The 111,477-nt window shown below is 72.2% G+C and carries 104 protein-coding genes, 4 pseudogenes and 1 riboswitch (1 of these 109 cut by a window edge); of the genes and pseudogenes, 47 read left to right on the top strand and 61 right to left on the bottom strand.

Features of this window, described 5'->3' with window-relative positions; translation table 11 throughout:
• A protein-coding gene (locus AB0O19_RS18740) for a GAP family protein (protein WP_363620737.1) crosses the window boundary here: on the top strand, window positions 1–251 show its end. It extends 427 nt beyond the left edge of the window; the window shows 251 of its 678 coding nt (coding positions 428–678); its start codon lies off the left edge, out of view; the stop codon is at window positions 249–251.
• Window positions 252–340: 89 nt separating this feature from the next.
• Here the strand turns inward: AB0O19_RS18740 and AB0O19_RS18735 are convergent, their stop codons facing one another.
• Window positions 341–808, bottom strand: coding sequence for a MarR family transcriptional regulator (locus AB0O19_RS18735; RefSeq protein ID WP_363620735.1), 468 nt, complete (start codon window positions 806–808; stop codon window positions 341–343).
• Between the two features lie 239 nt (window positions 809–1,047).
• Between AB0O19_RS18735 and AB0O19_RS18730 the strand changes: the two genes are divergently transcribed.
• Window positions 1,048–1,677 carry an isochorismatase family protein gene (locus tag AB0O19_RS18730; protein ID WP_363620733.1) on the top strand — a complete coding sequence of 210 codons (630 nt, stop codon included), beginning with the start codon at window positions 1,048–1,050 and terminating at the stop codon, window positions 1,675–1,677.
• A gap of 51 nt (window positions 1,678–1,728) precedes the next feature.
• Window positions 1,729–2,451, top strand: a complete 723-nt coding sequence (locus tag AB0O19_RS18725; RefSeq protein WP_363620732.1) for a DUF4240 domain-containing protein — start codon at window positions 1,729–1,731, stop codon at window positions 2,449–2,451.
• Window positions 2,452–2,657: 206 nt separating this feature from the next.
• Here AB0O19_RS18725 and AB0O19_RS18720 read toward each other — a convergent pair whose 3' ends face one another.
• Window positions 2,658–3,539: an SDR family oxidoreductase gene (locus tag AB0O19_RS18720; protein ID WP_363620730.1), complete on the bottom strand. Its 882-nt coding sequence runs from the start codon at window positions 3,537–3,539 to the stop codon at window positions 2,658–2,660.
• Window positions 3,540–3,623: 84 nt separating this feature from the next.
• Here AB0O19_RS18720 and AB0O19_RS18715 point away from each other — a divergent pair, with 84 nt between their 5' ends.
• Window positions 3,624–4,205 (top strand): helix-turn-helix domain-containing protein, encoded by a 582-nt coding sequence (locus tag AB0O19_RS18715; RefSeq protein WP_363586637.1) that lies wholly within the window; start codon window positions 3,624–3,626, stop codon window positions 4,203–4,205.
• A gap of 292 nt (window positions 4,206–4,497) precedes the next feature.
• Window positions 4,498–5,061 (top strand): DoxX family protein, encoded by a 564-nt coding sequence (locus AB0O19_RS18710; protein ID WP_363620728.1) that lies wholly within the window; start codon window positions 4,498–4,500, stop codon window positions 5,059–5,061.
• A gap of 145 nt (window positions 5,062–5,206) precedes the next feature.
• Here AB0O19_RS18710 and AB0O19_RS18705 read toward each other — a convergent pair whose 3' ends face one another.
• Window positions 5,207–6,442, bottom strand: a complete 1,236-nt coding sequence (locus AB0O19_RS18705; RefSeq protein ID WP_363620726.1) for an FAD-dependent monooxygenase — start codon at window positions 6,440–6,442, stop codon at window positions 5,207–5,209.
• A 127-nt stretch (window positions 6,443–6,569) separates the two neighbouring features.
• On the opposite strand from AB0O19_RS18705, the gene AB0O19_RS18700 reads away from it, so the two are divergent.
• Both AB0O19_RS18700 and AB0O19_RS18695 read left to right on the top strand, forming a co-directional pair.
• Window positions 6,570–7,091: a MarR family transcriptional regulator gene (locus tag AB0O19_RS18700; RefSeq protein ID WP_363620724.1), complete on the top strand. Its 522-nt coding sequence runs from the start codon at window positions 6,570–6,572 to the stop codon at window positions 7,089–7,091.
• Window positions 7,092–7,303: 212 nt separating this feature from the next.
• Entirely contained in the window at window positions 7,304–7,750 is a 447-nt protein-coding gene (locus AB0O19_RS18695) for a nitroreductase family deazaflavin-dependent oxidoreductase (protein ID WP_363620723.1), read from the top strand.
• A gap of 280 nt (window positions 7,751–8,030) precedes the next feature.
• Here the strand turns inward: AB0O19_RS18695 and AB0O19_RS18690 are convergent, their stop codons facing one another.
• The 3 genes from AB0O19_RS18690 to AB0O19_RS18680 all read right to left on the bottom strand — a co-directional run bounded on the left by AB0O19_RS18690 (window position 8,031) and on the right by AB0O19_RS18680 (window position 9,088).
• A complete protein-coding gene (locus AB0O19_RS18690) occupies window positions 8,031–8,459 on the bottom strand; it encodes a hypothetical protein (RefSeq protein ID WP_363620721.1) in 429 nt (142 codons plus the stop codon).
• Between the two features lie 2 nt (window positions 8,460–8,461).
• Window positions 8,462–8,683 carry a hypothetical protein gene (locus tag AB0O19_RS18685; RefSeq protein ID WP_363620719.1) on the bottom strand — a complete coding sequence of 74 codons (222 nt, stop codon included), beginning with the start codon at window positions 8,681–8,683 and terminating at the stop codon, window positions 8,462–8,464.
• 288 nt (window positions 8,684–8,971) lie between these two features.
• Entirely contained in the window at window positions 8,972–9,088 is a 117-nt protein-coding gene (locus AB0O19_RS18680) for an alpha/beta hydrolase (RefSeq protein ID WP_363620717.1), read from the bottom strand.
• On the opposite strand from AB0O19_RS18680, the pseudogene AB0O19_RS18675 reads away from it, so the two are divergent.
• From AB0O19_RS18675 to AB0O19_RS18665, 3 genes and pseudogenes are all read left to right on the top strand, one after another.
• Window positions 9,071–9,367: pseudogene (locus tag AB0O19_RS18675) on the top strand (DUF4135 domain-containing protein); the annotation flags it as partial. The gene AB0O19_RS18680 and the pseudogene AB0O19_RS18675 sit on opposite strands and share 18 nt — an antisense overlap.
• Before the next feature lie 73 nt (window positions 9,368–9,440).
• On the top strand, window positions 9,441–10,520 hold the full coding sequence (locus AB0O19_RS18670; protein WP_363620715.1) for a DUF4135 domain-containing protein: 1,080 nt from the start codon (window positions 9,441–9,443) through the stop codon (window positions 10,518–10,520).
• Window positions 10,521–10,530: 10 nt separating this feature from the next.
• Window positions 10,531–11,661: an alpha/beta fold hydrolase gene (locus tag AB0O19_RS18665; RefSeq protein WP_363620713.1), complete on the top strand. Its 1,131-nt coding sequence runs from the start codon at window positions 10,531–10,533 to the stop codon at window positions 11,659–11,661.
• A gap of 171 nt (window positions 11,662–11,832) precedes the next feature.
• On the opposite strand, the gene AB0O19_RS18660 is transcribed toward AB0O19_RS18665, so the two are convergent.
• The 3 genes from AB0O19_RS18660 to AB0O19_RS18650 form a co-directional block, all read right to left on the bottom strand.
• Window positions 11,833–12,744: an MBL fold metallo-hydrolase gene (locus AB0O19_RS18660; protein WP_363620711.1), complete on the bottom strand. Its 912-nt coding sequence runs from the start codon at window positions 12,742–12,744 to the stop codon at window positions 11,833–11,835.
• A 205-nt stretch (window positions 12,745–12,949) separates the two neighbouring features.
• The gene (locus tag AB0O19_RS18655) at window positions 12,950–13,876 is read right to left on the bottom strand and encodes a LysR substrate-binding domain-containing protein (protein ID WP_363620709.1); all 927 of its coding nucleotides are present in this window, start codon (window positions 13,874–13,876) and stop codon (window positions 12,950–12,952) included.
• Between the two features lie 92 nt (window positions 13,877–13,968).
• Window positions 13,969–14,700 (bottom strand): SDR family oxidoreductase, encoded by a 732-nt coding sequence (locus AB0O19_RS18650; RefSeq protein ID WP_363587902.1) that lies wholly within the window; start codon window positions 14,698–14,700, stop codon window positions 13,969–13,971.
• Between the two features lie 167 nt (window positions 14,701–14,867).
• Between AB0O19_RS18650 and AB0O19_RS18645 the strand changes: the two genes are divergently transcribed.
• Window positions 14,868–15,458, top strand: a complete 591-nt coding sequence (locus AB0O19_RS18645) for a helix-turn-helix domain-containing protein (RefSeq protein ID WP_363620707.1) — start codon at window positions 14,868–14,870, stop codon at window positions 15,456–15,458.
• 145 nt (window positions 15,459–15,603) lie between these two features.
• Here the strand turns inward: AB0O19_RS18645 and AB0O19_RS18640 are convergent, their stop codons facing one another.
• The 3 genes from AB0O19_RS18640 to AB0O19_RS18630 all read right to left on the bottom strand — a co-directional run bounded on the left by AB0O19_RS18640 (window position 15,604) and on the right by AB0O19_RS18630 (window position 18,926).
• Window positions 15,604–17,082, bottom strand: a complete 1,479-nt coding sequence (locus AB0O19_RS18640; protein ID WP_363620705.1) for a cytosine permease — start codon at window positions 17,080–17,082, stop codon at window positions 15,604–15,606.
• Between the two features lie 387 nt (window positions 17,083–17,469).
• A complete protein-coding gene (locus AB0O19_RS18635; protein WP_363620704.1) occupies window positions 17,470–18,297 on the bottom strand; it encodes a hypothetical protein in 828 nt (275 codons plus the stop codon).
• Window positions 18,294–18,926, bottom strand: a complete 633-nt coding sequence (locus AB0O19_RS18630) for an RNA polymerase sigma factor (RefSeq protein ID WP_363620702.1) — start codon at window positions 18,924–18,926, stop codon at window positions 18,294–18,296. Before AB0O19_RS18630 ends, AB0O19_RS18635 begins: the two co-directional genes overlap by 4 nt.
• 595 nt (window positions 18,927–19,521) lie before the next feature.
• Here AB0O19_RS18630 and AB0O19_RS18625 point away from each other — a divergent pair.
• On the top strand, window positions 19,522–19,938 hold the full coding sequence (locus tag AB0O19_RS18625; RefSeq protein ID WP_363620700.1) for an ML domain-containing protein: 417 nt from the start codon (window positions 19,522–19,524) through the stop codon (window positions 19,936–19,938).
• A gap of 247 nt (window positions 19,939–20,185) precedes the next feature.
• Here AB0O19_RS18625 and AB0O19_RS18620 read toward each other — a convergent pair whose 3' ends face one another.
• The 3 genes from AB0O19_RS18620 to AB0O19_RS18610 form a co-directional block, all read right to left on the bottom strand.
• Complete coding sequence (locus AB0O19_RS18620) at window positions 20,186–20,440, bottom strand: hypothetical protein (protein ID WP_363620698.1); 255 nt, start codon at window positions 20,438–20,440, stop codon at window positions 20,186–20,188.
• Between the two features lie 69 nt (window positions 20,441–20,509).
• On the bottom strand, window positions 20,510–20,731 hold the full coding sequence (locus tag AB0O19_RS18615) for a hypothetical protein (protein ID WP_363620696.1): 222 nt from the start codon (window positions 20,729–20,731) through the stop codon (window positions 20,510–20,512).
• 203 nt (window positions 20,732–20,934) lie between these two features.
• Complete coding sequence (locus AB0O19_RS18610) at window positions 20,935–21,603, bottom strand: TetR/AcrR family transcriptional regulator (RefSeq protein WP_363620694.1); 669 nt, start codon at window positions 21,601–21,603, stop codon at window positions 20,935–20,937.
• A gap of 89 nt (window positions 21,604–21,692) precedes the next feature.
• Here AB0O19_RS18610 and AB0O19_RS18605 point away from each other — a divergent pair, with 89 nt between their 5' ends.
• On the top strand, window positions 21,693–23,975 hold the full coding sequence (locus tag AB0O19_RS18605) for a DPP IV N-terminal domain-containing protein (protein WP_363620692.1): 2,283 nt from the start codon (window positions 21,693–21,695) through the stop codon (window positions 23,973–23,975).
• A gap of 406 nt (window positions 23,976–24,381) precedes the next feature.
• Here AB0O19_RS18605 and AB0O19_RS18600 read toward each other — a convergent pair whose 3' ends face one another.
• Entirely contained in the window at window positions 24,382–25,032 is a 651-nt protein-coding gene (locus AB0O19_RS18600) for a response regulator transcription factor (RefSeq protein ID WP_363620690.1), read from the bottom strand.
• Window positions 25,020–26,267, bottom strand: a complete 1,248-nt coding sequence (locus AB0O19_RS18595) for a histidine kinase (protein ID WP_363620689.1) — start codon at window positions 26,265–26,267, stop codon at window positions 25,020–25,022. Before AB0O19_RS18595 ends, AB0O19_RS18600 begins: the two co-directional genes overlap by 13 nt.
• Before the next feature lie 178 nt (window positions 26,268–26,445).
• On the opposite strand from AB0O19_RS18595, the gene AB0O19_RS18590 reads away from it, so the two are divergent.
• Window positions 26,446–26,598, top strand: coding sequence for a hypothetical protein (locus AB0O19_RS18590; RefSeq protein WP_363620687.1), 153 nt, complete (start codon window positions 26,446–26,448; stop codon window positions 26,596–26,598).
• A gap of 28 nt (window positions 26,599–26,626) precedes the next feature.
• Here AB0O19_RS18590 and AB0O19_RS18585 read toward each other — a convergent pair whose 3' ends face one another.
• The 4 genes and pseudogenes from AB0O19_RS18585 to AB0O19_RS18570 form a co-directional block, all read right to left on the bottom strand.
• On the bottom strand, window positions 26,627–27,832 hold the full coding sequence (locus AB0O19_RS18585; protein ID WP_363620685.1) for an alpha/beta hydrolase: 1,206 nt from the start codon (window positions 27,830–27,832) through the stop codon (window positions 26,627–26,629).
• A 268-nt stretch (window positions 27,833–28,100) separates the two neighbouring features.
• A complete protein-coding gene (locus AB0O19_RS18580; protein ID WP_363620683.1) occupies window positions 28,101–29,015 on the bottom strand; it encodes an ATP-binding protein in 915 nt (304 codons plus the stop codon).
• Between the two features lie 427 nt (window positions 29,016–29,442).
• Window positions 29,443–29,640: pseudogene (locus tag AB0O19_RS18575) on the bottom strand (ISL3 family transposase); the annotation flags it as partial.
• Window positions 29,641–29,722: 82 nt separating this feature from the next.
• Entirely contained in the window at window positions 29,723–30,904 is a 1,182-nt protein-coding gene (locus tag AB0O19_RS18570; RefSeq protein ID WP_363620682.1) for an FAD-dependent monooxygenase, read from the bottom strand.
• 138 nt (window positions 30,905–31,042) lie between these two features.
• On the opposite strand from AB0O19_RS18570, the gene AB0O19_RS18565 reads away from it, so the two are divergent.
• Both AB0O19_RS18565 and AB0O19_RS18560 read left to right on the top strand, forming a co-directional pair.
• Window positions 31,043–31,639 (top strand): TetR/AcrR family transcriptional regulator, encoded by a 597-nt coding sequence (locus AB0O19_RS18565; protein ID WP_363620680.1) that lies wholly within the window; start codon window positions 31,043–31,045, stop codon window positions 31,637–31,639.
• A gap of 274 nt (window positions 31,640–31,913) precedes the next feature.
• Window positions 31,914–32,966, top strand: coding sequence for a hypothetical protein (locus tag AB0O19_RS18560; protein ID WP_363620679.1), 1,053 nt, complete (start codon window positions 31,914–31,916; stop codon window positions 32,964–32,966).
• A gap of 163 nt (window positions 32,967–33,129) precedes the next feature.
• On the opposite strand, the gene AB0O19_RS18555 is transcribed toward AB0O19_RS18560, so the two are convergent.
• Window positions 33,130–33,489, bottom strand: coding sequence for a hypothetical protein (locus tag AB0O19_RS18555; protein ID WP_363620677.1), 360 nt, complete (start codon window positions 33,487–33,489; stop codon window positions 33,130–33,132).
• A gap of 137 nt (window positions 33,490–33,626) precedes the next feature.
• Window positions 33,627–33,851 (bottom strand): hypothetical protein, encoded by a 225-nt coding sequence (locus AB0O19_RS18550; RefSeq protein ID WP_363620675.1) that lies wholly within the window; start codon window positions 33,849–33,851, stop codon window positions 33,627–33,629.
• Here AB0O19_RS18550 and AB0O19_RS18545 point away from each other — a divergent pair.
• Window positions 33,841–34,344 carry a DUF1877 domain-containing protein gene (locus tag AB0O19_RS18545; protein ID WP_363620674.1) on the top strand — a complete coding sequence of 168 codons (504 nt, stop codon included), beginning with the start codon at window positions 33,841–33,843 and terminating at the stop codon, window positions 34,342–34,344. The two genes, AB0O19_RS18550 and AB0O19_RS18545, sit on opposite strands and share 11 nt — an antisense overlap.
• A 92-nt stretch (window positions 34,345–34,436) precedes the next feature.
• Here the strand turns inward: AB0O19_RS18545 and AB0O19_RS18540 are convergent, their stop codons facing one another.
• The 8 genes from AB0O19_RS18540 to AB0O19_RS18505 all read right to left on the bottom strand — a co-directional run bounded on the left by AB0O19_RS18540 (window position 34,437) and on the right by AB0O19_RS18505 (window position 43,659).
• Entirely contained in the window at window positions 34,437–35,003 is a 567-nt protein-coding gene (locus AB0O19_RS18540) for a carbonic anhydrase (protein WP_350879292.1), read from the bottom strand.
• A 391-nt stretch (window positions 35,004–35,394) separates the two neighbouring features.
• Window positions 35,395–36,351, bottom strand: a complete 957-nt coding sequence (locus AB0O19_RS18535; RefSeq protein ID WP_363620672.1) for a WYL domain-containing protein — start codon at window positions 36,349–36,351, stop codon at window positions 35,395–35,397.
• A 141-nt stretch (window positions 36,352–36,492) separates the two neighbouring features.
• Window positions 36,493–36,798, bottom strand: coding sequence for a hypothetical protein (locus AB0O19_RS18530; RefSeq protein ID WP_363620670.1), 306 nt, complete (start codon window positions 36,796–36,798; stop codon window positions 36,493–36,495).
• Complete coding sequence (locus AB0O19_RS18525) at window positions 36,795–37,328, bottom strand: pyridoxamine 5'-phosphate oxidase family protein (protein ID WP_363620668.1); 534 nt, start codon at window positions 37,326–37,328, stop codon at window positions 36,795–36,797. Before AB0O19_RS18525 ends, AB0O19_RS18530 begins: the two co-directional genes overlap by 4 nt.
• Before the next feature lie 145 nt (window positions 37,329–37,473).
• Window positions 37,474–38,781, bottom strand: a complete 1,308-nt coding sequence (locus AB0O19_RS18520) for a cytochrome P450 (protein WP_363620666.1) — start codon at window positions 38,779–38,781, stop codon at window positions 37,474–37,476.
• A 59-nt stretch (window positions 38,782–38,840) separates the two neighbouring features.
• A complete protein-coding gene (locus tag AB0O19_RS18515) occupies window positions 38,841–40,079 on the bottom strand; it encodes a cytochrome P450 (protein WP_363620664.1) in 1,239 nt (412 codons plus the stop codon).
• Window positions 40,076–43,171 carry an amino acid adenylation domain-containing protein gene (locus tag AB0O19_RS18510; protein WP_363620662.1) on the bottom strand — a complete coding sequence of 1,032 codons (3,096 nt, stop codon included), beginning with the start codon at window positions 43,169–43,171 and terminating at the stop codon, window positions 40,076–40,078. The genes AB0O19_RS18515 and AB0O19_RS18510 overlap by 4 nt, the downstream gene beginning before the upstream one ends.
• A gap of 44 nt (window positions 43,172–43,215) precedes the next feature.
• Window positions 43,216–43,659 (bottom strand): pyridoxamine 5'-phosphate oxidase family protein, encoded by a 444-nt coding sequence (locus AB0O19_RS18505; RefSeq protein ID WP_363587946.1) that lies wholly within the window; start codon window positions 43,657–43,659, stop codon window positions 43,216–43,218.
• Window positions 43,660–44,017: 358 nt separating this feature from the next.
• On the opposite strand from AB0O19_RS18505, the gene AB0O19_RS18500 reads away from it, so the two are divergent.
• Window positions 44,018–45,070 (top strand): ATP-binding cassette domain-containing protein, encoded by a 1,053-nt coding sequence (locus AB0O19_RS18500; RefSeq protein ID WP_363620660.1) that lies wholly within the window; start codon window positions 44,018–44,020, stop codon window positions 45,068–45,070.
• Window positions 45,071–45,368: 298 nt separating this feature from the next.
• Here the strand turns inward: AB0O19_RS18500 and AB0O19_RS18495 are convergent, their stop codons facing one another.
• The 5 genes from AB0O19_RS18495 to AB0O19_RS18475 form a co-directional block, all read right to left on the bottom strand.
• Window positions 45,369–46,070 (bottom strand): hypothetical protein, encoded by a 702-nt coding sequence (locus tag AB0O19_RS18495; RefSeq protein ID WP_363620658.1) that lies wholly within the window; start codon window positions 46,068–46,070, stop codon window positions 45,369–45,371.
• Between the two features lie 527 nt (window positions 46,071–46,597).
• Entirely contained in the window at window positions 46,598–49,414 is a 2,817-nt protein-coding gene (locus AB0O19_RS18490; RefSeq protein ID WP_363620656.1) for a hypothetical protein, read from the bottom strand.
• A gap of 324 nt (window positions 49,415–49,738) precedes the next feature.
• A complete protein-coding gene (locus tag AB0O19_RS18485; RefSeq protein WP_363620654.1) occupies window positions 49,739–50,287 on the bottom strand; it encodes a hypothetical protein in 549 nt (182 codons plus the stop codon).
• A 51-nt stretch (window positions 50,288–50,338) separates the two neighbouring features.
• Window positions 50,339–50,497, bottom strand: coding sequence for a hypothetical protein (locus tag AB0O19_RS18480; RefSeq protein ID WP_363620652.1), 159 nt, complete (start codon window positions 50,495–50,497; stop codon window positions 50,339–50,341).
• A complete protein-coding gene (locus tag AB0O19_RS18475) occupies window positions 50,497–50,811 on the bottom strand; it encodes a hypothetical protein (protein WP_363620824.1) in 315 nt (104 codons plus the stop codon). The genes AB0O19_RS18480 and AB0O19_RS18475 overlap by 1 nt, the downstream gene beginning before the upstream one ends.
• 20 nt (window positions 50,812–50,831) lie before the next feature.
• On the opposite strand from AB0O19_RS18475, the pseudogene AB0O19_RS18470 reads away from it, so the two are divergent.
• A pseudogene (locus tag AB0O19_RS18470) lies at window positions 50,832–51,017 on the top strand (alpha/beta hydrolase); the annotation flags it as partial.
• Window positions 51,018–51,316: 299 nt separating this feature from the next.
• Here AB0O19_RS18470 and AB0O19_RS18465 read toward each other — a convergent pair.
• From AB0O19_RS18465 to AB0O19_RS18450, 4 genes are read right to left on the bottom strand one after another with little or no spacing between them, the layout of a single operon-like run.
• Complete coding sequence (locus AB0O19_RS18465; RefSeq protein ID WP_363620650.1) at window positions 51,317–52,060, bottom strand: (2Fe-2S) ferredoxin domain-containing protein; 744 nt, start codon at window positions 52,058–52,060, stop codon at window positions 51,317–51,319.
• Window positions 52,057–52,830, bottom strand: a complete 774-nt coding sequence (locus AB0O19_RS18460) for an ABC transporter ATP-binding protein (RefSeq protein WP_363587966.1) — start codon at window positions 52,828–52,830, stop codon at window positions 52,057–52,059. Before AB0O19_RS18460 ends, AB0O19_RS18465 begins: the two co-directional genes overlap by 4 nt.
• A 41-nt stretch (window positions 52,831–52,871) precedes the next feature.
• Window positions 52,872–53,951 carry an iron chelate uptake ABC transporter family permease subunit gene (locus AB0O19_RS18455; protein ID WP_363620648.1) on the bottom strand — a complete coding sequence of 360 codons (1,080 nt, stop codon included), beginning with the start codon at window positions 53,949–53,951 and terminating at the stop codon, window positions 52,872–52,874.
• Complete coding sequence (locus tag AB0O19_RS18450; protein WP_363620646.1) at window positions 53,948–54,892, bottom strand: ABC transporter substrate-binding protein; 945 nt, start codon at window positions 54,890–54,892, stop codon at window positions 53,948–53,950. Before AB0O19_RS18450 ends, AB0O19_RS18455 begins: the two co-directional genes overlap by 4 nt.
• 121 nt (window positions 54,893–55,013) lie before the next feature.
• A riboswitch (cobalamin riboswitch) is annotated at window positions 55,014–55,219 on the bottom strand.
• Between the two features lie 548 nt (window positions 55,220–55,767).
• On the opposite strand from AB0O19_RS18450, the gene AB0O19_RS18445 reads away from it, so the two are divergent.
• From AB0O19_RS18445 to AB0O19_RS18420, 6 genes are all read left to right on the top strand, one after another.
• Window positions 55,768–56,271: a hypothetical protein gene (locus AB0O19_RS18445; RefSeq protein WP_363620644.1), complete on the top strand. Its 504-nt coding sequence runs from the start codon at window positions 55,768–55,770 to the stop codon at window positions 56,269–56,271.
• Window positions 56,272–56,674: 403 nt separating this feature from the next.
• Window positions 56,675–57,517: a siderophore-interacting protein gene (locus AB0O19_RS18440; RefSeq protein ID WP_363620642.1), complete on the top strand. Its 843-nt coding sequence runs from the start codon at window positions 56,675–56,677 to the stop codon at window positions 57,515–57,517.
• Window positions 57,518–57,741: 224 nt separating this feature from the next.
• Window positions 57,742–59,130, top strand: coding sequence for a hypothetical protein (locus AB0O19_RS18435; protein ID WP_363620640.1), 1,389 nt, complete (start codon window positions 57,742–57,744; stop codon window positions 59,128–59,130).
• Between the two features lie 214 nt (window positions 59,131–59,344).
• Window positions 59,345–59,731 (top strand): hypothetical protein, encoded by a 387-nt coding sequence (locus AB0O19_RS18430; protein ID WP_363620638.1) that lies wholly within the window; start codon window positions 59,345–59,347, stop codon window positions 59,729–59,731.
• A gap of 206 nt (window positions 59,732–59,937) precedes the next feature.
• The gene (locus AB0O19_RS18425) at window positions 59,938–62,076 is read left to right on the top strand and encodes a hypothetical protein (protein ID WP_363620636.1); all 2,139 of its coding nucleotides are present in this window, start codon (window positions 59,938–59,940) and stop codon (window positions 62,074–62,076) included.
• Window positions 62,077–62,433: 357 nt separating this feature from the next.
• Window positions 62,434–62,973 (top strand): GNAT family N-acetyltransferase, encoded by a 540-nt coding sequence (locus tag AB0O19_RS18420; protein WP_363620634.1) that lies wholly within the window; start codon window positions 62,434–62,436, stop codon window positions 62,971–62,973.
• A gap of 304 nt (window positions 62,974–63,277) precedes the next feature.
• Here AB0O19_RS18420 and AB0O19_RS18415 read toward each other — a convergent pair whose 3' ends face one another.
• Entirely contained in the window at window positions 63,278–64,183 is a 906-nt protein-coding gene (locus AB0O19_RS18415; protein ID WP_363620632.1) for a peptidase, read from the bottom strand.
• A gap of 761 nt (window positions 64,184–64,944) precedes the next feature.
• A complete protein-coding gene (locus AB0O19_RS18410) occupies window positions 64,945–65,685 on the bottom strand; it encodes a winged helix-turn-helix domain-containing protein (protein WP_363620630.1) in 741 nt (246 codons plus the stop codon).
• Window positions 65,686–65,809: 124 nt separating this feature from the next.
• Between AB0O19_RS18410 and AB0O19_RS18405 the strand changes: the two genes are divergently transcribed.
• Window positions 65,810–66,286 carry a GNAT family N-acetyltransferase gene (locus AB0O19_RS18405; RefSeq protein WP_363620628.1) on the top strand — a complete coding sequence of 159 codons (477 nt, stop codon included), beginning with the start codon at window positions 65,810–65,812 and terminating at the stop codon, window positions 66,284–66,286.
• A 440-nt stretch (window positions 66,287–66,726) separates the two neighbouring features.
• The gene (locus tag AB0O19_RS18400) at window positions 66,727–69,018 is read left to right on the top strand and encodes a hypothetical protein (RefSeq protein ID WP_363620626.1); all 2,292 of its coding nucleotides are present in this window, start codon (window positions 66,727–66,729) and stop codon (window positions 69,016–69,018) included.
• Between the two features lie 91 nt (window positions 69,019–69,109).
• Here the strand turns inward: AB0O19_RS18400 and AB0O19_RS18395 are convergent, their stop codons facing one another.
• From AB0O19_RS18395 to AB0O19_RS18370, 6 genes are all read right to left on the bottom strand, one after another.
• A complete protein-coding gene (locus AB0O19_RS18395) occupies window positions 69,110–69,517 on the bottom strand; it encodes a hypothetical protein (RefSeq protein ID WP_363620624.1) in 408 nt (135 codons plus the stop codon).
• Between the two features lie 345 nt (window positions 69,518–69,862).
• Window positions 69,863–70,255 (bottom strand): ribosomal protein L7/L12, encoded by a 393-nt coding sequence (locus tag AB0O19_RS18390; RefSeq protein ID WP_363620622.1) that lies wholly within the window; start codon window positions 70,253–70,255, stop codon window positions 69,863–69,865.
• Between the two features lie 792 nt (window positions 70,256–71,047).
• Window positions 71,048–71,452: a contact-dependent growth inhibition system immunity protein gene (locus AB0O19_RS18385; protein ID WP_363620620.1), complete on the bottom strand. Its 405-nt coding sequence runs from the start codon at window positions 71,450–71,452 to the stop codon at window positions 71,048–71,050.
• Between the two features lie 247 nt (window positions 71,453–71,699).
• Entirely contained in the window at window positions 71,700–72,086 is a 387-nt protein-coding gene (locus AB0O19_RS18380) for a nuclear transport factor 2 family protein (protein ID WP_350879265.1), read from the bottom strand.
• Window positions 72,087–72,165: 79 nt separating this feature from the next.
• Complete coding sequence (locus AB0O19_RS18375; protein WP_363620618.1) at window positions 72,166–72,861, bottom strand: type 1 glutamine amidotransferase domain-containing protein; 696 nt, start codon at window positions 72,859–72,861, stop codon at window positions 72,166–72,168.
• 193 nt (window positions 72,862–73,054) lie between these two features.
• Window positions 73,055–74,824 carry an MOSC and FAD-binding oxidoreductase domain-containing protein gene (locus AB0O19_RS18370; RefSeq protein ID WP_363620616.1) on the bottom strand — a complete coding sequence of 590 codons (1,770 nt, stop codon included), beginning with the start codon at window positions 74,822–74,824 and terminating at the stop codon, window positions 73,055–73,057.
• Window positions 74,825–75,124: 300 nt separating this feature from the next.
• Here AB0O19_RS18370 and AB0O19_RS18365 point away from each other — a divergent pair, with 300 nt between their 5' ends.
• The 5 genes from AB0O19_RS18365 (at window position 75,125) to AB0O19_RS18345 (ending at window position 80,940) form a co-directional block, all read left to right on the top strand.
• A complete protein-coding gene (locus AB0O19_RS18365; protein WP_363620614.1) occupies window positions 75,125–75,664 on the top strand; it encodes a hypothetical protein in 540 nt (179 codons plus the stop codon).
• A gap of 1,126 nt (window positions 75,665–76,790) precedes the next feature.
• Complete coding sequence (locus tag AB0O19_RS18360; protein ID WP_363620612.1) at window positions 76,791–77,282, top strand: signal peptide protein; 492 nt, start codon at window positions 76,791–76,793, stop codon at window positions 77,280–77,282.
• A 776-nt stretch (window positions 77,283–78,058) separates the two neighbouring features.
• On the top strand, window positions 78,059–78,433 hold the full coding sequence (locus tag AB0O19_RS18355; RefSeq protein WP_363587236.1) for a transglycosylase SLT domain-containing protein: 375 nt from the start codon (window positions 78,059–78,061) through the stop codon (window positions 78,431–78,433).
• Window positions 78,434–78,788: 355 nt separating this feature from the next.
• On the top strand, window positions 78,789–79,646 hold the full coding sequence (locus AB0O19_RS18350; RefSeq protein WP_363620610.1) for an SGNH/GDSL hydrolase family protein: 858 nt from the start codon (window positions 78,789–78,791) through the stop codon (window positions 79,644–79,646).
• A 13-nt stretch (window positions 79,647–79,659) separates the two neighbouring features.
• On the top strand, window positions 79,660–80,940 hold the full coding sequence (locus AB0O19_RS18345; protein ID WP_363620822.1) for an acyltransferase: 1,281 nt from the start codon (window positions 79,660–79,662) through the stop codon (window positions 80,938–80,940).
• A 210-nt stretch (window positions 80,941–81,150) separates the two neighbouring features.
• Here AB0O19_RS18345 and AB0O19_RS18340 read toward each other — a convergent pair whose 3' ends face one another.
• The 5 genes from AB0O19_RS18340 to AB0O19_RS18320 all read right to left on the bottom strand — a co-directional run bounded on the left by AB0O19_RS18340 (window position 81,151) and on the right by AB0O19_RS18320 (window position 86,120).
• Window positions 81,151–81,636, bottom strand: a complete 486-nt coding sequence (locus AB0O19_RS18340; RefSeq protein WP_363620608.1) for a GerMN domain-containing protein — start codon at window positions 81,634–81,636, stop codon at window positions 81,151–81,153.
• Entirely contained in the window at window positions 81,633–83,225 is a 1,593-nt protein-coding gene (locus AB0O19_RS18335) for a HAMP domain-containing sensor histidine kinase (RefSeq protein ID WP_363620606.1), read from the bottom strand. The genes AB0O19_RS18340 and AB0O19_RS18335 overlap by 4 nt, the downstream gene beginning before the upstream one ends.
• A complete protein-coding gene (locus tag AB0O19_RS18330) occupies window positions 83,222–83,917 on the bottom strand; it encodes a response regulator transcription factor (protein WP_363620604.1) in 696 nt (231 codons plus the stop codon). The genes AB0O19_RS18335 and AB0O19_RS18330 overlap by 4 nt, the downstream gene beginning before the upstream one ends.
• 275 nt (window positions 83,918–84,192) lie before the next feature.
• Window positions 84,193–85,365, bottom strand: a complete 1,173-nt coding sequence (locus AB0O19_RS18325) for an ATP-binding protein (RefSeq protein ID WP_363620820.1) — start codon at window positions 85,363–85,365, stop codon at window positions 84,193–84,195.
• A gap of 89 nt (window positions 85,366–85,454) precedes the next feature.
• Complete coding sequence (locus tag AB0O19_RS18320; protein ID WP_363620603.1) at window positions 85,455–86,120, bottom strand: response regulator transcription factor; 666 nt, start codon at window positions 86,118–86,120, stop codon at window positions 85,455–85,457.
• Window positions 86,121–86,293: 173 nt separating this feature from the next.
• On the opposite strand from AB0O19_RS18320, the gene AB0O19_RS18315 reads away from it, so the two are divergent.
• Genes AB0O19_RS18315 through AB0O19_RS18300 form a run of 4 tightly spaced genes read left to right on the top strand, consistent with a single transcriptional unit; the run spans window position 86,294 to window position 89,766 of the window.
• Entirely contained in the window at window positions 86,294–86,785 is a 492-nt protein-coding gene (locus AB0O19_RS18315; protein ID WP_363620601.1) for a hypothetical protein, read from the top strand.
• Window positions 86,775–87,866 (top strand): peptidoglycan-binding protein, encoded by a 1,092-nt coding sequence (locus AB0O19_RS18310; RefSeq protein WP_363620600.1) that lies wholly within the window; start codon window positions 86,775–86,777, stop codon window positions 87,864–87,866. Before AB0O19_RS18315 ends, AB0O19_RS18310 begins: the two co-directional genes overlap by 11 nt.
• Entirely contained in the window at window positions 87,863–88,573 is a 711-nt protein-coding gene (locus AB0O19_RS18305; RefSeq protein WP_363620598.1) for an ABC transporter ATP-binding protein, read from the top strand. Before AB0O19_RS18310 ends, AB0O19_RS18305 begins: the two co-directional genes overlap by 4 nt.
• The gene (locus AB0O19_RS18300) at window positions 88,570–89,766 is read left to right on the top strand and encodes an ABC transporter permease (RefSeq protein WP_363620596.1); all 1,197 of its coding nucleotides are present in this window, start codon (window positions 88,570–88,572) and stop codon (window positions 89,764–89,766) included. Before AB0O19_RS18305 ends, AB0O19_RS18300 begins: the two co-directional genes overlap by 4 nt.
• Before the next feature lie 102 nt (window positions 89,767–89,868).
• Here AB0O19_RS18300 and AB0O19_RS18295 read toward each other — a convergent pair whose 3' ends face one another.
• Window positions 89,869–91,074 (bottom strand): serine hydrolase domain-containing protein, encoded by a 1,206-nt coding sequence (locus AB0O19_RS18295; protein WP_363620593.1) that lies wholly within the window; start codon window positions 91,072–91,074, stop codon window positions 89,869–89,871.
• Between the two features lie 402 nt (window positions 91,075–91,476).
• Here AB0O19_RS18295 and AB0O19_RS18290 point away from each other — a divergent pair, with 402 nt between their 5' ends.
• The 8 genes from AB0O19_RS18290 (at window position 91,477) to AB0O19_RS18255 (ending at window position 100,410) form a co-directional block, all read left to right on the top strand.
• On the top strand, window positions 91,477–91,920 hold the full coding sequence (locus AB0O19_RS18290; RefSeq protein ID WP_363620591.1) for a MarR family transcriptional regulator: 444 nt from the start codon (window positions 91,477–91,479) through the stop codon (window positions 91,918–91,920).
• 115 nt (window positions 91,921–92,035) lie between these two features.
• A complete protein-coding gene (locus tag AB0O19_RS18285; RefSeq protein ID WP_363620589.1) occupies window positions 92,036–92,938 on the top strand; it encodes an oxaloacetate decarboxylase in 903 nt (300 codons plus the stop codon).
• A 49-nt stretch (window positions 92,939–92,987) separates the two neighbouring features.
• A complete protein-coding gene (locus AB0O19_RS18280; RefSeq protein ID WP_363620587.1) occupies window positions 92,988–94,427 on the top strand; it encodes a 3-isopropylmalate dehydratase large subunit in 1,440 nt (479 codons plus the stop codon).
• Window positions 94,424–95,104, top strand: a complete 681-nt coding sequence (gene leuD / locus AB0O19_RS18275) for a 3-isopropylmalate dehydratase small subunit (RefSeq protein ID WP_363620585.1) — start codon at window positions 94,424–94,426, stop codon at window positions 95,102–95,104. Before AB0O19_RS18280 ends, leuD begins: the two co-directional genes overlap by 4 nt.
• Before the next feature lie 455 nt (window positions 95,105–95,559).
• Complete coding sequence (locus tag AB0O19_RS18270) at window positions 95,560–95,814, top strand: hypothetical protein (protein WP_363620583.1); 255 nt, start codon at window positions 95,560–95,562, stop codon at window positions 95,812–95,814.
• Window positions 95,815–96,144: 330 nt separating this feature from the next.
• Window positions 96,145–97,308 (top strand): protein-L-isoaspartate O-methyltransferase, encoded by a 1,164-nt coding sequence (locus tag AB0O19_RS18265; protein WP_363620581.1) that lies wholly within the window; start codon window positions 96,145–96,147, stop codon window positions 97,306–97,308.
• A gap of 426 nt (window positions 97,309–97,734) precedes the next feature.
• Window positions 97,735–98,478, top strand: coding sequence for a hypothetical protein (locus AB0O19_RS18260; RefSeq protein ID WP_363620579.1), 744 nt, complete (start codon window positions 97,735–97,737; stop codon window positions 98,476–98,478).
• 222 nt (window positions 98,479–98,700) lie between these two features.
• Window positions 98,701–100,410: an FAD-dependent oxidoreductase gene (locus tag AB0O19_RS18255; RefSeq protein ID WP_363620578.1), complete on the top strand. Its 1,710-nt coding sequence runs from the start codon at window positions 98,701–98,703 to the stop codon at window positions 100,408–100,410.
• Here AB0O19_RS18255 and AB0O19_RS18250 read toward each other — a convergent pair.
• Window positions 100,394–101,443, bottom strand: a complete 1,050-nt coding sequence (locus AB0O19_RS18250) for a polyprenyl synthetase family protein (RefSeq protein WP_363620576.1) — start codon at window positions 101,441–101,443, stop codon at window positions 100,394–100,396. The genes AB0O19_RS18255 and AB0O19_RS18250 overlap by 17 nt on opposite strands.
• A 390-nt stretch (window positions 101,444–101,833) precedes the next feature.
• Here AB0O19_RS18250 and AB0O19_RS18245 point away from each other — a divergent pair, with 390 nt between their 5' ends.
• The gene (locus AB0O19_RS18245; protein WP_363620574.1) at window positions 101,834–103,042 is read left to right on the top strand and encodes a cytochrome P450; all 1,209 of its coding nucleotides are present in this window, start codon (window positions 101,834–101,836) and stop codon (window positions 103,040–103,042) included.
• Window positions 103,039–103,269, top strand: a complete 231-nt coding sequence (locus tag AB0O19_RS18240) for a ferredoxin (RefSeq protein ID WP_363620572.1) — start codon at window positions 103,039–103,041, stop codon at window positions 103,267–103,269. Before AB0O19_RS18245 ends, AB0O19_RS18240 begins: the two co-directional genes overlap by 4 nt.
• Window positions 103,270–103,326: 57 nt before the next feature.
• On the opposite strand, the gene AB0O19_RS18235 is transcribed toward AB0O19_RS18240, so the two are convergent.
• From AB0O19_RS18235 to AB0O19_RS18215, 5 genes are all read right to left on the bottom strand, one after another.
• A complete protein-coding gene (locus AB0O19_RS18235; RefSeq protein ID WP_363620570.1) occupies window positions 103,327–103,941 on the bottom strand; it encodes a TetR family transcriptional regulator in 615 nt (204 codons plus the stop codon).
• A gap of 129 nt (window positions 103,942–104,070) precedes the next feature.
• A complete protein-coding gene (locus AB0O19_RS18230; protein WP_363588929.1) occupies window positions 104,071–105,699 on the bottom strand; it encodes a thiamine pyrophosphate-binding protein in 1,629 nt (542 codons plus the stop codon).
• Window positions 105,696–106,796 carry an agmatinase gene (gene speB / locus AB0O19_RS18225; RefSeq protein WP_363620568.1) on the bottom strand — a complete coding sequence of 367 codons (1,101 nt, stop codon included), beginning with the start codon at window positions 106,794–106,796 and terminating at the stop codon, window positions 105,696–105,698. Before speB ends, AB0O19_RS18230 begins: the two co-directional genes overlap by 4 nt.
• Window positions 106,797–106,923: 127 nt before the next feature.
• Entirely contained in the window at window positions 106,924–107,775 is an 852-nt protein-coding gene (locus AB0O19_RS18220; protein WP_363620566.1) for a class II aldolase/adducin family protein, read from the bottom strand.
• Between the two features lie 11 nt (window positions 107,776–107,786).
• Entirely contained in the window at window positions 107,787–109,271 is a 1,485-nt protein-coding gene (locus AB0O19_RS18215; RefSeq protein WP_363620564.1) for a sodium:solute symporter, read from the bottom strand.
• 256 nt (window positions 109,272–109,527) lie between these two features.
• Between AB0O19_RS18215 and AB0O19_RS18210 the strand changes: the two genes are divergently transcribed.
• Window positions 109,528–111,090 carry a PucR family transcriptional regulator gene (locus AB0O19_RS18210; RefSeq protein WP_363620563.1) on the top strand — a complete coding sequence of 521 codons (1,563 nt, stop codon included), beginning with the start codon at window positions 109,528–109,530 and terminating at the stop codon, window positions 111,088–111,090.
• 50 nt (window positions 111,091–111,140) lie between these two features.
• Here the strand turns inward: AB0O19_RS18210 and AB0O19_RS18205 are convergent.
• Window positions 111,141–111,477 (bottom strand): annotated as a pseudogene (locus tag AB0O19_RS18205) (hypothetical protein); the annotation flags it as partial.

The following is a 111,477-nucleotide window of genomic DNA, read 5'->3' as shown; positions in this document are numbered from 1 at the left end:
GCGCCGCGATCGGCTCGGCCGGACTGCCGGTAGGGCAGCAGATCGCCTCACTGGCGGTCTTCGTCGTGATCGCCACCCTCGGCCTGTTGGCCCCGCTGGGAGTCTTCGTGCTCGGGGGAGAGCGAGCCCAGACCACGCTCGGTAACTGGAAGGACTGGGCAGCCCAGCACAACGTCGCCGTGATGGCGGTCCTGTTCTTCGTCCTCGGGTTGAAACTGTTCGGAGACGGGATCTCCGTCCTCACCTCCTGACAGGCCGCTCCGTGAATCCCTATTCCTGGCGCGGAAGTCCGTGACCATGGAGGCGTCAGGTCGCGCCGATCGACAGGGCGCGGCACTGCCTAGTTTTCGCGCCGGGTCTCGCGCTGGGTCTCGCGCTGGAGGTCGGCCACGTGGTGGAGGGCGGTCTTGAAGGCGGCGTACTCCCGCGCGCCCAGCGCCTTCGCGTGGCGCTCCTCGATCGAGCGCATGATGGCGGCGGCCGCCGCCATCTGGAGCAGGCCGCGTTCGGTGGGGTGGATCAGTTTGGCGCGACGGTCCGCGGGGTCGGGTCTGCGTTCGACGTAACCCAGGCGTTCGAGGTCGTCGACGAGGGTCCCGATGACCTGCTTGTGCTGTCCGGAGGCGCGGGCGAGTTCGCTGGCGCGGATGCCGTCGGTACGCAGGTAGGCGAGCACGGCGCCGGCGCGGGGCTGGATGTCGTCGAAGCCCTGCTCGGCGAGCACGGTGAACAGCTCGCGCTGGACGGAGAAGAGCACCCGGGCGGCGAGCACGCCGAGGTCCGGTTCCGCCGCCTGGTGTCCGCTCAACGCCTCTCCCGCTTCCGCCGTCTCTGGGCCCGCCCCGCGCTCCGCCCTGTGACCAGCAACTTTAGTCGCCCGCCCGGTGGGCTCGGGCGACACCCCAGGCGTTCCGGTGCCCCGCCCTGACCAGTGCTTGCGCCCCGGGGGACAGGGGTATAGCGTCAAAGTAGTCACTAATCTTGACTATCAATATCAGTGACTACTAGTGGCCAATGGAGCCGTGGCTCAACCCGAAGGAGCGCACGATGAGCGAGCACAGCAAGTTCCTGGAGCCGGTAACCCGGGAGAACGCCGCCGTGGTCCTGGTCGACCACCAGGTGGGCCTGCTGTCCGGCGTCCGGGACATCCCGCTCGGCGAGCTGAAGCACAACGTGGTCGCGCTGGCGCGCGCGGCGACCGTGCTCGGCATCCCGCTGGTCGTCACCACCACCGCGGCCGACAGCATGTGGGGGCCGACCACTCCGGAACTGGTCCAGGCCCTGCCGGCCGGACAGCGGATCATCGACCGCAGCACGGTCAACGCCTGGCACGACGGCCGGGTCCGCGAGGCCATCGAGGCCACCGGGCGGCAGAAACTGATCTTCGCCGGAGTGTCCCTGGAGGTGTGCGCGGCGCTGCCCGCGATCGCCGCGACGGCCGCCGGGCACCACGCGTACGTCGCCGTGGACGCCTCCGGCACCTTCAGCCAGGCCAAGCGCGAGGCGGGACTGCTGCGCATGCAGCAGGCGGGCGTCACCGTCTCCGACTACGCCACCCTCATGGTCGAGGCCCTGGCCGACAACGCCGCCCCCGAGGCCGGCGACCTCTACGCCGCCCTCGACATGCCCTTCGCCGTCCTGGTCGGCCAGATCTCGGCGGCCGCCCGCCCCGCGTAACGGCCGGCGCACTCACCTGACCCGGCCGTCACCGACCCACCCCACGGTGGGATGCGCCTCGCCCGTGGCCCGTGGCCCGTGGCCTGTCGGTGCCAGCTGGCATGCTGCCGGACGGAAGAGGACGGCAACGGGTGGCAAGGGCTGTGTGCGATGGGTTTTGAGGGCGGGGTCTGGCGTCTGGTGCGCCGGGAAGAGCCGTTCGAGGACGCGGACGGGCCGGGCGGAGGGGAGGCGGGCAGCGCCGGACCGTCCGCGGGAAGTGACGTCGACCTCGGCCTCGACCTGCCGGTGATGACCTGGGAGCGGTTCTGGCAGTTGGTCGAGGTCCTCGCGGGTGGGGCCGGTATCGAGACGTGCGAGCACCTCGAAACCGCCTGCGCCCGTCTGACCGAAGTTCTCGCACGCGAACCGCTGGGCCGGATCATCGGCTTCGGTGAGCGTCTCGCCGAGGCGCTCCACCGCCTGGACCAGGAGCAGTTCGGGACGCTGCCGATCACCGGGGCGGTGTTGCCCGACGGCTCGCCGTTCCCTCAGTCGAGCGATCACTTCCTGTACGCGCGAGCTGCGGTCGTGGCTGCGGGCCGCGACGTGTACGAGAGCGTGTTCCACGATCCCGAACGGTTCGCTCCGTTCACCGCGCGACAGTGCGAACCGCTGCTCTACGTGCACGAGGAGGCGTTCGAGCTTGTGACCGGGACGGAGTGGGACCGCCTCACTCGCTACGACTACGAGTCCTGCTCGAACGCGGACGGCTGGCCCGAGCTCCGCGGCTGAGCACCAACCGTCGCAGAGCACCGTTCACCGTAGAGTCGGTCTCCGGTCGCGGGCCGGTCCGCGTGGCGGCCGCACAGTGTTCAGCGGGATCGAGGAGCGGGCCCGGGCCCCGCTCGGCGGGCGAGCGGGGCCCGGTCCCCTGGCGGCCACCGGTCCGGCAGGCAGGCAGGCAGACAGGCAGACAGGCAGACAGACAGGCAGACAGCTCAGGCTTCGATGTTCTCCAGGTCCGCGAGCAGGCCCGGGTGCGTCGGCTTCCAGCGGAGGGCGGTGCGGGTGTGAGCGCTGGAGGCAGGCTGGTCGGCCGCGAAGATCGGGCCGAGGGGACCGAAACTGTCCTGCGGCACCGGCTCGACGGGAAGGTCGAGCCGCCGTCCGATGACCGCGGCGATGTCGCGTACCGCGTCGCCTTCGTCGGCGACGGCGTGCCACGCGCTTCCGGCCGGGGCCTTCTCCAGGGCGAGCCGGAACAGGACGGCGGCGTCGAGCGCGTGGACGGCGGGCCAGCGCTGCGCGCCGTCTCCGGGGTAGCCGGCGACGCCGGTGCCGCGGGCGATGTCGGTGAGCAGCCCGGCGAACCCGCCCTGGCCCCGGTTGTGGACCGTGCGCGGCAGTCGTACCGCCGAGCTGCGTACGCCTCGTGAGGCGAGTGCGAGTGTGCGGTTCACCGACAGGCTGCGTCCGCTGACAGGTCCGTCCAGCGGCAGCGGGTCTTCCTCGGTCGAGGCGCGTCCCACCACGAGGGGCGTGCCGGACGCGGTGACGAGCGGCCTGTTCGTGCCGACGAGGGTGTCGCCGAGGGCCGCGAGTGCGGCGCTCTCCTCGGCGATCCCTCGCGCGAGTGCGTCGGGCGAGCTGAAGTCGTTGCTGAAGGCGAGGTGGATGACGCCGTCCGCCTGTTCCGCGCCGGTCCGCAGCACGTCGAGGTCGGCGAGCCCGCCACGGAGCACGTCGGCGCCGGCGGCTTTCGCGGTGGCCGCGGAGGCGTCGGATCGGGCGAGGGCGGTGACCAGGTGGCCTGCGGTGAGCAGTTCGGCGACGACGGCGGAGCCGATCAGGCCTGTGCCGCCGGTGATGAAGACGCGCATGGTGAGCTCCGAGGAGTGATGCGACTGTTGTCCCATCACTGTACGACGCGATGCGACACTTGTCCCGTCATCTAGACTGGCACCATGCCGCGATGGAAACCCGATGCCCGACAACGCCTGGTCGTGGCTGCGCTCGGCCTGTTCGCCGAGCAGGGCTACGACGAGACGACCGTCGCTCAGATCACCGAGCGGGCAGGGCTCACGCGGAGCACCTTCTTCCGCCACTTCACCGACAAGCGCGAGATCCTCACCATGGGACAGACGGCGCTCAGCCGCCTGCTGGCCGAGGGCATCGACGGCGCCCCTGCGGACGCGACGCCGATGACGGCCGTCGCGGCCGGACTCGAACGCGCATCGGGCGAGATGACGTCGTTCAACCGCGAGCTCAGCCCGCTGCTGCACGCGGCGATCGAGGCGAACGCGGAGTTGCAGGCGCGCAACGTGCTGAAGTGCATCGGCATGGCCACGGCGATGGTCGACGCGCTGAAGCGACGGAACGTCGCGGAACCCACGGCGCAGGTGGCCGCCGAACTCGGCGTCCTCGCGTTCAGGCTCGGCTACGCCCGGTGGGCCGACCCCAGCCGCGACGAGGACCCCGGCGAGCTGGCGCCCCACACGCGAGCCGCGTTCGACCAACTCCGCGCGGCAGCCGCTGAGCTCCGCTGAGCTCCGCTGAGCTCCGCTGAGCTCCGCATCAGCCGCCATGAGGAGTCCTGCCGCTGGTTGCCGCCGCGTAGAGTGGACACAGAGAGTGCTGGATCACGGCTTCCCTTCTCGGAGGGTTATTGGTGAGACGCACGGATGCCTCCGGTGAGGCGGTGCCGGTCCGGCCGTTCCTGGACTTGGTCGACGGCGGCGCGAGTCGCGCCCGGCCGATCTGATCTGCGCGTCGGCGCCTCGTCTCGGGAGAGGCGATCCTGCTCGCGGCGGTTGCGGCGCGCGGGAGGAGACCTTCGCTATGAAACCGACCGCCGAGCGGCTGCGGACCTCCGTCCGCAGTGCCGCTCCGACCTCCACGCATCCGCCGCCGGTGTCCGCCGCCGACGTCGGCCTGCTGGTACTCCGGCTCGCCGGCCTGCTGCTGGCCGGCCACGGTGCCCAGAAGCTCTTCGGACTGTTCGGCGGCGCCGGCCTGAGTGCGACCGGCAAGGGCTTCGAGGCCCTGGGCTACCGGCCCGGTGTGCTCTTCGCCGCGCTGGGCGGCGCCTCGGAGCTGGGCGGCGGCCTGGGCCTCGCCCTCGGGCTGTTCACCCCGCTGGCCGCCGCCGCCGTGATCGGGGTGATGATCAACGCGATGTCCGTCAGCTCGGGCGGCGGCCTGTGGGCCGACAAGGGCGGCATGGAGTACCCGCTGTGCCTGGCACTGATCGCGATCGCGGTCTCCGCCATCGGACCCGGACGCCTGGCGCTGGACCGTTCGTTCCGGTGGGGCCAGGGCGGGTGGTGGAGTGCGGCCGTCGCCCTGGGGATGGGCGGCATCGGCGCGGCCATCGTGCTGTCCCTGCAAGGGGTGACCCTCTAGCGCCACCAGCAACCAGGCGCACCCCTCACCCGGGATGTGCTCGGAATCGACCTGGACGGCGACCTGGTCGGCACCGTCGAAGCAGGGTGTGGCCGCCGGGCGGCAGAACCGCGTCCAACTCGCTGAGCCCGGCACGCGGGCGCGCTCATCCGGCGTGGTCGTAGTCCGGCAGGATCACGCCGTTGTGGGCGGCGCGTCCCTCGGCGCCCGCCGGGTTGGTGGGGTTGCGCAGGGTCGCGTTGCGGGTGTCGAGCAGGTCCTGGGTGCCGGGGACGAGGGCGGTGCCGCCGGAGGCGGCCAGCGCCTGGTTCCGCTCCACGAAGGGGCGTGCCTTGCGCTCGTAGGCCGCGAAGGCGGCCGCGTGGTCGGTGTGGCCGGCCAGTTCTCCGGCCAGGAGGTAGGCGCCGACGAGCGAGACGCTGGAGCCCTGGCCGGACAGGAACGAGGTCGCGTGGGCCGCGTCACCGGCGAGGGCGACGCGGCCGCGGGACCAGGTGGGCATGTGGATCTGGCTGACGACGTCGAAGAACAGGTCGTCGGCCTCGCGCATCGCGTTCACCAGGGCCGGGATGTGCCAGCCGCGCTCGGGGAAGGCGGCGGCGACGAGTTCGCGCTGCGCCTGCGGGTCCCGGAAGGCGTCGACGGGGGCGTCCTCCCGCTTGAGGACGAGGAACCCGTGTACGTGCTCGGCGGGCTCGTGGGCGTAGAGGACGGCCGCCCGGCCTGGCGTGTTCCAGATGATCCCTTCGTGGGCGAGGCCCAGGTCGTTCGCGAGGGTGAAACCGGCGAAGACGTGGCCGAGGTAGCGGTGGAACGCGTCCTCGGGGCCGAAGACCAGCCCGCGGGTGTTGGAGTGCAGCCCGTCCGTACCGATCACCAGGTCGAAGGTGCGGTGGGCGCCGCTGTCGAAGGTGACGTCGACGCGGTCCGCCCGGTCCGCCCGGTCGTCCAGGGTGGCGATGGAGTCGCCGAAGAGGAATTCGACCCGGTGGCGGAGCGGAGCGTAGAGGGCGCTCGCCAGGTCGCCGCGCCGTACTTCCAGGTCCAGGCCTGCGGCGCCTCCGTTGACGGTTTCGGGGGCGACGGAGCCGATGGGCGCCCCGTCGGCGTCCACGAACGAGAGCTTGCGCGTGTCCACGTGGGCCTCGCGCAGTTGCGGGAGCAGCCCCATGCGGTCGACGACCTCGCGGGCGGCGCCGCGGATGTCGATGGCGTACCCGCCGCCCCGGACGGCTGACGCCCGCTCGACGACGGTGACGTCGAAGCCGTAGCGGTCGAGCCAGTAGGCGAGGGCCGGGCCGGCGATGCTCGCGCCCGAGATGAGGACCTTGCGGTTCGCGGAGTGGTTGTTCACGGTGTGCTCTCCTCCTGGCGGTCGCATCCTGGCGGCTACGCCGAAGATGCGTACCTTAGGTATCTTTGTGGACGGCACAGCGCACCCGCGAGAGCGGGCGCAGCCCCAGGATATAGATACCTAAGTTAGGTATTCAAGTGGAGGTGGTGGTCCGATGACCGCGGACTCGCCGGACAACCCCGGCGCGGACGAGCAGGCGGCAGCCGTCTGGGCGGCCCTGCCCCGGCTGGCCCAGCTGAGCAACGCCATGACCCGCGGCCGCCTGGCCGAACGGGCGGCCGAGGCGGCGGGACTCGCCCTGGACCGCCCCGCACTGAGCGCGCTCATGACCCTGCACATGGCGGACCGGCCGCTGCGCATCGGGGAGATCGCCGAACGGATGCAGGTGGTCGGCCCGCACGTCACGCGACAGGTCCAGGCGCTGGAGCGGCGCGGCCTCGTCCATCGTGTCGGCGACCCGCACGACCGGCGTGCCAGCCTCATCGAGGCGACCGCTGAAGGGACGAGGGCCGCGAACGCCTACGCGACGTCCATGATCGGCTGGTTCACGGACGCGACGGCGCACTGGTCGGACCAGGACCGCGGGGACCTGGGCCGATTGCTCGCGAAGCTGGCCGACGACGTCATCGCCCGCCTGGCCCTCCTCGGCGACGACACGCCACCGCCCGCCACCTGACCGCACACGGCCGCAGCCGCGCCGCTGAGCGTCGATCACCACCCGTCCGGTCCGCGGCGGCACGCCCGCCGTTGCGCCCCGCCGTTGCGCCGCCTCCTATCGGGCGGCGGCCTCGTGGTGAATCATGGAGGCGGCCGAACGGAGCGAGGGCCTCGAGGCGGACGGCATCAGGCCGGCCGTCGGGGGTCCTCATCGAGTGGGATGGGAACAGCATGCCTCTTAGCGGCGAATACCAGCCGAGCCCGGAGAAGTGGGTCAGCGACCAGGTCGCGTTGTACGAGGGCTCCGGGGGCACCGAGGGCACGACGCTCCGGGGCGTGCCGGTGGTCGTCCTCACCAGCCTGGGGGCCAAGAGCGGGAAGATCCGCAAGAATCCGCTGATGCGGGTGGAACACGAGGGGACGTACGCCCTGGTGGCCTCGCAGGGCGGCGCGCCCAAGAACCCCACCTGGTACCACAACCTGGTCGCGCATCCGCGGGTCGAGCTCCAGGACGGTGCCGTGCGCCAGGACATGACGGCCCGCGAGGTCGAGGGCGCGGAGCGGGAGCTGTGGTGGTCCCGCGCGGTCGAGGTCTGGCCGGACTACGCCGACTACCAGACGAAGACGGACCGGGTGATCCCTGTCTTCGTGTTGGAGCCGGAGACCGCCGGCCGTTGACCCCGCCCGGCTCGGGCGGTAAACCGGTGGGTCGCCCCCGAGCCGACGGGCGACGCGCACGGGATCGGTGACGTGGTCGCCACCACCGGTACGGCGGGCGTCGGATGACCCTGCGTCGAGACCTTCGTATGGTGGTCCGCCGCTGTCAGATCATCGAGGCGCGGAGGTGACGGCCTGCGAGGTGGCTCTCGGTGTCTTGCCGTACCTGGTGTGGGGCCTGCGGCAGCGAGGTGACGCCCTGGAGGGGCGGGTGCGAACCCATCGGCAGGGCGCGCCGCTGTCAGAGTTCGGGGAGCGGGCAGCCCCGGACGCTGCCGATCAGCTTGTTGACGACGCTCAGCGCGTCCTCGTGGCGGAACAGCACGGCGTACGGCAGTGCCGCCGCCGAGTGCCGTCGGACCAGTGTGGTCTGGTCCTCGGGAAGTTCCGGGTCCGCGACCAGCTCGGCCTGTGCGAGCAGTTCGGGTTGGTCGGTGCGGACCAGCTCCGCAGCGCAGAACCGTTCGAGTTGGTCCGGCCACGCCACGGCGACGCTCGGGCTCGCCCCGGAGGCTGCCGCCGGGGTCGCCAGCCAGGCCCGCACCGGGTCGTCGGAGGGGACGCGGCCGGGTTCGAAGAACGACCAGAACGTTCCCGGGCACATGGCGGAGGCGCGGCAGGCGGTGATCGACACATGGCTGCCCGTGGTCAGGTCGACTGCCAGGTGCACCGCTACGGGCCGATCGATGCGGCGCCGTCCGTCAGGATGCCGAGGTGGTTGTCATGTGTCACGGTCTGGAAGGTGTCGTCGGCCGGGTGGCCGGCTCGTGCCGCGTAGGCGATCACCCGGGCCGGGTTGAACACCTCGTCCTGGGCCCCGATCCACACGCCGAGCGGCTTGGTCAGGCCGCGCAGCACGGCGGCGCCGTCGTCGGCGTTCTGCGCCAGTGCCATGTTCACCGTGTAGCGCGGGACCAGCTTCGCTGACTGGACCTCCTGGGACGTGTACGCGAACCCGAGTGCCGGTGTGGCCGTCGAGCACGTGGTTGCTGACCGCGTTGACCACGAAGGCGCGTGGCAGACGGTGGCGAAGTTCGAGCCGCCGCTCACCTGTTCGGTGTCGGAGTGCAGGCCGAAGTCCGGGGCGAGGATGACGTAGCCGGCTACCTGGTCGTCGATCCGGTCGAGGCTGTTGAGTACCAGGCCGGCGTCGGTCGAGTGGCCGCCGACGAAGAGCGGCAGTTACGGCTGCTGCCGGTGCACGAAGTCGACCATGGTCCGGGTGTCCTGCCAGACCTGTTCCGGCGTCGGCGCGCCACCGCGCGGGCCGCCGGAGGCGCCGTGGCCCCGAATGTCCACCAGGTACGTCGCGATATCGTCGCCACCCTGCTGGCCGGCGCCGACCCCGGGCGGTTGGTCGCGGTCGAACGGACCACGGGCGACGGGCACCGCCGTGGGCGCAGCGTCGCGGTGCTGCGGTTCGCCGACGGTACCCGGGTGGTGTACAAGCCGAGATCGCTGCGCGTGCACGGGCGCTTCAACGAGTTGGTCGGCTGGTTCAACGCGCGGCTCGGTGCACCGGGGCTGCGGGTCCTCGCTCTGCTGGAGCGTGACGGGTACGGCTGGGTGGAGTTCGTCGCGCCCGGTTCCTGTACGGCGGAGCGGCAGTTGGAGCGGGTTCTACCTCCGGCAGGGGGCGTGGCTGGCGCTGTTGTACGCACTGGACGGCACCGACCTGCACTTCGAGAACCTGATCGCCTGTGGGGACGAACCCGTCCTGGTCGATGTCGAGACCCTCTTCCATCCGTGCGTCCCGGCCGACTCGCAGGAGGATCCGGCGGCTCGCGCGCTGGAGTCCTCGGTGTACCGCAGCGGCCTGCTGCCGCGTCTGTTGCTCGGCGACGAGAGGGCGGTCGACGTCTCGGGCCTGGGCGGTGACGCGGGGCGCCGCTCACCGGTGGAGGGTGTGGACTGGGCGGCCGGCGGTACGGACGAGATGAGACTGATCCGCCGGGCCGGAGAGATCACCGGCGCCGGGAACCGCCCCTGCTCGACGGAGCCGAAGCGGACCCGGCCGGGTACATCGAGGCCCTCGTCGCCGGCTTCCGCGCCGGATACCCACCGTGGCCCGGTGCGAGCGTGCCGAACAGCATCGCGACACCCGGCAACGGCCCCGTGCGACCACAGCGACGAGAACCAGCTCTTCAAACTGGTGCCGGTCTTCCAGGCCTCCTTCACGTACGACAACGCGCTCGTCATCACCGCGTTCCTGCAACGCGGCGGAACCGACGACGTCGCCCACGCCACGGCGCTCGGCGACAGCCTGCTGTACGCCCAGGCCCACGACATCACCCCGGACAGCCGCATCCGCGCCTCCTACGAGCCGGACCCCTTCGTCAGGACCCCCTCCGGCGAGCCGTACGTCGGCGGGTTCTCCGTCTACACCGGGAACATGGCCTGGGCCGGCATGGCGCTCACCCGGCTCTACCGCGACGACGTCGAGCCGGAGGACGTGCAGACCTGGAGCTACCTGGCCACCCTCGACCTGTCCTGCGCGCCCGCCGTCGACTGGGCGGCCGGGCGGATGGCGGCCACCGACGGCCCGTACAGCGGGGTGGGCTTCAGCGGTAAGGACACCAGCGGCGTCTGGTTCGAGGGCGCCGCCCACCTGCTGGCCGCCTACCAGGTCCGCCGCGCCGACGGCGGCCGCGACTCGCGGGACCGGAGCGCCACCCCCCAGCGACCAGCCCGACGGCTACGGCCGGGCCTGCGAGGTCGAGGGCCTGGCTGAGGCGATCGGCGTGCGCGTCCACGGCAGTGCCTCCGCGCCGGTGCTGGGCGACGATCCCGCCACCACCTGCTACCTGCCTGAGCAGGGGGCCTTCATGCGCCATCTCGGATGGCCTTTACCTGGTCAACCACTTCTGAAGCCCGCGACCTATTCGGTATTTTACCAGAATGGCGATGGAAAGTCATATCCGATGGGGATATGGAAAATTGATGCCGCGTTCGCTATGTTGGCGCCCATGGCTGTGAGTGCTGAATTAATTGTCGAATCCGGTGAATTGCGACTGTGGACCGAACGGGTCGGCAATTCGAACGACCCGGCGGTCCTGCTGGTGATGGGGACCGCCGCACCCAGCATCGGATGGCCGGACGAGCTGGTGGATGCGCTGGCCGCCGGCGGTCGCCAGGTCATCCGCTACGACCACCGGGACACCGGCCGGTCCACCTGCCTGGACTTCGCCACCAACCCCTACACGCTGGCGGACATGGCCGCCGATGCGACGGCCGTGCTCGACGGCCACGGAGTAGCCGTCGCGCACATCGTCGGGGCGTCCCTGGGCGGCGCGATCGGCCAATGGCTGGCCGTGCACCGCCCTGAACGCGTACTGACCCTGACCGCGATGATGGCCGGCCCGATGGGCCACAGTGCGGGCCCGGCCTGGGCGCGCGCCATGGCTGGCCAGGCGCCCGACCCCAGCGACCTGCCGCCACCCACGGCACGCTTCCTGACGCACCTCGCACAACGCGCCGCTCTCCCGCAGGGGACTCGCGACGAGTACGTCACAGCGAACCTGGAGACGTGGCGAGTGCTCAACGGCGACATCCTTCCCTTCGACAAGCCTGCCGCCCGCCGCTTCGTGGAAGCCTCCTTCGACCGGACCGGCAACCACAGCGCGGCCCTCAACCACGATATGGCTGGACGCCAGATGACTGAGGACCGCCTTGCTCCGCTATCCTCGATCAAGGCCCCGACACTGGTCGTGCACGGCACAGAAGATCCCCTGCGCCCGCCACCGCATGGCCGTGCCCTCGCCGATGAAATCCCTCACTCCCGATTCCAGCCGATTTTCGGCATGGGGCACACGCTGTTCTCCCCCGGACTTCCCCAGCAGATCGGCGAAATCATTCGCGAGCACACCGCGTAGAGAGCGGAACGTCGACGTGGCGCTGGACCTCGCGGGCCAGAAGCGGTCCCCTGTCCCCAACGGCACCAACGGCCCGGCTGAGGTTCGGGAGGTCGGTGGAGCTGCCGCTCTCGGGGATGTCGGGCAGGCGGCCGTTGCGTGCGTGCCAGGCGAAGGACACGGGACGGACGGTCAGCCCGCGACGGCTCGCCAGGCGGGGCCGTCCCCGTCGAGGTGGACCCGGCCGAACACCACGTCCGCGAAATGGACGCCGAAGCCGATCGTGCCCGGTCGGGCCAACTCGGCGACCAGGCGCCGGCGTTCCCGCGCGGCCCGGTCGGGGTCGAGGTCGGCGGCGGCCGACCAGTCGGGGTGGTCCACCTGGACCGGCGAGTGCATGGCGTCGCCGAAGGCGATCAGCCGCTCGCCGCCCCCGGTGATGACGTAGGACGCGTGCCCGGCGGTGTGACCGGGGGTGAGCAGCACGTGCACGCCGGGGAAGATCTCGTCGCCGTCGAGGACGGTGCGCACCTGTGGTGCCATGGCCTGGAGGATCTCGTCGGTGATGCCGCGCGCCGCCAGGAGGTGGCGGTGTGCCCATTCGGGTGCGGCGACCAGGAGGTCGCGGCCGGCGAACGCGGGCAGGTCGCGGTCCGGGGCGGGGTGCCAGGCCCAGCCGATGTGGTCGAGGTGCAGGTGGGTGATGGCGACGGCCTCGATCGTGGCCGGCGGACGGCCCAGTGCGGCCAGGTTGTCGAGCAGCGCACCGCCGTGGATGGCCCCGCGCGGATTGCCCGGCTGCGCCGGAATCGACTGCGGGCCGAAGCCCGTGTCGATCAGCAGCGCACGGTCGCCGTGCTCCACCAGCAGCGCGCCGATGCCCGCCGCCAGGTTGCCGGAGTCGTCGAGGTACTCGGGGTGGGCGGCCCAGTCCTCGTCCGTGCTGCGGGGGAACCAGCCGCGCGCGCTGAGTTCCACCGCCCCGTCCGGCACGTAGGTCACTTTCGTGTCGCCGAGTCGCAGTGATCGTGTCAGCGCCGGTCGCCGCAGTCGCTCGGCCAACGGCGTCCGGTCCGTGCCCTGTTCCGTCGTGGTGTCCGTCATGGTCGCTCCTTAAGAACGGTTGGCGGTCCGGGAGGACCGGGTGCGGCGCCGGCCCGGTGGCGGGTGTGCCGGGCAGGGCACGGCTCGCGGATCGAGTGGGCAACCGTGGTCGGCGGTACCGGCCGCGTCGGCGGCGGTGACCCGCGGGTGTCCAGTTCACTCCGGTTGGAGCTCGCGATCCAGCAGCACTTCGAGTTCGCGGCGATCACGAATCGCGATCGTCGCGCGCCGCCTCCCGACAGGCCTCCAGCAGGAAGCGCACGCGCTCGGGGGCGGCGGCTCGGTGCACCGCCAACACGGTGGGCAGGGAGAGCGCCGCCTCTGCGCTCCGCGCCCCGGCCGGGGAGCGCACCGGCAGGAAGGCCACCTGGCCGGCGCGCAGCTGGTGGGCGTGCGCCGCGTACACCACCGTCCAGCCGGCGACACCCGCGCCCAGCGCCGCAAGGGTGTCCTGGAGCGAGCTGTGCGGTGGTCCGGGCGCGGGCTCGAACCCGGCGTCCCGGCAGGCAGCCGTGACCAGATCGACCAGCGGCGGGTTGCTCCGGCGTTCCGTCAGGTGAAGCGGTAGCTCCGAGAGCCGGGCGAGGTCGACCGCGTCCGCCCCGGCCAGCGGGTGGCGGGCCGGCAGGGCGACCACGAGTTCCTCCCGCCACACCGGGATCAGCCGCACGCCCTGCGGCGCCGCCACCTCCCCGCGTACGAAGGCCGCGTCCCACTCCCGGTCGGCGACCCGCCGCAGGCGTTCCTCCGGCGCCGCCGAGGCCAACTCCACCCGGGTGCCGGGCGCGTTTCGCTCCAGCGCCTCCAGCACCCGTTCCAACCGCACGCCCATTCCCCGGCTCGTCCCGACGCGCAGCACGCTCTCCCGCTCGGCGACGAAGCCGCCGACCAGGTCCAGGGCCCGCTGGCCGGCCGCCAACACCTCACGGGCTCCGGGCAGGAACGCCGCCCCCGCGGCACTCAGCCGCACGCGCCGCCCCGAGCGGTCGAACAACTCGACGCCCAGCTCGCGTTCCAGCCGGCCGATCTGCTGGCTGACGGCCGACTGCACGATCATCAACCGCTCGGCTGCGCGACCGAAGTGCAACTCCTCCGCCACCGCCACGAAGTACCGCAACTGACGAAATTCCATGACCTCGACCGAACCGGGAGCAGGGCACCGCCAGGCTACGGCAAGCACCAGCGCCCCGGTCCGACCGCTCACCTCACCCGGTCCCGGGGGGCCTATCCCTGGGCGGTGGGGCGAACGACGATGTCGCCGACGTCGACACCGTCCGGCTGCTCGATGGCGAAGGCGATGGCGCGGGCCACCGCGGCCGGCGGGAGGGCGATCTCCATCAGCTTGTCGATCTGGGCCTTCGCTGCCGGGTCCATGTGCTCCGCGAAGTCGGTGCGGACGGCGCCGGGTGAGACGACGGTCACGCGCAGGTTGGCGCCGGCCTCCTGGCGCAGGCCCTCGGAGACGGTGCGCACGGCGTTCTTGGTGGCGGCGTACACGGACTGGAGCGGGACGATGCGCAGTCCGGCGGTGGACACGGTGTTGACGAAGTGTCCGAATCCCTGCTCCCGGAAGAGGGGGAGGGCCGCCGCGATTCCGTACAGGACGCCTTTGAGGTTGACGTCGATCATCTGCTCCCAGTCCTCGACGCGCAGGTCGTCGAGGGGGGAGATCAGGCCGATCCCGGCGTTGCTGACGAGGACGTCGAGCTTGCCGTAGCGCTCGCATGCCAGCTTGACGAGGCCGGGGAGGTCCTCGCGCCGCGTCACGTCCGTGCGGATCCAGGCGGCCTCGCCACCGGCCTGTTCGATGCGGGCGGCCAGGGCCGCGAGACGCTCCGGACGGCGTGCCCCGAGGACGACCTTCGCGCCGCGCTCGGCCAGCAGAAGCGCGGTCGCCTCGCCGATGCCGCTGCTGGCGCCCGTGATCGCCACGACCTTGCCTTCGATTCCCGGCATGCTTGCCCGTCCTTCCAGAGTGCGGAGTGTGGAGTGCGGAGTGCGGAGCAGAGGGGGCGTCCGGGCAGGTCGGACCATGCCCTAGAGTGAAAGTGGAGGCTCCGCCACTTCGCCCAGGCTAAGTGGCGGAGCCTCCACTTAGCAACGGAGAAGGGAACGAGCCGCCGATGACCCGAGAGGCAGGGCGCCCGCTGAGGGCCGACGCGCAGCGGAACCGGGACAAGATCCTGGCCGCCGCGGTGCGCGTGTTCAGCGAGGAGGGGCTCGACGCCCACTTCGAGCGCATCGCCAGGGAAGCGGGCGTGGGAACGGGCACGCTCTACCGCAACTTCCCGACCCGAGAGGCACTGATCGAGGCGGCGTACCGCAACGAAGTGGCCCGGCTGTGCGAGGCCGCCTCCGACCTCCTGGCGACGATGCCGCCCGCCGAGGCCCTGCGGGTGTGGACTCGCCGCTTCATCGACTACGCCACCGCCAAATACGGCATGGCCGACGCCCTGCGAGCCGTCGTCGCCTCGGGCAGCAACCCGTACGCCGACAGCCACGAGATGATTCAGGGCGCCCTCGACTCCCTGATGGAGGCCGGTGCCGCCGCCGGGACGATCCGCTCCGACATCCGTGCGACCGACATGTTCGCCGCCCTCGCCGGAATCGCCCTCACCTCGGCCAAGCCCGAGCAGCGCGAGCAGGCCGAACGCCTCCTCGACCTCACCCTGGACGGGCTGAAATCCGCTCCGCCCCAGCTGCCCGGACACTGACGACAGAACCCGGACGTCACCTCGGCCGGTGCCCGGGTGTGGTGGCGGAACGGGACCGCCCGGTCGCCGGCTCGGGTGAGGCGGCGACCGGGCGGTCGGGGTGTGTCGGGGTGTGTCGGGGTGGGTGGTGGGCCGTGCCTCGGGGTCAGGCAGCGGCCCGTTCGGGCTGCTCCGCCTGGCGGTCGGCGGGCTGTCCGGTGGCGGCGGGGGTGTTCTCCCGGGGGGCGGGGAGTGCGGCCATGATCGCGGCGGAGATCACGATGGTCGCTGCCCAGGCGAGCCCGTACCTGCCGACCGGGGTGTCGGAGAGCGGGCCGGCGAACCAGTCGCACTTGGTGAAGGCGAGCCCCAGCAGCAGGGCGAGCACCCAGGACACCATGGCCTGCCAGCAGAAGCCGCCCGTGTACCAGTAGCGGCTGTTCCTGCTGGTGTCCATGAGCCCGGCGGCGTCGTAGCGCACCGCGCGTGAGCGGCGCCGGAACATGTCCACCGCGTAGACGCCGATCCAGGCCGAGAAGGAGACGGCGAGCAGGATGAGGAAGGTGATGAAGGAGCCCAGGAAGCTCTTGGCGACCAGCATCAGCAGCAGGCCGCCGACCAGTGAGATCACGGCGTTGATGCTGACGGCCGTGGCGCGCGGCAGCTTGACGCCCATGGTCTGTGCGGTGAAGCCGGCCGAGTACATGGAGAGGCTGTTGATCAGCAGCATGCCCACGATCGCGGTCAGCAGGTAGGGCACGGCCAGCCAGGTCGGCAGCAGGTCGCCGAGGAAGGAGACCGGGTCGGCGGCCTGGGCCAGTCCGGGCGAGGCCACCGCCATCACGGCGCCCATGAGCACCATGGGCACCATCACCAGGCCGGCGCCGGAGACCGTCACGCCGACGATCTTCCTGCCGGAGGCGGCGTGCGGGAGGTAGCGGGCGAAGTCCGGGCCGGTGGGGACCCAGCTGATGCCGCCGGCGGCGATGGTCCCGATGCCGGCGATCATCATCGCGGTGGTGCCCGCGGGCTTGGCGAAGACCTCGCTCCAGTGCATGGTGGCGACCAGGTAGCCCAGTACCAGCACGCTGAAGACACCGAAGAGGTACGTCGACCAGGTGTTGCAGACGTTCAGCGCCTTACGTCCCATGCCGGAGACCAGGAAGGTGCAGGCGACGAAGGCGAAGAGCGTGATGACGATCAGCGCGGTGTTGGTCTTGACGCCGAAGAGCAGGTCGAGGACGGTCAGCACGGCGTAGGCGCCGGTGACGGCGTTGATCGTCTCCCAGCCGAACCGGGCGATCCAGAGCACGGCGCCGGGGAAGAGGTTGCCGCGCACCCCGAAGGTGGCCCGCGAGAGGGTCGCGCCCGGCGCCCCGCCCCACTTGCCGGAGACCGACAGCACGCCGACCAGGCCGAACGAGATGAGCGCGGCGCACGCCGCGACGATCAGGACCTGCCAGAAGTTCAACTGGTTGAACACCACCAGGGCGGCGCCCATGGTGAGCAGCAGAACGCTGATGTTCGCGGCGACCCAGGTCGGGAAGAGCTCGCGGACTCTGCCCCCGCGCTCGTGGTCGGGGACGGGTTCGATGCCGCGGGTTTCTATCGCGCCGCCGGTCTCGGCGTTCGACGGGTTGTCCATGAGGGTGGCTCCGTGCGTGTGAAGCGGAGATAAATCGAACAAATGGGGCATTTATGGAACTCTTCGCGCGTAGCGCGGGAGTTGAGCCATCCTACTTTGTCCGCTTCGGTTCCAGGTCGGCCCGGTATCGGAGGGGAGGGCGCCACCCCCGCCCGCGCTCCCTCCGCAAACGCCGCAAACGCCGTGAACGCCGTGACCGCCTTGAACACCGGAAATGCCGCGAACGCCTCTAACGCCGCGAACGGCGGACCCGGCCCACGGCCAGGCCCGCCGCGCTCGCGGCGCCGCCGAGGAGGAGATCACGGCCGGGATGCGCCGCCGGCCCGGGAGCGCGCAGGCCCGACCGGGCGCCGCCTGATCCAGGCGCTCAGCGCGCACCCGGGGGTCTCACCTGGCGAACAGCGAACTGCCGCTGACGACGCGGGTGGTGCCGTCGGCGAGGGAGACGGTGACCGTGTCGGGGACGGCGCGGCGTGACATGGTCCCGGGCCACCAGGCGGTCCAGCGGCCGTCCGCCACGGTGACCTGGAAGGTGCGTCCGGCGACCTTCATGGTGATCGCCTTCACACCGGCCCCCACGGAGCCCTGCGCGTAGTTGAACATGGCGTCCCCGTCACCGTGGGAGCCGCCCGTGTCGTACGTGACCGCATCGGCCGCCACGTTCTTCACCGGGTCGATCGCCTCCCACAGGCCGCTGGTCTCCGAGGCGACGTAGCAGAGCATGGCCTTGCCGCCGCGGTTGACGACCATGGAGGCGACCTTGCCCCGCAGGTCCGCGTTGGTGATCTTGACGGGTGCCCCGGCGCCCGGGCCGCCGGCCATCCGGTCCAGGCACCACTTCTCGGCGGTGGCGCCCGGGCCGGTCGAAGCGGCCAGCGGTGTCGGGACGCCGGTCCAACTGGCCAGTTCCGCAGAGCTCAGCGGCCCGCTGACGCCGCCCCGCGAGGACTGCGTCACGGCCACGGCCACGGCCGTACCCAGGACAAGCGCACCGGCGAGGGTGACGGCCAGCCGCCGCCGAAAGCGCGGCCTGGCGGGGGCCGGGGCCGGGGTGGGGGCCGTGGTGGGGGTGGAGGTGTCGAGGTCGATCTGGCGCATCAGGCGCTCCCGGTGTAGGGCGTGGCGTCCTGCTGGGAGGTCGCGCTCGGCCGGCACGGGCACCTGCCCGAGCAGTTTCGCGCGCTCGACCGGCTCCGGCCGCTGTCCGGCGTTCACTGGTGTACCTCCTTCGGGGACGGGGCCGCGCTCGCGGACCCACCCTGGATCTGGTTCCGGCCACGGCCGGGTTCCACTTTTTTCCGCTGCGCCCGGCGCTGGGCCGTCTCGGCGAGACGGTGCAGCCGGATCCGGGCCCGGGACAGGCGTGAGCGTACGGTGCCCACCGGTACGCCCAGGGCCTCGGCGGCCTCCTGGTAGTCCAGGCCCGCCCACACGCACAGGGCCAGCACCTCACGGTCCGGGCGGCGCAACCGCGCCAGCGACTGCTGCAGGACCGCGATCCGCGCCGCGTCGTCGATCCGCCCGGCCACCTCCTGCGCGAAGTCGGGAACGTCCTCGCGGGCCGGCGGGAGCTGCGCCAGCACCTGCCAGTGCCGCCGGGCGGCCCGGCGCTGGTTGCTGACCAGCTTGGTGGCGATGCCCAGCAGCCAGGGCCGCAGCGACCCGCCCTCCGCCTCGACCCGGTCGTGCCGGCGCCAGGCCTCCAGGAACGTCAACGACATCACGTCCTCCGCCGTCGACCAGTCCCCGGTGAGCCGGAACACGTGGTTGTACACCGCGCGCGCATACGTGTCGAAGAGCCGCCCGAACGCGTCCCGGTCACCGGCCCGCACCCTCGCGCGCACATCTCGATCTGAAGAGTCCACGCCCCCTATCTGGTGCCCCGCCCGCCCGGGTTCCTATGACCTGCGTCACGGCTCTGAGCTCGCACAGCTACGGCGAAGTGACAAGTAGCCCGGAGTGACGATCACAACTCTCTGCAATCGCCTTTCCGGGCCAATGGGGTGACGTAGAGGCGTCATACCGTCGGTAGCGCAACGGCTTCACGTCACGCTGCGAGCCGCGCCCGGTGAGCGGCGCGCAGGCGGTACGCCCGGGTCGGCACCGACCCGAGCAGAACCGCACGTCAATCCGATAGGTCGCCCCGGCGAAGGTGATCACCCCGCGCGCCGGGCGGGTCAGCAGCCGGATCATGCGCCGGTGTCCGCGATGCTCGGCCTCGGCAAGCATCTTCCCGAGCGTCCGGATCCGATCCGCAGCAGTGTGAGCATCGGTTCGAGCGAGGCGGCCTGGTGGAGAAGGGGCCCCGGTGGGAACGGAAAGTCCGGGCTGCTGTCAAGACTCTTGACGCCCGGCGCTGCGGTCCTGGCCAGGGCCTCCGGCTGTGTCTGATCATCGAATGTCGGACGCGGAGAGTAGTTGCATGAGTACGCTTGGCTCATGCTTACCGATCTGATCGAAGACCGCAGTGACGACTCCTACGTCCTCGAAATCCAGGACATCACCCTGACGCCCTCCTCTCCCGAACCGGGGAAGGAACTGCGGTGGGAGATGACCGGCCGCCTCAAGGAGCAGGTCGATCTGACCCAGGTGCAGTGCCAGGTCCAGGTGAAGCTGGGACTCGTGACGCTGCTGCGGAAAACGGCCACGCTGCCCGAGGTGCTGAAGATGCTGGGGGCGGAGTTGGAGGGGGCCACCCGGCCGCCCGCCGGGAAGTGGAAGCAGACCTGGACCTTCACGCTTCCCCGGGAGGTCCCGATGGGGGACGTCCGGATCTACCTCCAGTCGTACACCGGGGGCGGGGAGGAGAAGGACTTCATGGACCTCAACCTGCGCATCGACTTCCGCCGCCGGTAGCCCGTACGCCCGCCGAACCGGTCCCGAACACCGCCCGCCACACGCCCCGTGCGGCGGGCGGCCACGCGCCAAGGTCGCACCGCCGTCAGCACCGCAGCTCGTCTTCGGACCGGTCGGCCGGCCCGTCGTCGTGCTCCTGGTCGCGCTCGTCGGTCCAGGTGCCGAACGGGCCGGGTTCGCCGTGGGCCTCGGCGCCGAGCAGCGGCGCGCCGCCCTTGAGCCGGTGCTCGTCGGTGCTCGCCGGGGATCACCGGGCGCTCGCTTCGAGCTGGGCAGGGATGCCGGTGCGGCTGGCGCGCAGCTCGCGCAGGTCGGGGATGTGGTTGTAGAGGGTGCCGGGGTTGACGCCGAGCATCTTGGCGATCGAGGTGATGGAGTGCTCGGGGTTGGGCAGCAGGTCCCGGGCCACCTTCAGGACCAGGGTGACGGTGTGGGCGGGCAGCGAGACGAGCGTGCTGCTGTAGTACGGGGCGGTGGTGTCGGTGGTGCTCCGTTCGGTCACGGGTGTCCTCCCGGGGGTGGGCGGGTGAGCGCGAGGTCGCCGACCTGCCCGCCCCGCCGTGCCCCCGGGTTACAGGAACCGGAGGTGATCCAGGGCGAGGTAGGCCGCGGCGGTGTCGGTCATCTCGCCCGTGCGGAGCACGCGGGTGCGGAACTCGGCCAAGGCGAGGGTGGCGACGTCGATGAACTCGGTGCGTTCTGGGGTCGGTTCGGCGACCTTGGTGCAGCCGGTGGCGACGGCGATGTCACCGTTCGGCCTTCCCCCCGCTTGTAGCGTCCCGATGGCCAGCACCCTCGAGCTTGAACGCTCCGCTTCACACCCCGCCGTTACCAGCGACGCATGGGAGCGCGGGGGCGGGCCTTGGACACTGGCCCGAAGCTCAGCCGATCGACACCTCCCTCACGTGGCTGGCCTTCGTTACACGGTGCGACCTCGTCTCGCACGCTACAGAGAGCTACTTGTCACTTCGCCGTAGCTGTGCGAGCGCAGGGCCGTCAGGGCGATCGTGGGAGCGAGGCGAGGATGGCGTCGAGGCCGAACTCGAAGACGTCCCGCTGGGTGAAGGTCGGGAAGTCGACGGTGGTGGCGTGCATCGCCGGGTACACCTCGGCCGGGAGGCGGGCCCACTGTTGGCGGACCCGTTCCCAGTGCTGCGGGTCCTCGTCCCAGGCCCGGCGGACGGGGTAGAGCGTGGCGCAGCCGAGGACGAAGCGGATCAGCGTGGCCAGCAGGCCGATCGCCGTCCGGTGGTCGACCCGCAGTCGCTCCAGGCGGGCGTAGATCTGCTCGGACATGCGGGCCTCGATCTCGCCGACTCCGTCGGAGGGGGTGTTGATCTGCAGGAGGACAGGGTGCGTGATGAACAGTTCGAAGTAGGCGTGCATCACCTGCCGGAGCCATTCGACGTCGTCGAGGTCGGGGTCGGGCCACCGGAATCGGCTCAGCAGCTCCGCGGTGACGGCGAGGAGGATCGCGTCCTTGTCGCGGAAGTGCGTGTAGAGCGACATCGGGCGGACGCCGAGTTGGTCGGCGAGCCGACGGATGGTCACCGCGTCCAGTCCGTCGCGGTCGATCAGTTCGATCGCCGCGTGGACGATGGCCTCGGGGCTGAGGGTGCCGCGGGGTGCGCGAGCGGGCGTTGTCTTGCGCCTGGGCGATGGCATCGGGGTTCCTGATTCGTTCGGGACCGCAGTTCCATTACTGTACCGTACGCTGTACTGTTCCCGGATCGAGACTGATTCCAGGAGGTCGGATGTCCACACATGCACTCCCCGCCACTGCCTACGACCGAGCTGAGCGGATGCTGCTGCACAACCGGTCCCGGCTCGCCCTGCGGGCCAAGGCGAAGCCCGTCTGGATCGGCGGCGGCGAGAGGTTCTGGTACCGGGTCGAGACCGAGCGGGGCGGCGAGTTCGTGCTGGTCGACCCCGCCGCCGGGACCCGGGGGCCGGCGTTCGACCCCGAACGGCTCGCCGCCGCGCTGGCGTCCGCCGCCGGCCAGCCGGTCCAGCCGTACGCGCTGCCGTTCCGGGCGGTCGAGTTGGCGGACGGGACGGTCGCGTTCGACGCGTTCGACGCGCGCTGGACCTGCCGGCTGGCCGACTACCGGTGCGCGCGGGACGAGAAGCACGTCAAACCCTCACCGCTGGAAGTCGTCTCGCCGGACAAGAAGTGGGCGGCGTTCCTTCGCGACCACGACCTGTGGGTGCGTTCGGTCGAGACGGGCGAGGAGTTCGCGCTCACCGCCGACGGCACCGCGGATCGCAGCTACGCGGCCCAACCCGACGCGGCGGTCCCCACGCACCTGCTCGGCAAGCTCGGTCTTGCGGACATGCCGCCGGCGCTGCTGTGGTCGCCGGACTCGGCGCGCGTCCTCACCCACCGCACCGACCAGAGCGATGTCGCCCTGATGCACCTGGTCGAAGCCGTCCCGCCGGACGGCGGTCGGCCGCGCCTGCGCAGCTACCACTACCCGGTCCCCGGCGAGCCGATCGCCCGCGGCGAGTGGATCGTCTTCGACATCGCGTCCCGGACCGCGACACCCGCCAGGACCGACCCGTTCCTGCTGCCCTACCTGTCACCTGTCACGCTGAAGAAGGCGTGGTGGGCCAAGGACAGCGCGGCCGTCTACTACCTGGATCAGCCCCGTGACCTCCGGACGCTGCGGCTGCACGCACTCGACCCGGCGACCGGCGAGGTGCGCACCCTGGTCGAGGAGCACGGCGACACGCGGGTGGAGGCCGCGCAGGAGGTCGCCCAGAAGCCGATCGTGCACGTGCTCGCCGGCGGCCGCGAGACGCTGTGGTACTCCCAGCGCGACGGCTGGGGGCACCTGTACCGCTACGAGGACGGGGCGCTGGTCGAACAGCTCACCCGAGGGCCGTTCGCGGTGCAGGAGATCGTGCACGTCGACGAGGCGGAACGGGCCGCGTACGTCGTCGTCTCAGGACTGGTCCAGGCCGACCCGTACCGACGGTCGCTGGTCCGGGTCGGTCTGGACGGCGGCGGGACCGCCAAGCTCACCGACGACGATCTGGACCACGTGATCACCGCGCCGGAACACGGCCGCTGGTTCGTCGACTCCGCGTCGACCGTCGACACCCCACCGAGGATCACCGTGCGTGACCGGGGCGGAGCCGTGCTGGTCGAGCTGGAACAGGCCGACATCACACCGCTGCTGGCCGCCGGCTGGACGCCGCCGGAGCGGGTCAGGACCCTGGCCGCCGACGGCGTCACCGAGATCTACGGCGTCCTCTACAAGCCCCACGACTTCGACGCCGCGCAGCGCTACCCGGTGATCGACCACCCCTACCCGGGCCCGCAGACCCGCCGGGTGGCGGCCTCCTTCGACCCGGGCGCCTACGGTTACGACGCCGAGGCGGTGGCGGCGCTGGGCTTCGCGGTGCTGGCCGTCGACGGCCGCGGAACGCCCGGCCGGGACAAGGCCTTCCACGATCACGCCCACCGCAACATGGGCGGCGCGGGCGCACTCGAAGACCATGTCGCTGCGCTGCGCCAACTCGCGGAAACGCGTCCGTGGCTGGACCTGGACCGGGTCGGTGTCTTCGGCCTCTCCGGCGGGGGGTTCACCACCGCCCGCGCCCTCCTGGCGTTCCCCGACTTCTACAAGGTCGGCGTGGCCGAGGCCGGCAACCACGACAACCGCCACTACCACGCGCTGTGGGCCGAGACCTACGACGGACCGTTCGACCCGGACGCCGGGGCCCGGCTGTCCAACACCGAGCTGGCCGGGAACCTGGTCGGCAAACTACTGCTCGTCCACGGCGACATGGACGACAACGTGACACCGCATCTGACGATGCGGCTGGTCGACGCGCTGATCGACGCGAACAAGGACTTCGACCTGCTGATAGTCCCCGGCGTCGAGCACAGTTTCCTCGGCCGCAACGGCTACGTCGCCCGCCGCCGCTGGGACTACCTGGTGCGCCACCTCATGCACCGCGAGCCGCCGGCCGGCTACCGGCTGGCGGACGTCCCGCTCTCCCTGGAACGGCTCGAAGTCCTCTTCAGCTGACGTGGAAAGCACCTTCCCCATGCCCACCTTGATTTTTTCGGGTCATATGGGAGCCACGGCTCCGGTGTGAACGGGAGCCAGGTGTAGGCGATTCGTGGCGGTGATGTACTCGACCCCGGTGGGTGTTCGTCGGCGAATTCGGGAGCCGTTCCGGCGAGATCGGGAGCCACTGATCGGGTGACCTGTTGGGCCCGGGTGGAGTGTTCATGGGGGTCAGAGTGGTGGCGTCGGTAAGGTGCGACAGGTCGCCTCCCTGACAAGTCGCGGCCGGGGCCTCACCCTGGATATGCGGAAGGGCTGGACCCGTGGGGTCCAGCCCTTCCGGCTGTGGCAGCAAATTGGACAGTGAGATTCGTTCTTCTGGGGTTAGTACTCCAGCCGTAGATCGTGATCACGGATGGGAAGGTCAGGCCCGGGACGTTCCGAGGAATCGCAGCACGGCCAGGACGCGGCGGTGGTCCGCGTCGACCACGGGCAGGTCAAGCTTGGCGAAGATGTTGTTGATGTGCTTCGCCACGGCGCTCTCGCTGACCACCAGCGCCTGCGCGATGCCGGCATTGGAGCGCCCCTCGGCCATCAGGCCGAGCACCTCCCGTTCGCGGGGGGTCAGCCGCGCGAGCGGGTCGCTGTCGCGCCGCAGCAGCAACTGGGCGACGACCTGCGGGTCCAGGGCCGTGCCCCCGTCCGCCACTCGCCGGACCGCCGCCACGAAGTCGGCGACATCGGCAACCCGCTGCTTGAGCAGGTAGCCCACACCGCTGGTGTTCGCAGACAGCAGGTCAGCCGCGTACCGCTCCTCCACGTACTGCGAAAGCAGCACCACCGCCGTCCCCGGCCACCGCCGACGGATCTCCATCGCGGCCCGCACCCCCTCGTCGGTGAAGCCGGGCGGCATCCGGACGTCGACCAGGGCGAGTTCGGGCCGGTGCTCCGCCACCGCCGCCAACAGCCCCTCCGCGTCGCTGGCTTCGGCGGCGACCTGGAACCCGCCCATCTCCAGCACCTTGATCAGCCCGACCCGCAACAACACCGAATCCTCGGCGATCACCGCGCGCACGGCAGCTCCGCGGTGATGGTGGTGGGCCCGCCAGCGGGGCTGCTGACGTGGAAGGCCCCGTCGAGGGAGCCGACCCGCTTGGCCAGCCCGGTCAGCCCCGTGCCGGCGGCGGCGTCGGCACCGCCCAGCCCGTCGTCGGTGACGCGCACTCGCAGCACCTCGCCGACCTGACGGACTATCACCTCCGCATGCATCGCGTTGGCGTGCTTCGTCGCATTGGTCAGCGCCTCAGAGATCACGAAGTACGCGACCGACTCCACGCTGGGCGCCACCCGCTCCTCCAGATTGACCCGCAGCCGCACCGGCAGGGGCGTGCGGGCAGCCAGCCCGGACAACGCCGCGTCCAGACCTCGGTCTTCGAGCACGGCCGGGTGCAGCCCCCGCACCAGATCATTGAGTTCGGCGATCGCCTCCTTCGCCTCCAGGTGCGCTCTCGCGATCACCTCGCGGTCATCACTCGGCAGGTCCGGGCGGGTGGCAAGGGCCAGACCCAGGTTGACCGCGAGAGACACCAACCGCTGCTGGGTGCCGTCGTGCAGGTCGCGCTCGATCCGGCGGCGCTCCGCGTCGACGGCCTCGATCAAGTCGGTCCGGCTCACGGCCAGCTGATCGACCCGCTCCTGGAGCCGCTGAGCCCGGCTGGGCCCGAGCAGGCCCAACGCCAGCCGCGCCTCGGCCCGGGCTACTGCCCGCGCGGTCCAGGGCAGGGCGCACAGGAGGAGGAGTCCAGCCGCTGTGTAGGCCGGCAGCTGGGTCAGGTAGCCGAACCAGTCCTGGCGGATTCCGGTTGGCAGCGCCCATGACCAGGCGTAGGCGATGACGCCCGCCAGGCACGCCGCTGCCACCGCGAGCACCAGCAGCTCCAGCAGCGCGAGCAGCGGGCCCAGCAGGAGGTGGTAGCCGATCTTGTGCCAAGGCCGCGTCGCCGCGAGCCACCGGGTGGTCGAGGCCCACGTCCATTGTTCCGGCGCGGTGGGGGTGAGTCGGGGGACGTCCACACCGATGAGCACCCGGTAGCGAGCCCGCTGAACGGCCGTCAGCACCGGGGTTCCGAGCAGGACCAGGGCGGCCGACATGGAAACCGTAAGGAGCCAGTTCCCCGTCCTGGCGGTAGTCGCCGCCGCCCAGGCCCACACGGGCACCAGCGCCAGGTGCGGCAGCACACCAGCGGCAAGAAAGCAGGTGTCCCGCCGCGCCCGGAGGACCGTGCGTCTCAGTCGAGCTGGAATCGTCATGGCACGACGCTAGGGCACCGCAGGAGGACGGTGCCATGAAACCTGTACCCGATCTCATGGTGAACCTAGTACCAGCTGTAGATCTTGATCTTCACCTGTGGGCGGACAGCATCTCGGGTCGGTAGGTCGGCTTCTGCTGGCCGCCGGCAGGTAGACCGGGCCCGGTGGAACAGGCACTATGCCCCGGTGCGAACGCGCTGGTGATCAGCGCCAGTTCGCCTCCCGCGACGAACTGGCCGAGGCCATCGACACCTTCGTCTTGGCCTACGACGAAGACGACGCCAAGCCCTACCGCCGGACCTACGACGGCAGCCCGCTCAAAGCCGCATGAACCCCCGAAGGATCAACGCGGTGCTGGACTAGGGCTGGAAGGCTACTTCCGGATTGTTCGGCGAGGGGCCGTCCAGCAGCGGACTGTGGATCCCCTTCAGCGTCTGGTCGAAGAACGCCGTCACGTACTCGCGGGTGATCGCCACCCCGCGTTCCGGGGAGAGGGGCCCCGTCGGGAGCCCGGCCTGCTCCTGAAGCACGTCCAGGTCGGAGAAGCTGAAGTGGTCGGCGCCGACGACCGTCAGCCACTTCTTGTAGCCGCCGAGGGCGGCCCAGGCCCGCCCCATGATGCCGTCGCCGCTGCCGGGCGTGTGGCCGTCGCTACCCAGCATGAGGAAGGGCCGGTTGATCTGGCCGGGCGTCGGGACCGGGTGGAAGGTGCCGTCCATGTCCACTCCGGCCCGTACTCGCGGGTCGGCGATCATCGTGGCGGCCGCCGCCGCTCCGCCGAGGGAGTGTCCGGCCATGCCGATCTCGTGCTTGTCGATGAGGTGTGCCAGGCGCCACGCGGTGTTGCCGTGCGTCAACTGGTCGATCACGAAGGACACGTCCCGCCCGCGGCTGACAGCTTCGGCGTCGAAGTCGATCGTTTCCGGGTGATCGCAGATCGCGCACGGCGGCGTCTGGCCGTTCGCCAGCGTCTCGCCGCTGTCCTCGTAGGTGTGGCCGACGAGCGCGACGACGTAGCCGTGACTGGCCAGGTCGGTCGCGAGCGAGGTGAGCATCATGCGCGGGTTCTCGGACGCGGCTGAGAGGACCACCAGCGGATGCTTGCCGCGTTGCGGCCGCGCGCCGTCGAAGGCGTGAGTGGTGACGCTGGAAAGGGTCTGCGGGGTGACGCCGTAGCTCGCCGGTATCTTCCGGCGCTCGGTGATTCCGGCTGCCTCGGCGAGGGTCATGTAAGGGGCCGGAGTCCCGGTCCCGGGGACGGCCGGGTAGACCATCGTGACGGTCAGTTGGCGGGGGCCGGACGACGGCACCCACGGGTCGAGGCGGCTCGTGTCGGTGAGGTGGATGATGTCCTCGCCGGCGGCGTAGGGGCCGGTCGGCGCGGGGAGCGTGCCGTGGAAGGACGGCGTGGACGCGGTGGCCGTGGCCGGTGCGGTGTCGAACGCGTGCGTGGCCACCGGTGTGGCCGACGGTGTGGTCGTGGCGGCGAACCCGGCGCCGGTTCCGGTGATGAGGGCGGTGAGCGTCAGCACCGCGACAGCGCTGATACGGTGATTGCGTTTCATGGGATCGACGCTAGGACACCTCGACGGGGGTCTGCCATGAGCCTGGCACCCGAATCCATGGTGGCACCAGTGCCACCGTTGCTGATTCTGTAGTCGGACAGGAGAGGCGCGTCGACGATGCCGTTTCTCCTGGGCGAAGGCGGCGATGAGGGACTGTCAGGCGATGTTGTCGACCGCTGCCCACCCAGCCCCTGCCCAGCCCTCATGTCCACCCCCGGTGACGCCGACCCCGCCTACGTGCTCACGCAGAGGTTCGTCCAACAGTGCGTCAGTTCGGGTCTGGGAAGAGGGATTCCTGGGTGGCCTGGTAGCGGTAGGACTCGGTGCCGGTCTGGATCAGGGTGCAGCGGAAGGCGATCCGGTCGGCGATGGCCGCGCAGAGGCGGGCGTCGCCGAAGGTCTTGTCCCATTCGGTGAAGGGTGAGTTCGTGGCGACCGCGGTGGCCTTGCGCTCCTCACGCTCGGTGAAGATTTGGAACAGCAGTTTGGCTCCCTTGCGGTCAAGGTTGAAGTAGCCGAACTCGTCCAGGCACAAAAGGTCGATCTTGCTGTAGCGGGCGATGACAGAGGACAGGCGGCGGCTGGCGTCGGCTTCGGCGAGCTCGTTCACCAGTGCGCTGGTGGTGGTGTAGCGCACCGACAGGCCGGTCTCGGCGATGGCGGTGCCGATGCTGATCAGCAGGTGGGACTTGCCGGTGCCGGAGCCGCCGATCAACACCAGAGGCCGGCCTTCGCGGACCCAGGTCGGGGACTTCAGGTCCGCGACGACCTCGGGGGTGATGTTCGGGTTCTTGGAGAAGTCGATCGCGGCTAGACGCTCGTTCAGCTCCGCCTGCGAGTCGACCGCAGGAAGCGGGACCAGGTGTTTGCGGCGGAACCGCCCGCCCTCGTGCTCCACCCCGCCCTTCTCGTGGGCACCGTCCTCGCCGGGCGCACAGTAGAACGCGGAGAACTGGTACCAGGACTTGAACGACGCCCACCGCGCCGACTCCAGCCTGGAGCGGCCGAACAGCACCTGCTTGACCGCCGGCTTCAAGTTGTCGTAGCGGACGTGCACCGACGGCACCCCGCCCAGCACGGTGAACGCCTCGACGTGGCCTTCCAGGAACGCCTCCTGGGACGCTGTCGCGTAGACCCGGTGCACCGCCTTGCCCGAGCAGGAAAGCCGCAGCGTGAACAGCACGCACTTGCGCCGCTGCCCGGCCAGGTCCAGCCAGAAGTCCGTAGTCCCAGACCGTGGTCGAACGGGCCAACTCGAAGTCGTGCTCCGAAGCCAGACGCTCCATGATCCGCGGGATCGTGTGTTTCTGCTTCGCCGGAGCGTCCAGGTCCTCGCGCAGCATCGCGTCGATAGAGCCCTTCACCGGCTCCAGCGCAGCGTGACGGCCAGACGGCGCAAGCCTCCACGATTACTCCGAAAGCGGCATGTTCCGCACCATCACATCGGCTGGCTCCCGATCTCACCGGAGAATCCCTGGCTCCCATTCACCCCGAAGCCGTGGCGCTGTTTCACCCCGGTAAAAACACCCACCTTCTCTGCCCGGGCCCGGCCCTTCTTCTCGAACCGCGGGTAGCCGACGGCCCGGCCGGCACGACGGCCGGCCGGCGAGTCGAAGTTGGTCGGCGAGACGGCGCGTGCGCTGCTGATAGCGCTCGATCAGGCCGGGAAGCTGCTCGCGGAACGTCTGCCGCGGGCAGCCCCGGCCCGGGCGGACCGTGCGCCGGACCCGCACGGCTGCGACGGCCCGCCGCCCGTCCACCGGCACGTCCGCGACCACCCGCCCGTGGAAGGCGTGCACCTGCCCCGTCGGCCGTCCGTCCATCGGGCACGGCACCGGACAATCTCCCGGTACGGACGGCCGACCCCGGGCAGTGGAGGGCGATCCGTGCTCAGGCGGTCGCGTCGAGGGCCGGGGGTTGCCAGTTGTACGTCCGGGCGGAGCGGTTGAGCAGGGTGCGGGCCGGGAGGAGGCCGGCGAGGGTGAGGGCGGCGTCGCGCAGGCGGGTGGCGGCGGGGGTGCGGAGGGCGACGAGGCCGCCGATGCGGCGGGAGCCGGTGACGATGGCGGTGGTGCGCGGGAGGCGTGCGGCGGTGTAGGCGGGGAGGGTGGTGGCCGAGTCCGCGGCGGGGGTCAGGGCGGAGGCGAGGACGACGGCGTCCTCGATGGCCTGGCAGGCGCCCTGACCCTGGAAGGGGCACATGGCGTGGGCGGCGTCGCCGAGGAGGGCGACCCGGCCGTGGTGGTAGGCGGGCAGGGGGTCGGAGAGGTCCCAGACGTCGTGGCGCAGGACGCGCCCGGGTTCCGCGAGCGCGAGGAGTTGGGGCACGGGCGCGCACCAGGTGCCGTACCTGCGCAGGAGTTCGGCCTTCTCGTCGCCGTCGGCGGCGCGGGCGCCGGCCGGGGCGAGGGCGGCGCCGTACACGTAGACCCGGCCGTCGGCGAGCGGGACGACGCCGGCGAGCTGTCCCCGCCCCCAGACCTCGCCCACGGCATCCGGCCGACGGGTGGGGGACACGATGGTGCGCCAGGTGGTGAAGCCGCTGTAGCGGGGGCCGGGGTGCTGCGGGAAGAGCTGCGCGCGGGTGGCGGAGCGGAGGCCGTCTGCGGCGACCACCAGGGCGGCGGGCCGGTCCCCGTCGGGGGTCCGGACGACGGCTGGTTCGGTGGTGCCTCCGGGGGTGACGAGGGCGGCGGGCGAGTTGGTGCGGACGGTGCCGTCCGGAAGGGCGTCGACCAGGGCGGCGATGACGTCGGCGCGGGCGACGGCGGTGATCGTCTCGCCGAAGCGGGCCTCGAAGGTGGCGGTGTCGGTGCGGGCGAGCCAGCGTCCGGAGGGGTGGCGCAGGCCGATGGCGGGATGCGCGGTGGCGAGGGCGCGCAGGCGTTCGCCGACGCCGAGCCGGTCGAGGGCGCGCAGGGCGTTGGGGGCGAGGGCGAGTCCGGCGCCGACGGGTTCGAGCGAGGCGGCGCGCTCGTGGACGGTCACGGGGATGCCCCGGCGGTGGAGGGCGAGCGCGGCGGAGAGTCCGCCGATGCCGCCGCCGATGACGATCGCCTGATACGCGTCCATGAGTGAACCCCTCTCCCGGCACTACGGCTGTAGTGACCGCTTCCAGCACCGTACTACACCTGTAGTTGGGGTGGGCTAGTGTTGACGTGAAAGGGGTTCGGGCCCGCCCCGGGTCGAGACCCCCTGAGGAGAGAGGCCATGATCGGATCCATGACACCGCCGCGCCCGACGCTGATCGCCGACGCCGCCATCGCCCTGATCGCCGAGCGCGGCCTGCGCGGGCTGACCCACCGCGCGGTGGACGAGGAGGCCGGACTGCCCGCCGGCTCGACCTCGAACCTCGCCCGGACCAGGGCCGCCCTGCTCGACCTCGCCCTCACCCGCATCGTCGAACGCGAGGCCGGAGGCCACCCGCTCATGGCCGGCGGGCCCCCGCCGGACGCCTGCCCGCGCAACCTGCTCGCCCAGGGAGTGGCCGAGCTGCTGCACGAGGCGCTCACCACCGGGCGCAGCCTCACGCTGGCCCGCCTCGAACTCGCCCTGGAAGCCACCCGCCGGCCCGAACTGCGCGCCGGCTACGACCGGCTGGGCGCGCGCTTCACCGACACCGCTGCCGCCCTGCTGGCGCGGAGCGGCTCGGCCGAACCTGTGGCCGACGCCCGACGGCTGATCCGCTGGTGCGACGGGCTGCTGTTCAACGGCGCGGCGGGCAGCGGGCACTGGCACGTGCCGACACCGGAGGAACTGCGCGGCGAGGTCGCACGCTACCTCGCCGCCCTGCTCGACCGGCACTGACCGACCGGGACGGGGCGACCGTCGCGGACGCAAACCCTCGGCCGGACCGGAGCGCACACCCGGCACCGGTACGAGGATGAGACGCCGTTACCGGAACCTGACGGTACCGATGGAAGAGCGATACGAGCTCCAGACCAGGACCTGACGTTCTGTTCCTACAGTGCCGGATATCCGTGACGCGAGGGGGCGGACCGCGGCCGCCCCCTCGCGTACGGACCGCACCCGCGTACGGACCGCACCCGACATGAACCGCACCCGACCGAGATGGGCAACGATGTCAGCCACACGCCGAGCACACCCCCGCGGCCTCTCCGCCGCGGGCGCCTTCCTGCTGAGCGCGACCACGGCAGCGACGGTGCTGCTGCCCACCGCGGCCCTCGCCGCGGAACCGGACTCCGTCACCTCGCACGCCGGCGCCACGACCGCGCAGGAGCGCGGCCGGATCGACGCCTACTGGACCGCCGACCGGATGAAGCTGGCGGGCGCCTTGGTCCCCGAGATCACCCCCGTGCCCGAGGACGACACCACGCCCGACGATCCGCGTCCGCTCCCGCCGAACACGCCGGACCCCGGCGCCGTCTGGACCCACGGCGGTGCGGTGGACCGGAGCGTCGGCCGGCTCTTCTTCACCTTCTCCGACGGCTACGACGGCAGTTGCACCGCGACCGTCGTCAACAGCGCGAACCGCAGCACCGTCGTCACCGCGGCGCACTGCCTGCGGGGCGTCGGGGCGCCCGCCGCCGACGACACCTGGCGGCACAACCTCTACTTCGTGCCCGGCTACCGCAACGGGACGAAGCCGCTCGGCGGATTCAGCATCAAGTCCATGGCCACGTCCTCCCGTTGGGACGCTGATCCGGCCGGCACGACCTCGAACGACGTGGCCCTCGCCGGCTACGACAGCGCGGTCCTCGTGGCGAACCCGTCAGCCGAGGGGCGCCGGCTCGCGGACGCCACCGGAAGCCAGCGGATCGCGTTCACCGGGCCCGCGGCGGGCGAGTTCATCCACACCTTCGGCTACCCGAAGGACCGGCTCAACGACCCCAGCGCCAAGTACGCCGGTTCACGCATGATCCACTGCGCCGGAGCGAACCGGCCCGCCCCCAAGGCGCCCCTGCTGTGGGGCGAGTCCTGCGACATGTCCCACGGGGCGAGCGGCGGCCCGCACTTCGCCCGCTTCGACACCCGGACCGGCGCCGGCACCGTCGTCGGCGTCACCACCACCACGGAGGACCTCGCGGGCGGGCAGCCCGGCACGCTGTACGCCACCCGTTTCGGTGACAGTGCCCACCGCCTCTACAACTGGGCCCAGGCGCGCTCGGCCTGACCGGCGCGGAGACCGGCCGGAACCGTCAGGTCCCACCGGGCTCCGACGGGCCCCACCAGGAGACGCCGGTACCGGGGGCGCGAGCCGACCGGCTTCCACACCCCCGGTACCGGCGTCCGAGGCCTCCGCCCGGGGAGGCCGTCCGAAGCCGCTGCGGCGTCCGTCAGGCCGGGACCACCCGGTAACTCCACATCGCCCAGGGCAGGTTGGACTGGGCCAGCGAGCCGGTGGCCCACGGGTACGCACCGGCGCAGTCCGCGCCCGAGTACAGCACCACGGACGCGGAGCCGGAGGCGACCTGGACGGAGCGGGCGGGCGCCGACAGGGTGTGGCAGGTGCCGAAGCCGCCCGGGTCGATCGTGGTCACCGCCCCGCTCCCGCCGGTACCGGTGTACAGGTGGGCGCCCGGCTGCGGCGGCGGCCAGCCGGCGGCGTGCGCCGATCCGGCGCCGAGGCCGATCAGGGCCGTGACCACGGTCGCCGCAGCGGCCGAGCCGCGGAGCATCGCCTTCGAGGTGAACATGCGTGAACCACCTTTCCGTAGGTGTGCTTGTGGTGCCGGCACGGCAGGCGGTGGCGAAGGATCTGTAGGGCTCACCGCCCCTACCGTGCCGGCGGGTTGGGCCACCGGGCCGAACGGCCCGGACCGCAGGGTCCTGCTCAGTAGACGTTGATCTCGTTGGTGCAGTAGGTCCAGTACGGGCGGGGCGGGGCCCAGCCGAGATACTTGGTGCCGCAGATCTTGATGCTCTTGATCTTCACCCAGTACTTCGTCGCGACGTCCTTGCCCTGGTCCACCGCCAGCTCCGTCTTCTCGCTGTTGAAGTCGTCCGTGGCGCGGACGGAGCCCTTGAAGTAGGTGCCGTCACCGACCTTGATCCACACCCAGCCGTCCGAGCAGTTGTCCACCTCGACCTGGACGTTGTCGAATGCCGAGTCGCCGGACGGGGATCATCGTTGGGATCCGCCGTCCGGGGACTGTCTGGATCTGGACTGGGCGCCCTCCATGCTGAAGCGTGCCTGCGAACTGGCGCGGCTCGACGCTGTCCACCGGGAGGCGCTCAGGAGCGCGACCCATGGCGACAGCGGAATCGATCTGGGCTTCCTCAACGCGAACCGGCATGCGATCGCCTTCTTCAGCAACTCCACTCCGACGGCCCTCCACCCAGCCGACGTCGCCCGGGTGTCGACGCTGCTCGGGGAGATCGACATGCAAGCGATCCTCCGTTCGGTCGTGGACAGCGGTGCGGGCTCCACGCTCGGCTACGGGTTCGTCGGCGATCCGACGGAGTACCTGCTGGCCCACTTCGGCGCGCTACGCGGGTTCTACGAGGAAGCGGCTCGGAGGCGCCTCCTTGTCGTGCTGTGGTGGGACTGACTCGGAAGGCTTCTTCGAGTCGACCGACAACAGGGAGCGGTCCGGTCGTCCGACACCGACCACTTGATGGCGCCGGTTCGTCGTCCGACCGGTCAGGGCGCGCCAGACAGGACTTCCACCTCGCCCGTGTCGAGCGAGTAGTAGGCGCCGACCACGGCGAGGGCGCCCTTTCCCACGAGTGGGGCCAGGTCCTGGTTGGAGCGCAGGTCGGCTGCGGTCAGCGTGACCTGGGCGCGGGCCATGGTCTCGACCGGGTCGGCGCCGCCCTCCCGGACCGCTTGTTCGTACGCCGGCTGCAGGGCCTTGACGATCGCTTGCAGGTTGCCGGGCAACGGTTTGTCGTCACGAAGGGACTCGTACGCTGCCTTGACAGCGCCGCAGCGCTGATGCCCGAGGACCACGACGAGGGGGGTGCCACTCGTCATGGGCCCGTACTCGACAGAGCCGGTGACCACCGGGCCGACCGCCTCCCCGCCCGTGCGCATCACGTAAAGGTCGCCCAGACCGGTGTCGAAGAGGAGCTCGGGCGGCACTCGCGAGTCGATGCACGAGAGGATCGCCCCGAAAGGCTCCTGTTCCTGGGCCACGAGCTGACGCCGGTTCGGATCCCGGTCGGGGTGTTGAAGGTTCCCGCTCACCCAGCGCTTGTTGCCTTCCATCAGCCTCGTGAATGCCGCGGCGGGCGTGCTGGGCCGTGCTTGCGGCGAAGCGCTGGTCGTCGGCGAGTCCGCCCTCGTCGATGTGCACCCCGCGAGCGCGACCGTGGCGCCCACGAGCCCGCCGGCAAGGAGCGCTCTACGGCTCGGGTGTCCGGTTCTGTCCATCGGCTGTTCCCCTCGACATCGCTCGGACACGTCCCTGTGTCTCGGCCCGGCCAATTGTTCAGCGTGGCGTGGGTGCCCTGGCGGCAGGCGCAAGCGGGCACGGGCCACATTGCTGCGGATGGCCCAGAACTCGTTCGGGCATCGGGGCACTTGGCTTCGTCGGTGTCCGGGATCACGCCGGTGCCCTCCCCGGTGCCGTCCGAGACCGGGTTGATGGAGCGGGCGGTCAGGTGTAGAGCGCGGCGGCGCGGCGGGTCGCCTCGGTCAGACGGGCGCGGAGTTCGGGCGGGTGGAGGACCTCGGCTTCCGGGCCGAGACGCAGGAGTTCGAAGTAGCCGATGTCCCAGGTCTCGACCGGCAGGGTCACGGTGACCCAGCCGTCGGCGTCCGGGGGGCCCGCGGTGGCGAGGGCGTCGGAGGCGGCGGTCGGTTCCAGCAGGACGGCGAGGTTCTCGACGGCGAGCGGGCTCAGGCGCACCATGGCCCGCTCGCGCAGCATGGCGCGGGCGAACTCCCGCGCCGCCGCGCTCCAGTAGCCGGCGAGGTCGAACTCCGGGTCGCGCTCGAACCGTTCGTCGCCGGCCTCGGCGGTCTCGAAGCGGTCGACGCGGTACGAGCCGACCCGGCCGGACGGGCCACGCGCCGCCAGGTACCACTGCCCGGCCTTCAGGACCAGGCCGTACGGTTCCAGCCGCCGCTCCCGGGTGCCGCCGCGCGCCGCGTAGCGGGCGTGGAGCACGCGGTCCTCCCACACGGCGCGCGACACCTCGGTGAGCAGCGGAGGGGGTTCGGCGTCGCGGAACCAGGCCGGTGCGTCCAGATGGAACCGCCGGGTGGCGGCCGCGGGGGCGTCGCCCAGGGCGGCGGCGACCTTCAGCCGCGCGGCGAGGGCGTGCCCGGCCAGGCCCATGTCGCGCAGCGGGCCCGGTAGCCCGGCCAGGTGCAGGACTTCGGCTTCGGCGCGTTCGAGACCGGTGAGACGGGTGCGGTAGCCGTCGACGAGCCGGTAGCCCCCGCCCCGGCCGCGTTCGGCGTACACCGGTACCCCGGCCTCGACCAGCGCGGTGACGTCCCGCTGCACGGTGCGCTCGGAGACCTCCAGCTCGGCCGCGAGTTCCGCAGCGGTCATCGTCCGCCGGGCCTGGAGGAGCAGCAGCAGCGCAATGGCCCGGCTCGCCCGCACGTCACTGCCCTCCGTCGCCTGTCGTCGTCGCGCGCCCGGACCTCCGGCGTACGGGCGCGGCACCATCCTCGCCGGGCCCGCGCCGCGGACCACGCACGCGGCCCTGCCGTTCGTGCGGGCGCCGCACGCGGGCGCCGTACGTCAGCCCCGTAGGCGGTTGCGCTGGGTGATGTACTGGCGTACGAACGGCGAAAGGCCCTCCAGGTGCCGCAGTCGGGCCTCGCTGTGCAGGGTGTCGACGGCGAGTGAGGTCTTGCCGCTGCCGCTGCTGCTGGCGCCGGTGAAGGCGACGAGCCGGCCTTTGGGGATGCTCGGGGACACCTCGCGCAGGTTGTCGGTGCGGGCGCCCGCGACGTCGATGGTGTCGCGCCTTCGGTCGGCCCCGGCGGCGTGCGGGGCCGGCGTTCGCGGGTCCGGCGTTCGCGGGTCCGGTACGGGCGGGGTCATGCCGCGTCCGCCTTCTCGCCGAGCTTGTCGAGGTCCGGGGCGAACGCGGCCGTCCAGTGCGGGTGCAGCCGGTAGTAGACCACGTCGTTGTCCCAGTCGAAGGCGTCGTCGCCGTAGAAGTCCCGGAAGTACGCGAGCAGGTCCGGCCAGTCCGCGGCCGGCTCGCCGCCGTGGGGGTTGAGGATCTCCACGGTGCCGTGGGTGAACACGCCCAGGTCCTCCCCGCGCAGGTGCGCGGCGCTGACGGCGGGCCGGGCGGCGAGGTGCCGGGCCTTCGCGGAGCCGCGTGCGGTGCCGAAGTGCCACTTCCCGTGAAGGAAGTGCCCGTCCACGCCGCTGATCCGCGGCTCGCCCTTCGCCGTCACGGTGGACAGCGCGAGCGTGCACATGCCGGTGAGCACGCGGGTGAGCTGCTCGGCGGTGAGTGTGCGCTCGTCGCTGATGATCGACCGCAGGTGTGCCGTGGAGCGGGAGAGCGAGGAGTGGAGGAGGGCTTGGAGCCGGTGGAGTTCGTCGGGTGTTTCGCGCATGAGGGTCCTTGTCCGTCCGTCGTCCCGGTCCGCGCCACCACGGCGCCGACCGGTGAACCCACTGTCTGCGCGAAACCCGACATCCTCTGTCGTATTTCCCGCGGTGTCCTCCCTTGTGCGGTGTCCTCTGCACCTCGGCGGTGCCTCACGGTGGCGGGGGTCGGTGGCTTCGCGGTCGTTCCGATGGGCCGCTGACCCCGTGAGCGGCAGCGGTGGTGACGTGCCAGCTGACGGGGAGGGTGAGCGGTGACTTGCTCGGGGATTCGTCGTCCCAGGCGGGTTCCTGTCCTTCGGCGAGGCGCAGTCGCGGGAAGCGGTCGAGCAGGGCTTCCAGTCCCACGGCCATCTGGGCCCGGGCCAGGTGCGCGCCGATGCAGTTGTGTGCACCCCGGCCGAAGGCGAGGTGCGGGTTCTCCGCCCGGCACAGGTCGAGCCGGTCGGCGTCGGTGAACACCCGCTCGTCGCGGTTGGCCGAGGCGAGGACGGGCAGAACGGCGTCGCCCGCGCGGATCCTGCGGCCGTGCAACTCGATGTCCTCGACGGCCTGGAGGACCACGACGCCGTTCATGACCGGTATGTACCGCAGGAGCTCCTCCACCGCGCCGGGCAGGAGGCCGCGGTCGTCGCGGAGCCGGGCGTAGTGGTCGGGCGGGGTCAGCAGGGCCACCACGGAGTCGGCCAGGAACATGGTGCTCGTGCGGTAGCCGGCGACCAGCATCGAGAGCCCGAAGTTCACCACGCTCTCCCCGTCCAGGGTGCCGCGCCCGCACGCGTGGACCAGCTCGGTGAGGACGTCGTCGGCGGGCTCGCGCCGCTTGCGGTCGAGCAGGGACGCGATGTACTCGCGCAGTTCGGAGGTGACCTCGCGGCCCTCGTCCAGGGTGACCATCGCCCCGAGGGCGGCGTCCGCCCTGGGCAGGAAGTACTCGCGGTCCTCGTAGGGGATGCCCACCAGCTCGCACATGGCCAGCAGCGGGAAGGGCTCCAGGAAGCCGCCGACCAGGTCGCCGGACCGCCCGTCGAGCATGAAATCGTCCAGCAGCCCATCGGCCGACCGGCGCAGTCGCGGCAGCCGGCGCCGGACGGAACGGACGCTGAACGGCTCGGCCAGAGCGCGACGCAGGGCCTCGTGGCGGGGGCCGTTCAGTTCCATCATCGTGATCAGGCCCGGCTCGTCGTCGTCGGCGGCCCGGTCAGGTCGGGGCGGCCAGTCGTTGATGGTCGGCCGGATCAGCCGGGGGTCCGCGATCAGGTCCCGGACGTCCTCGTAGCGGGTGGCGTACCAGGCGGTGGCGCCGATCGGCAGCCGGACCTCCGCGAGCGGGCACTCCCGGCGCAGCCACCCGTACTGCGTGGGCGGGCCCATGGTGCCCGGCGGCGGGAGGGGCAGGTCGATGGCAGGCAGGCCGATGGCGGGCGGGTCGGCGGCGGGTTGCGGCGGTGAGCTGCTCACTGGCGGTGCTCCCTGGTCGCGTACGAGGTGTGATCGCGTGCGAGGTGGCCGGTCGGGTCTCACCAGCTGACCGGGAGGGTCAGCGGTGACTTGGTCACGGATTCGTCGTCCCAGGCGGGTTCCTGTCCTTCGGCGAGGCGCAGCCGCGGGAAGCGGTCGAGCAACGCCTCGACTCCCGCGGACAGTTCGGCGCGGGCCAGGTGGGCGCCGAGGCAGTTGTGGGCTCCTCGTCCGAAGGCGAGGTGGCCCCCGCGGCCCGTGGTCGCGCCGGCCCGGTCCAGGTCGAGCCGGTCGGCGTCGGCGAAGACCCGCTCGTCGCGGTTGGCGCAGGCCGGTACGGGGATGACGGCGTCGCCCGCGCGGATCGTCCGCCCGTGCAGTTCGATGTCCTCGGTCGCCAGGAGGATCACGGTGCCGTTCATCACCGGCATGTAGCGCAGGAACTCCTCCACCGCGCCGGGCATCAGCTTCCGGTCGTCGCGCAGGCGGGCCCACAGGTGCGGCCGGTCGAGCAGGGTGTGCACGGTGTCGGCCAGGAAGAAGCTGCTGATGCCGAAGCCGACGGTGAGCATGGACAGCCCGAAGGCCATCACGTCGTCGTGGGTCAGCCCGCCGTCGTCGCACCGGCGGACCAGCCGGGTCAGGACGTCGTCGCCGGGCCGGTCCCGCTTCCGGGCGATCAGTGCGGCGACGTACTCGCGCAGCAGGTCGGTGACCCGGCGCCCCTCCTGCGAGGTCACCATGCCGCCGAGGGCCGCGTCCAGCACCGGGAGGAACCGGTCCCGGTCCTCGAAGGGGATGCCGACCAGGTCGCAGAGCACGAGCAGGGGGAAGGGGTCGGTGAAGCCGGCGACCAGGTCGCCGGGCGGGCCGTCGTCCTCGAACGCCCGCAGCAGTCGCCCGGCCAGCCCGCGGATGCGCGGCAGGTGGTCGCGCACGGCCCGGGAGCTGAACGGCTCGGCCAGCGCCCGGCGCAGGGCCGCGTGCCGGGGGCCGTCGAGCTCGGCGATCGTGACCAGGCGCGGCCCGTCGTCCGCGGGTTGTCCGGGACGCGGCGGCCAGTCGTTGATGGTCGGCCTGATCAGCCGGGGGTCCGCGAAGAGCATCCGGACGTCCTCGTGCCGGGTGGCGTACCAGGCGGTCGCGTCCATCGGCAGCCTGACCCTGGCCAGGGGGCAGTTCTCGCGCAGCCGCGCGGACTCCTCGGGCGGCCCCATGGTGCCCGGCGGCGGGAGCGGGAAGTCCAGGACGTCCGGCTCGGCGCCGGGCCCCCGCGCACCGGGCGGCCGTGCGCTCATGCCCGCGCCCCTTCCGGGTGGCGGGGGCAGGGGCGTTCGATGTAACCGGTGGTGTAGAAGTACTCCAGGTAGCGGTCCAGCAGCTCCGCGTCGACGGGAGGGCAGTGCAGGCCCGAGGTGGCCAGGTCGTGCTCGACGTTGGCCCGCCCGACGGTCGGGAAGGTGCCCTCGAAGTACATCTCCTTGACGGACATGTCGGCCTGCTTGCAGCGGTCCACGCACAGCGAGACGAACGGGGCCGTGGGGCTCGTGGGGTGCTGCGCGACGTGGCGGACGAGCTCGCCCACCCACTCCTCGTAGGGGAGCCGGGAGATCCGGTGGCCGGCCCTGTCCATCCGGTCGAGCATGTCGCACAGGCTCGCGGCGCGGGGGTTGGTCATGTGGTAGGTCCGGCGGGTGGCGCGGTGGGTGGTGGCGATGTGCACCAGGGCGTCGGAGAGGAAGTCCACCGGGACGAAGTCCAGCGGCAGCCGGATGTCGGGGGCGAGCCCGGTCTCGCTGATGGTCTTGAACAGCGAGCAGATCGCGGTGTCGGTGTTGCACGCGCCGGTGTGCCGGTCGCCGGTGATCTCGTACGGACGGTAGACCGCCACCGGCAGGCCCTGGTCCTGGTCCGCGGCGTCGCGCAGCACCTCCTCGGCGACCCACTTGCTCTCGGCGTAGCCCATGGTGAGCCCGTCGGCGTGGTCGAGCGGCAGGTCCTCGTCGACGTGCCGTACGCCGGCGGTTCCGAAGCCGGCGAGCACTGCGATGGTGGAGAGGAAGTGCACCGGCACCCGGCGCCCGGCGGACAGTCGGATGAGCTCCCTGGTGCCTTCCACGTTGGTGCGGCGCAGCGCGTCGTACGGATAGATGAAGTTGACCTGCGCGGCCGAGTGGATCACCAGGTCGACGGTGTCGGCTAGTTCGTCGGCGCGGCCCGGCTCCAGTCCGAGGCCGGGCTCGGCGAGGTCGGCGGGGAGGCACACGATGCGGTCGGCGGCTTCGGGGGTGGCGAGGCCGAAGCGGGCGAGGTTGCGCATCACCTTCTGCAGGGCGTGGGCGGGGGCCCGGCTTCGCACCGGGCAGTACACCCGGGCGTCGGTGCGGCGCAGCAGCGCGTCCAGGAGGAAGGCGCCGACGAAGCCGGAGGCGCCGGTGAGCAGCACCTCCGCGGGGTGGTGCCAGTCCGGCTCCGGCCCGCGCGTCGGCGGGAGGGTGAAGCCCAGCCGTGACTCGGCGCGGAAGTCCACCGGGCCCGCGTCGGCGTTCACCCTGCCGTGCGGGCCCTGGACGGCGGCGACGGCGGCGGTGAAGTCCTCCAGTGTCGGGGAGCGCAGCAGGCTGTGGACGAGGGTGCGGCCGTGCCGGGCGTCGAGGCCGAAGGCGGCCAGCGTACGGGTGACGGCCTCGGCTGCCAGCAGGGAGTCGCCGCCGATGTCGAAGAAGTTGTCGCCCGGCGCCGGGTGCACACCCAGCACCACCTGCCAGATCCGGGCCACCGTGCCCTGCGGGCCGGACGCGGTGCCGTTCACCGTCGCCGGGACGGCGGCCTCCTCGGTCGCCGTCAGCCTGCGCAGCCGGGCGCGGTCGACCTTGCCCCCGGCCGTCACCGGGAACCGCGCGAGTTCCACCAGCCGCGCGGGCACCGCGGCCGCGGGCAGCCAGCTGGCGAGACCGCTGCGGATGCGGTCCAGGGTCAGTGCCTGGCCGGGGCGGGCCGGGGTCACGTACCCGATCAGGGCGTCGCCCTCCCTTTCGACGACGGCCTCGCCCACCGCGTCGTCCGCGCGCAGCCGCGCCTCCACCTCGTCCGGCTCGATGCGGTGCCCGCGCAGTTTGATCTGCCGGTCCACCCGGGCCCGGTACTCCAGTACGCCGTCCGGGCGCCGGACCACGCGGTCACCGGTGCGGTAGAGGCGCGTACCGGGCTCGACGAGGTCGTCGACGAAGCGCTCGGCGGTCAGCCCGGGGTCGCCGAGGTACCCCAGGGCGAGCCCGTCCCCGCCGACGAGGAGCTCGCCTTCCTCACCGGCGTCGGCGAGCGTGCCGTCCGGGCACAGCACGTGGCAGGTGGAGTTCTCCAGGGGGAGGCCGATCGGCACGGCCGTCGCCTCGGGAGGCAGGTCGTGCAGCGCGTGTGCGGTGGACACCACGCTGTTCTCGGTCGGGCCGTAGAAGTTGACCACGGTGGTGTCCGGGCAGGCCGCCAGTATCGCGCGGGCCAGTTCCGCGTCCATCGCCTCGCCTCCGGCCGAGGCGAACCGCAGGGACCGCAGTGCCGAGGGCCTGGTGCGCGCGATGTGGTGGAACACCCCGGTGGTCAGGTAGGCGATGCTGACCCGCTCGGAGAGCAGCAGCGATTCCAGGGCGGTCGGCGACAGCAGTTCCTCCTGGTCGGCGATCACGATGCAGGCGCCGGCGAGCAGCGCGGGCCAGATCTCGATCGTGGAGGCGTCCGAGGAGAGGTCGTAGGCGTGCAGAACCCGCTCACCGGGCCGCGGCCGCTGTCGGACCAGGTCGGAGGCGGCCAGCCGGACGATTCCGCGGTGCGGGATCGCCACGGGTTTGGGGCGGCCGGTCGAGCCGGAGGTGAACATCACGTAGGCGCAGTCCGCGGGGAGCACCCGGGCCTGCGGCACCGCGGCCGGGGCGGTCGGGGTGGTCGGGGCCAGGCCACCCAGGTCGATGCGGGAACGCACGCGCCGGATACGGCGGGAGCTGCCGGGCAGCGTGACGACGGTGTGCACCCCCGCGTCCTCGGCCATCGCCTGCAGACGCGCGGGTGGCGAGGCGTCGTCGAGCGGGACGTAGGCCGCACCGGTCTTGAGGATGCCCAGGAACGCGACCAGCGCCTCCGGAGAGCGGGCCCCGCACACCCCGACCGTGTCGCCGTACCGCACGCCGGAGTCGTGCAGCCGGGCCGCCACCGAGTCGGAGCGGAGCTTGAGTTCGCCGTAGCTGATGCCGCGGCCGTGCTGTACGGAGGCGATGGCCCGCGGGCGGTGCACCGCCCGGGCGTCGAACAGCTCGTGGAGGCAGCGATCGCGTGGATACGGCACCGCCGCGGCGTGCTCGGCCGTCTCCTGGTGCGTCGTTGTTCGGGTGTTCATCGGGACGTCACGCTCTCTGCCGCACACGGACCGCGCGTGGGTGGCTACGGTTCGAACTCCTTGGCGAAGGCGGCGAAGTCGGCGGTCCGCCATCTCTCGGGCCTCATGCGGATGAGGACGTCGTCGGCCAGCTGCCGCCGGTTGGCGTCCAGGTACGCCGCCGCCGTGTCCGCGTCCAGATACCGGCAGGCCAGCTCCTCGCGTGCGGCCGGCGGCAGCGGGTCCTCGACGGCCACCACCGGCCCCTCCACGCTGACGTAGCGGTAGGGCGCCGACTCGACCTGCGCGCAGAGGCTGAACCGGCCCGCGCTGCGGATGAGCCGGGCCTTCAGCGTCGTCCGCCCGGTCTGGATCGTCACCAGCCCGCCGGGCCGGTAGGAGTACCAGAGCGGGACGAGCAGCGGTCCGCCGCCGTCGCGCGCGTCGTCCACCCCCAGGATTCCCACGTGCGGGCTTGCGAGGAACGCCTCCCGGGCTTCGACCGACATCCTGAGATCCACTGGTACCGCCTCGATTCGGCAGGAGCCGCATCCGGTATCGATTCGCGCAAGGGAGCGTGAGCCGGCGGGGCCTCGGGGCGGCCGGCGTGTGACCGCCGCAGGTCCGTGCGGGTCCTCGGTCCTTCTCGTCCGGTGCACACGGCCTTCGGGAACCCGGTGGGGCGGCCAGGGCCGGGCCGGGCTCTCCCTTCCACGTTTCCACCACACCCGGGTGGCTCGCATCCCGGCGGCCGCGCACGCGGTGCCTCCGCTCCCCCGCCGAAGAGCACGACGGGCGCTCCGGGGGGATCCTGCCAGTGCCGGCCGCCAGGTGGTTCCCGGCTGGTTCCAGGAGAAGGAGGGGCACATGAGGGCGGCCATCCGGGCCGAGGGCCTGGTGAAGGACTTCGGCGACGTACGGGCCCTGGACGGGGTCGACCTGGACGTGCCGGAGGGGACGGTGCTGGGCCTGCTCGGCCCCAACGGCGCCGGCAAGAGCACCACGGTACGGGTGCTCACCACCCTGGTGCGGCCCGACGCGGGCAGCGCCCACGTGGCGGGGGTGGACGTGCTCAAGCACCCCGGCCGGGTCCGCAGCCTGCTGGGCCTCTGCGGCCAGTACGCGGCGGTCGACGAGTACCTCACCGGCCGGGAGAACCTCCAGATGGTCGGCGAACTCTACCAGATGCGGAGCAGGGACGCCAAGGCGCGCGCCCGGGAGCTGCTGGAGTGGTTCGACCTCGCCGAGGCGGCCGACCGGCCGGCCAGGACCTACTCCGGTGGCATGCGCCGCCGGCTCGACCTGGCGGCCGCGCTGGTGGTGCGGCCCCCGGTGATGTTCCTCGACGAGCCCACCACCGGTCTGGACCCGCGCAACCGGCTGGCGCTGTGGGAGGTCATCGCGATGCTGGCGGCGGAGGGCACCACCCTGCTGCTCACCACCCAGTACCTGGAGGAGGCCGACCGGCTGGCGCACGACATCGTCGTGGTCGACCACGGCCGGGTGATCGCACGCGGATCCGCCGACGACCTCAAGACCAGGACCGGCGGCGAGCGGGTGGAGGTGGTGGTCCACGACCGCGAGCAGATCGGTGCGGCCGTCGCGGCGCTCACCCCGTACGGTGGGGGCCCGCTCAGCGTGGAGCAGCACACCCGGCGAATCCTCGTGCCGGTGGGCGGGGGCGCCCGGGTGCTCGCCGACGTCATCCGCGAGCTGGACGGGCTGGGCGTCCTCATCGACGACATCGGCCTGCGCAGGCCCACCCTCGACGACGTCTTTCTCTTCCTCACCGGCCACGCGGCCGAGGAGAACGAGCTGGGGAAGCCGCCTCGGACGGCTTCCGGGGCCGGGCGGCGCCGGTGGGCACGGAACGCCCGTGGGAACTCCCGGCGGGGGATTCGGCGCTCCCACCGGAAGTAGTAACTCCGGTGATGGTCGAAGCAGTGATGGTCAAGGGAGTGGAAACCATGGGACAGCTGGATGGGAAGGTCGCCGTGGAAGCCGAGAGACAGGCTGCGGCCGCCGAACTCGCGGACGACTACGAACGTAAAGCCGTGGCCGCAGAGCTGGCGGCGCCGGTCCGCGCCGGTCCGCGCCGGGGGAGCAGGGGGAGGAGGGGGAGGAGGCGAGAGGACCGGGGGAGGAGCCTGTGGTGGTCCCACTTCACCGCCTGGATCCGCGGCCTGCTGGCCGGGAAGCGATCAGCCGGCGCCGACGATCAGCCGCCCGAGGCGCGGCGGAGGCGGATCAACGCCGTCCCGGCCGGTCCGGAGAACGCCGGAAGGCCGGACGGCTCGACGATCGTCGTGTGCCCGCGCAGCGGGCGGAAGCCTGCGGCGCTCAGCACGGCGAGGGTCCGCTGGTATCCCTGGGCGCCGTTCAGGAATTTCGGCGCGGTGGCCACCACGCAGGGCCCGCCGCCGGCGCGTGCCACGAGCTCGCCCAGCAGCAGCACGCCGAGACCGGGATCGTCCCAGCCGTCGTCGAACGTGAACTCGTTGACGATGAGGAGGTTTCCGAGGTCGCCGTACGGCCCTTGTCCGAGCATCTTGCGCAGCACCGTGGTGAACTCGGACCGGTCGTTCTGGTTTGCGAGCGCATCCCGGCGAACCGCGCTGATCACCTCCGACCCGCGCGGGATCGTGTTCTCCAGGTCGGCCAGGAGCGCCGTGCTCACCGACCCGCTGTCCATGGGGATCCGGCAGAGACCCAATAGGGCGACTTGGCGGAGACCGTCGTTCGGGGGACGCCGGATCTCGGCGGTATCCCGTTCCTGCGGGTAGCGGGCGAGCAATCGGTGGGTCTGCGAGCGTTCACCGGCTGCCAGGACCGGGCCGATCTCGCAGGTTATGGTGAGGTGCAGCCGGTCAGGGTCACCAGGAAGCCCGGTGGACAGCGGAACTGTCGAGGTGTCAGTCACGATGCGCCTTTCTGCGGACCCGTACGCGAACCGGGCGATCCGCAGGCTGACAGAGGTGTGCCACGGGTGCCCGACCATTGGCAGTATCAGCCGAAGTCCACGGAATATGCCAGGGTGCCGACGAACGGCTCCCGGCCGCATGGGTCGGCCGACCGGCCGCGTCCGGGGTCTGTCGGTAGCTCAAACCCGGGACGTAGGCCCTCCAGCCCGGGGCGGAGAGACTCCCCGCCCGCCCGTGTGCACGGCTGAACGCCAGCACCGACCTGTGGTGGGCGGCCACCCAGGGCAGCCGCCGGGTGGCCGCCCGCAGCACCGACCCTGCTGCCCGGGCTGCTGCCCGGACTGCTCGTCCTGGCGGCGGCCGAAGGCCTCGCCCGGCTGCGCGAGTCCAGCGGACGGCGCGACGAGCAGCAGGCCCACGCGGCGGCACAGGCACCCGCGTCGCTGGGGCGAGGCGGCGGGGTGAGGCGCTGGGGTGAGGCGCCGGGCGACACGGCGGCGAGGCGGCTACCGCGCCTGCTCCGGCGTCATCGCCCGTCCCCGGCACGTAGCTCGGTGGCGATCTGGCGCCGGCCGGCGACCACCGCCTCCAGCACCACCGCGACGCAGGCCACCAGCGCCAGGCCCACCGTGGGCAGTAGCACCGGCACCACCGTGAGCGACAGGGCGTTGCCGACCTCGGCACCGACCAGCGTGGAGATGTCGAAAGCCGGGCCGAGCAGTCCGACCGCCGCCGCGGCGACCAGACTGCCGCCAACGGCCGCCGCCAGGACCTGTGGCAGTGCCTCGACGACGATCAGCGCCAGCCCCTGCCGGGGCTGCAGACCCATGGTCCGCAACCGGGCGAGCACCGTCGCGCGGTCGGGCGCGGCCTGGAACAGCGTCAGCAGGACGGCGATCAGGGCGAACCCCGCGCCGGCGACCGCCGCGTACCGGAACAGCCGCCCGGCGGCCTGCTGCAACGGGTCCTCGGCGAGCTGCTCGGCGTACTCGCGGCTGCTGCCCACCGTGTACCCGGGAGGCAGCCCGTGGGTGCCCCGGCCCGCGGCCGCGGCGTCCTGCGCGATCAGCTTCGTGATGCCCGTCGGCTGGGTCAGGCCCCGCTCCAGGAGCGTCGCCCTGACCTGGTCGGGGTCGAAGTCGCCGACGCCGAGCCACTTGTTCATCCGGCCGAGTTCGGGCAGGCGCTGCGCGGCGGGACCGGCGGGCACCACGACGAACGGCAGACCCGGGTCCGGCAGGGCCGGGGTGGCGGTGACGATCCCTGCGACGGTGGTGAGCAGCTCGTTCCCGGTGAGCAGGTGCACCTTGGGCGTGCCGGCGGCCAGCCGCCCGGCCAGGTCACGGCTGAACAGTGCGGGCACCGGAGTGTCGGCGCCGCCGGGGGCACCGACGAGCTGCGCCGCGTCGAACTCGCCGGCCCCGATGCTCCGGGCGATCTCCGCGTACGCCCGCGGCTCCGCGACCACCAGGACGGCCTTGGTGTAGTCCTGGTCGGCGCCGATGAACAGGGCCCTGGAGTCGACGCGGACCCCGGTCGAGCTCCGGGCTCCTGGCAGTTCGGCGGCGGTCTTGGTGAACGACTCCGGCAGGGTGGCGTAGTCCGGGACGGCGATGGCGATGTCGCCGCCGGTCGCGGCCCGCGCGGCACGCATCCGGCTGTGCTCCACGGTGTCGAGCACGGTGGCGCCGAAACCGGTCGTGGTGACGGCGATCAGCAGCGCGAGCACCGGCAACGGGGACCGCCGCCGACGACCCGAGCCGTCGCGGGCGGCACGGGCCGGGCCCAGGAACCCGATCAGGCCGCGGCCACGCCTGGTGAGTGCGGCCAGCTGCCCGAGCACCACCGGCACGATCCGGGCCAGCAGCAGTCCGCCGGTCACGGCGAGCAGCAGCGGGGCGGCCGCCAACAGCGGGTCCACGCTGGACCCGGCGTGGCCGACGCCGCGTCGGCGGACCTCGGCCACGGCCACGACGGTGACGGCCGCAACGGTGAGTTCGCCGGTCACCCGGCGCAGGGTGCCGATCGCCCGGCCCCGGCCGCGGGCCGCACGCTGACGCGACCACAGCAGGGCGACACGGGCCGGGAAGGCCAGCAGGGCGAGCAGCGTCGTGGCGAGGGCCGCCAGCAGCGCGTGCCCCCACCGGGGGGTGGGCAGCAGCAGCACGGCGAGCAGCGTCCCGAGCGCGGCGGCGGGCAGGACGGTCACCGCACCCTCGCCGAGCAGACGCAGCACCACCGCGCGGCGTGAACCACCGCGGGCATGCAGCAGCCGGATCTCGGTGGCGCGCCGGTCGGTGCCGAGGACCGCGGCCAGGAGCAGCACCACGGTGGCGACGCCCGCGGCGCCTGCCGGTCCGATCGCGCTCAGCGCCATCGCCGCGTGGTAGCGGGCGGCCGCCCGGGTGAGGACGTCGGGCAGGAAGGAGCTGATGTGCAGGTCCGCGCGCTTGGTCGCGGTGACCAGCGCCGTCGCGTCCCGTCCGGTCAGGAAGGGCCGGACGGCGGCGCGGATCCGGTCGAGCCGGTCGGCGCGCAGGGAGCCGGGGTCGACGGGCAGTCGCCAGAAGTCCTCGACGGTGTGGCCCCAACCGGTCAGCGCGGACAGGCTCGCGCCGTCGACGAAGCCGGTGGTCTGCCAGCGGTTGTCGCCGTTGGTGCCGAGGTTCAGGCAGGCTCGGTCCGGGCAGCCGAGGCCGTCCCAGAACGGGTCGAGCGGATCGTTGACGCGGTAGAAGCCGGTCACCACGGTGGTCCGCCACCCGGTGGGTCCGCCGGTGCCGCTGTCGACGACGTCGCCGAGCTTGACGCCGACGGTATCGGCGGCCGTCCGACTCAGCACGATCGGCAGCGGGCCGGCGGCGGGCGCGTTGCCCGGCCACGTGCCGTCGGTGAGGGTCACGCGGTCGGCAAGGCCGTGCAGGTAGGCCAGGGAGAGTCCCGGGGCGGTCTCCTCGGCGAGCCGCGCGTACCCCGGGTTGTCCATGTCGTTGAACGCGGTGTGGGCGCCGTGGGCCAGGCCCGCTTCGGAGAGCGGGAGCTCCCTGCCGACCCGCGCGACGAGCTCCCGCTGCACGGCGTCGAGGCCGTCGGCGGTGTCGGTCGGTCGGGTTCGGGAGGTGGCGTGCAGGCTGGTCGGATAGATGCCCCGGTGGCTCACGTAGTCCCCGAGCGCCGCGTCCGCGTTCCGGTCCGCGATCCGGGGGAAGGCCGCCGCGAGGAAGACGGTGACGAGCACGAGGGCCGCCGTGAACAGGGCCGCCAGCGGGCTCGCGCGCAGCCTGGCGCGGACCCAGCGCGCGGGGCGGAGGGCGGGCCCCGGGGTGCCGGCTTCGGTGGTCACATCTCCTCCACGTGGTGCGGCCGGGCGACCGCCTTTCTACCTCCTACGGTGGAGTCCGCCGGACGCGTTCATCGATCCGGTCCGTGCGCGGATCAGCCGCGGACGGACGAAGCCGAGGGGCACGTCGGCGTACCGATCACCGCCGACCGATCACCGGATGACCGACGATGCTGTCAGGTTCGACCGGGAGGCGGAAGGGATCTTCGCGAATCAATTCCGGCCCCGCCGGGATCCGTTGGACTTCTCTCCGCTACCTACAGGTCGAGCGGACAGCCCTTGACGCTGACACCAGCCGACACGCCGTCGGACGGCCAGCCACCCGGATCAGGGGAGAAGCGGCCGGACGGCCAGCCATTCCTGAAGCTCGTCGCGACTGCGACCAGGGCGTAGGTGTCCGATGATCAGGTCGAGGTGGCCGGTCAGATTCTTCAGACGGCGTAGCTCACCGATCTGCTCGGCAGGCAGGGCCCGCCACCGGGCACCCAGAGCGCCGGCCTCCGCAGGACTCAGGGAGAGCTCGGCGAGGGTGTCGGCGGCGAGAACGTCAGGGTCCCAGTCGGGGTCCTGGGCGTCGGGACCGAGGCGGTCGATGATCCACGCCCGGAGCATGAAGTCGTTCTGGGCCATGCGTGCCTGTCCCCAGGAGCCGTCGCCGTGCAGGCGCGCGTTGACCCGCAGCGACAGCTTCGCCCATTGCCTGCGCTCCGCCGGTCCGGCACCATCCTCGGAGCGGTACGCGCGCAGGGCGCTGATCTCCCGGACGCCCTCCAGCTCGCCACGATGCCGACCAGGACGCTCGGCGAACGCGGTGAGCTGGTCGAACGTCAACACGCTGAGGTCTTCGGCCGGTTCACTTGTCGAGGCGGTGTCCATGGACACCAGCCTGTACCACTGAACGACTGACCGCTCGGCCGGCCTCCCCGGTCAGCGTCCGACCGGGACGACCGGGACGACCTGCGCGACAGGCCAGCGGGGGCCGCCCGGGCCGCCCTGCCACGCCCACTGTTCCTCGGGGGTGACGGTGATCCCGTAGTCGTACAGGTCCGGCGACCCGAGCGCCTCCCACTGGGACCAGGCGGTCATCACCTGTCACCGGTGTGCAGCCAGCCGCCCCGGAGAACGGCCTCGGTCTCCTCCGGATCGGGCCAGTATCCGGTGAGGAGAAGCGGTGCGCGGGTCAGCATTTCGCCGTCGTCCGCGACTCTCACCTCGAAGCGCGGGTCCGCGAACTTCCTGCCGATCGTCCCCGGGCGGGGGACCGGCTGGTCGAAGTGCGCGATGGGGCACGCTCCGGTCTCGGTGAGACCGTACTTCTCGCGGAGATCGAGCCCCCAGATCTGCCAGATCCCGAGGACGCTCTCGGGCATGGCCGCGGACGCGGTGTAGGCGAGGCGGATGCGGTGCAGGCGAGGCGGATGCGGACGCGATCCCGCGCACGCACATCCACAACGTCGGCCCCACGCCGCCGGGCATCACCCGCCGCCCCGTCCCCCCGATCCAGCCCAACGGCTCCGCCGCGCAGGTCTGGGAGCTGCCGACCGGCCACGACTGCATGATCACCATGCCGAGGGAACTGAGTGAACTGCTCCTCAAGCTCGCCTGAGTAGTACATCGTTGACCTGAGGTGATCTCGGTCTGCGGGTCGGGCATCGGGTCGGCGTGGATCCGGGGGAGATCGGGCAACTCCGTGGTGAGCCGGCCGCGCGGGTGGGGCTTCGTCGCAGGTCGAGCTCGCTGTGGGTCTACTGCCGGTCGTCCTTGAGGGCTTCGGTCATCTGCTCGTCGATGGCCCTGATCTGGTCGCGGTAGGGGTGGAGGGTGGAGGGTGGCTTCGATGCCGCCGCTTGGTGCTGTCGGCAGCGGGGCGGGGCACGGGCTCAAGCTTGGGCCTCGTGGTCGCGATCAGCCGTCGTGGTGGTCCGCCTGCTCCTTCCTGTGGCGTGGGAGTCGGTGGGACTCGACCGGTCGTCCGCCGGCGAGGTGCTCGGTGACGATGCGACCGGCGACGGCCGGGTCGATCTTCCCGTACCAGATGTCGTCCGGCTGCACGCTGGCGACGGGGGCCTGGTTGCAGGGGAACTGGCACCCCGTCTGGGTGACGAGCACGTCGTCGTCGCCGAGGCCGTGCTCGGTCAGTTTCCGTACCAGGGCGCGTAGTCCCTCCTCCGCGCCCTTGGCCGCGCAACGCGGGCCGCGGCACACCAGGACCTGGTGCCGGTGGCCGGGGACTTCCTCCCAGGCCGCGGACGTGAGGCCGGGCTCCTGGCCGGTGATGGCCCTCGTCACCGCGGCCACCGCGGGGACCGCGTCCGGCGAGTCGGCGAGGCGGGTCGCGACGAGGAGTTCGGGACGGTGGCCCGCGCGCTCGCGCCACCAGTACGCCGCGATCCGCCGTAGCCAGGACTGGGCCGGGCCGGACGCCGCGAGGCGGACGCCGATCACGACCACGGTCTCGGCGCCCGCGTCGGCCAGCCTGGTCAGCTCGGCCGACAGGGAAGGGTCTGCCTGCTGCAGGAACGCGATCGAGGCCTGGTGCGACGCCGCTGTCCGGAGGAGTTCGTCACGGCGGACGGCTTCCCCCATCGACATGCCGACCAGGAGCGTGGCACTGCGGCGGGCGAGCGCGCCCGGGACGGGGCGGGTCATGGTGTTGTCCCTTCGGGGAGCAGTCCGTTCCACCGGATGTGCGGTCTGTCGTGCCGGGGGTGTCGTTCCACGGTGACGTCGACGCCGTAGACGTGCGCGATCGTCGGTGAGGTGAGCACGTCGGAGCTGGGCCCGTGGGCGACCAGTCGGCCGTCGAGCAGGACGGCGACCTCGTCGCAGTAGGCGGCGGCGAGTTCGAGGTCGTGCAGCGCGGCTACCGTGGTGATGCCCAGCCCGCGTACGGTGCCGAGGAAGCCGAGTTGGTGGCGTAGGTCGAGGTGGTTGGTGGGCTCGTCGAGCAGGAGCACGCCGGGCTCCTGCACCAGTGCCCGCGCGAGCTGGACCCGCTGCCGCTCGCCACCCGACAGCGTCGGCCAGGACCGGTCGAGCAGGTGGCCGACGTCGGCTGCGGCCACGGCCGCGGCGAACACGGACCGCTCGTGGGCGTCGGTGGCGGAGTTCGCCGGCACGGGCCAGCGGCTGCGGTGCGGCGTGCGGCCGAGATCGATGACCTGACGGACCGGCAGCGACAGCCGGGTGTCCGCCTGCTGCTCCATGAAGGCCACCTGTCGTGCTCGTCGGCGGGCTGTGAGTGCGTGGAGATCCTCTCCGTCCAGGAGGACCCGCCCCTCGCTCGGCCGGGTCAGTCCGGCGACCGCGCGCAGCAAGGTGGTCTTCCCGGCGCCGTTGGGTCCGAGCAGGCCCGTGATCCGGCCGGGGGCGAACGCGAGCGAGACCGCGTCCAGCAGCGTGGCTCCGCCGATGCTCACGCGGAGCTCCTCCGTGCGCAGCTCGGCGGGGGGCGTCACCGTCACTGCCCCCTCCCGTCGGCCCGCCCCTGGCGCCACAGCAGCCAGGCGAAGAAGGGCGCTCCGAGCCCGGCCGTGATGACGCCGACGGGGATCTCCCGGTCGGGGAGGACCGAGCGCGCCACGATGTCGCTGCCCACCAGGAGGGATGCGCCCACCAGTGCCGACACGGGCAGCAGGAGGGCGTGGCGCGGGCCGCAGACGAGACGGACGACATGCGGTACGACCAGGCCGAGGAACCCGATGACGCCGGTGTGGGCGACCAGGCACGCGGTTACCAGCGCGGCGGTGGCGACGAGGACCCAACGGGTGCGCTCGACGTGGACGCCGAGGGAGCGGGCGGCGGTCTCGCCGAACGCGAAGGCGTCCAGGTCGCGGGCCGAGGAGGCCAGGACCGTGACACCGGCCAGCGCGACCGCGGTCAGGAAGACGGCGGTGGGCCACCGCACGCCGGCGACCGAGCCCAGCGTCCACTCCATGACACCGCGCGCCGCGTTGCGGTCCCCGAGGACCAGCACGACGAACGAGGTGTAGGCCCCGCACATCTGTCCCACCGCGATGCCGGCGAGCACGGTCCGGGTGGTCGGTAGCGACCGGGTGCGCGCGCCGGCCAGTGCCAGGACGACGACGGCGGCTAGCAGGGCACCGGCGAAGGCCGCCGTGGACACCGCGCCGGTGCCCACGGCGCCGGACACGCCGACACCGAGGACGATCACGGTGACCGCGCCGGCGGCGGCTCCGTCCGAGATCCCGAGCAGGAAGGGATCGGCCAGGTCGTTCCCGGTCAGCGTCTGCAACACCGCACCGCAGACCGCGAGGCCGGCGCCGGTGGCAGCCGCTCCCAGAACCCGGGGCAGCCGCAACTGCCAGACGATCTGGTCGTCCAGCAGCGTCACGTGCGGGTTGCCCAGCCCGAGACGGCGCACCACGACGTCGATCACCGTCCGGACCGGCTCGTGTTGCGAGCCCACGGCGAGGCCGAGGAGCACGGTGGCCAGGAGCAGGGCCGCACCGATGGCCAGGGCCGCCGTCGCGCGGCCCGGACCAGGGGGCCGCGCGACGGCGGGGTGGGGCGCGGTCATGAACCCGGGTGCAGTCGGTCCAGTCCCGCGGACACCCGGGCGGCACCGTCGGCGAGCAGCACGCCGGGAGTCGACTCCGAGAACGGCACCACCACGAAAGCCTTGCGCTGTACGGCGGTGAGCTTGCTCAGCACCGGGTCGTTCTCCAAGTAGTCGATCTTGGACTGGGCCGTGTCCCAGCCGGCGTCCGCGACCACGATGGCGTCCGGGTCCGCCGCGACGACCTTCTCCCAGCTCACGTTCTGCCAGCCACCGGGCAGGTCCCCGAAGACGTTGCGGGCGCCCACGGCATCGAGAACGAGTTGAGGTCCGCCGTGGCCGGCCCCGACGAACGGCGCCTTGGTGTCCGAGTCGTACCACAGGACCTTCAAGCCCTTGCCCGCGGCCGTCGCCGTGAACTCGGCCAGTTGCTGCTCCTGTTGCTGCTGGATCGCGGCGGCCCGCTCCGTGACACCGAAGACCTTGGCGACGTCGTTCAGTTCGCCCCACACCGCCTGCCAGGTCGTCGGCGGCACCTGGCTCTTGTCCGAGCAGCCGAACGGGGACAGGTACGACGGGATACCCTGGCCGCGCAGTTCCCCCCGGGTGCCCGCGACCTTGTCGGTGAACGCGCTGGAGTAGGAGGCGTACAGGAAGTCGGGACGGGCCGCGAGGAGCTTCTCCTTCGTCGGGTAGTCCTTGGAGAGCACCGGGACGGAGTCGTAGGCCGCCTTCCACTTCTCCGGGATGGAATCGTCGAGGTAGGCGGTACCGGCCATGCGGGACTGCAGGCCGAGGGCCAGGGCCACCTCGGTGGCACCCTCGTTGAGCGTCACCAGCCGGTCGGGCGGCGCGCCGACCGTCACGGTGGTCCCGCAATTGTCGACGCTGACCGGCGCGGCAGTTCCGGCCGTCCCGCCGGACGTGGTGGGCGCGGGGGCGCCCGTGCAAGCTCCGAGCATGCCGATGAACAGGAAGGCCGCGACTGCCCGGCCGACACGTATCGGACCTGTGGGACGTACGGAACATATCGAACGGAACGGATACGGCAGACCGCTGGGCACGTGTTCTCCAAAACCCTCGTGGAACATGTAGCGCCGTGGCCGGTCTCCTGGCTTCCGCATCAACGCGCCGCGGCCGACCTTCCCGGACGGCTCTTCCAACCCGCCCAGTGGCCCTGACCGCTGGAAAAGCCGGTCAGCGAGGGCCGCGGAACTCCGCGGCAACAGTGGCGAGGGCCGCACCGGACTCAGACCGGTTTCCCGTACACCACGGCGATGGCAAGGTATCAGGCGTGGTCAGGTCGGAGCTGGCCAGCCCGTGGGATGATCGTCTGGACCGTTCCCGGGGGCGGGGGAGGGATCGGCCACGGGGCCCGGCCGGGGGTCTCAGGTGCGGGCGGCGGCGACGATCCAGTTCCTGAACTCGACGGCGTAGTGCCGCAGGTGGTGGTCCAGGACCTCGTCCGGGCACGTGACGGGGAAGTAGGGCGCCGCCACTCGGCCACCTCGCGCTTCGCAGCAGTTCCTTCTCGTAGGCACGGCGTTGCTGGCCGGCGGTGCTGGCACACCGGCCCGAGCGCTCCCGCGGTCGCTCGGGGTGCGGGCTGAACCTGCCGACCGGCAGGTAGGGATCAATCATCGTCCGCTGATCGTCCGTGAGTTGCCGACGCGTCACAGCCCACAGTCCTCCCTGTTCCGCCCTCGGAGGAGGGTGCAACCAGAAGGCTGATCACTACCTCACACAGGCCCTCATTCCCGCACGTCGTGGCGGTTGGTGAACCAACGAGGTCCGCCATCCCGTTGAGGCGTGTACCTGACCATCCTCCGATAGAGAGTTGGCTGCCATGACCTCCAAGCGTGTTGTCCAGTCCTCCGTACTGACCGCCGTCCTGGCGCTGAGCGCCGGCTTGGCCCTGGCTCCCGCGGCGCAGGCCGCCGGCCCCTCCGCCGGAACGACGCGGTCGGCCGCCCCAGCGGCGTCCGCCGCCTACGCGGCGCGCAGCACCCAGGTCACCCTGTCGAACCAGACCGGCAGCATGCTCTACCTCGGCTCGGCCACCCTGGCCCACGGGTGCTGGAGCACCGGCAGTCCTCTGCCCCCGAGCTACATCCTGCCGAATGTGGCCCCCAGCTGGAAAACCGAGTCGTGCGGGTTCCTGACGGGCACCGAGGGGCAGATCGGCTTCGGCGTGGACACCTGGAGCGGGTTGATCCATTGGAGCAACCCCTACGCCGGGTCGAACGTCAACGAGTGCACTGTCGGTGCGGGTCTCACCTGCCAGGTGATCGGCGGCGGGGGGAACATCGCGGAGGTCACCTTCGTGGTGCGGCGCGCCTGAGGCCCGACCCCACCCGGTCGCCCGCCACCTGAACCACGAGTGCCTCCGGCAGGGCGGCCGAAATCGTACCGGCGTCCTGACCGGCCGCCCGCTCCCTATCCTCCCGAGCGGGTTGCGGTGCCGGATCGGTCCGGGGAGTGCGGCGCGGCCGCTCTGCGGGCGGCGACCTCGGTCGTCGGCTCCCGGGCGGCGCGCGGCGCGGTCTGGCTGCGCCGAACCGGTCGCGGCGGCTCCGTACGACCTTGTCGCGTCCGCGAGCCGCAGCAGGGCTGCCGGGGCGTCACGTTCCCGGTCGTGGGCGGAATGGGGATCGGCTGCCGTCCCTGGGTCGAGCACCGCCTCAAGGGTGCTAACTTAGGCAAGCCTAACCAAGACGCGCGACCACACAGCCCAGGGGGGCACCATGGCAGACCAACCGACCCGCCGGACACCGCAGGCGCGCGAAGCACAGGTGCTGCGCACCGAGCGGATCACACCGCACATGGTGCGCCTGGTTCTCGGCGGTGCGGGGTTGGAGGACTTCGACGCCACCGAGTTCACCGACCACTACATCAAGGTGCTCTTCACGCCCGAGGGCGTGAGCTACCCGGAGCCCTTCGACATGGCGCGGATCCGCGAGGAGTTCCCGCCCGAGCAGCGGCCGATCACCCGGACGTACACCGTGCGGGCCTGGGACCCGGCCCTGCGCGAGCTGACCATCGACTTCGTGGTGCACGGTGACGAGGGCCTGGCCGGGCCCTGGGCGGCCCGCGCACAGCCCGGCGAGACGGTGCGCTTCCTGGGCCCCGGCGGCGGCTACGCCCCCGACGCGAGCGCCGACTGGCACCTGCTGGTGGGCGACGAGAGCGCGCTGCCCGCGATCGCCGCGGCGCTGGAGCGGATGCCGGCCGATGCCGTGGTGCACGCCTTCGTCGAGGTCGCGGACGCCGCGGAGGAGCAGAAGATCGTCTCGCCCTCCGGGGCCGAGATCAGCTGGCTGCACCGCGGCGCCCGCCCGGTGGGCGAGGCGCTGGTCGAGGCGGTGGGCGCGCTGGAATTCCCCGCCGGCACGGCATCCGCGTTCGTGCACGGTGAGGCGGGCTTCGTGAAGGAACTGCGGCGCCTGCTGCGCGTGGAGCGAGGCATCCCGCGCGAGCGGCTGTCGGTCTCGGGCTACTGGCGGTCCGGTCAGAGTGACGAGGCCTGGCGGGCGGCCAAGCGCGAGTGGAACGCCCAGGTGGAGGCCGAGCAGGAGTCGGCCGGCTGATCTACGCGGCCGGGCAGCCGCCCCTCCCCGGCCTCTGCCCGCCCCCGGCGGCCCCCCGCCGCCCGCCCCCCGCGGCCCCCCGCCGCCCGCACTCCCGCCTCCGTCGACGCTGTACACGGAATCGTTGTCCTCACCGCGCATGCCTCCGGCCCAGTACCGGTTTCATGATCACTGAGGGAGAATTCCAGAAGGCCAATTCGGCGCAGTCGACAGGGGGTTGGGCGATGTCGAGGCTCTTCGGCGGGCGGGGCGGCGGCAGGGGAGACGAGGGAAGCGGGAGTACGCAGGAGCTGGCCAGGTCACTGGCCCGGCAGGGGGCCTGGGGCGGTCTGTGGAAGCTGGTGCTGTCCCTCCCCTTCCCGCAGGCCGCGGCGGCAGCCGCCCACCTGAAGCCATCGCGGTGGCAGCCACAGGGAATGGCGGAGCGCCAGCTGGCCCAGCTGCTGGCCGAGACCGACCGTCGTGAGGTGGTACGGGTCGGCGAGTCGGTCCACGCGTCGGCGTCGCGGGTGCTGCCGTCCGCCCTCAACGCCGCCGGCCCGGTCGGCTTCTGCCATCAGCTGCCGCTGGCCGCGATCAACCTGATCGGCGAGGACCTCCACCGGTGCCGGATCGTGACGGTGGACCGCACCGGCGTCCTGAACGAGTTCTACGAAGGCCCGACGAACCACGTGTCGCTGTGCTGCGTGGACGCGGATACCGTGGTCGCCCTGCGCGACTTCGCCGGCGACGGCCACCTCCGGAACGCGGAACTCGTCGAGTACACACCCGGCGGGGAGACGGTCCTGGCCGGCGGCACGGCGCTGCTCGGAGCACGGGTGGAGGCGACGGCCGACGGTTTCGTGACGGGCCTGAGGCTCGTCAGGGCGGCACTCGGGTTCTTCGGCGGCCAGGAGCTGCGGCTCGACCTGGCGGAGTTCGGTTTCAACCGCGCCGACCTGTTCGCCGTCGATCCCTCCGGCACCCGGATCGCGTTCGCCGACGGGTTCCGGATCCTGATCACCGACAGCAGGCTCGAACCGATGCACGAGTTCGCCGCGGACGACCACCTCGGCCACGGACCGATCAGCGCCATCGCGTTCACCGCCGACTCCCTGGTCACGGCCGGCCTGGACCGGGGCCTGCAGCGGTGGCAGGTGGTCGGCGACCGCCTGCGCCCGCTGCACCCCGCCTCGTTCCCACCATCCAGGGCCCTGCACAGGCTCAGCCCCGTGCCCGCCTGGGACCTCCTGGTCGGGGACGGCGGCAACGAGAACTTCTTCTACGACCAGACGTCCCTGGACAGCCGGACCTCGCCGCCCTTCCTGGGCTCCCTCGACACCGGCATCGGGCACTTCGAGTCAGCACCGTACGGCAGGCTCGCCGTCTACGAGGGCGGCCTGTTCCCGCCGACCCGGGACAGCGCCGACGGCTTCTACTCCACCGTGGTCCTCGACCTCGACCACCCCCTGAACCTGCTGGCCAGACGGCTGTCGTCGCTCTCCCGCGCGGACGCCGACCGATCGCGCGCCACCCGCGCCGACGCCGGCCGCTACCCGCTGTCGGACTCCGCCCGGAACGTCCTCGACCGCATCGAAGCAGCCGCCGAACTGGTACCCGAACTCGCCCGGTGACCCCGCGATCGTCCACGTACTCGCCGTTGATCGCCGGAAGAGTTCTCTCGAACGCCCCCACCAATCTCATCAGGCCGCCTCGGGGCGGTTCGGCGAGGGCCCTTGGGGGTGCGGGAAGCGTAGCCGGCGGTGTCAGCGTCGAGCATGACCATGTCCTGGTCCTCAATGTCCAGGCCTCGGAACCTACCCCGCTGAGCCGTGCAACGATTCCCAGGTGAGAGTCCCTGATGTTCCTTTCCGTGAACGCCTGTTTGTCGAGGCGCTGGCCGTGCTGGCGGCCGATCCCTCGGCTCAGCTGATCTGGGTGGACGAGCAGGGTGTCTCGACGGATGAGGTCGCCCTGGACTTCGACCAGGCCTTCCGCATGGCCGAGGGCCTGGTCGAGGACGGGGATCTCAGCCGCGAGGCGCTACGTGACCTTCGAGCGATCGATGCGATCTTCGCCGGGATGAGCGGCCGGGAGAGCTCGGACCGGTGGAACAGGGAGGCTCTGACGGTCGATCCAGGGTGGATCGAAGCCCGGGAACTGGCCCGCCGGATCCTCATCGGGATGCTGGGCGAGTGGTGCCTGCCGATGCCGGAGATTCTCGTCGTGCGATAGCGGGCCCGGATCCCCCCGCAGTAGGCAGCGAAGTCACCGAAGGGCAATTTCGTAACAGCCTGTCTTTGCGATGAATACTCAGAGTGACTGCTATATGTGGGGACATGACACATGAACAGCACTCAGCCCCTCCCGGACAGCGCCCGCGGCGCGTCCGGACGGCCCGGCTCGCCGCAGGGGCCCTGGCCCTGATCGTGGGCGCCGGAATGCCCCTGTGCCTGGACACCGGCACCCAGGCGCAGCCTCGGGCCGGCGGCTCGCCCCTGGTCAGCGAGACGTTCACCCAGGCCGCCGCCCCGGAGTTCACCGGCGTGGGGTCGGCCTGTCTCACCGGCGCGCCGGCTGCCACCGCGCCCGGTCCCGGGGACCATCCGCTCGGCGGCTGCCCGGGCGGCGTGGGCCCGGTGCCGCCCCCCGACGGCGCGCCGCACGGCTATCTGCGGCTGACGGACGCGTCCAACGACCAGGCCGGCGCGGTCCTCTACAACAACGCGCTGCCCGCCATCCAGGGCCTCGATGTCACCTTCGACCAGTGGCAGTACGGGAGCACGACCCCGGCCAACCCCGCTGACGGCATCTCGTTCTTCCTGGTGAACGGCGACGGCGCGCTGACCCACCCCGGCGCCTTCGGCGGCAGCCTCGGGTACGCGCAGAAGCTTCCCGACGACGACCCCACCGCCACCTTCCTGCCCGGTGTGGACCGCGGCTACCTGGGCGTGGGGCTCGATGTCCTCGGGAACTACTTCGGCGACTGGGAGCACCGCGGCAACGGCTGTCCCACCCGCTCGCCCGCCGGGACGGCGTTCCGCGTCCCAGGCCCCGGGGCCAACATGGTCACGGTGCGCGGCCCGGGCGACGGGATCGAGGGCTACTGCTTCCTGACCGCCACCACCAGCAACTTCAGCACCACCGCACCCTGGCCGTCGACGCTCCCGGGCACCCTGCAAGGGCCGCTCACCGCGCTGCCCCCGGGGGCCACCCCCGCCCAGGCCGAGACCGCGCTCGAACCCTCGCGCCGCCGGGTCCATGTCGAGCTCACCCCGACGCCCGACCCGGTGCTCACCGTGTCGGTCGACTTCAACGACGGCACCGGCTCCCACCAGGTGCTCAGCACACCCGCCCCGCAACCGGCGCCCGCCACCTACAAGTTCGGGTTCGCGGCCTCCACCGGTCTGTTCACCGACGTGCACCTCATCCGCAACGTGGTGGTGAGCAGCAACCAGCCGCTGCCGCAGTTGAACCTCGTCAAGCAGGTCCGGCAGCCGCTGCCCGGTGACCTGGTGGCCGGGACGCGGGTGCCGTACGACTTCGTGGTCACCAACTCCGGTGCCACGGACATCACCGGCCTCGCCGTCAACGACCCGAAGGCCGGCCCGGTCACGTGTCCCACGACGACGCTCGCGAGCGGTCATACGGTCACCTGCACTGCCACCCACACCGTCACCACCGCCGACGTGACCCACGGTTCCATCGACAACACGGCCACCGCGACCGGCACTTCGGGCGGCCGGCCGGTCTCCTCGCCGCCGTCCTCGCAGAGCGTGCCGATCGAACGGCCGCCCGGCCTCGCCATCGAGAAGCAGGTGCAGACGCCCGGCCCCTACACGGTCGGGCAGACGGTCACCTTCCGCTACACCGTCCAGAACACCGGGGGCGCCGAGCTGACCGGCGTCCACGTGACCGACGACCACGTCGCCGACATCACCTGTGCCTCGACCGCGCTCGCCCCGGCGGAGAGCCCGGGCGACCGCACCACCTGCCACGGCACGTACACGATCACCGAGAACGACGCTGCGGCCGGCTCCGTCACCAACACCGCCACCGCCACCGGTACGGCGAACGGCCAGCCGGTCACGTCCCCGCAAACCCAGCTGACGCTGCCGATCGGGGCGCCGCACCTCACCCTGAAGAAGCGGGTGCTCTCGCGCGGCCCCTACGCCGTCGGCGACACGGTGGAGTACTCCTACACGGTCACCAACACCGGCAGCACCGACCTGCACGGCGTGCTGGTCAACGACGACCGCATCGCCGGCGTCAGCTGCGAGGCGACCACGTTGACGCCCGGGGCCAGCACCACCTGCCACGGCACCTACACGATCACCCTGGCCGACATCGAAGCCTGCAAGGCGGCCCACCACCGCGGCGGCGCCGAGAAGGGCTGCGACCTCACCAACGTGGCGTTCGCGGCGGCCACCGACCCGCACGGGAACCCGATCGTCAGCGAACCCGCCAAGGCCACCATCACCGTGGGGGAGGAGAAGGACTCCTACTGCCACAAGCACCCCGGGCACGGCCACTGCCGCAAGGGACTCACCGAGCCCGTGTCCGACGAGGAAAACGACTGACGGCACCTCGCCACCCCCGGCCCTCGCGTCCCCTTCCCGCACGGCGTCTTCCCGCTCGGTGTCTTCCCGCACCGCGTTCACGCAGCGCTTCGTCTGGCGTCCGGGCCGGTCGACGTTCCACCTCTGCGGCGGGGCCTCGGCGCAGAGGACGCAGACGAAGTCCTCCTCGCGCACGATGCTGAGCTGCTGGCAGGACGGGTGGCGGCGGAACACCACCTCGTGCGGGAAGCCGGACGGGCGAACGACCCCGGCCCGCCGCCGGCCTGCCGCCGGCCGTCCCGGCGGTGCCCGCCGCCCTGGGGCGCTGTGTCCCGGGGTGTCGGGTCGGTCGGGTTGACCACCTGTTAGCGTGCGCGAATGGAAGATCTGGGAGCTGTGGTGTGGCCGCCTGAGCCGGTCAGGACCGGGAGGCTCGTGCTCCGTGCGTCCGAGATCCGGGACCGTGCGGCGTTCATCGAGCTGCTCGCCTCGCCGGAGGTGCACGCCTACCTCGGTGGCCCCCGGCCGCGTGACGAGCTTGAGCGCGAGATGCCCGGGGCGCCCGAGCGGTGGCCCGGGAGTTTCGTCGTCGACCTCGACGGGTCGATGATCGGCCAGATCCTGCTCAGGAGGGCGACGGGGCACCGCCGTCCGGCTGCCGCGGGGAAGATCGATCTCGGCTACCTGTTCCTGCCGCGGGCGTGGGGATTCGGGTACGCCGCCGAGGCGTGCGCGGCGGCACTCGGCTGGCTCGCCGGCGCGCTTCCCGGCGAGCCGGTGGTGCTCACCACCCAGAGCGCCAACGCGGGCTCGATGCGCCTGGCGGCGAAGCTGGGGTTCACCGAGGTGGAGCGGTTCGAGGCCTGGGGCGCCGAGCAGTGGCTCGGCATGCGCTCCCCGGCCACGCCGTCCGGTTGAGTCTGCGACGCAACCGCCGGGGAGCACCCGCCCACCTGCGCGCGGGAGGGAACCGCGGGTTCTCGGCCGGACGCCGTCAGGAGTCGGCGCACCTGTCGTTCTCTCGTGGCGGGGAGGGGCGCCTCTCGCGCGTCCAGGCGGGCGTGGGCCCGGCGCGCGCGTGTCGGTAGTGGCCGTCGCGACGGGTGCGCCGTCCGCGAACTGGCGCGGAGCAGCACCGGCCCCCTGTCCCGGCACTCCAGCAGGCTCGGCATCGAGGTCCGGCTGGAGTACCGGGGACAGGGGACCGGTACCGCGCGCGCGATCAGGCGTTCTGCGCCCCGTTGAAGACGTTGTAGGCGTCGTCACGGTAGTAGGCGCTCACCGCCCACCACTTGCCCTGCCAGCTGTTGCCCGTGACGAAGTCGCCGGTCTGAACGGCCGAGCCGTCGTTCTGGTCGTAGTTCACGAAGAACGGCCCGCCGCTGGCACCTCCGCCCAGTCCGATGCAGTTGTCGATCCGCGCGGTGGGAGGCTGCTCGGGGCCGGCCACCGGCTGGCCGCCGCACCAGAGCATGTGCTCCCGCTCGGCGGGGACCACTCCGGGGATGCCGATGATGTGCGCGTAGTTGTTGATGTCCCGGTTGAACCCGATGCCGGTGGCCCCGACGACATCCGCGATGTGTCGGCCGTTCAGCGTGTTCAGCACGAGGAAGGCGATGTCGCCCTGCGGAGCGGGGGCGTCGACCCAGCCGGCCGCCCGCCAGGTCCACCAGCCGTAGGGGGCGTTCCCCGCGTCGTAGCCGGGAGCGAACTTGAAGTCGTGCCCGCCCTCCACGCAGTGCCGGGCGGTGGCGATGACATCGCGGTTGGCGCTGGCGACGACGTTGGCGGTGCACACGCCGTCCCCGGTGAGCAGCCGCCCGGTGGTGCCCCAGACGCTGGCCTTGGCGCCGGCCATCGCGTCGGCGTTGGCCTTGGCGCCTCCGTTCGGGCTGACGGTCGGTTCGGTCGCGTGGATCGTCAGCGGCTGGCCGTCGAGGGAGCTCTCCTTCTCGGGCGCCCAGCTCGTACTGCCGACATTCGCCGGGTTGATCAAGACGTGGCTCTTGCCGCTGACCCGCTCGATCGGCTTGGCGTCCGTGGCCGGTGCGGCGGACGAGGCCGGCACGGCCATGCCGAGGGCCGCCACCGATGCCACGACTGCTGCGAGGAGACCGCGCATGCGCATGGTTGTCCTTCCTTCGCTGTGGGGTGTGCTGTCTGCTGTCCCGTCAGCTTGGAGGCGGCATGTCAACAACGAGTCAACAACGTGTCAATGGCCGGCGCGGCGACCGGCGTCGGCGACCGCGGCCCAACGCGGTGATCACCGTCCTCGGCCCGCCGATGCCGCCCCTGCTGCCGGTGGCCCAGCTCTACGCGCGCGATTCCCTTGCTGCCGTGCCCTGAGGGCGTGGACCTGCTGCAGGTGCTGTGGTGTCCGCTGAACCACGAGCCGTCGTGGTTGCCCGCGGTCAGGGTGGTGTGGGGCTCCTCCGCGCAGGTCGACGCGCTGCTGACCGATCCGTCGCTGCCGGCTGACGTGGAGAATGACGGAGACTACGTGCCCGAGCCGTGCGTGCTGCACCCGGAGGTGGTGACGGCGTACCAGGCGCCGCTGGAGCTGGGGGCCGACCTCGCGGACCGGATCGGGGACTGGTGCGAGCGGGAGTTCACCGGCACCGATCCGAGGTACCGGTACGCCGAGGAGTTCCGGGCCTACTACCAGTACGAGCTGTCGGTCGCCCCTGGGTGGAAGGTCGGCGGGCGGTTCGACCGGTGGGTGAGCAGCAAACGGCGACGCGGGCGAGGACGAGTCCGGTGTTTGTCCGGCGGCGGCGGGCCGGGCGTCGTGCGGAGCGGTCGGGGACCAGGCCTCGCAACTCACCCAACCCGTACGGCCCTTCCACCGCCACGGCCCCACCAGCACCGGGACCGTTCATCCCATGGCCGTCAATCCGCCTCTTGGTCCCAGGGCGGCAGCTTGGTGGTCGCAGGCTGTCCGAGGTGGTCGCGCAGTTCGTGCCTGCCCAGATCCGTGAGGGCGAGGGCACGGGTGGTTCCGATCCGGGTCAGCCACCCGGCGGCCAGGGCGTGCCCGCAGATGGCGGCGCCGACGGCCCCGCCCAGGTGCGGGCGCCGTTCGGTCCAGTCCAGGCAGGCGCGTACCAGCGGTCTGCGGGAGGCGTCGGGCAGTGCGATGCCCAGGTCGTGGAGCCAGGCCGCCCCTTCGGCGGTGAGCGACGGATCGGCTCCCCACGCCAACAGGCCGAGGCCGGCCATCGAGTCGGTGACGGCCAGGCCCAGTTCTCCGGCCAGGTGGTCGTAGCAGAGCCGCGCGCGGGCCAGGGCCCGCTGCCGCCCTGAGCCCGACAGCGAACGCGGCCTGGGGGCGTGGCGCGGCGCGAGTGCGGCGAGGCTCTCGATCAGGGCCATCACGCGCGGATCGGCCATCCGCAGGTAACGGTGGCGTCCGTGGCGTTCCTCGGCGAGGAGTCCGCCACGTACGAGCACGTTCAAGTGCTCGGTCGCGGACGAGGCCGCGACACCGGCATGGCGGGCCAGTTCCGTGGCCGTCCAGGCCCGGCCGTCCAGCAGGGCCAGGCAGAAGTCCGCCCTGGTGCCGTCGGCCAGCAGCCTGGCCACGGCGGCCAGGTCCACGCCGACGTCCCGGCCCTCGCGCTGATGGTCCATGTCCCCGATTGTCGTCGATCTCGCTTCGGGCCCGGCCGAAGCGTCCACGCCCTAACGTCCCGTACCGGCCGAGGCCACCGCGCCCTGCGCCCGCACACCTGCCGCCAACCGACCTGGGAGCCCCATGCCTGCCACCGACAACACGCCATCGAACCCCCGGCCCGGCATCGGCCTCACGGTCACCGACGCCCCGAAGCCCGCCGACGTATCGCTCATCTCCGACGCCCTGGACCGGTTCAACACCGACTCGACATCCGTCGACGACCGCCGCCCACTGGCCGTCCTGGTACGTGACTGCGTGACCTCCCAGGTGATCGGTGGCCTGACCGGTCGCACCTCACTCGGGCTGTTCTTCCTCGACCTGTTCTTCCTGCCGGCCGAGTTGCGCCACGGTGGCCTGGGCAGTGAGATCCTGCGCCGGGCCGAAAGCGAAGCCCGCGCACGCGGCTGCCGCACGGCGGTCCTGTACACGATCAGCTTCCAGGCTCCCGGCTTCTACGCGAAGCACGGCTGGCGACGCCTGGGCGAAGTCCCGTGCGACCCGCCGGGCACCAGCAGGGTCTTCATGACAAAGGACCTCGACCCGCCGTCAGCCGCCTGAATCCGCAGCACCGCGGTGCTGCATGCCATGTTCTGCCCGCTCCTCAAGGACCGCGGTGGCGGGTGAGCATGCGGCCCCTGCCCCGAGCAGCCGACGGGCTGGCCCCCGCGGCCGACAGAGTGGCGGGGGCCAGCCGTCAGGTCGCCTCCGTCCGTCGAGGTACTCGCGCGTCCCTGGCCTGACCTCGTCCATTCCCGCCCCTTCCTTCTCACTCCTGTGGCTCCTGTTGCCCCGGGCGATACGCACCGCCGCAGACAACCCCCGGTGCCGCGGCCCGCCCGGCGCGGCCGGTTCTGACCGAGCCGCAGGGCCGCAGGCGTGCAGGCCGGTTACGGGGAAGCTTCCGAAACGGGAACCGTTTCCAAAAACCCCGCCATCGATCGGTCAAGGTCTGGCGGAACGCGGCCGTAGCGACCGCCCGCTGCGCCAGGGTGGGCGCCATGAGACTCCTGAAACCCCGCCTTGCCCCGCGCGCGGGCCGGACGCCGTTCCGCGCGCTGCCGCTGATCGCGCTGGTCGTGGCCGGCGCGGTGATATCCCTCGGTACGGTCGTCCCGGCCGCGGCCGCGACCTCCCGGGTCGACCTGAACGTCCTCGTCGTCACCGACGGCAACCCGTGGGTCGAGGGCATCCACAAGCAACTGGTCTCCGAGGGCGTGCCGACCACCGTGGTCGACCTCACCAGCAGCAACCGCGCCACCCTCACGGCGTCCTTCCTCGCCGACGCCCTGGCCGACGGCACACCGCACGGCCACTTCGAGGGCGTCGTCCTGCCCAACGACGCGCCGAGCCAGCTCTCCGCCGCCGAACTCTCCGCCCTCACCGGCTACGAGCAGACCTACCACGTCCGACAGGTCGACTCCTACGTGTGGCCGGGCGCCAACACCGGTCTGAGCACGCCCTCGTGGACCGGTTCGCTCGACGCGACCACCGCCACCGCGTCCTCCTCCGCCCGGACCGACGCCTTCCGCTACCTCAACGGCCCGGTGCCGTTCGAGGGCACCGCGGGCGGCAGCGGCTCGTACGGCGCGCTGGCCACGCCGGTGCCCGACAACCCGGCCACCGGCGCGCACTTCGAACCGTTCCTCACCGAGACGGTGCCCGGCACCTCGACGCAGGGCGTGCTCGCGGGCGTCTACACCAGCGGCGGCCGCCAGCAGTTGGTCCTCACCTTCGCGTACAACTACGACCAGCAGCAGTTCCGGCTGCTCGCACACGGAATCGTCGACTGGGTGACGCGGGGCGTCCACCTGGGCTACTGGCGCAACTACTTCTCGGCACACATCGACGACCTGTTCAACGCCAACTCCCGGTGGAGCCAGAGCGGCAAGTGCACCCCGGGCGAAGGCGACTGCGCCGCCGGCGTACCGGACACCACACCCATCCGGATGGCCGCCTCCGACGTCACCGACACGGTGAACTGGCAGCAGCAGAACGGCTACACCCTGGACTTCCTGTTCAACGCCGGACCGGGTGTCGAGTACCAGCAGGAGCAGGGCGGCGACGACCCGCTGAGCGACGCGCTGCTGGCGAACAAGAACAGCTTCCGGTGGGTCAACCACACCTACGACCACCCGTTCCTGGGCTGCGTGCAGGACTTCTCGGTGATCCCCTGGCGGTGCCAGACCGACGCCTCGGGTGCCATCGAATACGTCGACCAGCCCACCATCAGCTCCCAGATCACCCAGAACATCCAGTTCGCCCAGGCCAACGGCCTCCCGTTCCGGCCGAACGAACTGGTCGCGGGCGAGCACTCCGGCACCGTGATGCTGCCGCAGCAGCCCGACGACAACCCGAACTTCCTGGCCGCGCTGAGTGCCGACAACATCCAGTGGCTCGGCGTCGACGCCTCCCGAGAGAGCGGGCAGCGTCAGATCGCCTCCGCGCTCGGCACCCCGCGCCACCCGGTCAACGTGTTCTACAACGTCTCCACCCAGGCCGACGAGGTGAGCGAGTACAACTGGCTCTACACCTCCAAGGCGAACGGCGGCAGCGGCAACTGCGAGGCCAACCCGGCCACCACGACCTGCATCGCACCGCTGGACCCGACCACCGCCTGGTCGAGCTACGTCCTGCCGCTGCAGGTCAGGATCACCCTCGGGTACGTGCTCTCCAACGACCCGCGGCCCTTCTTCATGCACCAGTCCAACCTGACCGACGACAAGCTGGCCCTGCAGACCCTCACCGGCATCCTGTCCACCTACCGCACCTGGTTCACCGCGGACACCCCGGTGGTCAACCAGACCCTCACCGACTCCGGGACGGTCCTCCAGCAGCAGGCCGGCTGGCAGCACGCCCAGAACACCGGCTCGGCCACCGGCTACGTCCAGGGCGGCGTGGTCACCCTCCAAGGGACCTCCGGCACCGCCGTGCCGGTCACCGTGCCCGCCGGCACCACCGTCACCGGCGGCGCCACCTTCGGCGCCGCGTACGGCGGCGAGCAGTCCGCGAACACCACGCTCGGCGCGACGGCGACCGCACTGACGCTGCCCACGAACGTGTTCGGTACGGTGGCCGACTCGACTCCCACCGGCCCGGGCGCGGAGCTCGCCTCCTACGCCAAGGGCTCCCCGCACGACGTGCGCCGCGACGGCGACGCCATCGTCATCACCGACCCGACCGGCACCCACGTCCTGCCCAAGCTCGCCGGCGCGCCGGAGGAACAGCTGCACATCGGCGACCACCACCACAACCCGTACAACGCCGTCCCGAAGGCACCGGCCAAGAAGTAGCCCGCACCCCGTACCGCGCACCCCGTACCGCGGCGGCGGGCCGCACGAGCGCTCCTCGGCCCGTGCGGCCCGCCGCCCGCCGCCGACCCGGCTACGCGGTGCCGACGGTGAGCCGGGTGATGGTCCCGGCCACCTCGGTGTCGGTCGCGTCGAGCAGTGAGGCCCGGACGGCCGCCGTGTCACCCGCGACGTAGCGGTTCTGGTTCAAAGTCGTGACCGGGACGGTCACTTGGACATTCGCGCCCGTGCAGTTCGGGGTGAAACGGGCGTAGCCAAGGGCGCCGGACGTACGGTCCTCGGCGGTCACGGTCGCGGACGCGACGAGACCGCCGGCGTCGCAGGAGTACGCGATGGTGGCGTTCACCGTCGCCGAGGCGCCACCGGAAACGGTCGCGCCGTCGACCCGCACCCCGGTGCCGGCGTGCGCCGGGGCCGCACCGAGCACCGCCCCCGCGAGCAGTGCGGGTACGCCGAGCAGAGTCACGATCCTGCCGTTCATGATGTCCCTTCCAATGCCGATCGCTGCTCCCACACCGTCGACGACGGTACGGACCGGCCGGACGGCGGTCGATCCCGGAGTCTTTCCCCGGGGTGATTCGCCGGGGCCGGCGCCGTCGGCAGTGTCACCGCCGGGACCTGCAAAACTGACCTGACCATACATCATCAATGCTAACTGGCAAGGAAGTTGACTCAGGTCGCGCGCACGCGGCGGCCTGTAGATAGCCCGGCGGCCTCGCAACCCGGCCTGGCTCCCGTCCCACCCCGTCTCGTCGCGCTGCGACAGCCAGGACCGTAGGCCACCGTCGCCCCGATGCGCCTGGCCTGTGTGCAGGTGACGGGGGACTCAGGTGCCGTGGTGGGCGGTGTGTCCGGGCAGGGGGCCGTAGGCGGTGCAGTAGCCGCAGTCGCACGTGGTGAGGGAGTTGGCCTGGCAGTGGGCGGTGGGCCAGGCCCAGGAGGTGCAGGGCCCGGGGTCGACGGGGGTGCCGTCGTCGGGCAGGGTGCGCCGGCACCAGTCACACCGGACGGAGGCAGGTACGCCGGCCCGGCGCAGCTGGCGGGCCGCGGTGGCGGCGATCTCGAACGGAACGTCTTCCCGCACGGTGGCCGGTGCGCTGTCCAGGAGCCGCTTGCTGTGCCACAGACTCAGGCCGGTGACCGCACGTACCGCCTTCAGGGCCGTCGCCCCGCCAGACGAGCCACCGTTCACCACGATCGTGAACTGCGGATCCTCCACGAACCCCCCTTGGTCGGTCAGTGTCGTGTCCGGTGCCAGTCAACCGCCCGGGCCCGAGCCCGGCCACCGGTTTTCCACACCGGGCGCGCCGTCAGACCCCGACACCCGGCCGCACCCCGGTGAGCCGTGCCGTACGCCTTCCCGCCGACTACCGTGACTTCGTCACGTACTACGGCGGCGGCGAGCTGGACGAGCACCTCGGCGTCAGCACGCCGCCGGTGGCCGGCCCCCCCGTACGGCGACCTCGTCGACGGACTGGACTTCGACCCGGCGGAGGGGGCGCCGCCCCTCCCGCGCGGCTGAACGCAAGCGCTCGGAGCTGTAGCGGAGCTCGCGCACCAGGACGGCCCTCCACGGGCTTCCGGGGCGTGAGGCTGCCTGCCCGGAGCGGGCAGCGTTGCGGCGAATGTGGTGGGCGCTTCTGGCCATGCCTCCACTCGTACCGCAGGGCTTCGCCGCGACGCCATCGGTTCTTCCTAGGCTGGCGCGGCAGAGGCCAGCCGGCGAGGGTTCCCCCGGCGTCGCGGGTTCAGAGAACCCGAGTCGCTGATCACCTGGGCCGCGATCACCAGCATGACCAGGCGCACCACCCAGCGGCAGTCCAAACGCTCCGGACAGCCAGCCTCCCGCGAAGCCCAGCGGGACTGATCGTTCTCACGGTTACCACCACCACCCGGGCTCAGCCCCACCCGCAGCGCGCGTCGGACGACCGCTCTCCCATGGCTGACGGGCGAGAAGGTAGCGATTCATCGTCGCCGCGTGACTACGAGAGGAGCCTGGCCTCGACCCACGTCAGCAGGGAAGCAGAGCCAGAAACCTCGCGGCCTTCTCCATCAAGGAAGGCGGCAGATCGGCCAACCCTGAGACGATCACGCCGAGCTTCCGTCCAAGCTCGGGCCACTCGCGCCAGACCGCTGAACTCCTGGTGAGTACGGCGGACAGCAGGTCGCCCTCATACATGTCGCCCTCTGCCATCGGGTTGTCTCGCAGTACCTCCACGGCCATCGGTAGGAGATGAGCAAGGCCCACGTCCTGTCCAATCAGCAGACGCATATCCTCGACGGTCAGCTCGCAGATTGGCCGACGCCGAAGCGCATGCACCGTCGCGACGAGATAGCTCGTGTAAGCCGGCGTGGCGGGCCAACGGTCGCGTTCAAGCTCCTCCAGGGAACGGCCAGGGTCTACGAGTCGAGTCACCGGCCGATCGTCCCACGCCTCACATCCCAAACGCAGTCAGACTGAGGACCCGCTGGGGCCTGACCGTTGCCGCCCGGTAGCGGGAGGCGACGGAGCAGCTGGCCGCCGTCCGCCCCAGCGAGGTGTTGACTGTGACCGTCGCCGCTGACCGGCGTCCTGAGGGGGCTGCCCGCGTCGTCCGCTACCGCCTCGGCGAGTTCGGCGAGTTCGGGCGTGTTCGAGGTCGCGGCCGCAGACCGGTGGCGGATCACTCCCCGGGTTCGACCCACTGCGACCGCCAGGCCGGCGGGTCGAACGGGTCGGCGAAGTACTGCGTCTCCCGCACCACGCGGCCTGCCGAGAACTCCATGATGCTCACGGTCTGCGTGGGCTTGCCGTCATAGGTGAGCACGAATTCGGTCACCCAGAGGTCGCCGGATCCGAGGATCCTGCGCACGGTGAAGGTCCGGACCGCGGGATGCTGGGTGCGCAGTGCCTGGATGTTGCTCCTGCCGCGGATGACCTCGCCGGACTGCGGGTACTCGACGATGACGTCGTCGGCGTAGATGTCGTGTTCCGCGTCCGCGTCGCCGCTGTTCGATGCGGCCCAGTGCCGGTCCAGCAGGCCCCGGGCAACCGTCGCTTCCACCGTCATGGCCCTTTCGCTCGGAACACCACGTGCCCCATGTCCTGCGACGCGGGCGCGTGCCTGGGCCGGATCGCTCCAGGACTGGTCACTTGAGGATCTCCAGCATCCGGTTCCCGAGGACCGCGGCCGAGGCCGGGTTCTGTCCGGTCACCAGGTTGCGGTCCTCGACCATGTAGGGCTCCCAGACCGGACCGCGGCTGAAGTCGACCCCAACCTTCGCCTTCACGTCGGTCTCCAGCAACCACGGCGCCCTGGAGGCCAGTCCGACGCCGTCCTCCTCCTCGTCGGTGAAGCAGGTGATGTGGTAGCCCTTGAACGGCGACTCGCCGTGGATCCTGGTGGCCAGCATCGCGGCGGGACCGTGACAGACGATGAACAGCGGCTTGCCCGAGGCCAGTTGCCGGGTCAGCAGCCGCCCCACGTCGGCGTCCCACGCCAGGTCCGCCATCGGACCGTGACCGCCCGGCAGGTAGACCGCGTCGTAGTCCTCCAGGCGCACGTCCGACAGTTGTAGCGGTCGACGCAGCACCTCGGCGGAACGGATGACGGCCTCCAGCTCCAGGGCGCTCTCGTTTCCGCCGACCATCTCGGGGCGCAGGCTCATCATGTCGACGGTCGGTGTCACACCGTTCGGCGTCGCGACGACGACCTCGTGACCGGCGTCCGTGAGGATCTTGTACGGGTTCGCGAACTCCTCGGCCCAGTAGCCGGTCGCGTGCCGCGTGCCGTCCTTCAACACCCAGTAGGTGGCTCCGCTGACGATGAAAAGCACCTTTGCCATGGCAGAAATCCCCTCTCGGACGCATGCCAGGAGTGGGTTCGGCGGGATGCCCCACGGTGGGATGTCCCACGCAACCGACCCGCCCCGCCGGTCTCCTCCCCTCGCCCCACGCAACCACGCTAGGCAGCTGTGCCGACCGCGCGCAACCCGGTGCTCCGTCGGCGGTAGCGCCCCCGGTCACGGACACCTCCGGTCAAATGTCCAGGACCACGTCGGCCGGGGGCGTCGAGCAGCAGATGAGCGCGCTCCCCGTGGCGGGGGGCTCCAGGGGCTGCGGGGCGTACTCGACGTGGCCGGAGAGGAGCGCGGTCTCGCAGGTGTGGCAGATTCCGGTGCGGCAGGACCAGCGTACGGGCACGTCGCACGCCTCGGCGAGTCCGAGCAGCGTGCCGTAGTCAGGGTGCCAGGGGACGATCAGCCCGGTGCGCGCGAAGGCTACGGACGGTCCCGGGCGGCCGGCGGGAGGAGCGGCCGGCTGGTGCGGCGCCCGGGCGGGTCCGGTCACCACACCGGGGGTGACGGCGGACGTGGCCCCGAAGACCTCGGTGTGGATCCGGGAGGACGGCAGGCCGCAGGCCTGAAGGGCTCCGGTCATGTCCCGCATGAACGGGCTCGGTCCGCAGATGTAGGCGTCGGCGTCCGGAGGCGGCTCCAGGCCGCGGATCCGCTCGGGACTGAACCGCCCGCTGACCGTGTAGTCGACACCCGGGCGGTCTACGCCGGACGGACGGCTGTAGGAGACGAACGACCGGCCTGCGGGCAGCTGGGCGAGCAGTGCGCGCACTTCGTCGGCGAACGGGTGGTTCTCGCCGTCCCGGGCCGCGTGCAGCCACCACACCGCGCGCTGCGAGTGCTCCGCGGCCAGGGCGTGCAGCATGGCCAGGACCGGGGTGGCGCCGACACCGGCGGACAGCAGCAGGACCGGAGTGTCCGCGTCCGTGAGCAGGAACGTGCCGCGCGGGGCGGCGACATCGAGGACGTCACCCACCTTCACGTGCTGGCGCAGGTAGGTGCTGGCGACACCGTTCGGCTCCTGCTTGACACTGATGCGGTACGTTTCGGCGCCCGGTCGGCCGGAGAGCGAGTAGTTGCGGATGACCGGGGAGGTCTGGGGGTCCGGCCGCAGGCGGACCGTGAGGAACTGCCCCGGCAGAGCGGCGGGGAGGGGCTCGCCGTCGACCGCCGCCAGAGTGAGCGAGAAGATGCCCGCGCTCTCCGGCTCGATGCGGGAGACTTCGAGCCGACGGAACCCGGGCCAGGCCGGCGGCGGGCTGCTGGTGGTCAACCCGCGGTTTCCACCCGCGGCGCCGGAGCCGCGGTCCGCGTCGTCGAGCAGGGCTCGCAGCGACGTCTTCCAGCCGGGGCTCAACGCGGTGATGCGCAGGGCCCGTTCGAGCTGTGGCCGGGCGTGGCCGGGCAGGTAGAGCAGCGCGTCGATCTCCGCGACGGTCATCTCCTCGGGGCCCGAGGAGATCTTCACGATCTCGTCCCCGGCCCGCACCCGCCCTTCGGTCAGCACCCGCATGTAGAAGCCCGGGCGACGATGGGACACCAGCAGGGCGGCCATCTGCGGCTCGCCGAGCCGCAACCCCACGCGGTAGCACGTCACGCGGGGTTGGGTGACCTCGAAAACCGCACCGCCGATCCCGTAGCGGTCACCGATGCACACCTCGTCGTCGGAGAGTCCGTCCACGGTGAGGTTCTCGCCGAACTGGCCGTACGTGAAGTCGTCCCGCTTCAGGTGCTCCTGCCAATGGCGGTAGGAGCTCAACTGGTAGACCAGTACGGCACGTTGCTCGCCGCCGTGCCCGGCGAGGTCACCCTGCCCGTCGCCGTCCAGGTTGAGCCGGCGCGCCATCACGGGCCCGGCGACGGGGTGCTTCCAGATGCCGGTGCGGGTGGTCCTGCCCTGCCAGGGGACGTCCTTGGGCATGCCGACGTTCACGGCGATCAGAACGGCCATGACCTGTGCTCCTCCCGTGCTCGACAGGCCGGTTCCTCCAGCGTCGTACGGTCGGCCGCCGGCCGCACCCGAAGAACTCTGCGCGGCGCCGGGGCGCGGCGACGAGTAGAGTGAGAACCGGTGGGCGCCGCCGCCGGACGCGTGCCGCAGGCGCGGGTACGCCGCCGTCGTCGAGGCGATCATGAACCTCGACGATCATGCACCTCGGACAGGCCCCGTTCGTCACCGGCGAGATCCTGCGCGTCGACGGCGGCCAGAGCGCCGGCTTCTGAAAGAACCGGGATCGGGAGCGATCGACCTATGCGCACTCGCAAGCAGCTGACCCCGCTTGGCGCTGTCGGTGCGGGCCTGGCGGCGGGAGTGGTCGGCACCGTCTGCATGGACGCCGCGCGGTTCCTGCGCCAGCGCCGGGCCGGTGGCGAACGCAACGCCCTGCACTGGGAGTTCGCCCCGGTCCGCACCTGGCAGGAGGCGCCGGACCCAGGGCAGGTCGGAAAGCGCCTGGTCGAGGCCTTCACCCGGCGCGAGCTGCCGGACAGCGCGGCGTTCCCCGTCAGCACGTTCATGCACTGGGCTTACGGAGTGGGCAACGCGGCCTTCTACGGCGCCGTCAGCGCCTCGCTGCGCAAGCCCCACGTTCTCTACGGGCTCCCGTACGGTGCGCTCGTGTGGCTCAGCGGATACGTGGTGCTTCCGATCGCGGGACTCTACAAACCCATCTGGACATACGATGCCAAGACGCTGGGTGATGATCTGACCGCCCACCTCGCCTACGGCCTCGGCACCAGCAGCGCGTTCTGGTTGCTGAGCAGGGTTTCCGTGTTCTCGCGACAGCTGTAGTTCGCGATCCGGCTGGTGCTGGTGCTGGTCGGCGAGGTGGTGGCCGGGTCCGGGCATGATGACGGCCATCGCGACCATGGCGAGGCGTGACCCAGGGTCGGAAAGCGGTGGCCCCCGATCGGCGTACGAGGACCAGTGCGCGCCCGTGGAGTGCCGCGTGCTACGGGTGTTCGGCGCCATCTACGTGGCAGGTGTGGTCCAACACGGGCATGTTCCCCGGTGCCACGCAGATCGCGAAGCAATCGCGTGTCGACCCGGTGACGCGCCAATTCACCGGCCGCGTGCTGGCCGCGCCTGTCCGAAAGCCATGCCCCGAGCGGGGACTTCCCTTCCTCGCCGACGATGAGGCTGCCGATGCGGTCGGCGGTTGCGCTGGTGGAGGTGTGGGGCGGGGCCGGGGAAGGATGCCAGGACCAGGAGGTGACCTGCTTGGATGCCGGTTGCTCGTCGGCTCGCGCGGGGTGTTGCGAGACATGGGGTTTCTCATCGTCTCGCTACCTCGAAGCGATTGGGTATGGGCATCTGATTATGGTTTGTCATGATTTTTCATCAGGCGTCCCGTGTCGCTTGTGCCTTGTCGCGCGAGGGTGCGGGGCGCTTTGTTGTGAGGAGAGGTGAACCTGCGGATGAGCGCCCGTACTCGTGGACAGGGCGATCTGCCGTGGTACGGGGTCAGCCGCCAGTGGCCCGTGGCCGTGTTCAACAGGGCCACGGGCGGTGCCGTCGTCACCGGTGACCGGGGCACGTCACCTGCACCCGCAGTGACGCCCTTCCCGCCGGGGTACGACCTGCGCTGCGACCACCGCGAGCACTGGTGGAGCAACCCGGGGTCCGACGGGGCGAAGCACCGGTCACCCGCGCTGGTGGCCGGTGCTTCTTGCCGTCCGGTGAGGGGCCCGAAGGTGTGACCTGGCCTGCTTGCAGTGCTCGCTCCTGGAGGGCCCTGGGCGGGGCCGCCGGCCCGGTGCGGATGCGCGTTGGGCCATTGGTGTGCAGGGTGGATGGGTACGGTCCGGGCTGCCCGGCGGCGGCAGTCCGACCAGCCGTGGATGCGCTCGGTGGGCGGGTGATCGCCCGGCCGCCGGTGAACTTCCCGGGAGCGCCGTCGATGACCGAAGGAGACGCCATGCCCACCTGGAAGGTCCTCCGCCGGGCTCTGGCCCCGACCGCCCTCGCCGCCGTGTTGGCCGCGCCGTTCACGATGCCGTCGCCGGCGCTCGCCACGGGGGCCCTCGCCCCGCAGGTGGTGGCCGCTGTCGCGCCGGCCTCGTTCGTCGGCCTGCCCGACCGGCCGCTGCCGTCCGACCACGCGGCGCACCCGATGACTGTCACCTACCACAACGACTCGTCGGCGGACCGGACCGTCGCCCCGCAGATCCTCGTCGAGTCACCGGACAACGGGCCCTTCCTCGCCCCGACGGACATCAAGCTCGAGGTCCTGACCGGCGGCCACTGGAGGACCGTGCGGCTGGCCAGCCAGACGGGAACGCTGTACACCGACCTCACCCGGGCGAAACTGGTCCTCCACAGCCATCACACCCTCACCCAGCGGTACCGGCTCACCGTCGTCAAGGCCGGCCCGGGCACGGTCCAGCCCAGGATCGCGCTGTACGCCTGAAACCCTCGGGGCTTTCGCCGGCCGCATAGGCCGCATAGGCCGCGTCGAGATGCGAGATGCCCGGCCACGAACGACATGGGCCGCATGGGCCGCGTCGAGATGCGAGATGCCCGGCGACTCGCACCCGGCCACGAACGACGCCGGGGCGTCTTCGGAGCGGGGTATGCCGGCGGGACGGGCGTCTCGGCGGCCGGCCGGGATTCCGTGACGGCTTCGCGCCCTGTGCCCGACCGCCGCCCTGCCGACCAGGGGGCCGACAGCTGTGGCGAGGCCCTGTGGTGCCGTTCCCGCGTCGGCCGGGTGTGGTGGCGGTCTCAATGGCGGCCGATCGGTGGTGACTCGGCGTGGTGGCGGCGGGCCGGTCGGTGATGGCGCCGGGGCTGGGGCCGTGAGTGCGCTCACATGCGAATGCGGCGTACGACGACGGATAGTGGTGTCCGTTTTGCACTATTTTGCAACTATTTAGTGGGTTATTGGGGGGTGTTTGCGCAGGCGAAGCGGGGTCGGCGCGCTCCGGGTGGCCCGCCTCTCGAACCAGTGCCGGTCGCTTCGCTACGACGGCGGATCGTAGCGAAGGGGTCTTGGCGGGCGCCGATCCGGTCTGGCAACTTGGCATTCATCGCCAGCCACACCGGCTCCTGTCCCACCGGTGAACGGCTTACCGCCGAGTCACACCCCGCGACCGTTCGGCCCCTGTCCGGCCACGGTCGAGGCGGGGAGTGACGCCGGCCCAACTGATTGAGGTCTTGCTCTCTATGCCCGCTTTCAAGTTCCGCATGCGTACCACTGCCGTGATTCTTGCCGGTGCCGCCGGTGTGACCGCCCTGGGTGCCGCCGTGGTCCCCGCCGTCGCCTCGGCCGCGGACGCCTCCCCGCAGGCCATCGCCGCGCAGATCGTGCCGGCGGACCAGCTGGCCTCGTTCAGCCAGATCATCTCCCACGAGTCGGGCTGGAACGTCACGGCGACCAACCCGAGCTCGGGCTCGTACGGTCTGGGCCAGGCGCTGCCGGCCTCCAAGATGGCCTCGGCCGGCGCGGACTGGAAGACCAACCCGTCCACCCAGATCAAGTGGTCGCTGGACTACATGAACACCCGCTACGGCAGCCCGAACGCGGCCTGGAACTTCTGGCAGGCCAACCACTGGTACTAAGCCGACCACTCGGCTTCCCCTCACCCCGGGGGCCGGACAGGGGCAACCGGAGTGACCCACGAAGGGCCTGTTCCCGCGCAGATGTGCGGGCACAGGCCCTCGTGCCGTCTCCGGGCCGTTCGAAACACCACGATCGGCAGCACCGCACCTGTGCCGGCGCCTGCCGTGGCGGCACGGCGACGTACCACTTCCGTGACGGCTGCCGGGAGGTGTTCGTCATCGGCACCGGCCACGCCGTGTGGACGCGTTGGACCCGCCCCTCGGGGACGTCGGTTACGGGATGCTCATGAGGCCGTCGAACCGCGGTGACACAACGGTCAAACGGCGCGAAAAGAGGTCTCCTAGCTTCTTCCGCATGACCTACGAACACCGAACGTCCCATGACCACGACACCCACGCCGTTGGCCGCGGCCTGCGCCGGGGTGGCGTCCTCTGCGCGGCCGTCCTCGCCGCCGCCCTCGCCCTGACCTCCTGCGGAAGCTCCCCGGCCGAGGACGGGGGTGGCCCGGGGCCGGCGAAGGCCGGGGCCGGCGCGGAGCGGCCGTCGTCGGTGCCCGGCGCCGGAGGGTTGAAGAAGCCCTCAAGGATCCTGTGGATGGGGGACTCCATCGCCGTCGGGGAGGCCCTGCCGCTGGCCGCCGCGCTCAAGTCCACCGGCATCGAGCTCACCTCCGTCGCCGCCGACGGCGGCGGCGCAGCGGTCGGACCGGTGGCGATGTCCAGCGGCGACGTCGCCTCCCGGCTCGCGTCGGTCCGCCCCGAGCTGGTGGCCTACCAGATCACCACCTACGACTGGGGCGGCCCGCAGGCGCAGCAGCAGGCGTACGAGCAGCTGATCGACACGGTCAAGGCCGCGGGTGCCCGTCTGGTGATCGTCACCACTCCGCCGTTCGACACGGGCGACGACTTCTACGCCCCGCACAGGGCCGACATCGAGTCCGCTCCGGGGGCGGCGAAGGCGGCCGTCGCCGTGCACCCCGGCGATGCCTTCTTCCTCGACGCCTCCGCCTTGTGGGGCACCGACTTCAAGGCCCCGCAGGCGCAGCGTTCGAACGACGGGACGCACTCCTGCCAGCAGGGCACGGCGAAGTTCGCGCAGTGGTTCACCACCGAGGTGGGCAAGCTGGCCGGGTTCTCGCCCGCCGATCCCAAGAGCTGGGCCAACGGCGACTGGACCAAGTCGGACGTGTTCGCCCAGCTGAACTGCGCCTGAGCCGGTGTCCGAGATGAAGACCGCCTCGCCGGCGGCCCGGCGGTGGAACGCGCGCGTGTCCCGCCGCCGGCCGGGCCCGGGGACCGCCGCGCGCTCCGGCTCCCGCCGCTCCCATGTCCCGGCCCTGGACGGCCTGCGCGGGCTGGCCGTCCTCGGGGTCCTCCTGTTCCACCTCGGGGACTTCCCCGGCGGGTTCCTGGGGGTCGACCTGTTCTTCGTGCTCTCCGGTTTCCTCATCACGGGGCTGTTGCTGCGGGAGGCCGGGGAGAACGGCGGCCGGATCGACCTGGCGGCCTTCTGGGGCCGCCGGGCCAGGCGGCTGATGCCCGCCCTGGCCCTGGCCCTGGGCTCGGCGCTGGTGCTGGCCTCCGTGCTGGGCACGGCGGCCATGGCCCGCTTCGCGCACCAGGACGCCCCCTGGGTGGTGGCCAACCTCGCGAACTGGCATTTCGTCGACGCGCAGGTCGGTTACTTCCAGGCGAACCCGACCCGGGTGTTCACCCACCTGTGGAGCATCGCGGTGGAGGAGCAGTTCTACCTGCTGTGGCCACCGCTGGTGCTGCTTCTGCTGCGGCCGCGCCGGACCGCGGGTGCCGGCGCGGTGGCCGGCGTGGCGCTGGTCGGTGCGCTGGTGTCCGCGGCGCTGATGGCGCTGCTCGTCGACCCGATGGACACCACCCGGGTCTACGAGGGCACCGACACCCGGGTGTTCGCCCTGCTGCTCGGCGCGCTCGCGGCCACTCCGGCGGTGCGGCTGCGGGTGGCGCGGTTGCCGGGGCCCGCCGCGGGCCGGCTGGCGCTGATCCCGGCGGGCCTGCTGGCCGCCGGGTGGGCGCTGGCCTCGGGGACGGGGCAGCTCGTCCTGTTCCGCGGCGGGTTGCTGCTGCACTCGGCGGCGGCGGCCGCGCTGATCGCCCTGCTCGCGCACGTCCCGGCGTCCCCGCTGGGCAGGGTGCTGAGCTGGCGCCCGCTGACGGTACTGGGCGGGCTCTCGTACGGCCTGTACCTGTGGCACTGGCCGCTGATCCTGCTCCTGGACCACGCTGGTCCCCGCCTGGAGGGCTGGGCCCGGATGTTGTGGCTGGGTGGGCTGGCGGTGGCGGTCGCGGCCGGGTCGAAGGCATTGCTGGAGGACCCCGTCCGCTACCGGGTCCGCTGGGCCCGCGGCCGCCCCGGGGTCCTGGCGGCCGTGAGCACCGTGGGCGCGCTCGCCGCGCTGTGGCTGGTGCTGCCGCTGATCGCGCCGACGGCGCCGGGTGCCGTCGTGGACGTCACCCAACTGTCCCTTCCCTGAGGCGCGGTGGCCGGATCCGCGCTGTGCCTGCGTGCGTTCGGGCCGGGCTTCGGGACCTGTCGCAGACCGTCGCGGGCGGGCGGGCGGGCAGGCAGGCAGGCAGGCAGCCGGTGCCGGTGATCCGGCTCCGCTGGGCCCGGGCGGGCGGGCGTCCTCACCGAGGCGCGTGGCGAGGCCTCGTGCCACCTTCCGGGTCGGGTTCCGTCGGACTCAGCCGGTGTGGTGGAGGTCGCACTGCGCGAAGACCGGTCCGGGGGCGTCGCTGCTGACCACGGCGATCCGGGGGGCGGTCGCGGTGGTCGCGGGGGCGTCCTCGGCGGTGCAGACCAGCTGCTGGATGGCGTAGGGGCTCAGCGCGGAGGTCGGCCAGGACAGGCGCAGGGTGACGGTGCCGTCCTCGCCGGCGGCGGTGACCTTGCCGGAGGCGGGCAGGGCGGTGCCGAGACCGGTGTGCTGCTCCGTCCGGGTGGGGCCTGCCATGAGGGTGTCCAGGGTCTGCTGGAGGCCTTCGCGTTCGGTGCCCGGCCTGATCGTCAGGCGGATTCCCTGGGGGCTGAGGAAGTACAGCCGGGTGCCGGACTCGATCCCGGTGGCGGCCTTGCCCGACTTCACCGCGCCCGCCGTGTCGGGGATCGCGCAGCCGCAGGCCGTGAGGAGCAGCGCCGCTGCGGCGGTCGAGCGGAGGCGGATGGTCATGGGGCGTCCTTCGTCAGGGGTCCGCGGGGCAGGACGAGGGTGAACACCGCGCCGCTGCCCGGCGCGTTGGCGGCCTCGATGAAGCCGCCGTGCAGGCGGGCGTTCTCCTGGGCGATGGCCAGGCCGAGCCCGCTGCCCTCGGATCGGGTGCGGGCCCTGTCGGCCTTGTAGAAGCGGTCGAACAGGTGCGGGAGTTCGGCGGGCGGGATGCCCGGGCCCTGGTCGGTCACGGTCAGCACCAGGTCGGATCCCGGCCGCGGGTCACGGGTGGTGAGGGTGAGGCGTACGGGCGGGCGGCCGTGGCGCAGGGCGTTGCCGGCCAGATTGGCGACGATGACGTCGAAGCGGCGCGCGTCGAGGCGGACGGGCAGGGCGGCGGGCAGGTCCAGCTCGATCCGGTCGCTCCAGCCGCGCAGGTCGAGGGTGGCGCGTACGGCTTCCGCGGCGTCCACGTCCTCGGTGCGCAGCGGGGCGGCGCCGGCGTCCATGCGGGAGATCTCGATGAGGTCGTTGACCAGGCGGGTGAGGCGGCCGGTCTCGTTGCTGATCATGCGCAGGGCGGTCGCGGTGTCGGCGGGCAGGTGTTCGGCGTCCTCGTCGAGGATGTCGGTGACGGCGGCCATGGCGGCCAGCGGGGTGCGCAGTTCGTGGGAGACGTCGGCGGCGAACCGGCGGCCCTGGCTCTCGACCGCCCGAAGCTCCTCGATGGTGCCCTGGAGGGTGCGGGCGGTGTGGTTGAACGTCTTGGACAGCTGGGCGAGTTCGTCGTGACCGGAGACGGCGAGGCGGGTGTCGAGCCGTCCCTGGGCGAGGGCCTGGGCGGCGTCGCCCAGGGCGCGGACGGGGCGCAGGACCTGGCGGGTGGCGAGCAGGGCGAGGCCGGCGGCCAGTACGGCGGCGAACACGCCGGCGCCGGTGGCGGCGGCCAGCAGGGTGCTGGTGGCCTCCTGTTCGCGGTCCAGGGGCAGGAGGGCGTAGACGGTCAGCCCGGACAGGTCGCCGGCTCTTGCGGCGGGGCCGGCGGGGCCGGCGGTGGTGCGGGTGGTGTGGGTGACGGGGATGCCGACCGCGAGCCAGGAGTGCCCGTCGGCGGTGAATCGCTGGAAGGCGCCGTGGCCCGAGCCGACGGTGTCCTGGAGGGCGGCCGGGATGGTGACGGCGGCGGTCCACTCGGAGTGGGCGGCGCCGTAGCGGGCCAGGACGTGCCAGTCGCGGAAGCCGCCGGTGCCCGAGAGCCGGAGGGACAGGCGGTCGAGTTCGGCCTGGGTCGGGGGGAAGGGCAGGGCGGGGGCCAGGACGTCGACGCGGCGGCGCAGCTCGTCCAGGGCGGTGTCCTGGGTCAGGTCGAGGGTGGAGCCGGTGGCGGCCTGGTAGATGAGTGCGGAGGTGGCCAGGGCGCTGACGGCGGCGGTGGCGACGAACGCGGCGAGCATCCGCGGACGCAGCCCCAGGACGGCCCGGCGCCACCGGAGGAAGCGGGAGGCGTCGGCGCGGTCCGGCCGGCCGTCGGCACGGGCGGTGCCGTTCGCGGCACCGCGCGTCCGGGTTTCGGCCGAGGGGTGCTCCGGTGTGTGCGGCGGGGCGGTCACAGGGGTCCGAATCGGTAGCCGAAACCGCGCACGGTCTGGAGGTAGCGGGGCGCGGACGGGTCGTCCTCCAGCTTCGCGCGCAGCCGGTTCACCCCGGCGTCGACCAGGCGGATGTCCTCCTGGCGGCCCAGGCCCCAGACGGAGTCCAGCAGCTGCTCCCGGCTGAAGACCCGGCCCGGCGCGGCGGACAGCTCCAGCAGCAGGCGCAGCTCGCCGGGTGCCAGGGGCAGCGGGGTGCCGCGTTTGGCGACGGTCAGCGCGGCCCGGTCCAGCACCAGGTCGCCGTGCACCTCCCGCACCGGCTCGGCGACCCCGGGCGCGGGGGACACGTTGGTGGTGCGGCGCAGGACGGCCTTGATCCGGGCGTCGAGGACCCTGGACTGCGCGGGCTTGACCACGTAGTCGTCGGCCCCGTACTCCAGGCCGAGGACGGTGTCGATGTCGTCCCCTCGCGCGGTCAGCATGATCACCGGGACACTCCCGTGCGCGCGCAGCCGCCGGCACACCTCGAAGCCGTCGATCCCGGGCAGCATCAGATCCAGCACCACGATCTCCGGAGGCTCCCGGAACACCTGCTCCAGGCCGTCCTCGCCGGTGGCGGCCATCCGCACCTCGTGGCCCTGGCGGCGCAGGCCCAGGGCCAGTGCCTCGCGCACCGACGCGTCGTCCTCGATCAGCAGTACCCGTGACATATCCACCAGTATCCGGCCCTCCGACCTGCGCAGGGGGCCGTGGAGCAGGGATCGGCGAGGTTGTTGCGAAACGCTCATACACAGCTCACAGGCCCGGAAACCGCGCGACGGACGGTGGTTCCGTCGCCGTCGCCGTGGCCGACTCCGCCGAACAGTCGCCACCCCCGCCAACGCGTGAGGAACCCCACGTCCAACGGCTACACCTTCAGCTTCCCCGAGCAGTGCCCCCGCCCTGCGGATCTGCTGCTCCGCGCCCGGCCCCCCGGGCCGCCGGATCAGGCCGTGGGGAACTCGACCCGGACCCGCAGTCCGCCCGTGCTGGCGGGGACGGCGGTGACGACGGCGTGATGGGCGCGCGCGATGGAGGCGACGATGGACAGGCCCAGGCCCGCGCCCTCACCCGGGCTGTGCCGACGCTCCCGGAGGCGGCGAAAGGGCTCGAAGAGATAGGGGACGGTCTCCGGCGGCACCTGGGGGCCGGTGTTGGCGACCTCCAGGACACCGTCGTGCACGCCGACCTCGACCCGGCCGCCGTCGTGGTTGTAGCGCAGGGCGTTGCCGACCAGGTTGCGCACCAGGTGTGCCAGCAGCACCGGATCACCCTCGACGGACACGGGGGCGGTGTCGGTCCGGACGGTGACGCGGTTCTCCCGGGCTTCCTGCGAGGCGTCGCACTCGGCGGCCACCGCCCGGGCCAGCTCGTCCAGTGCGACCGGTTCGCGCCGGTCCAGCCTCTGGTCGGAGACGGACAGCAACAGCAGGCCCTCGATGAGCCGTTCGCTGCTCTCGGAGACCTCGATCAGTTTGCGGCGGACCCGGGCGACGGCGGCCGGGTCCTCGGTGGCCAGCCCGATTTCGGCCGCGGCCCGCTGCACCGCGAGCGGAGTCCGCAGTTCGTGGGCGGCGTTGGCCGCGAACCGCTGCTGCGCACCCACCAGTTGTTCCATGCGGTCGAGCATGGCGTCGAAGGTGTCGGCGAGCTGTTTGAGCTCGCCCGGGGGTGCGTCGAGGGCGATCCGCTCGTGCAGGTTCTCACCCGAGAGCCGCCGCGCCGTGTTGGTGATCACCGCCACCGGGCGCAGCACCCGCCCCGACATCCACCAGGCGAGCGCCACCGAGATGACGGCGAAGGCGGCCAGAGCGACCAGGGAGACGGTCAGCAGCTGGTTCTGGGCTGCCTGCTCGGCGGCCTGGGTGACGACCTTGACGGCCTGGAAGTGGGACTGTCCGCTGTCGGCGGGGGCGGTTCCGGGTGGAGCGTTCGCGGGTGAAGCGGTTCCCATCGTGAGGGATTTCGCCGCGGCGGGGTCCGGGGTCGCCAGTGTGGCCAGTCGCGGTTCGACGGCGACGGCCGTGCTGATCGAGGTGTACAGGCCCTCCCGGACCAGGAAGTTGACCAGGAAGATGAGCATGGCCCCGGCGAGGACGAGCAGCCCGCCGTAGAGCATGGTCAGCCGGCCCCGTTCCCCGCCCGGCAGCCGCGGGCGAGGTCGGCCGGGCAGCGGAGGCCGGTTCAGGCCGACCGCGGCGAAGCGCCTCATGCCGGGACGCCGATGCGGTAGCCGTGGCCGGGCACGGTGTCGATGACCGAGGGCTCGCCGAGCTTGGCGCGGAGTTTGCTGAGGACGACCCGGACCGCGTTGGTGCGGTATCCCATGTTCCGTTCCCACACCTGCTCGATCAGGTCCTCGCCGCAGACCACGGCGCCCTCGGCCTGCATCAGCACCTCCAGGACGCCGAACTCCTTGCGGGACAGGGCGAGGTAGCGGCCCTCCCGGAAGGCCTGGCGGCGAGCGGTGTCGAGGGTGATGCCCGCACGTTCGATGACCGGCGGAAGGGCGGGGTGGGTGCGGCGGCCGAGCGCCAGGACCCGGGCCAGCAGTTCCTCGTAGGCGAACGGCTTGGTGAGGTAGTCGTCCGCGCCCAGGTCCAGGCCGTCGACGCGGTCGCGGACGGTACCGGAGGCGGTGAGCATCAGCACCCGGGTCAGCAGCCGCTGCTCGACGACGCTCTGGCACACCTCGTCGCCGTGCGCCCCGGGCAGGTCGCGGTCGAGCACGAGCACGGCGTAGTCGGTGAGCCTCAGCCGCTCCAGCGCGTCGGCGCCGTTGTACACGACGTCGACGGCCAGGGCGTCGCGCCGCAATCCCTCGGCGATCATGTCCGCCAGGAATTCCTCGTCCTCCACGATCAGTACACGCATGACACCAGGTGTACCTGAGACCCACCTTTCGTCGCCGTAAAGGTCTCGGCTGACAGCGGCGAAATGCGGGTGCGTGCCAGCCTCTGCGTGGCCGGAGTGGTCGGCCACTGGTCATCGGCCACTCGTCATCGGCCACTGGTCATCGGACACGGAGGAATTCCATGCGGAACCACATGCGGAACCACAGGTACGGCGCGGCGGCCGCGCTGGTGGCGGGGATCGCGCTGTTCGCCACGGCCTGCGGCGGAGGCGCCACGGGCTCCGGCGGGGGCGGCGGCTCGGACTCGTCGGGCAAGGGCGCGGCGGCGGACCAGGCCTACGAGCACCGTAAGTGTCTGCGCGAACACGGCGCCCAGGTGAAGGAGCCCGAGCCGGGCCAGGACCCGCGGGCCATGGTCCTGGAGGGCGGCCAGGACAAGATGGCGGAAGCCCTCAAGGCCTGCGGGGGAGTCGGTGGCGCGGGTGGCGCGAAGATGTCCCAGGCCGACAAGGACAAGGCCCTCGAATTCGCCCGGTGCATGCGCGGTAACGGTGTGGACATGCCGGACCCGAAGTTCGACGGCGACTCGGCGATGTCGGGATCGGCGATGAAGATCCCGGAGGGCGCCGAGAAGGACAGGTTCGACCAGGCGAACAAGGCGTGCAGTGGTCAGAATGCGCAGTGAGCGCGGGCGCAGCCGCCGGACGTACCTGATCGCCGTGTTGGCCACCTCGGTCACGCTGGCGGGCGGGGTCACGGCCCTCTCGCAGACCGGAGGCGGCGGCAACGCCGGCGTGGACCGCACGGACGGGCTGCCGCCGAGCACGGGCTCGGTGGAGCGGCAGGACCTGAGCAGTCGGACCAGGGTGGACGGGGTCCTCGGTTACGCCGAGGAGCGCCGGATCAACGCCGGTGTGCCGGGCACCCTCACCTGGCTCCCGGAGGCCGGCGCGGTGGTGAAACGCGACGGGGTTCTCTACGAGGTCGACGGCCGGAAGGTCCGGCTCATGGTCGGCGAGCGCCCGATGTACCGGACGCTGAAGGCCGGCGACGAGGGGCCGGACGTCAGACAGCTGAAGGAGAACCTCCGCGACCTGGGCTACGGCAAGGGGCTGGCCGCGGACGAGAAGTTCACCGCCGGTACGGCGGAAGCGGTCAAGCGCTGGCAGAAGGCCCACGGCCTGGCCCAGACCGGCGAGATCGGCCCCGAGCAGATCGTCTTCTCGCCCGCTCCGGTGCGGATCAAGAAGAACGACGCGGCCGTCGGCGACCAGGCAGCTCCCGGCAAGCCGGTCCTCACCGCCACCGGTTCCGAACGGCAGGTGCAGATCAAGATCGAGGTCTCCCGGGCCGACCTCGCCAAGCCCGGCACCCGGGTCGAGGTCGACCTGCCCGGCGGCGGCAGGGCCAAGGGCAAGGTCGCCTCCGTGGACCGCACCATCGGCGAGGACGGCAAGGAGCAGGGCTCCCCGGACAAGCCCGCCAAGATCACCGCCCGGGTGGTCTTCGACGACCCGGGGCAGGCGGAGGGCTTCGACCAGGCGCCCGTCACCGTCGAGCTCGAAGGCGAGGTCCACAAGGACGTGCTGACCGTACCGGTCAACGCACTGCTCGCGCTGTCCGGCGGGGGCTTCGGCGTCCAGGTCGTGGAGAACGGGAAGGTGCGCGAAGTCCCGGTCCAGCTCGGCATGTTCGGACAGGGCCGGGTCGAGGTCGGCGGGACCGAGCTGACCGAGGGGATGAAGGTCGGGGTGCCCAAGTCATGAGCGCGGTGGTCGAGTTGAACCAGGTCACCAAGGAGTATCCGGGCGGGGTCACGGCGCTGCACGGAGTGGACCTGCGCATCGGACGCGGCGAACTGCTCGCCATCGTCGGCCCTTCGGGGTCGGGCAAGTCCACCCTGCTGCACATCGTCGGCACCCTGGACCGGCCCAGCGCCGGATCCGTCACCCTGGCGGGCCACGACGTCGCCGCCCTCTCCGACCGCAGGCTGTCCGCCCTGCGCGCCCGGCACATCGGCTTCGTCTTCCAGTCCTTCCACCTGGTGGCCGGGGTCAGCGCCCGGGACAACGTCGCCGAGGGCCTGCTCTACTCGGGCCTGCCGCGCGCCCAGCGCCGCAGGCGCGCGGCCCTGGCCCTGGAGCGGGTCGGGCTCGCGGACCGGATGCACCACCGTCCGCACGAGCTGTCGGGCGGCCAGCGGCAGCGGGTGGCCATCGCCCGGGCGGTGGTCGGCGAACCGGACCTGCTGCTGGCCGACGAGCCGACCGGCGCGCTGGACTCCGCCTCTAGCGAAGCGGTGATGGAGCTGCTGTACGACCTCAACGCCGAGGGTGCCACCATCGCGGTGATCACCCATGACGGCGAGATCGCCGAGCGCCTGCCACGCCGGGTCCGCATCCGCGACGGCCGCGTCGTGGCGGATCTGCGCACGGGCGCCGCAGACCCGGCCGATCGGGGTGGGGAGCGATGAGTCGCACACGGCTCTCCCCGGCCCGGCTCGGCCCCCGCGACGTCCTCCACGTCGGCTCGGCCGGCCTGCGCACCCGGCCGCTGCGGGTGGTGCTGTCCGCGCTGGGCATCGCCATCGGCATCGCCACCATGATCGCGGTGGTCGGCATCTCCTCCTCCAGTAAGGCCCAACTCCTCAGGCAGCTCGACCAGTTGGGCACCAACCTGCTGGTGGCATCCCCTGGGCAGGGGCTGTTCGGCGAGAAGGTGAAGCTGCCCGAGGAGTCGATCGGCATGCTGAGCCGCGTCCCCGGGGTCGAGCAGGTCGGCGCGACCGGGGACCTGGCGCAGTCCGTCAGACGCAGTGAGAAGATCCCCAACGACGAAACCGGCGGCATCACCGTGAAGGCCGCCACCGAAGGACTGCTGGACGTCGTGCGCGGCGCGGTCGGCTCGGGCACCTGGCTCAACGAGGCCAACGGGCGCTACCCGTCGACGGTTCTCGGACACGTCGCGGCCCGGCGCCTGGGCATCGCCGCCCCCGGCCAGCAGGTCCACATCGGCGGCCAGTACTTCACCGTCATCGGCATCCTCGACCCGCTGCCGCTGGCTCCCGAGATCGAACGGGCCGCCCTGGTCGGCTGGGACGGCGCCGGCGCGCTGCTGGGCTTCGACGGCCACCCGACCCAGATCTACGAACGGTCGACGGACCAGACGGTCGGCGCCGTCCGCGCGCTGATCCCACGCACCGTCGACCCGCAGAACCCGCACAACGTGCAGGTCACCGACCCCTCCGCGGCACTCCAGGCCAAGGCCGCCACCGAGGGGGCGTTCACCGACCTCCTGCTCGGACTGGGCGGGGTGGCACTCCTGGTCGGCGGCGTCGGGGTCGCCAACACGATGATCATCTCAGTGCTGGAGAGGCGCCACGAGATCGGACTGCGCCGCTCCCTGGGCGCCACCAGGGGCCAGATCCGTCTCCAGTTCGTGACGGAGTCCCTCCTGCTCTCCGGACTGGGCGGGCTGGCCGGCGTGGCCCTGGGCGCGGCCGCCACCTACGCCTTCGCCGCCTCGGGCGGCCTGCCCTGGGTGATCCCCTTGTGGGCCGTCACCGGGGGCTTCGCCGCCACCTTGCTCATCGGTACGGTCGCAGGCCTCTACCCGGCCGTCCGGGCCTCCCGACTCTCCCCGACCCTCGCCCTCCACGCCGGCTAGTCCTGGCCGGTCGATCTCGGCGGATCAGCCTGCGGCGCCCCGGCCGAAGGCTGGGGGCGCCCCGGGCCCGGCAAGATCGACCGGACCTGGCCGGCCGGCGGATCAGGAGCCCGGGCAGAACTCCGCCTTCAGCTCGTCGGTGAACAGGTCGATCGGCCCGCTGCCGCCGTTCAGCCAGTCCCCGTTGACGTTGGTGGAGATCAGGTGGCGGCCGTCCCGGCTGCCGTAGGTGTAGGTCCACGAGCCGTTGATGGCACCGCCCATGCCCCAGACGGTGGTGCAGGGCAGGTTGACGGAGCTGACGCCCAGGCCGTAGGCGGCGTCCTTGATCCACTTGTCCGCCGGCGTCGGGACCATCGTGAACATCTCCTGCTGCTGGGCCGGCGGCAGCAGTCGTCCGCCCAGCAGGGCGGCGAAGAAGGTGTTGAGGTCGCGGGTGGTGGAGATCATGTCGCCGGACGCCCAGCCCCAGGACGGGCTCAGCTCGGTCACGTCGTGGTCCGGAGTGTTCGGGTCGGTGTACCCGAGGTGGGAGTACGCCCGCCCGTGCGGTCCGTGGATGGTGACGTCGTCGGAGGCGGGCTCGTAGGTGCTGGTGAGGTCGAGCGGGGCGGTGATGCGCTGCCGGATCTGCTGGGCCAGGGTGCTGCCGGAGGCCCGTTCGACGATCATCCCGGCGAGGACGTAGTTGGTGTCGGAGTACGTCCAGCCGGTGCCGGGGGCGAAGTCGGGTCGGTGGGCGCGGGCGATGCCGACGAGCCGCTCGGGGGTGAAGTCGTCGAAGCGGTGCTGCAGGAAGGGCTCGTGCCAGAACTCCTTCCCGATCTCGTCGTCCATGGCGAAGTTGGGGACCCCGCTGGTGTGGTTGAGCAGCTGCCGGACGGTGATCCGGTCGGGCTGGTAGCCGGGGGCGTCGAGGACGCCGGGCAGCCAGTGCTCCACGCTGTCGTCCAGGCTCAGCCGGCCCTCGGCGGCGAGCTGGAGCACGACGGTGGAGACGAAGGTCTTGGTGGTGCTGCCGATCCGGAACCGGTCCTGCTCCTGGCGGGGCCGCCCGGTGGTGATGTCGGCGACGCCCGCGTCGCCGAACCAGCGGTGGCGCCCGTCCCGCACCTCGGCGACCGCGCCGGGGAGCCCACCGGTCGTCACGCCCTGCTCGAGCACGGCCTGCACGCCCTGGTGGCGGTCCCGCTGCCCGGCCTGCCCGGCGGCCTGGTCGGCGAACACCGGTGCGGCGGTGGTGGTGGCGGCGGCGAGCACGGCCCCGGTGAGCAGGGCGGTGACGGCGGCGCGGGCGGTGGTCCTCATGTCGTGTTCCCCTTCGGCGGTGTTTCCCGTTGACGGAGAGAACGCTCCCTCGAATTCACGACACCGTCAACATCAACCCCATGGCCAGTTGTGCATCACAGCAGGTCAGTTGACAGATTTCCTTGCAATGTGACTGCTTGTGAATGCAACACCTCGGCACTTCCATTGCAAAGATCGGCCCGCCGCCGGAGCGGCCGCGGTTGACCTCCCGCCCACCGACGTGGAAGTCGAGCCCGTGCGCGCCGCAGCGGTCACCGACCCGGCGGTCGCGGCAGCCCTCGCTGCCACGCGCGGGCCGTCCTCGGTCGCCGCGAATCCGAGGGCCAGCTCGCCTCAATTCAGTAGCTAAAACTACGTAGTTCATACTTGACAGTCCAGGCTACTGACTTTAGCGTGGACGGCATGGAACAGAACGCCGCGAGCGCCACCGATTCGGCAGTCCGGGCGGCCCGCGACCTGCGGGTCCTCCTCAACCGTCTGCGCCGACGCCTCAAGGAGAGCGAGGATTCGCACGGGCTCACCCCGTCGCAGACCTCGGTCTTCAGCCGGCTCGCGGACGGACCGACGACGGTCGGTGATCTGGCCGCCGCCGAGCGGGTCCGTTCACAGTCGATGACCAACACGATCGCCGCGCTCGCCGAACGCGGCCTGATCGAGCGCCGGCCGGATCCTTCGGACGGACGCCGCCAGGTCATCTCGCTGAGCCCGCAAGGGCTGGAGCAGCTGAAGGGCAGCCGGCACACCCGGGAGGAGTGGCTGGCCGGCGCGCTCCAGGAGCGCTACACCGCCGCCGAGCGCCGGTCCATCATCGAGGCGCTCACCCTGCTGGAGCGACTGGTCGAGTGACACCTCGCCCCCTGACGTCCGTTCAGCGCGTCCCGGAGCGAACCGATTCCGGCCGGCGGCCCGGCCCCGGGCCCGGCTGCGGCCGACGAGAACGAATCAAGGAGGACGAACGACCATGAGCCGTGCCGCGAAACTCAAGGAACTCATCCTGTCCCGCGAACTGCTGGTGATGCCAGGAGCCTTCGACCCGGTCAGCGCCAAACTCGCCGAGCAGGCCGGCTTCACCGCCCTCCAGTGCACGGGCGCGGGCATCTGCGGAGTCCACCTCGGGCGCCCGGACTACTCCATGGTCTCCATGGACGACATGGCCGCCTGCACCGCACGCATCGTGGACGCCGTCTCCGTCCCGGTCATGGGCGACGGTGACACCGGCTTCGGCAACGCGGTCAACACCCACTACACGGTCCGGGCGTTCGAGCGCGCCGGTGCCGCGGGCGTCAACCTGGAGGACCAGGTGGTGCCCAAGCGGTGCGGGCACCTGGACGGCAAACGGCTCGTCGATCTCGACGAGGCCACCGCCAAGATCCGGGCAGCCGCCGACGCCCGCCACGACCCCGACTTCGTCGTCAACGCCCGCACCGACGCACTGGCCCTGGAGGGCATGGCGGGAGTGATCCGGCGCGGCAACGCCTACCTGGCGGCCGGCGCCACCATGGTCTTCGTCGAGGGCGTCACCAGCCGCGAGGAGATCCGCGCGGCGGTCCGCGGCATCCGCGGGCCCGTGGCCGTCAACGTGATCGAGGGCGGCAAGTCCCCACAGCGCCTCACCTTCACCGAACTGCAGGAGCTGGGCGTCGCCCGGGTCAGCCTGCCCGCCGTGCTCCTGCTGGCCGCCATGGGTGGCATGCGCACCGCGCTGCGGCGGATCCGCGAGGACGACGGCACCGCCGACCTCGGCGACCTGCTCGTCCCCTTCCGCGAGGCCCACGACCTGATGGGCATGCGCGAGGTGGAGGAACTGGAGGAGCGCTACCTGCGCCCCCTGACCGGCACGGCGCCCACCACCGCCCGACGATGACCCCTGCCTCGCCCACCCGCACCTCCCGCCACCGAAGGAGGACCGCACCATGACCACCGAAACCCACAACCACACCGCCACCGCCTCCGACACCGACCGTCGCCGGTCCGTCATCGCCAAGATCTGGGACCAGCACGTCGTCGCCGAACTCGACGACGACACCTGCCTGCTGCACATCGACCGGATCCTCCTGCACGACCGCAGCGGCGGGCTCGCCCTGCGCGCCGTACGCGACGAGGGGCGGCAACTGTTCGACCGCTCCCTGGTCTTCGGCACCATGGACCACGTCGTCGACACCCGCCCCGGCCGCACCGACGCCACACCCGTGCCCGGCGGCGCGATGTACATCGACGCCTTCCGCGCGGAAGCCCGCCACCAGGGGGTGACCCTGTTCGACATCGGCGACCCGCGCCAAGGCATCTCCCACGTCGTCTTCCCCGAACAGGGCATCGCCCTACCCGGCACCACCATGATCTGTGCCGACAGCCACACCCCCACCCTCGGCGGTATCGGCGCCCTCGCCTGGGGCGTAGGCGTCACCGAGTGCGAACACGCCCTGGCCACCCAGACCCTCGCGGTGCGCCGCCCCGCGGCAATGCTCGCCCGATTCGAGGGGACACCGGGCGAACACGTCACCGCCAAGGACCTCGTCCTGGCCCTGATCGCGAACATCGGCGCGGGCGGCGCGGCGGGCCACGCCGTCGAGTTCGCCGGCCCCGCGATCAGCGCCCTCTCCGTCGAGGCTCGCATGACGCTGTGCAACATGGCCGTGGAGGCCGGCGCCCGCACCGGCATCGTCGCACCCGACGACAAGCTCCTCGCCTACCTCAGGGGCCGCCCCCACGCACCCGCCGGACCGGCCTGGGACCAGGCCGCCCGCGCCTGGCTCGACCTGCGCAGCGACCCCGCGGCCCGCTACGACCGGACCACCACCCTCCAGGTCGACGGCCTCGGCCCCCAGGTCACCTGGGGTACCAGCCCGCAGCACGCCACCGGAATCGACGGGACCGTCCCCCACCCCGACGAACTGGTCGACCCCCAGGCCGCCCGCCGCGCCCTGGACTACATGGACCTGCGACCCGGCACCGCGCTCACCTCCGTCGCCATCGACGCGGCCTACCTCGGCTCGTGCACCAACGCGCGGCTCGACGACCTGCGCGCCGCCGCCGCCGTCCTGCGCGGCCACCGGGTCGCCGAAGGGGTCACCGCCATCTGCGTGCCCGGCTCCACCGCGGTGCGCCGCGCCGCCGAGGCCGAAGGGCTGGACCGGGTGTTCACCGACGCGGGCTTCCAGTGGCGCGAATCCGGCTGCGGCCTGTGCTTCCACGCCGGCGGCGACCGCTTCCCGGACGGCGCCCGCGTCATCAGCTCCACCAACCGCAACTTCGAGAACCGCCAGGGCCCCGGCGTGCGCACCCACCTCGCCAGCCCCGCGACCGTCGCCGCCTCCGCGCTCGCCGGCCGCCTCACCGACCCCCGGGAGCGGTGACCACCGTGCAGCCCTTCCACACGCTGACCGGCATCGCGGCACCCCTGCTGCACGCCGACATCGACACCGACGCCATCGCACCCTCCCGGTTCCGCCCCGCGACGCTGTCCAAGTACGGCTACGAGGCGGCCCTGTTCGCCGGCCTGCGCTTTGACGAGGACGGCGCACAGCGCCCCGGCTTCGTCCTCGACCAGACCCCCTACCGCGACGCCGTCATCCTGGTCACCGGCCCGAACTTCGGCTGCGGCAGCTCGCGCGAGACCGCGGTCTGGGCCCTGCGGGACTTCGGCATCCGCGCCGTCATAGCCCCCTCCTTCGGCTCGATCTTCGAGACCAACTGCCTGCGCAACGGCCTGCTGCCACTGTCCCTGCCGCCCGCCGAACACCGGCAACTCGTCGAGGCGGCCTTCGCCCCCGCGGCGAGCGCGCGCCTGCGCATCGACCTGGACACCTGCCGACTCACCACCGCAACCGGCCCCCAGCCCACCTTCACCACCGGTTTCACCATCGACGAACGCTCCCGCCAACAGCTCCTCAACGGCCTGGACCCCATCGGCGAGACCCTCCTCCTGCGCGAGACGATCACCCGCTTCCGCACCCGGGACCGCCGCCACCGCCCCTGGAACTACCCGGCCCCTCCGCCCCGCCCGCAGGCGGGCCGGTGCCCAGCTGACTGATCCCAAGGGCCCGGCAGCGGCGGGGGAGTACGGCGGCCGGTCGTGACGCCTGCGGGCGGGTTCGCCGAGGCGGCCGCCGGGCGCCGGGCGGCTCGGCGTCCGTGCGCCGGTGCGCGGCAGCCGCGCACCGAAACGCCTCAAGCGCAGCATGTTCGGCCGAGCGAAGCCACCCCTGCTCCGCAAGCGACTTCTCCTGATCGCCGCCGGCCGACGCCCCCACACGGCGGCGATCCCCTGACCGACTACCCTTTGCCGACCCGGGCCTGACGGTCCAGGAACTCGATCAGTCGCGTTTCCGAACGAAGAAGCCGTTCCCGTTGCTCCTGGGGAAGAGAAGCGAGTGCGTCGGCCAGCACTTGCTTCCGTGGAACGTGCACCACGTTGCCGGAGTAGACCCTGCAGCCGGAACACCAAGCGAATCCGATGCAGCGCTCGAACATGGAGGACTCGGGCGGATGGAAGCGGTACTGGTACGCGCGGACCGGCGCTCCGCAGGCTGCGCAGATCCGGCGTTCGTCGTCGAAAGCGGCCCACCCGGTGATGACCTTGCGCCAGTGCTGCCGCCCGGCGGGTGTTCTTCAAGTCGTCATGCCGAGCATGATCTCGCCGTGAGCCGCCCGCCACAGGTCTCAGTCAAGCTCGGACCGGCGACGGACCGTAACGGCCTCACGAGCCACTTCGCGAAATCCGCGCCTGAACCCCTGATCTGACCCCACTTTTCCGAGGTGAGGTCCAGACCCCGTCGCAACGCAAGACCCCAAAGGTGTTGCAACGACCGCTGGAACCCAAGACCCGTCGGCGCGGCGGACGCTCTCGTGCGCGCCCCGTGGGTGCTCCTGCACGCCGTCTACCGCGTGGCGCGGAGGTGCGCGAGGATGGGCGGCCGACCGTGTCCGGCACATGACCGAAGGGGAAGTGACGATGGGTGAGCACGAGAAGCCGCCACCGGATCCTCAGAAGGGCACGCCGCCTCCCAACAACGCCGACGGCGAGGTCCCTCCGGCTCCGCCGTCCGACGGCAAGCACCGTAAGTAAGAACCGTGGCTGACGAGGACTTGGCCGGGCGCCGGGCGCGCCTGGACGCGGAGATGGAGCGGTGCGGGGCGTGGCCGGCCGCTTCGCCGTGGCTGCGTGGCGCCTTCACCGCGCTGCCGCGCGACGCGTTCGCGCCGGACCGGCTGTGGCGGTGGGACAACCGGGCCTACGTGCCGCTCGACCGCTCGGCGGATCCGGACGGCTGGGCGGCCGAGCTGTACTCCGGCGTCTACTCCGCGGCCGTCACCCAGCTCGACGGCGGCCGGCCGTCCTCGTCGCTGTCCGCGCCCTCGGTGGTGGCGGACATGCTGGACAGCCTCAGGGTGGAACCGGGGCACCGGGTGTGGGACGTCGGCACCGGCCAGGGCTGGACGGCGGCGCTGGCCGCCTGGCGGGCCGGGCCCGGCCTGGTCGTGACCACCGAGGTGGACGGGCACCTGGCCGAATCCGCGCGCGCCCGCCTCGCGGCCGCCGGACTCGACGCCGAGGTCACCCTGGGCAACGGCACCCGCAGCGGCCCGCCCGGCGGCGTCCCGGTCGACCGGCTCCACGCCACCTACGCCGTGGAGACCGTCCCCTGGTCCTGGGTGGCGGCGGTACGGCCGGGCGGACGGATCGTCTATCCCTGGGGGCGGCTGGGCCACGTCGCCCTGACCGTGGCCGACGACGGACGGTCCGCCACAGGATGGGTCCAGGGCCTGGCCCAGTTCATGGGCGACCGGCACGGCCCGGCACAGCCGAGCACCGGCAGCGCCGCCTTCGCGCAGGTGCGCGGCGGTACCGAGCCCGAGACCCGCCAGGCGCTGGACCGTGACTCGCAACTGCTGGACGACTGGGACCTGCGGTTCGCCCTGCGGGTGGCCGTGCCGGACGCTGTGGTGCTCACCGCCCGGGACGACGACGGCCTCAACGCCTGGATCCACGACGGCACCCGGTCGTGGGCGACGGTGACCGCGCGCGGCGACGGCGAGGCGCCGCTGCTTCTTCAGGGCGGACCGCGCCGCCTCGGGGACGAGGTGGTCGCCGCCTGGACCCGGTGGGAGGAACTCGGCCGGCCGGACCGCTACGACTACGGGATCACCGTCACCCCTGAGGAGCAGTGGGCATGGCAGGGCGGCCCGGGCGGCCCCCGTTGGCCCATCGTGCAGGCAGCCCCGGCCGGACGCTGACCGGGGCGGCGCGGCGGGGACACCGTCGCAGCGCTCCGAGCGCCTGCTCGGCGACGGCGCGTCCGGCGTCCCCCGGGCGACGGCCTCCGTTCCCCGTGGACAGCCCAAAGAAATCCACGAGATCTCAACTCCTGCAAGCCGAAGGTGACTTGCGGAAGATGGTCGTGTCCATCCCGCTGACCGACGACGAGCAGGCAGCCGTCGAGGACGGCCAGTCAGCCATGCACCGGTTACTCGACCGCCTCGCCGACACACCCACTCGGGCCGGACCGGCACCACGCGATCTGGACGTGGCGGTGTCGGCCCGCCTCCTGAGGGTGGGGTGTCCGGAGGCCGGCGTGCCCAGGAGCGGCCCGAACCACCGCCCTGAGCGGCGGCCACGCACATTCACATGACAGCCGCGGCCGGCTCCGCGATCCTTTGCCGATGGCCATAGAACCGGACCTTCTCAGCCTGAGCATCGTCTGCCCGCCGCCCGGCGAGGGAGGCGTGGAGGTCCGCCCGTTCGTCAGCGGCCGGGATCTCCTGGCCGCCCTGTCCCTCCGTAACAGGGAATCAAGCGGCCCCCCGTTCGTGGGATCAGGCCCCCGGTATCTCCTGGGCCGGGGCGGGCCGTTGCATGCCACTGGAACGCCCCATGAGGTTCGGCTCGCTCGATCCGGATGCGGCTTCGAGCGGTGCTGCAGTGCTCTGTACGTCACGGTCACGCGCGACGAGGAGCATGTCGTCTGGGCGGGCTGGCGCGACCCGGCCGAGCGGGGCTTCGACCTGCCGGAGTTTCGGTTCGCCGCGGATCAGTACGAGGCCGAGGTCCTGCGAGCCGAAGGGGACCGCAGCTGGGAGTGGCCGGCAGCAGTGGTCGCGACGCTGCTGGAGGCGGGGCTGAGGGGACGCGAGGACTGGCTCGCCAGGTGGGAGTGCGAGTTGGAGGCCGTCTGGGCCTTCCGAGGGGAACCCGGTCGGATCGACGTCGTCCTGAGGCATCCCCCTGGCCGGGACGATACGGATCTGCCTTGGGCCCAGTTCCTGATGACCCTCCCGATCTCCGCGGACGACCCGTCGGACCAGGCCGAGCACCTTGAAGCGCAGTTGACCGCAGGCGATCCCCGTGCCACCGCCGAGCTCTGCGGCGGCTACCAGCCGGAGCAGGTCGGCTACCCGTGGCCGTAGCCGGCCGACCCGCTGTAGCGGGTGCGGCCCTGCGTGTCGATCCACATGCCGAGGTCGATGCCGGCCCGGCGGCTCGGGCCGACAACGAGGCCGCGGGGTGCAGGGGGTCGCGGGGACGGGCTTCGCCGGGGTGACGGCCACGACCTGCTCTATCGTTCCCGTACGGATCGGGTGGGACAGGTAGGACGGGCGGGCGGCCGTGGGCCGGGGGAGGGGCGTGCGGTGTCGGGGCGTTCGGGCCGGACGGTCACGGTGTTGGGCGGTGGGGTGGCCGGGCTGACGGCGGCCATGGAGCTGGCGGAGCGCGGCTTCGAGGTGACCGTGGTGGAGCCCTCGGGGTGGGGAGGGAAGGCCCGTAGTGCCTCGGTTCCGGGGACGGGTACCGGCGGGCGGCTCGACCTGCCCAGCGAGCACGGGTTCCGGTTCTTCCCCGGCTTCTACCGGAGCCTGCCGGACACGATGCGGCGGATCCCCCTCCCGGGATCGCCCTCGGGCGTGGAAGGCAACCTGCGGGAGGCACCGCAGATGCTGTCCGCCCGGTCGGGGAGGATCGGGGAGACGGTCTCCGACGTGTCCCTGGCCGCCGGTCCGAGGACGCCCCTGCAGATCCTGCGGGCCCGGGGCATGAAGCTGGGCGCCGGGGGAGAGCTGAACGAGGAACTGCTGTACTTCGCCAACCGGCTGCTCGTCTACATGACCAGCAGCGCGCAGCGGCGGCTGGGGCAGTGGGAGCAGATGTCGTGGTGGGACTTCACCGCCGCCGACGGAGCCTCCGAGGAGTACCGGAAGGTGTGCGTCGTCGGGGCGACCCGTACGGTCGTGGCGGCCAGGGCGGAGGTGTGCAGCGCGCACACCGTCGGGGGGTTCCTGGAGGCCTTCGGCTACGGCTTCCTCGGCCGGGGCGAGGCCCAGGCAGCCGACCGGGTCCTGAACGCCCCGACCAGCACCGCCTGGATCGACCCCTGGGTGCGGCACCTGGAGCGGCTGGGGGTGCGGCTCGAACTCGGTTGGCAGGTGGAGCGCCTGACGGTGCGGGGCCGCGTTGTCGTCGGCGCCGTCCTGCGCGGCCCGGGCGGCCGCCGGCGGGAAGCGGTCGCCGACTGGTACGTGTGCGCGCTCCCGGTCGACCGGATCGGGACGCTGCTGGAGCGCGGCCTGGCCGAGGCGGACCCGGAGCTGAAGAAGACGGCGGACCTGCGCACCGACTGGATGGTCGGCCTGCAGTTCTACCTCACCGAGCCCACCCCGATCACCCGCGGCCACGTCATCTACCAGGACTCCCCGTGGGCCCTGACCTCCATCAGCCAGGCGCAGTTCTGGGACACCGACTTCCGCGCCACCTACGGCGACGGGACGGTGGCCGACTGCCTGTCGGTCGACATCTCCTCCTGGGACACCCCCGGAATCCTCTACGGCAAGCCGGCCCGCGACTGCACCCGGGCCGAGGTCGTCGCCGAGGTCTGGGCCCAGCTCGCCGACGCCCTCAACGACGGCCGCCGCCGGACCCTCCACGACGGCCTGCTCCACTCCTGGCACCTGGACCCGGCCGTCAAGAACCTCGACGGCCCCGGTCCCGCCACCAACGACGAGGCCCTGCTGATCAACACCACCGGCTCCTGGACGCTGCGCCCGCGGGCGCGAACGGCCGCGGTGAACCTGTTCATGGCCGGGGACTTCGTCCGCTGCCCGGTGAACCTGGCCACCATGGAGGGCGCGAACCAGAGCGGCCGGGCGGCGGCGAACGCGCTGCTGGAGGCCGCCGGGCACGGCGCCGAGCCGGCCGTGGTCCATGCCCTGTACGAGCCGCAGGAACTGCGCCGCCTGAAGGAGGTGGACGCCGCGCTCTACCGGCAGGGTCGTGCGCACATCCTCGACACCCCGGCGCCCTGGTCCTCCCGCGCAGGGGGCGACCGGTTCAGTGCGACCGGTTGACGATCAGTTCGCAGAGCGCGTCGAGGTCGGCGACGGCACCGGCCACCGCGCCGGGGCCGTCGGCGAGGCTCCGCAGACGGCGTCGGGCCCCGTCCGCGTGCTCGGCGGCGCGCTCCGCCGTCCAGCGCCGGCCGCCGGCCTCCTCCACCAGCCGGGCCAGCTCCGCCTCCCCGGCCCGGCCAGGGCCGGCCGACAGCGCGTAGCGGCGGGCCAGTTCGTCGCCCGCCACGGTGTTCGAGGCCATCGCGGCCACCACCGGCACCGAGAGCTTGCGGGCCCGCAGGTCCGCGAAGACCGGTTTGCCCGTGACCGCTTCGTCGCCCCAGATCCCCAGCAGGTCGTCCACCAGCTGGAACGCCATGCCCAGGTCGTGTCCGAACGCGGCCAGGGTCTCGACCTGCGCCGGCCCGCCGCCGCCGTAGAGGGCGCCCAGCCGACAGGCGCAGGAGATCAGCGACGCCGTCTTGCCCGACACCATCTCCAGGCACTCGGACAGCTCGACGCGGGGCGCGGCCTCGAACAGCACGTCCAGGCTCTCACCGACCGCGAGCTGGATGAGCGTGTCCAGCAGGGCCGTCGACGCTTCACCGGCGACGGCTTCACCGGCGCATGCTTCGCCGTCGGGGCCTGCGAGCACCTCGAACGCCAGCATCAGCAGTGCGTCGGCCGACCGGGTCGCCGCGCCCGGCCCGAACACCTCCCAGGCGGAGGCCCGGTGGCGACGGAGCGCGTCGCCGTCCAGGACGTCGTCGTACAGCAGCGACAGGTTGTGCACCATCTCCACCACCACGGCGGCGGGCACCGCCCGCTGCGGGTCCCCTCCCACCGCCCGGGCGCAGCCCAGTGCCAGGGCCGCTCGAACGTTCTTGCCGCCGTGCCGCGGGTGAGGGGATCCGTCGCGGGTCCATCCGAACTGGTAGGCCGCCACCTGGCCGACCGCGCCCTCCAACTGTCCGACCCAGCGCCGCAGGTGCGCCTCACAGGTGGCAGCCGCGTCCTTGAGGACCGATTCGGCCCGCGCGCGATCCGACAACACCCGCCACCCCCTGCCTCCCGACCCGGCCGCCGCCCCACACCTTCGCGGCACCCGGGCGAGCGTACGCGACCGCGTGGCCCGGCGGTCCTGCGATCGGCCGAGGACCGGCAGATGCGGACGGCGTGCGGGCGCGGCTGATGCCCCGAGGGGGCCGTGCCGCAGGTGTTCTTCACCGAGCCGGGGCCCCGCCCGGTCACCGGACGGGCCGATTTCGCCGGGTGGCTGACTGTGCGTGCCGACGGTGTTACGCTCCCGAGAGAAGAGAGAGCTGACTCTCACTTGTTGGGCCGGGACGCCGCTCATCCGCCCTGGTCCGGACGTGCAGGAGAGGGCGGTTCTGCCAAGCGTTCGCTGCTCTTGTGGCCTTTGGCCGGTGAGGAGACCACCATGACCGCCCCCGCACCGCAGTTACCCTTCGAGCGCCCCGACGCCCTGGACCTGGCGCCGCTGTTCGCGCGTCTGCGCGAGGAAGGTCCGATCACGAGGGTGACGACACCCGCTGGCGACCCGGCCTGGCTGGTGACCCGGTACGAGGAGGCCCGGGAGGTTCTGAGCGACGCCCGGTTCTCCCGGCTGCGCCCCGATTCCGAGGGCGCGCCGAGGATCTCGGAGTCGGCGCTGCACACGCGCCCCGCCCCCACGCCCGAGGAGGAGGACCGCGAGCACACGCGGATGCGGCGGATGCTGGCGCCCGCGTTCAGCGCGCCGCGGATGCGCCGGCTGGGCGAGCGGATCGGGGAGCTCGCCGCATCCTGCCTGGACGCGATGGAGGAGGAGCGCTCACGGGAGCCGGAACGCGCCGTCAACCTGCACGACCACCTGTCGTTCCCGTTGCCGGTGATGGTGATCTGCGAGCTGCTGGGTGTGCCGGTCGCGGACCGGGGCCTGCTGCGCGGCTGGTCGGAGCGGATCGCCGCGCTGTACGGCGGGGCCGACGGCGCCGCGGCCATGGCCGAGTTCGAGGCGTACGTGGCCGGCATCGCCGAGGAGAAGCGGAAGAAGCCGGGGCAGGACGTGATCAGCGACATCCTGGCCGTGCAGGCGGAGGACCCCTCGTTCACCGAGGGGGAGATGACCCGGCTGGCGGTGGGGCTGCTGTTCGCCGGCCACGAGACGACGTCGGCCCGGATCGACCTGGGCGTCCTGTTCCTGCTGAGCGACACCGGCCGGCGGGACCGCTTCGCCGCCGAGCCCGAGACGCTGGCCCGCGCCACCGTGGAGGAGGTCCTGCGGATGGCCTCGCCCGGTGGCCTGGGCCTGACCCGCTACGCCCGCGAGGACGTCACCGTCGCGGGGGCCGCGATCGCGCGGGGCGAGGCGGTGCTGGTGGCGATCAACGCCGCGAACCGGGACGGGAGGGTGTTCGAGGAGCCGGACACCTTCGACCCGTCGCGTTCCCCCAACGCGCACCTGGCCTTCGGGCACGGCGGTCACTACTGCATCGGCAACGTGCTGGCACGCACCGAGATGCAGGTCGCGCTGACCGCGCTGTTCCGGCGCTTCCCCGGCCTGCGGCTGGCGGTGGACGCGCGGAGCCTGCGCGACCACGCCGAACGGCTGGCGGGCGGCCTCAGCGAGGTCCCGGTCCTGTGGTGAACGGGGAGCAGCCGCGCGAGCGGCCGGTCGCGCGGGTGGAGGCGGACACCTCGCGGTGCGTGTCGTCGGGGCAGTGCGCGGTGACCGCGCCGCTGGTGTTCGACCAGGACGAGGCCGGTCAGGTCGTCGTGCTCGCCGTCGAGCCCGGCGCACGGGCGGCGGAACTGGCCCGCCAGGCGGCCGCCATGTGCCCGGCCTCGGCGATCAAGGTGCACCCGGCGCGCTAGCGGTCAGTGGTGTCGGCCGCCCCCACCGCGCGAGGGCGGCCGGCACCCGCCTCGGTGTCAGGGTGTGCGGGTGTGCAGTGCGGGGGCGGGGCAGGGCAGCGGGCGGGCCCCGGTGGGGGTGAGGCTGTCGAGGGTGAGGGCCAGGTAGCGGCGCCAGCCGTTCTCGTGGGGTTCCATCGTCCACAGTACGGAGACCAGCATGACGACGATGCGGTGCAGGTCGTCGGGTACGAGGTCGGCGCGGATCACACCTGCGTGCTGACCGCGCGCCAGGAGGGCGTCGAGGGCGGCGAAGAACTCCTGCCCGGTCGCCGGGGTCAGGACGCCGGCGGAGCGGGCGGCGGCCAGCACGTTGTAGTCGCCGGCCACTGATTCCAGTGCCGCTTCCAGCACGCGGGCCAGTCCGGAGGCGGGGTCGGGGTCGTGGGCGGCAGCCTGGATGACGGGGCGGACGTTCTCGGCGAAGCGCTCGTTGAGTACGGCCCGCAGCAGCGCGGCCTTGTCGGGGAAACGGCGGAAGAGCGTGGCGGCTGCGACGCCGGCCCGGCGGGCCACGTCGTCGAGGAGGGCGTCGGGGCCTTGTTCGGTGAAGACCTCCCGGGCAGCCCGGATGATCTTTTCCGCGTTGCGGGCGGCGTCGGCGCGCAGCAGCCGGGGGGAGTCGAGGGCCATTGCGGCAGCCTATCCAAGGGGCGGCGAAACGGTGCCGGACGGTCCGGGTACGTGGTGGTGTGCGATCAGGTCGACGGGGGGAGCACGCCGGGCGCGGGCAAGGCCGGGCCGTCGCGCTCCCCCCGTGGTTCAGGCGTCCAGGTGGGTGGGCGCGAACATCCGCAGCAGGGCGGGCAGGACCAGCACGTTGGGGCCCGGGGCGGCGAGTGCGGCGGCCAGATCCCGTGCGAGGTCGTCGGGCGTGGTGAAGGCGGCCGGGACGCCGAAGGACTCGGCCAGGCGGACGAAGTCCGGGCGGGCCAGTTCGGTGGCGGTGGCCTCGCCGAAGGCGCCCGTCATGTACTCGCGCAGGATGCCGTAGCCGCCGTCGTCGATGATCAGCCAGGTGACGTTGAGGCCGAGTTGGCGGGCGGTGGCGAGTTCGGCGAGCGAGTACATCGCGCCGCCGTCGCCGGAGACGGCGAGGACCGGGCGGCCGCCCGTGGCCACGGCGGCGCCCAGTGCGGCGGGGTAGCCGTAGCCGAGGCCGCCGGCGCCCTGGGCGGAGTGCATCGCTCCGGGGCGGCGGGCGTCGAAGGCGGACCAGGCCCAGTAGCCGAGGATCGTCATGTCGAAGAAGACCGGGGAGTCGTCCGGTAGCGCGTGGCGAACGGATGCCAGCAAGTCCTGTTCGAGTTCCAGCCCCTGGCCGTCGATCCGCTCCTGGACGCGCTTGAGCAGTTCGGCGGTCACCGCCTCGGCCCGTCCGTCCGCTGTGGCGGCCGGTACCGAGTCGGAGAGGGCGGCCAGGGCGAGGCGGGCGTCGGCGTGGATGCCGAAGGCCGGGTGGTTGGCCTCCAGCTTGCCCGCGTCGGCCTCGATCTGGATGATCCGGCCGCGCGGCGCCAGGGTGTGGTAGTTGCTGGACAGTTCGCCCAGGCCGGAGCCGACGACGAGCAGGACGTCGGCGTCCTCCAGCAGGTCGGTGGTGTGGCGGTCCTCCAGCCAGGACCGCAGCGACAGCGGGTGCTCCCAGGGGAAGGCCCCCTTGGCGCCGAAGGTGCAGGCCACCGGGGCCCGCAACAGCTCGGCCAGCCGCAGCAGTTCGTCACTGGCTCCGGCCCGGACCACGCCGCCTCCGGCCAGGATCACCGGGCGTTCGGCCTCGGCCAGCAGCACCGCGGCCTCGGCGACCAGCTCCGGGCGGGGGACCGGCGGCCGGGGTTCGGCGCGCAGCCCGGTGACCGGGGGTACGGTCACCGGCGCGAGCAGGACGTCCTGCGGGATCTCCACCCACACCGGCCCGTACGGCGCGCTCAGCGCCGACTCCCAGGCGGCGGCCAGCGCGGAGGGGATCTGTGCGGGGGTGCGGGCGGTGTGCACGGACTTCACCACGTCGCGGAAGCTGGCCTGCTGGTCGACGAGTTCGTGCAGGTAGCCGCGCCGCCGTCCACCCAGTCCGGCCGAGGGGATCTGGCTGGAGACGGCGAGCACCGGCACCGAGGCGGCGGCGGCCTCCTGGAGCGCGGCCAGCGAGGTGAGCGCGCCGGGCCCGGTGGACAGGAACAGCGGGGCCACCGTCCCGGCGGTGCGGGCGTAGCCGTCGGCGGCGAAGCCGGCGTTGTTCTCCACCCGCAGTCCCACGTAACGCAGGTCGGAGCGGCGCAGCGCGTCGAACAGGCCGAGGGCGTGCTGGCCGGGCAGGCCGAAGACGCAGCGGGCGCCGAGCGTGGCGAGTGACTCGACCACCAGGTCGCCGCCGTTGCGGAGGTGCGTCATGCGCGCACCTCGCCGGTGGCGTCGTGGGACTCCGTACGGGCGTCCGTACGGGCGTCGGTACGGGCGCCGGCGCGGCCGTCCGGGCGGCCGCCCGCACCGGCTCGCGGACCCTGCTCCGTCCGTTCGCCCGCGATCTGGCGGGCCATCAACGTCGTCAGCTCGTAGGCGGTGTGCGAGGCGGCCACGGCGGTGATCTCGGCGTGGTCGTAGGCGGGTGCGACCTCGACCACGTCGGCGGAGACCAGGTGGCAGCCGCTCAGGCCGCGCAGGATCTCCAGCAGCTCGCGCGAGGTGAGTCCGCCGGCCTCGGGGGTGCCGGTGCCGGGGGCGTGCGCCGGGTCGAGCACGTCGATGTCGATGGAGATGTACAGGGGGCGGTCGCCGACCCGCTCGCGCAGCTGTTGGGCGACCTCGTCCACGCCGCGCCGCAGGACGTCGGCGGAGGTGACGATGCCGAAGCCGAGCTTCTCGTCGTCGGTGAGGTCCTGCTTGCCGTAGAGCGGCCCGCGGGTGCCGACGTGGGAGAGGGCGGAGGTGTCCAGGATTCCCTCCTCGACGGCCCGGCGGAACGGTGTGCCGTGGGTGTACTCGGCGCCGAAGTAGGTGTCCCAGGTGTCCAGGTGGGCGTCGAAGTGCAGCAGCGCGACCGGCCCGTGTCGACGGGCCACGGCGCGCAGCAGCGGGAGCGCGATGGTGTGGTCGCCGCCGAGGGTCATCAGCCGGGCGCCGGTGTCCAGCAGTTCGCCGGCGGCTGCCTCGACGGTGTCGACCGCCTCGTGGATGTCGAACGGATTGGCGGCGATGTCCCCGGCGTCGGCGACCTGGGCGAGTGCGAACGGCGAGGCGCCCTGGGCCGGGTTGTAGGGGCGCAGCAGCCGGCTGGCCTCGCGGATCGCGTTGCCGCCGAAGCGGGCGCCGGGCCGGTAGGAGACGCCGGTGTCGAAGGGCACGCCGACGACCGCGACGTCCGCGCGCGGGACCTGGTCGATCCGGGGCAGGCGGGCGAAGGTGGCGGGCCCGGCGTAGCGCGGTACGCGGGAGGAGTCGGTGGGGCCGAGGGGGCTGTGGGGGGCGTGGGGGTCGGGGGCGGTGCTCATGGCAGCTCCTGGAGTCGGTCGGGCGGGGCGCTGTCGGGGCGTTGTCGGGGAGTCGGCGTCGGGGAGCCGCGGTCGGGGCGTCGGCGTCGGGGCGTCGGCGGGCGGGGGTCGCGCCGGGTCGACGGGGTCAGTTCGCGTGGTCGGGGGCGATCCGGTCGGCGAGGCGCAGGAGGGCGGCCCAGGCCAGTTCGGCGGCCCGGTCGTCCTGGAGGTCGGATCCGTGCTCCTGGCCGGTCAGCTGGCGGGCGGTGAGCTCGGCGGTCTCGCGGGACGGCAGGACGAGCGGGCCGCCGCCGGCCTGGGCGGCGATCTGGATCTCGCAGGCCTTGTCCAGGTAGTACATCCGCAGGAAGGCCTCGCCCGGGGTGCGGCCGACGGTCAGCAGGCCGTGGTTGCGCAGGATCAGCGCCGGGTGCCCGCCGAGGTCGGCGACCAGTCGCTCCTGCTCGGCCAGGTTGAGCGCGACGCCCTCGTAGTCGTGGTAGCCGACCCGGTCGTGGAACTCCATCGAGATCTGGTTGAGGGGTAGCAGCCCGTCCCGCTGGGCGGCGACCGCGCAGCCCGCCCGGGTGTGCGTGTGCAGCACGCAGTGGGCGTCCTGGCGGGCCGCGTGGACGGCGCTGTGGATCACGAAGCCGGCCGGGTTGACCGGATGGGGGGTCGGCTCCACCGGGTTCCCGGCCAGGTCGATCTTGACCAGGTCGGAGGCGGTGATCTCCTCGAACAGCAGGCCGTACGGGTTGATCAGGAAGTGCTGCTCGGGGCCGGGGACGCGGACCGAGATGTGGGTGAAGATCAGGTCGGTCATCCGGAGGTGGGCGACCAGCCGGTACACGGCGGCGAGTTCGCGGCGCAACCGGGCCTCGGTCGGTGCGGGCGGCGCCGTCGGTCCGGACGGTCCGAGCGGGGCGGGTGGCCCGGACGTGACGGTCGGTGCGGTCGGTGCGGACGTGACGGTCGGTGCGGTGGGCAGGCCCATGAGGCTTCCTCTCAGAGCGCGGCGGCCGGGGCGGTGGCGGCGGGAGCGGCCGGGGTCGCGGCCTGCCCGGCGAGCCGGCCGCGCCAGTGCTCCAGCACGGTGGCATCGGTCGGGCGGGTGGCCAGGCTGACGGCCAGGTAGGCGACCAGGCTCACGGCGAGGCCGAAGTAGATCGGCTCGTTGGCGAGGACACCCTTGGCGGCCATCAACGCGATCACGGTGCCGCCGCCCGCGATCATCGCGGCGAGCGCGCCCGGCAGGTTGCCGCGCCGCCAGACCAGCCCGCCCAGGATCGGCACCAGCAGACCGCCGACCAACAGGTTGTACGCGACGGTGAGCGCCGAGATCACGTCGTCCAGTACGCAGGCGACGCCGATCGACAGCACTCCGAGAGCCACGATCGCCAGCCGGTTGGACCGCACCTCGTCATGGTCCGTGGCCGCGGCGCCTGGCCCTCCCCGGCCGACGAGCGTGCGTACCCGGGCCCAGATGTCGTTGTTGGCCACGGTGGCGGAGGCGATCAGCGCGCCGCTCGCGGTCGACATCATCGCCGACAGCGCCGCCGCCAGGACCAGGCCGCGCACCCCGGCCGGCAGCGTGCTCTTCACGATGGTCGCGAACGCACTGTCAGGGCTGGCCAGTTGGGGGTAGAGCGCCTTGGTGGCCATCCCGATCACCGCGCCGGCGACGGCGTACGCCAGGCAGTAGGCGCCGGCCACCGTGCCGCCGTACGTGGCCACCCGGTCGGTGCGGGCGGTGAACACCCGCTGCCAGATGTCCTGGCCGATCAGCATGCCGAAGGTGTAGATCAGCACGTAGGTGAAGATGGTGTCGCCACCGATCGAGCCGAACGAGAAGTAGCCGGAGGGCAGTTCGGCCTTCAGCCGGGCGAGGCCGCCGGCCTTCACGACGGCGACCGGCAGCAGCAGGAACAGGACCCCGATGCTCTTCACCACGAACTGCACCATGTCGGTGAGGGTGATCGACCACATGCCTCCGAGCGCCGAGTAGCCGACCACGATGGTGCCGCCGATCACCACGGCCGCCCAGCGGGGCACGTCGAACAGCACGTCGAAGACGCTGGCGTAGGCGATCGTCGAGGTCACCGCCAGCATCAGGGTGTAGACCCACATGACCACGCCGGAGATCACGCTCGCCGCCCCGCCGTAGCGCAGCGACAGCATCTCGGCCACGGTGTACACCCGCAGCCGGGCGATCCGGGCGGAGAAGAGGATGCTCAGCGCCAGCAGGCCGAGCCCGATCGCGAACACCATCCAGGCGCCCGACAGGCCGTAGGAGTAGCCGAGCCGCACGCCGCCGATGGTGGACGCGCCGCCGAGGACGACGGCGGCCATCGTCCCCGTGTACAGCACCGGGCCCAGACGGCGGCCCGCGACGAGGAAGTCCGCCTTCGAGGAGGCGCGCCGCTTGCCCCACCAGCCGACGCCGACGATGCCCAACAGATAGCCGATCATCACGACGTAGTCGAGGGTCATGGGGTGGTCCTCCGATCCGGCCGGACGCGCTGGGGGGAGCGGGCCGGGCCAGGGCTGTGGGTGGGGGAACAGGCAGGCGACGGGCGGGACTGGCAGGGCTCACAGGAAGGGCGGGGAGCGGGGGGACGAGCCGGGGGCGCCCGAAGGAAAACGCCGTGCGCTGAACCTAAACCGCCCCACCTGGCCTGCAGAAGTATCGGTTTCATCCAATATCGTGGGATCAGATGTGCAAAACCTCCGACGAAAGGCCGCCGGCGTGCCCAACCCAGCCCCCGCTCCCGCCTCCGGCAGCCCCGCCGTCCCGTTGACCGTCCTGCTCGCCGACCCCGCGCTCGGACTGCGCCAGATCGCCGGACCGCTCGACGACCGGCTGATCGGCACCGTCGGCACCACCGAGGTCGAGAACCCCGGCCCCTACCTGCTCGGCGGCGAACTGCTGCTCACCGCCGGAGTCCGCCTCCCGAAGGACGCCGAGGGCATCGACGCCTACGTACGCTGCGTCGTCGAAGCGGGCGCCGCCGCACTCGGCTTCGGCGTCGCACCGGTCTACGACGAGGTGCCGGCCGACCTGGTCGCCGCCTGCGACCGGCACGGCCTGCCCCTGCTACGGGTGCCCGACGGCACCCCGTTCGTCGCCGTCGGCCGGGCCGCCTACTCGGCGATGGCCGAAGCCGCCCACCGCGGCCTGCGGCAGATCTCCGAAGCCCAGTCCGCACTCGCCTCCGCGGCCGCCCGCCCCGACGCGCTGCGCGCGGTCGTCCAGCAACTCGCCGTGCACCTGGGCGGTTGGACGGCGCTGCTGGACGGACGCGGCGTCGAACTGTTCAGCGCCGGAGCGCGCCCGCCCGTACCGGTCCCGGCCGAACTGCGCGCCCTCGCGGAACGGACCACCGCGCGCGCAGCGGGCCGCGCCCAGCCGCCGACCGCCGCCGCCCAGCACTACGCCGGGCGGCACCTGACCGTGCGGACCCTGCCCGGCTCGGACGGTTCCGGCGGCCCGCTCACGCTCGTCACCGCCGCCGAGGAGCCGCCGACCGCCGTCCACCGGTCCGTGGCCGGGGTGGCCGTGGTACTGCTCTCGCTGCTCACCAGCCCGCGGCACGCGCTCGGCACGGACGCCCGCAGCGCCGGAGCCCTGGTGCGGCTGCTGCTCGGCGCCGCACCGGAGGAGGCGGCGGCCGCCCTGCTGCCGCCCGACGGGGCCTGGGTGGTCGTGCACGGCCGGCTGACCGGCCGGGCGGGCGGCGGCGGGGAGGCCGTCCAACTCGCCGCCCTCGGCACCGCCCTCGGCACACCGCACCTGAACCTGGACGGGACCCGGCTGCGGGCGCTGCTGCCCGGCTCGGCGGCTCCGGACCGGGTCGTGGACACCGACTCCGCCGCCCGGCTCGGCTGGACGCTCGGCGTCAGCGCGCCCGCCCCCACGGCGGAACTGAGGACCGCCGACGCCCAGGCCGACCGGGCCCTGCGTCACGCGCTGGCCACCGGTGCCGCCGCCGTCCACCACCGCGAGGCCGTCGGGCCGAGCGTCCACACCCTGGTCGCCCCCGAGGACGCCGCCGCCCACGCCCGCAGCACCTTCGCCCCGCTGGCCGCCGCGGGCACCCCCGGGCCGGCCGTGCTCCGGGAGACCCTGCGCACCTGGCTCGCCCTGCACGGCAGCTGGGACCGCACCGCGGCGGCGCTCCAGCTCCACCGCAACACCGTGCGCCAACGCATCGCCCGGGTCGGCGAGTTGCTCGCCGTCGACCTCGGCGACGCGGAGGTCCGGATGGAGCTCTGGTTCGCCCTGCACTGGCTCCCGCCCGGCGCGGACTGACCGCGGGCCGCCACCGCCGTCCGGCGGCGAGACGTTCGTGCGGGGCCCGGTCAACGGCGGGACAACACCGCGACCTCCCAGCCGAAGCCCACCACCAACCGGCCATCCGGCACCACGGCCACCGCGCAGACCGGCAGCGGGAACACCAGCTCCGGCCCGACCTGGTCGCCGGTGGTCAGGTCCCAGGTCCGCACCGTGCCGTCGTCGCCGCCGGTGACCGCCAGTGGGCGGCCGTCGACCACCGCCGTCGCCACCGTGTTCACGTCGCCGGTGTGGCCGGTCAGGGGCTCGCCGACCTGGTCGCCGGTGGTCAGGTCCCAGGTCCGCACCGTGCCGTCGTCGCCGCCGGTGACCGCCAGTGGGCGGCCGTCGACCACCGCCGTCGCC

Origin of the sequence: Kitasatospora sp. NPDC091276 (genome assembly GCF_040684355.1) — a bacterium.
Taxonomy (GTDB): domain Bacteria; phylum Actinomycetota; class Actinomycetes; order Streptomycetales; family Streptomycetaceae; genus Kitasatospora.
This window is presented reverse-complemented; position numbering and strand designations above follow the sequence as displayed.

What these genes read in the sequence shown, in the direction of transcription:
- AB0O19_RS18485 (WP_363620654.1), bottom strand. Translation starts at nt 50,287, where the DNA reads ATGGACACCGCCTCGACAAGTGAACCGGCCGAAGACCTCAGCGTGTTG.
- AB0O19_RS18310 (WP_363620600.1), top strand. Translation starts at nt 86,775, where the DNA reads ATGCGCAGTGAGCGCGGGCGCAGCCGCCGGACGTACCTGATCGCCGTG.
- AB0O19_RS18305 (WP_363620598.1), top strand. Translation starts at nt 87,863, where the DNA reads ATGAGCGCGGTGGTCGAGTTGAACCAGGTCACCAAGGAGTATCCGGGC.
- AB0O19_RS18295 (WP_363620593.1), bottom strand. Translation starts at nt 91,074, where the DNA reads ATGAGGACCACCGCCCGCGCCGCCGTCACCGCCCTGCTCACCGGGGCC.
- AB0O19_RS18370 (WP_363620616.1), bottom strand. Translation starts at nt 74,824, where the DNA reads ATGGCCGTTCTGATCGCCGTGAACGTCGGCATGCCCAAGGACGTCCCC.
- AB0O19_RS18650 (WP_363587902.1), bottom strand. Translation starts at nt 14,700, where the DNA reads ATGCCGGGAATCGAAGGCAAGGTCGTGGCGATCACGGGCGCCAGCAGC.
- AB0O19_RS18420 (WP_363620634.1), top strand. Translation starts at nt 62,434, where the DNA reads ATGGAAGATCTGGGAGCTGTGGTGTGGCCGCCTGAGCCGGTCAGGACC.
- AB0O19_RS18560 (WP_363620679.1), top strand. Translation starts at nt 31,914, where the DNA reads ATGTCAGCCACACGCCGAGCACACCCCCGCGGCCTCTCCGCCGCGGGC.
- AB0O19_RS18395 (WP_363620624.1), bottom strand. Translation starts at nt 69,517, where the DNA reads ATGAACGGCAGGATCGTGACTCTGCTCGGCGTACCCGCACTGCTCGCG.
- AB0O19_RS18565 (WP_363620680.1), top strand. Translation starts at nt 31,043, where the DNA reads ATGATCGGATCCATGACACCGCCGCGCCCGACGCTGATCGCCGACGCC.
- AB0O19_RS18290 (WP_363620591.1), top strand. Translation starts at nt 91,477, where the DNA reads ATGGAACAGAACGCCGCGAGCGCCACCGATTCGGCAGTCCGGGCGGCC.
- AB0O19_RS18590 (WP_363620687.1), top strand. Translation starts at nt 26,446, where the DNA reads ATGCCCCGGTGCGAACGCGCTGGTGATCAGCGCCAGTTCGCCTCCCGC.
- AB0O19_RS18705 (WP_363620726.1), bottom strand. Translation starts at nt 6,442, where the DNA reads ATGCGACCGCCAGGAGGAGAGCACACCGTGAACAACCACTCCGCGAAC.
- AB0O19_RS18360 (WP_363620612.1), top strand. Translation starts at nt 76,791, where the DNA reads ATGCCCACCTGGAAGGTCCTCCGCCGGGCTCTGGCCCCGACCGCCCTC.
- AB0O19_RS18425 (WP_363620636.1), top strand. Translation starts at nt 59,938, where the DNA reads ATGCCCCTGTGCCTGGACACCGGCACCCAGGCGCAGCCTCGGGCCGGC.
- AB0O19_RS18640 (WP_363620705.1), bottom strand. Translation starts at nt 17,082, where the DNA reads ATGGACAACCCGTCGAACGCCGAGACCGGCGGCGCGATAGAAACCCGC.
- AB0O19_RS18410 (WP_363620630.1), bottom strand. Translation starts at nt 65,685, where the DNA reads ATGGACCATCAGCGCGAGGGCCGGGACGTCGGCGTGGACCTGGCCGCC.
- AB0O19_RS18540 (WP_350879292.1), bottom strand. Translation starts at nt 35,003, where the DNA reads ATGGAAGGCAACAAGCGCTGGGTGAGCGGGAACCTTCAACACCCCGAC.
- AB0O19_RS18510 (WP_363620662.1), bottom strand. Translation starts at nt 43,171, where the DNA reads ATGAACACCCGAACAACGACGCACCAGGAGACGGCCGAGCACGCCGCG.
- AB0O19_RS18245 (WP_363620574.1), top strand. Translation starts at nt 101,834, where the DNA reads ATGACCGCCCCCGCACCGCAGTTACCCTTCGAGCGCCCCGACGCCCTG.
- AB0O19_RS18625 (WP_363620700.1), top strand. Translation starts at nt 19,522, where the DNA reads ATGCTTACCGATCTGATCGAAGACCGCAGTGACGACTCCTACGTCCTC.
- AB0O19_RS18280 (WP_363620587.1), top strand. Translation starts at nt 92,988, where the DNA reads ATGACCACCGAAACCCACAACCACACCGCCACCGCCTCCGACACCGAC.
- AB0O19_RS18700 (WP_363620724.1), top strand. Translation starts at nt 6,570, where the DNA reads ATGACCGCGGACTCGCCGGACAACCCCGGCGCGGACGAGCAGGCGGCA.
- AB0O19_RS18605 (WP_363620692.1), top strand. Translation starts at nt 21,693, where the DNA reads ATGTCCACACATGCACTCCCCGCCACTGCCTACGACCGAGCTGAGCGG.
- AB0O19_RS18315 (WP_363620601.1), top strand. Translation starts at nt 86,294, where the DNA reads ATGCGGAACCACAGGTACGGCGCGGCGGCCGCGCTGGTGGCGGGGATC.
- AB0O19_RS18300 (WP_363620596.1), top strand. Translation starts at nt 88,570, where the DNA reads ATGAGTCGCACACGGCTCTCCCCGGCCCGGCTCGGCCCCCGCGACGTC.
- AB0O19_RS18660 (WP_363620711.1), bottom strand. Translation starts at nt 12,744, where the DNA reads ATGACGGACACCACGACGGAACAGGGCACGGACCGGACGCCGTTGGCC.
- AB0O19_RS18340 (WP_363620608.1), bottom strand. Translation starts at nt 81,636, where the DNA reads ATGACCATCCGCCTCCGCTCGACCGCCGCAGCGGCGCTGCTCCTCACG.
- AB0O19_RS18725 (WP_363620732.1), top strand. Translation starts at nt 1,729, where the DNA reads ATGCGCCTCGCCCGTGGCCCGTGGCCCGTGGCCTGTCGGTGCCAGCTG.
- AB0O19_RS18570 (WP_363620682.1), bottom strand. Translation starts at nt 30,904, where the DNA reads ATGGACGCGTATCAGGCGATCGTCATCGGCGGCGGCATCGGCGGACTC.
- AB0O19_RS18220 (WP_363620566.1), bottom strand. Translation starts at nt 107,775, where the DNA reads ATGGGCCTGCCCACCGCACCGACCGTCACGTCCGCACCGACCGCACCG.
- AB0O19_RS18375 (WP_363620618.1), bottom strand. Translation starts at nt 72,861, where the DNA reads ATGGCAAAGGTGCTTTTCATCGTCAGCGGAGCCACCTACTGGGTGTTG.
- AB0O19_RS18350 (WP_363620610.1), top strand. Translation starts at nt 78,789, where the DNA reads ATGACCTACGAACACCGAACGTCCCATGACCACGACACCCACGCCGTT.
- AB0O19_RS18405 (WP_363620628.1), top strand. Translation starts at nt 65,810, where the DNA reads ATGCCTGCCACCGACAACACGCCATCGAACCCCCGGCCCGGCATCGGC.
- AB0O19_RS18695 (WP_363620723.1), top strand. Translation starts at nt 7,304, where the DNA reads ATGCCTCTTAGCGGCGAATACCAGCCGAGCCCGGAGAAGTGGGTCAGC.
- speB (WP_363620568.1), bottom strand. Translation starts at nt 106,796, where the DNA reads ATGAGCACCGCCCCCGACCCCCACGCCCCCCACAGCCCCCTCGGCCCC.
- AB0O19_RS18555 (WP_363620677.1), bottom strand. Translation starts at nt 33,489, where the DNA reads ATGTTCACCTCGAAGGCGATGCTCCGCGGCTCGGCCGCTGCGGCGACC.
- AB0O19_RS18655 (WP_363620709.1), bottom strand. Translation starts at nt 13,876, where the DNA reads ATGGAATTTCGTCAGTTGCGGTACTTCGTGGCGGTGGCGGAGGAGTTG.
- AB0O19_RS18715 (WP_363586637.1), top strand. Translation starts at nt 3,624, where the DNA reads ATGCCGCGATGGAAACCCGATGCCCGACAACGCCTGGTCGTGGCTGCG.
- AB0O19_RS18230 (WP_363588929.1), bottom strand. Translation starts at nt 105,699, where the DNA reads ATGACGCACCTCCGCAACGGCGGCGACCTGGTGGTCGAGTCACTCGCC.
- AB0O19_RS18440 (WP_363620642.1), top strand. Translation starts at nt 56,675, where the DNA reads ATGGCAGACCAACCGACCCGCCGGACACCGCAGGCGCGCGAAGCACAG.
- AB0O19_RS18345 (WP_363620822.1), top strand. Translation starts at nt 79,660, where the DNA reads ATGAAGACCGCCTCGCCGGCGGCCCGGCGGTGGAACGCGCGCGTGTCC.
- AB0O19_RS18500 (WP_363620660.1), top strand. Translation starts at nt 44,018, where the DNA reads ATGAGGGCGGCCATCCGGGCCGAGGGCCTGGTGAAGGACTTCGGCGAC.
- AB0O19_RS18435 (WP_363620640.1), top strand. Translation starts at nt 57,742, where the DNA reads ATGTCGAGGCTCTTCGGCGGGCGGGGCGGCGGCAGGGGAGACGAGGGA.
- AB0O19_RS18645 (WP_363620707.1), top strand. Translation starts at nt 14,868, where the DNA reads ATGACCCGAGAGGCAGGGCGCCCGCTGAGGGCCGACGCGCAGCGGAAC.
- AB0O19_RS18730 (WP_363620733.1), top strand. Translation starts at nt 1,048, where the DNA reads ATGAGCGAGCACAGCAAGTTCCTGGAGCCGGTAACCCGGGAGAACGCC.
- AB0O19_RS18455 (WP_363620648.1), bottom strand. Translation starts at nt 53,951, where the DNA reads ATGACCGCGCCCCACCCCGCCGTCGCGCGGCCCCCTGGTCCGGGCCGC.
- AB0O19_RS18530 (WP_363620670.1), bottom strand. Translation starts at nt 36,798, where the DNA reads ATGACCCCGCCCGTACCGGACCCGCGAACGCCGGACCCGCGAACGCCG.
- AB0O19_RS18325 (WP_363620820.1), bottom strand. Translation starts at nt 85,365, where the DNA reads ATGCTCTACGGCGGGCTGCTCGTCCTCGCCGGGGCCATGCTCATCTTC.
- AB0O19_RS18525 (WP_363620668.1), bottom strand. Translation starts at nt 37,328, where the DNA reads ATGCGCGAAACACCCGACGAACTCCACCGGCTCCAAGCCCTCCTCCAC.
- AB0O19_RS18450 (WP_363620646.1), bottom strand. Translation starts at nt 54,892, where the DNA reads ATGCTCGGAGCTTGCACGGGCGCCCCCGCGCCCACCACGTCCGGCGGG.
- AB0O19_RS18515 (WP_363620664.1), bottom strand. Translation starts at nt 40,079, where the DNA reads ATGAGCGCACGGCCGCCCGGTGCGCGGGGGCCCGGCGCCGAGCCGGAC.
- AB0O19_RS18260 (WP_363620579.1), top strand. Translation starts at nt 97,735, where the DNA reads ATGGCCATAGAACCGGACCTTCTCAGCCTGAGCATCGTCTGCCCGCCG.
- AB0O19_RS18685 (WP_363620719.1), bottom strand. Translation starts at nt 8,683, where the DNA reads ATGGCACTGGCGCAGAACGCCGACGACGGCGCCGCCGTGCTGCGCGGC.
- AB0O19_RS18585 (WP_363620685.1), bottom strand. Translation starts at nt 27,832, where the DNA reads ATGAAACGCAATCACCGTATCAGCGCTGTCGCGGTGCTGACGCTCACC.
- AB0O19_RS18595 (WP_363620689.1), bottom strand. Translation starts at nt 26,267, where the DNA reads ATGACGATTCCAGCTCGACTGAGACGCACGGTCCTCCGGGCGCGGCGG.
- AB0O19_RS18465 (WP_363620650.1), bottom strand. Translation starts at nt 52,060, where the DNA reads ATGACCCGCCCCGTCCCGGGCGCGCTCGCCCGCCGCAGTGCCACGCTC.
- AB0O19_RS18380 (WP_350879265.1), bottom strand. Translation starts at nt 72,086, where the DNA reads ATGACGGTGGAAGCGACGGTTGCCCGGGGCCTGCTGGACCGGCACTGG.
- AB0O19_RS18415 (WP_363620632.1), bottom strand. Translation starts at nt 64,183, where the DNA reads ATGCGCATGCGCGGTCTCCTCGCAGCAGTCGTGGCATCGGTGGCGGCC.
- AB0O19_RS18215 (WP_363620564.1), bottom strand. Translation starts at nt 109,271, where the DNA reads ATGACCCTCGACTACGTCGTGATGATCGGCTATCTGTTGGGCATCGTC.
- AB0O19_RS18400 (WP_363620626.1), top strand. Translation starts at nt 66,727, where the DNA reads ATGAGACTCCTGAAACCCCGCCTTGCCCCGCGCGCGGGCCGGACGCCG.
- AB0O19_RS18320 (WP_363620603.1), bottom strand. Translation starts at nt 86,120, where the DNA reads ATGCGTGTACTGATCGTGGAGGACGAGGAATTCCTGGCGGACATGATC.
- AB0O19_RS18480 (WP_363620652.1), bottom strand. Translation starts at nt 50,497, where the DNA reads ATGACCGCCTGGTCCCAGTGGGAGGCGCTCGGGTCGCCGGACCTGTAC.
- AB0O19_RS18710 (WP_363620728.1), top strand. Translation starts at nt 4,498, where the DNA reads ATGAAACCGACCGCCGAGCGGCTGCGGACCTCCGTCCGCAGTGCCGCT.
- AB0O19_RS18270 (WP_363620583.1), top strand. Translation starts at nt 95,560, where the DNA reads ATGGAAGCGGTACTGGTACGCGCGGACCGGCGCTCCGCAGGCTGCGCA.
- AB0O19_RS18285 (WP_363620589.1), top strand. Translation starts at nt 92,036, where the DNA reads ATGAGCCGTGCCGCGAAACTCAAGGAACTCATCCTGTCCCGCGAACTG.
- AB0O19_RS18235 (WP_363620570.1), bottom strand. Translation starts at nt 103,941, where the DNA reads ATGGCCCTCGACTCCCCCCGGCTGCTGCGCGCCGACGCCGCCCGCAAC.
- AB0O19_RS18610 (WP_363620694.1), bottom strand. Translation starts at nt 21,603, where the DNA reads ATGCCATCGCCCAGGCGCAAGACAACGCCCGCTCGCGCACCCCGCGGC.
- AB0O19_RS18355 (WP_363587236.1), top strand. Translation starts at nt 78,059, where the DNA reads ATGCGTACCACTGCCGTGATTCTTGCCGGTGCCGCCGGTGTGACCGCC.
- AB0O19_RS18330 (WP_363620604.1), bottom strand. Translation starts at nt 83,917, where the DNA reads ATGTCACGGGTACTGCTGATCGAGGACGACGCGTCGGTGCGCGAGGCA.
- AB0O19_RS18720 (WP_363620730.1), bottom strand. Translation starts at nt 3,539, where the DNA reads ATGCGCGTCTTCATCACCGGCGGCACAGGCCTGATCGGCTCCGCCGTC.
- AB0O19_RS18505 (WP_363587946.1), bottom strand. Translation starts at nt 43,659, where the DNA reads ATGTCGGTCGAAGCCCGGGAGGCGTTCCTCGCAAGCCCGCACGTGGGA.
- AB0O19_RS18365 (WP_363620614.1), top strand. Translation starts at nt 75,125, where the DNA reads ATGCGCACTCGCAAGCAGCTGACCCCGCTTGGCGCTGTCGGTGCGGGC.